Raw genomic sequence first — 113,219 nt, 5'->3', positions numbered from 1 at the left:
GTTGACCCGGCCGTCGAAGCCGTCCCAGCCGACCTGCTCGACCTCGACGCACTCGTCGCCGCGTACGCCGGCGCCGACGCGGTCGTCATCCAGCTGCCGCTGCACTTCGCCGCCGACGCGGTGCGCCAGGCCGACACCGTCCTCGGCGCGCTCGGAAAGACGGGCGTACCTCGTGCGGTCTTCAACACCGGCGGTGCTCTCCCGACCGACCCGGTCGGGATGCCCTTCGTCGATGCCAGGATCCGTCTGGCCGCCCGTCTGCCCGACACGGTGCCGGTGGCGTCTGTGGTCGGTCCGGCCAGCACCTACCTGGAAAACCTCGTGGCCGCCTGGTCACGGCCACTGGTGCACACCCAGGGCGAGCTGCGCTACCCAATGCCGGAGCAGCTCCCGAACCCGTGGTTGGCCGCCGACGACCTCGGCGCAGTCGTCGCCGACCTCGTCGTAGCAGCGGCGCCGCCGACCGCGCGATTCGTGGCCGGCCCGTCGGCCCTGACCGGCCCGCAGGTAGCCGCCGAAATCGAGGCCGCGACCGGCCGCCGGCTCCGCTGGCACACCATCGACCCGCAGGACTACGCCCGGATGCTCGCACCACACCTGGGGGAAGCGGTTGCATCGGGCATCGCGGCGGCGTACATCAACCCGGCCCCACTACCGGATCCGACGCTCGTCGTCCGTGGAACCACCACCGTCCGGGCCTGGGCAGCCCGGCAGGACTGGGCCGCCTGAACCCCTCCGCTGGCCACGGCGTCGCCCGTCAACGGCGCCGCGGCCAGCGCCGTGGCGACAAACCTTGATGGCGGTCATTGAACGTCCCGAACTCAAGCGCGCTGGCGTGCCGCCGACCGCGGATGGCATGACTACCCGGAGTGCGAGCGTGGACGCAACCGCTGCTGCGTCGCTGGCGGAGGTCAACGCCTACCGGGCGGTGAGCAGGCGCTCGCGGCGCTGGTGGTCGGCTACCCCGTGCTCGGCGGACGGTTCGAGGTCAACGGCCCTGATCGGCCGGATATCAGGCCGTGCTCGTAACGGACTGACCAGCGCGGCGCTTGCGGCACCCGTGCGAGTGCGTGACAAAGACGCAAGACCCATCAGCCACGGCGGGGCCGGAATCGGTCCCGCCGTGGCTGATGGCGTGCTCGTCACCGTCAGGCCAGGCGCCTGACGACGTAGTTACGGCTCCAGATCTTCTGCTTGCTGACGGTCTTGCCGGTCCGTGGCGACGACCACATCTTGCCGCCACCGGCGTAGATGCCGGCATGGGTGCCGTACGAACCGGAGCGGATGATGATCAGGTCACCCGGCTTGGCGTTCGCCTTGCTGACGGCCTTGCCGTACCGCTGTTGCAGGTTCGCCTTGTGCGGCAGCTTCTTGCCAATCGTCTTCTTGTAGACGTACAGCGTGAACCCGGAGCAGTCGAAACGCTTGGGCCCGGCCGCGCCGTAGAGGTACCGCTTGCCCTTGTGCTTGGCCGCTTCGGCGACCACTCGGGTTCCGACCGCCTGCTTGGCTGCGGCCTTGACGGTCGTTGCCGCTACCGGGCGGGCCGACTGCGGGCCGCCCCGGGGCAACGCCGCCGTGGCAGAGACGGCTGTGACCGCCGGAGCGGCGGAGGCGACCTGCGGCGCGCCGAGCCCGCCGGACAGCAGGCCGAGACCGACGGACAGGGCGATGCTGCCGGTGCCCAGCTTGCGCAGGCGCCGACTCGAGATGTTTTCGTGCACGGTGAAGGAATCCCTCCGGCACGCCTGCGAGGTTAGCTGTCGGGTTCGGGCGGGAAGGATTGCCCGGCCGCTGTCGCGGCTTCACCCCAAGGCCCTGCGGCCGGCCGAGTGCTGCGCGTGCCGGTCGAGGACCACGAATGTGGTTCCCCCGTCCCTGCCCCCGATTGCCTCATGGGTGGTCGTTCAGGTTCGTGGCGTCGGACCGGGGCAGGGCTCGGCGTGGTCCGGATCGGCACGAGCGGCGAGCAGGTGCACGCCGCTCGTCCTTTATAGCCGCCGTTGCGTGCCGACCGTCTCCCCGTCACCGCTACTTGTTGTAGTGACCTCCGCGAGACGTGTCCGGTTTGGAAGGCCGGTGCGGCGTTTGCCGTCACGTACTGCCCCCGAGGCGTTACGCAGGAGCAATATCTTGCTGTGAAGGGGGACACAGGAATGCTGAACAGAGTGTGATCTTCGCGCCGACAGCCTCGGCCGTACGCCGACTGGCGATTACCGGTAAGGGCAGGTCGCCCTTGCCGGACGGCATGCGGATCCGAACCGAAACGGCGAGCACGGCCGCCTTCGGTTCGCCCCCACGGTGCCTTCGGCTTCTGCACCGCCACGAGCTCTTGCTGGCCGTTACGGCTCCGGTCGGCAGCCGCCGAGCCGGGCCCGGTCCTGGCCCGGCTCGTGACCTTCGACGGGTCCGTCAAGCCGCTCCGGTGCGGCATGCGGCACCGGCCACCCGGTGCGGGCGGTCCCGTCGGTCGTGTCGCTGGACGAGATCCAACCCCCGGTGTCCACGAAGTGCGCACTTCACCTGCTGAGCGCCGAGCACCCGGGCCGCTCCTTCGGCCGGTGACGTTCGGGAGAATCCCCGCGTCCGCCCGGCGTGCCGCGGCCGTGATCATCTTCGTGGGATTCGCGGCGGCCGGCGGTTACTGAGTCCGCCACGCCCACCACCGTCCGAACACGGCCGGGCCGATTCCCGATCGAAAAACCCAGCCGTCGTCCGCCAGTCGTCGCCTTCCCGTCGTGTCGCGATGCCTGATCGGTTGGCTCGCCGCGTCATCCTTTCGGTGCGCCGAGAACCGGCCAACAATGACCGCTACACGACTGAGATATCGCTCACGACACCGATCAGTAGAGCTGACAGATGCGCCTTGACCAGGGGCTATGGCGACCGAAGGTCGATCGGCCCACAGATCGGGAAGTGGTGGAACCGCTGACGGGACATTCACTGTCAGCTAGCCGTCCCTTAATTCGTTTTACCCACGGGCATGCCGTGCCGCTCACTGTAGACATCCATTCAGTGAAACGGAGTCAGCCGTGGCCACCACCAATCAGACCGGGCAGGCGATCATCCTCGGCGGCAGCATCGGAGGCCTGCTCGCCGCGCGGGTGCTGAGCGAGTCGTACGCGAAGGTAACCGTCTTCGACCGGGACGAACTGCCGGCGGAGGCTGTCGACCGCAAGGCTGTGCCGCAGAGTGGACACTCGCACGGGCTGCTCGCCCGGGGCCGCCAGATCCTGGAGGAGTTCTTCCCCGGCCTGACCGCCGACCTGACCACCCAGGGGGCGGTCACCATCGACGTCCAGCGGGACGTCATCTGGGTCAACGACGGCCACCGGATTCCCCGGGTCGCCTCCGGGCTGGAAGGGCTCTGCGTCAGCCGGCGCGCCTTGGAGGCGTACGTCCGGGACCGGGTCCGGGCACTGCCCAACGTGGAAATCCGCGACAGGTGCGAGGCGTTGGGGCTGCTCGCCGACGGCGGCGCGGTCGTCGGCGCGCGGGTCCTGCCCCGGGGCGGCCGGGAGGAACGCCACGACGCCGACCTGGTGGTGGACGCGACCGGCCGGGGCAACCGCGGCCGCACCTGGCTCGCCGAACTCGGCTACCAGCCGCCCGTCGAGGACCGGGTGGATCCGCGCACGGTGTACGTCTCCCGCGACTACCGCCGCACCCCGGGCGAGGCCGACTTCGCCGCCTTCGTCAGCAGCCCCTCGCCGAACGCCCCGTACGGCGGGGTGGCCATCTCGGCGGAGGGCGACCGGTGGATGGTCACGCTGCTCGGCGTCGGCCCGAACCATGCCCCGCCCACCGACCCCGAGGGTTACCTCGCCTTCACCGCGCGGCTGCCCGCCCCGGAGCTGCACGCGCTGCTGAGCCGGGCGGAGCCGCTCGGCCCGCCCAAGCGGATGCGGCTGCCCACCAGCGTGCGCCGCCGCTACGAGCACCTCACCCGCCTGCCGGAGGGCTTCATCGCGGTCGCCGACGCGCTGTGCAGCTTCAACCCGGCGTACGGGCAGGGCATGACGGTGGCCGCGGCGGAGGCGGTGGTGCTGCGCGACTGCCTCCGGCAGGGCCGGCGAGAGCTGCCCCGCCGCTTCTTCGGCGGCGCGTCGAAGGTGGTCGACGTGCCGTGGGACATGGCCGTCGGCGCCGACCTGCGCCACCCGACGGTCGTCGGGCCGCGCAGCCGCCGGACCCGCTTCCTCAACGGGTACGTCACCCGGCTGCACGCCGCCGCCGCGCGACACCCGGTCGTGGGGCAGCGCTTCCTGAGCGTCGCCAACCTGATGACGCCACCGCCGGGGCTCTTCGCACCGGGGATCGTCGCCCGGGTGCTCTGGTCCGGCCGGCGTACCGCGCCGCACCCCGTCCACGCGGAACCGGTGGCGCGGGTCGAGGAGCTGGCCACCCGCTGAGCCGGGCACCGCGGGTGGGCGGCCGGGGGACAGCCGCCCACCCGCATGACCGCCCGCCGCCGACCAGGTTGCTCACCGCGTTCTGTCGTGGCCGGTGTCGAGTTCGTGGAGGACCGATCGCTGATCGGCCTCAGCAGTACGGCACCCGTGCCCGTTATCCTCGCGCCTACCCGCGTCAGTACAGGCATCCGGTGGTGTTCGTCGTTGACGCCGTCTCGCTGCCGGAGCATCCCCTGCTCGTCGTCAGTCTGAACGAAGGGTGACGAGACCACTCCGTTGTGGTCGGCAGGCCCGGACGGCGTTTTTCGAGGATCTTGACTGCCATGTTGCCCGTCCAACGCCGCGCCTGGACGCACCGATCTGCTGCCGAGGGTGTCGGCGCCAGCTGGTGCCGTCACGCTTCGGGGCCGGACTCCGGTCCAGCCGACGTCCCGAACCGCCGATGAGCGCGCACGGCGATCGGTCTCACGCCTGCTGGCGAAGTATCCGCCACCCGCGCCATAGCCAGGGTTCCATCCCCCGCCTGAGGACATCCGCACAACGCTCAGCCGTGGCGCGTGCGAGCTCGGCGTCACCCGAGCTCATCCACCCGTTGTGGCACGCCTCTTCGTACTCATCCCAGTCCTCGATCTCGACACGCCCATCGCGCTCGTGAAGCACCGGGTCCAGCTCGAGATCGACATACCACCAGCCTGCCTCGGTGACCTCCGGTGGAAGGCAAACGTCGATCTCGAGCCGTTGGTCAGCAGGATCACCGACCCACCACGCCACCCACGGACGGTTCGCCGCCAGCAACACCACAACCGGTACGGACAAAGCGCCGCAGTCATGCGGAGCACCCCATGGCGAACCGACCGCACCGCGCAGCCACGTCCCATCACGGTCCTGTCCGACCTGCTGCAGATCGAACCAGAAGACGCCACCAGGACGCTTGATCTTGTGTAGTCGCACGCCGTCGGTAGCCTCCCCCGTGCTCACGAAAGCACCCTAGGCGAGACGTAGCCTGCCGCGCTTCGACGGGGCATGGCCGTCCGCTCGTGCGGCGGATCCGATGGGTTCATCCCTGGCGCAGTCGGCGGTACTGCGGGCCGAGTTGGCCGAACGCGATCCCGTTCTCGTCCAAGGCGTTGTACAGGGTCAGCCAGCTGTCGGCGAATCGGAGGCCAAGGGCGACGCCACCGTCCGCCAGGTCGCCGCCAGCCCATTCGAGAAGCTCCACCGCCGCAACAAGCCCGTCCGACGTCAAGCTTCTAGTGCCGTATCAGTCAACGTTCGCCCTGTAGTGCCTCAGATCGCGGATGGCACCTGTCTCGGCGAATGCGACGTCTGAAATCCGCCAGCATGGTCGCCGCGGTCGGGTGAGAATCCGCCCATGGTCGCTGAAGCGCAGGGAATCCGCATCCGGCACCGCGGGTATGAACCGCAGGTCCATCCCACCGCCTACGTTGCCCCGACGGCCACGCTCGTCGGTGATGTCCGCGTGGGGCCGAGGGCGCGGGTGATGTACGGTGCGGTGCTCGATGCCGAGGGGTCTCGGATCGAGGTCGGGGAGGCGGCGGTGATCTGCGAGAACGCAGTGTTGCGTGGGTCTGCGGTCGCCGGCGATCAGCCGGTGCTTGTCGAGGATCACGTCTTCGTGGGGCCGCATGCCACGCTGCTGGGCTGCGAGGTCGGCAGGTGCGTCTATGTGGCGACCGCGGCGACGGTCCTGCAGTGCGCACGGTTGGGGGCCGGCTCGGTTGTCGCTGTCGGTGCGCTTGTCCATGCGCGCACCGTTTTGCCGGACGAGTACTTCGTGCCGCCGCACACCGTGGCGCTTGACGCGCCGGTGCGGCTGCTGGCGCCTGGCGATCCGGGCCTGGCCGAGGCCGTCAGGCGGGTGGGCTTCGCGCAGGTGGCGTTCGGCGTCGACGCGGAGTGGACCGACCGGATCAGCCGGTACGAGCACATCGCGGAGGTGCGCGTCGCCGAGTTCGGCACGCACGCGGACGATGAGGTTCTCAATCTCGGCTAGCGCGGCATCAGCGGCCCTTGTGCTCTGGTGAGGTGACGCGCCGTCCGGATTCCAGGGCGGCGCGGGTCGCGGTGTCGGTGAGCAGCTTCGGCGACGCCCATCCGGCGAGCTGTGCCGATGTGGCAGAGTGCGTGCGGGTCCGTGAGATCGATGACGACGAGGGCAGGCGGCTGCTGCGGATCATCCGTAGGGACAGCGCGTCGGTGGTGACCTGGCACCGGGCGCAGATGGTGCTGTTATCCGCGCAGAGCATGCCCGTGGCGAAGACGGCAGTGGGCCGAACTCGGCGGCAGGCACAAAGACCCCGACCGTGAACCACGCCGCAGGCGGCGGGCAACCTAAGCGTCCTCCTCGTCAAACGGCTCGTCACTCCACCGCCACCACGCCTCGTTGCGATCGATGTGGAGAAGGAACTCAGGAACCTCCTGGCCCTCCGGGCACCGAAGCGTCACGGCGTTCCGGACTGCGTCGTACGCGCGCTCCCAGGACTCGGCGTTTCATCGATATCATCGAGCAGCCGCAGTTCCTCAGCGAAGAGTTGCCGGACCTCCGCGAACCCATCCTTCGGATCGACACGCCCGTTCAGCCACGGGAAATCGCCACCGGTCACTACAAGATCAGCAAGTACCCCGCCATCGGAGCGTCGGTGCAGTGTCCAAGCGTCGCCGTGATGATCTCTCACGCTGACGACACTAGCGGTTGCAGAGATTTCTCCTGAACGGATGCGGCACCGGCTTCGCCGTGGGTCGCACTTCCGCCATGGCCATTTGCACGCTGGGGCCGCCGACCGTGCGCGCGTCAGTGACGAACACCCGTCACATCGTGTAGCAGGTTACTCAGCCGCCCGGTGGACTTTGGGAGACGCCCCAGCACTGCGACTGTGGATTCCCCGAGCGACCAACACGGTGGCGACTGCGACTGCGATCCAGATGCTCCACCGCACCGGCTCCGCCATCAGGCTCTCCGGCGGTGGAGGCAGAACGGCCATCTGCAGGGCCGCGCCCGCGGGGACGACAAGCGCAGCCACCACCCCGGTCGGACCGGGAAGCCGGATCAGTGCGCCTGCGACACCGAGCGGCGAACCGAGCAACACGCTGCCGATCAGCCAGTACCGAGTCGCCATGCCCCACCACGCGCCGCCGTCGAACAACACGTCCGCGCCGTAGTAGGCGGCGGTGGCGAAAGCCAGCGCGAGGCCACCGGCCAAAGCGCCGCGCAGCATCCCTGACGCCGGCCGCGCGTGCCGGCTCACCAACCAGCCCACCAGCACGGCCGTCGCTGCCCAAGCCCATCCGGCATCCAGGACCAGACTCGCGAACTCCGCAACCTGCGACCAGACGCCACGCTCAGCACGCGCAGTGCCGACCTCGCCCAGCATCACCGGCACATGATTGACAACCGAGTCGACGACACCCCACACCATCCCAACGATGGGACCCACCATCCACCACAACCGACCGCTCGAGGACATCACAGCAATCATGGTGCCGAACTGACCCGGCGGGCGTCCTCCCGCACGCGGCGACGAGCCTCACCGAGTGCGTTCCACGCCCGAAATGGGGCCCGGGCCGGCGTCACCAGAAACTTCACCGACGGCTTGCTCGACCACCACCGAGTCGTCGAAGTCTGGGACGATCAGGGCTGGCACCTTACCGACGCGCAGATCAGCGCCCCGGGGCACGTCAGGTCTCACCTACCCGATGCATGGAAGGGACGGTGACCCAGCCGCATCGGCGCGCGGTTCCAGCGCAGATCTGTACCAGTTGAGAAGGCGCCTACTCATCGGAGCGGCTGCTCGCAAACCAGGCGGCAATCTGCTGGCTCGTTTCGTCTCCAAGCGCCGCGGCGGCTTGGGCCGTCAATGCGACAAGCTCAGCGTGTTCCGCCGCGGTGACATGCAGTTCCGGCCGGGGGGCGTAGCGCCAGGTGGCTCGCGTCGCGTCCCGGGCGATGCGGGTGGCATCGGCCTTCCCGCGCGTGGCCAGGCGTAGGTCGGCGTCGACGGCCAGAATCAGAGCCGCGCGCAACTCGACCTCGACGCCCTGGCCGCGTAGCAGCCGGTAGCCCGCCCGGCGTAACTCCACTCGGCCGTCCGCGAGCAACTCCCACGGCAAACCCGATGGCAGAGCGCCGACCAGCGGGCGCAGCGCGCGATATGGCGCTGCTCGCCTCCATATCGCATGGATGCCTTGATATCGCATGGATAAGGTCGGCGCGACAGCAGCACCGGGCCCTGTCCCGTCACGGGACATGCTTGACAGTCGCGTCCCACCAGATGCTTGACATGATCCGCGCCGGTAGCTGTACGGGGCGGCTCGCTGCCGGCCCTGGGCTCTCCGCAAAAGCGACTCGGCAACCGACGCCGAGACTCGTAACGTGAGGCGGTGTGAGCAACAGTGACGAGCGTGACTTGGTCCGACGAGGTTACGACGCCCTCTCCTACCACTACCGCGCGGACGACGCCGACGATGGCCAATACGCACCCTGGCTGGCCGACCTGCATCGGCGTCTACCGGCCGCAGCATCGGTCCTCGACCTCGGCTGCGGCTGCGGCGTGCCGGCCGCTCGCTTCCTGACGAACGCGGGGCACCACGTCACCGGAGTCGACATCAGCGACGTGCAGATCGAGCGAGCCCGCCGCTTGGTGCCGACCGCCACTTTCCTCCGCGCTGACGCCACTCAGCTCGACCTGCCCCCGATGTCGTTCGACGCCGTGGTCTGCCTCTACGCGCTCATCCACATGCCGTTAGCCGACCAACCACGTCTCATCGACCAAGTCGCCACCTGGCTACGCCCTGGAGGCTGGCTGCTTGCTACCACCGGCCACAACGCTTGGACCGGCACCGAGGACAACTGGCTCGACGGCCCCGCCGCCATGTGGTGGAGCCACGCCGGCGCCCCCACCTACCGGACCTGGCTGCACCAGGCGGAACTCAAAATCACCTCCGAGGGCTTCGTCCCAGAGGGCAGCAGCGGACACGCCCTCTTCTGGGCGCAGCGACCACTCATCTAGACCAATCGTCAAGCATGTGGTGGGACGGATCTGTCAAGCATGTGGTGGGACTAGGCAAGCAGCACCGGGCCCGACCGGTCCGTTCCGATGCCCTGACCCCGGCCCAGGTCACCCAATTCCATAGCGGTAGCCGTCAACCGGGGCCGCGACTTGCCGCCGGGCACGGCATCCAGTGCCGTCAGACCACCCTCGGCGCACCGTCATGCGGGCGCCAACCGTTTCCGCAGATTCTCGCCGCGCATCGGCTGCGCGTAGCGCCGGTACCGGCCTTCTACCAGGCCTCCGACGTGTTTCATGTGCTGTGGCAACCCGACTAGCCGCCGATCTGCTGACGTGGGCTGGGCTCACCGCGGGGTGGGAACGGATCCGATGGTGACCACACGGGCCCACTCGGGCGGGGAGTCCGGCCGGTAGTCGGGATCGTCCTCGTTCCACCGGGCGGCGCGGTGAAATAGCCCTACGACGGTTCGGGAGGCCGGCCGTGAGACCGGCCAGGGTGTTTGCCCGTCGGTCAGCACAACGATGGCGTCCGGGCATGGACTCTGCCGAAGCGCGCGGGCGAAGCCCGTGCGCAGATCCGTACCCCCGCCGCCGATCAACGCGATGTCCTCGGCCCGGCACAGCGGACCGACGGCTTGGGCGGCCGCGTCGCAGGGCAGCACGGTGACCAGGTCGCGGCGGCCGCCCACGGCCCAGGCGATCGCGGTGACCTCCAGCAGGGCGCTGCCGAGTTCGGCGTCGCTGACCGAGCCGGAGGTGTCGATGATGACGCAGACCCGCGGGGGTCGGCGTCGCAGCGCCGGCAGGACGACGCCGGGTAGGCCGGCGGAGCGTCTCGACGGTCGGCCGTAGGTGTAGTCCTCGCCCACCCCGGGCGCGGAGACCGCGCAGCGGACCGCCGCTCCGAGTAGTTCCCGCCACGGCTGCGGTGGGTGAAACGCCTGCTCAGCCCACCGCCGCCAGCCCTGCGGGACGTTCCCCGGTCGGCCGGTGATGCCCTCGACCACCCGGAACCGCACCGCGTCGCGTTCCTGTGGGCTGAGGGCGTACGCGCCGTCGGGTCCGAGGTCCCATTCCCGCGGCAGCCCGTCGGCGCCGCTGCCGCAGTCCAGCCAGGCCAGATGCTGGGTACGCGGGCCGAGCCGGAACTGCCGCAGGTAGTCCTCCATCAGTTGTCCCTCCGGCAGCAGCAGCGAGCTCGGCTCGACCGCACCTTCCGGGCGGGCCAGCCCGTCACCGAAGACGTCGTCGTTGATCTCACAGTCCGCGGCGATGTTCATCCGCAGCCGCTCCCCCGGCCCGGTCAGACCGCGTTTCCGCGCGACCCGCTCACCGCGCCCGTGGTGGTCACGCAGCAGGTGCGACACCTCGTGCACCCAGACTCCAGCAAGCTCCTCCACGGGCGTTCGGTCCACGAACGCTGGTGAGACATAGCACCGCCAGTACGGGTCCACCGCCATCGTCGGCACCTGCCGGGACTCGACCACCTGCAGGGCGAACAACGCCGTCGCCAGGTAGGGCCGGACCCGGGCGGCGTGCAGCCGGGCGGTGAAGAGTTTGTCCCGGTCCAGCGTGCCAGCGTGGTCGGTGCTCATCGGCCGCTCCCCGCGCCCGCCGCGACCCGGACCGCCGCCTGATCGGCCCGGCGGGACAGGGACACCACCCCGGCGAGCCGCCCGATGGAAGCGGGCACATCCCAGTCTTCCTGGCGCAGCCGGGCGAGGGTGGATGCGGGCACGACCACCAGATCCGGGGCACCTGTCTCCAACGCCCGGCCCAGCAACGTCCAGGCCGCATCCCAGCGGGACCGCTCCGGACGTCGGCGTACCGCCTCCACCACGCCGTCGAGGACAGCTTGGCGTAGGTCGCCGCGCTCGGGCAGGACGGCGGTGGCCGGGTCGGCGAGCAGCACCTCGGGGTCGGGAAGGTCCATCCGGTCCAGGCTGGCCAGCAGCTCCAGTCCCGGTCCGTCGCCCACGGCGCCTCTGACCAGCATCGACAGGACCTCCCGGGCGGTGTCGGCCGCGGTGGCGAACGCGATCAGACGCAGGGCCATCTCCCAGCTGCGCGGCGACGGCCACGGCCCACCGCGGCCGGCCTCACTGCTGGGTAGCCGGTGCACGAGCCCAGGGCGGGCCGACAGCAGCCCGCACACCGCGCGACGGGCGAAAGCGACAGCGTCCGGTAGCCGTTGCGGGTCGAGCCGGGGCAGCGTCGCTCGGGGCCAGGTCCCGCCCAGACCGCGTACGACGACCTCGTGGTCGTGCGTCCACTGCAGGTGCACGAAGCGGTTGGCCAGCGGCGGGCTCAGTTCCCAGCCGTCCGCCGCCGAGGATCGTGGGTTGGCGGCGGCCACGATCCGGATCCCGGCTGGCAGACACAGGCTGCCGATGCGCCGCTCGAGCACGAGACGGAGCAGGGCGGCCTGCACGGCCGGCGGGGCGGTCGACAGTTCGTCAAGGAACAGCAGTCCACGACCGGCGCGTACCAGGCGTACGGCCCAGTCCGGTGGCGCCATCGGGACACCCTGGGTCGCCGGGTCGTCGCCGACGACCGGCAGACCAGAGAAGTCAGATGGTTCGTGGACGCTGGCGATCACCGTGGTCAGCGGTAGGTCCAGAGCGGTGGCGAGCTGGGTGAGCGCGGCGGTCTTGCCGATTCCCGGCTCGCCCCACAGCAGCACCGGCAAGTCGGCGGCAACGGCCAGGGTCAGCGCCTCCAACTGCGGGTCGGAGCGGGTCTCGGTGGCAGTGTCGCGAAGCAGCGCGAGCAGTTCGGTGGCGACGTCGAGCTGCGGCACCGGGGTGAGGTCGATCGAGGTACGGGTGGAAGTCATCTGTCATCACCTGTGAAGTCGTGGTGGACCGGCCCTGTAGCCGGGCAAGGGGACGAGATCCCGCTCGTCAGCGGGCGATCGCGTGACGTGGGTGGGATCGGCGGTCACGCTTGGGCTGCCAGTCACGGGGGCAGGGAGCAGGTCCCTGTCCGGTCAGCCCGGCTCGGAACAGCCCGTACGTGATCCGCCGCAGCGCGGCGTTCTCCAGCTCCTCCCGCAGCTCCCCGCTGGGTAGGAGCGCGTTGGGGCCGAGCAGCGCCTCGACGATGGCCAGCGCGCCGGCGGTGTCCCCGTGGTCCAGACGGGCGCGGATGTCGGGAAGGAACTCCGGACGGCGGTGTGCCTCGTCGATCGCCCGCAGGCAGGGCAGCGGGGTTCCGGTCAGCGCAGCCAACAGTTCCTCCCGGCGGATCTCCGCCGGGTCGTGGTCAAGCGGGGTGAGCACCCCGTTCACCAGGCCGATGCGGTGCCAGGCTCCCCGGCAGGCCACCAGACGTGACGATGCCGCCGGGTCCGGAGACGCCGGGGTGGCCGGATGACCGGCCGCGAGCGCAGCGGCCACCAGCGGGTGTAGCCGGTCGACCTCGATCCGCCCGCGGCGCAACAGCTCCAGGTCAGGCGCTATCCAGGCCGCCGCGTCGGGCAGCACCGGCAGCCCGGCGACGCCACCAGCCCGCGACGCCCTGATGATCCGCGCCGCAGAAGACCGCAGGTCTGTGCCTGCCGGAACGACGTCCAGGACCAGACGACGTCGAGGCCCGAGCCGCACCGCCACGGCACCGCTGGTCCGACCCGATGCTCGGAGCAGCAACGCCGCTTCAGCCGCCCACCGGTGCACCGCGTAACCCCAGTCCCGCAACGTGACCCAGGACGAATCAAGGCGCATCGCGGCGGCGTTGCCGGAAGCCAACTCCTGTGCGCCCGACCGGCCCCGCAACTCGTCGGCTCTCCGCGCATCCCACAGGTGACGGTGCAGGTCGAGACGGAACCGACGGTCGGGACGCGGATGCGGATGCGGGCAGCCGCCCTCGTCGCGGGACCCGACCCACAGCGCCAGGCTGATCCGTTGGCCCGCATCCGCCCAGGCCGGTGGCGTCCGGGCAACGAGATGCACCGGCTCGGCATCGTCGTGTTCCGCCCGGTCGTACCGTGCCAGGGAGACGGTCAGGCCGGGGCGCAGCAGCCCGTCGGGCGCGATCCTCGGCATGTGCCAGCGCAACAGGTCAGGCGCGAGGTGCCGGAGATCAGCCCGGAGCCGGGCGGCCAGTTCCCGGCCGTGGCAGCGAGCCACAGCGCGCAGGTCAAGGTCGACGTCAACGCGAGCGGCAGCGCATGCGCCGGCCCAGTCACCGACGTGACGACGAGCGGTCGCGGTTTCGATCATGGAGGGCGGCACGGCGTACTCGCGTACACGCCGCCAGAGAGAAATACGGGAATCCGCAGTCGCGGCCAGCGAGCGCATCAGCACTCACCTTGCGCGAACCGGACCCCCAATCTGAGAGAGAGATTCATCGCGGCGGAGCATAGCGCCCCGCGGTGAGCTATGCCAAGCCCAACCCCACCCTGAACCGATATCCGGATCTGTCGCGTCGGGTGGTACTCGGAGAGCAGTCCCGAACACCTGCGCTGCTGGCCTCAGCAGGATCCGGGGGGTCCGCCCCAGCAGGCGGGTTGCACGCAACGGGCCGGTCTAGCCGACCGACGGTGTTGTCCTTGTTCTCGACCGCCGACCAGCAAACGTCGAACGTGACCGGGTACTGACGGTTGCCTGGGAACACCTTGGTGACGGTTCCCCACGACGAGTGTGCCCTCGGGGTAGCGCCTGGTGATCGCGCACCATTCCACACCCGACTAGCGGGAGAAGCGGGTCCGTCGGCCGCGCATTCCGGCGTCCAACGGAAACAACCGCGCCTGGCCGGGCCGGTGTCGCAGCACGGCTCGCCATACGCCGCCCGGACCAACTCGCCGAACTCGGGCCAGTCCGCTCGCTCCCCAACATCGGCGAAAAAGCTTGCTACGGCGGATGCTCGTGCGGGAACTCCTGTCGTTCTCGCCGTAGCTGTTCCGCCGGTCGCGCTCGTAGCTGAGCTGCTTCTTCTCCTGCGGGGTCCGCCGGCCCCTGCGACGCCCAGCCCCGATCGTCACCACGCCACTTCCACAGCAGTTCCTGGAAAACGTTCCATGAACGTGCGATACACGGGTGTGCCCGGCAGGCCATCGCGGATGGCGAACACCACGTGGTCGAATCGGTCGACCACCCGCAGCGCGTCGGCGAACGCGTCGGCAACCGTGGCGGGATCGTTGCCGAACACCCCGCACCCCCACGCGCCCAACACCACCGTCCGATGCCCGTGCGCAGCCGCGATCTCCAGCACCCGCCGGGCACGCCGGACCAGCACCGCCGGCACATCCGCGGCGTGCTCGGGCTGGTTGCGGAGGATGGCGCCCAGGTTCGGCGCCGCAGCGGTCAGAAACGACGTCGTGTACGGCTGGTCGAGCAGGTTGCCCTTGTCATCCCGGAACACCGGCACACCCGGGGAGTAGATAACCCGGTCGCTGTAACGCAGATCCCGCTGCCCGCGGTGGAACGCATAGAACTCCGGCGCGGCAAGTAGGCACGGGTACAGCGCCGACGAGCGAGCGATGCTCTCCTCCTGCGCCTTCGCCCCACCCAGGAATCCGCCACCCGGATTCTTCGCCGACGCGAACACCAGACACGCCGCACCAGACCCGAGCCGGTAGGCCGCCTGCAACGTCGACTCGTACGTCACCTCCACCTCGCCGGCCCCGGGCCCCGCGTCCCCCACCACGAGCACCTCGTCCGGCAGGTAAAGACGACTGCCGGCAACCGCGACACGTACCGCCGCGCCGATGGCGACCTCATCACCGGCACCATTGCGATAGCGTCCCGAATCGGCGATCGACACCGTCTGCCGAGCAATCTCACGAAGACGACCGCTCACCGCCACACCCGGTGAGTCGGAAGGTGAAGGACCCGCACACCCAGCAGGTTAGGCAAGCAGAGCGCCTACCGACAAGCAGTTTCCCCGGCCCTGCACGAGGCTGTAAAAGAGCGGCTTGTTACCGACGAGATGCACGGCTTCCCGACGAGCAAGCGGCTCGACGAAAGCGAGCCCGCCAAGGCGTTGGGCCCGCCGAACGAAGCCGGTGACGGTGTCCCTCTGCTTCGCTGGGGTAGCCACGCGGGTTCCATACGCATACGCCGCCGGCAAGCATCCAGGTTCCGCGCCGAACCCCAGCGTCACGAGATCGTCGGCGAGCCGCCGTTGCCCGGTGACCAAAGCGCCCGCAGCTCCCGGCGTGCCCTTCCCACCACGGCCGCGAGCGGATGACGGACCGCCGGGTTGCCGGAGCTCGTCGCCCGCTGCTAGGGCAAACGTCGTAGCCCGCCTTTAGGTTGGCGCCGTGAGCATAAATGGCAACTGGCTGCGCGTTTCCCCGGACGAACTGGAGCAGGCCAAGACCGACCTCGCCTGGGCCCACCGACTTGCCAGGACGGAGCGGGACGACAACTCCGAACGCTGGAGCACCACGGACAAGGCATGGAACGGACTCGATTTCCTCCTCGACCGGCTTGACTTCGAGATTCCACTGGTCCTAGGAGCGGAGGCGTTTGTGGAGCTGCCGGACGTCGAACCCGACAGCGACGAGATGCTTGACTTCCTGGAAAACCTCGAAGACGACTGGGGCTACGGGCCGCCCTCCTATCTGACACCGGTCCAGGTAGCAGCTGCGGCCTCGCAACTGGCTGCGCTCACCGAAGACGAGCTCATCCGCGGCGTCGACCCTCAGGAGTTGGACCGGGCCGAAATCTACCCCGGAGTCTGGGAAAGACCCGGCGAGCTGGCATGGGTAGCCCACTATCTGCCAGGCGTCCGAAGCTTCTTCGCGGCAGCCGCCAAGGATGGCGACGCGGTGATCTGCTGGCTGGACTGAGCGGCAGCACAGCCAGCTGGAGCGCCCCGGGCGGGCCGCCCGCTGGGCTGACCCGCCACATGTTGATTCAGCGGTAGCGTGACTGGATGAGGGCACCCGGCAGACCATGCCCGACGCTTGCCGCCTCCGTCGGCACAGTGGTCCTGCCCGAGCAGGCGTGCCGATGGATGCTGGTCCTGACCGCCGTGCCCTCCACGCGACAGCGGCTGACCTGCGGTCACTCATCCTCTCGGGTCAGCCGGACACAACTCCGGTCGGTGCTCGATCGACGGCTATGAGCGGATACAAATCCAGCTGCGGTTGCTCCGAGTGCGGTTTACGAGGAGCGCCAGGCACCGGGTGGATGTTCGGGTGTCGCCAGATCGGCGACCATTCCGAGATGATCAGTGGCCCACACTTTGTCGACCGGTTCGTCAAAGGCCAGCCGGCAGTCGACGATGTCCAGGGTCGGGCCGTGGATGCCGCAGCGAACCATGACGTAGTCGATGCGGCGTCCCAGCTCCAGCGACATCTCGCCGGCCTGCACGAGTGGGTTCAGCGGTGTGAACGTGTGGCCGAGTTCGTCTGGGTGTATCGCAGACCAGGCATCCCGGTACGCGACGCTGCGTCGGCACAGCGACTGCTTGCCGGTCCAGAACCTTATGCTGGCAGAGTCCGGAGTGTCATCGAAATCCCCGGCCAACACCACGTGCATGTCCCGGCTGCCGAGTTGCTCCTCGATGAACTCGGCACAGGCGACCGCTTGCAGCTCGCGTTCGTAGGCGTAACCCACGTGGTAGGTCGGCTTGTGGTGAACGAACAACAAGGGCCCGATCGGCGGTGGCGCTTCGATCTCGGCCACGACGGCGGCGCACCATGGCAGGTCCACGCGGTCGGTGACGTGCAGGTCAACCTCACGTACGGTACCGACCGGCCATCGGCTGGCGAGAGCAGCGCCGACGCCGTCAGCAGAGCGCCCGGAGTGACGAACGATGTGATAGTCAGGGCCGAGCAGGTCCGGAGCTTGGTCATAGCCATCACCCCAGACCGTTTCCTGCAGGGCGACCAGGTCCGGGCGCAAGCTTGCCAGACCCGCCTGTAACACCGAACGACGACGTTCCCAGTGGGCATGATCCGGCGAAAGCAGGTTGAGGGTCATCACCCTCAGCTGACCTGGCCTCGCGCTGTCGTCAAACTCCGCCATACAGGTCAATTACCTGGAACCGAGCTGCCGAAACACCATCTGCACATCGGCCAAACCCAGCCGCCGAGAAATCGACTCGCTCATCACAGGGCCACCGGGCGAGTTTTGGCACGGTGCACCGGAGACCGCGTTGAACGAGGAGATGACCGAGCACCTCTGGGTCAGGCCAGGTCGACGCGGGCGACGGCGACGGTCTGCGCCAGGTCCCGGTCGGCGCAGGCGGCCGGCCTCGGCGCCAGCGCGCCGTGCACGGTAACCCGGTCACCCGGGTTCAGTGCCTCGGCCGCCGCACCGGTCAACGCCCAGCGCCGCGTCCCGACCACCAGCATGGTGCACCCGCCCGAGCGTTTCACGGTGCCGGTGAGTGTGCGCCCGCCCCACGGCAGTCCGCCCGGGATCTCCCCGCCGGATGGCGGGGGCGGCGCGCCACCGCCGCGGTCCGGCGAGGGCCGCCCGGCCGACCCACCCGGGTTGGTCGGCGGCGCGACGCCGGAGCCGCCAGCGGGCGGGGGCTCGATGGTCGACGCCTTTCTCGGCGGCGGTGGACCGGTGGGTGGGACGGCCGGCCGTAACCCGGGGTCGCCAGCCAGACCGCAGGCGGTCATCAACACCAGCACCCCGACCGCGGTCAGCACGATCGACGCTCGACGCATGGGCAGCGCACCTCCGTCATGTGGGACGCACCGTCATCCGCCGCGGTTCCCGCTAGCGCGGGTAGAAGCGTCGGTAGCGGCGGATCAGCCGCCACTGCACCAGCACCGCGGCCAGGGTGAGCACCATCATCACCAGCGTGGCCGCCGCCGCATAGCCGTAGCGCAGGTACTCGAAGCCGGTCTGGTACACGAACAGCGACAGGTAGGTGGTGGCGTACGGGGGCGGGCCACCGTCGGTCACCACGAACGCCGGCACGAACGTGAAGTGCAGGCTGGCGATGGCGTCGCGGACCGCCAACAGGGCGAGTACCGGCGCCATCAGTGGCAGGGTGATCCGGCGGAACACGTCCCAGCCGGTGGCGTCTTCGACCGCGGCCATCTCGTAGACGTCCCGGGGCAGCGCCCGCCGCGCGGCCAGCAGCACCACGAAGGTCTCCCCCATGGTGAACAGGCTCATCAGGATGATCGCGGCCCGGGCGTCGGTCGGGTCGGTGAGCCACTGCGGCGGTGTGCGCCCCAGCGCGGTCAACCCGTTCTCCCCACCGACGCGCAGCACCTGGTTGACCGGCCCGTACAGCGGATTGAGCAACCACAGCCAGAGCAGGCCGTACGCGATCTCGGGAACCGCGGTGGGCAGCAGCGCCGCCGCGCGGGCAGTGCCCGCCCCGGGTGCGCGGCGGTGCAACAACAACGCCAGGCCGAGCGCGAGCAGCATCCGCAGCGGCACAGCCACCACCGCGAAGACCAGGGTGTTGGTCAACGCGATGCGGAAGATCGGATCCTCGACCAGCGCGGTGACGTTGTCGAAGCCGGCCCAGGCCGGTGGACGCACCAGATCGTAGTGGGTGAACGCCAGGGCAAGGGTGACCAGGGCCGGCAGCAGCACCAACCCGACCAGTCCGACCAGGTACGGCGCGAGCATCAACGCCAGTTGCCGCCGCGAGCGAGCGTCGGGCCGGGCCGCGCGGCCGACTCCTGTTGCCGGGGCTCGCGGACCCGTCCCGCTCCCCGCGCTCACGTGTCAACTCCTGGTCGCGATCGCGTTGCTGCCCAACCCGACTGGTTCCCCGCGCTCACGGCGCCAACCGGCGGCCGGAGGCGGCGTCGAAGACGTGCGTGTCGGCCCAGCGCACGCCGACGCGTACCGCGGCACCCCGGTCGGGACGGCGGGCGGTCGGCACCCGGGCGACCACCGGTTTCCCCCCTTCGAGGGTGAGGTACACGTAGGCGTCCTCGCCGACCACCTCGACCCGGTCGACGGTGGCGGGAGCGCCATGGCCCGCGTCGAGGGTGGCCGCCTCGGGCCGGAAGCCGATCTGCGCCTCGACGGGCAGGGCCGGCGGATCGCCGATGGGCAGCAACGGGCCGCCGGCCGGCAGCAGGTTCATCGCCGGGGAGCCGACGAACCGGGCCACGAAGACCGTGGCGGGGGTCCGCCAGATCTCCTCCGGGGTGCCCACCTGCTCGATGCGGCCATCGCGCAGCACGGCGATCCGGTCGGCAAGCACCAGCGCCTCGGTCTGGTCATGGGTGACGTGGACCATCGTGGCCCCGAGGCGGTCGTGCAGAGCCCGCAGTTCGGCGCGCATCTCCACCCGCAGTGCCAGGTCCAGGTTGGACAACGGCTCGTCGAGCAGGAACACGTCCGGCTCCCGCACCAGCGCCCGGGCCAGGGCGACCCGCTGGCGCTCGCCGCCGGAGAGTTGCCCGGGCCGGCGGTCGAGCAACCCGGCGCAGCCGACCGTTTCGGCCGCCGCCCGGGCCCGTTCGCGGGCCACCCTGCGCGGAGTGTCGCGCACCTCGAGCCCGAAGGCGATGTTCTCGGCGACGGTCAGGTGCGGGAACAGCGCGTACGACTGGAAGACCATGGAGACGTTGCGCAGGCCGGGCCGCTGGTCGGTGACGTCGCGGCCGGCGATGCGCACCCGCCCGGCCGTTACCGGCTCCAGTCCCGCCACGACCCGCAGCACGGTCGACTTGCCGGCGCCGGACGGACCGAGCACCACCAGCAGCTCGCCGCGGGCGACGGCGAGGTCGATCTCGTGCAGGACGGTCTCGGTGCGGTATGCGGCACTGACACCGTCGAGGACCAGTCCGGCCCCGCTCACCCGTTCTCCCCTCGCGCGAACACCGGCCGGCTCTTGGTGTCCAGTTCACGGATGACGTCGTCGAGCCGGTCGCCGCGGTGCACGGCGTTCTCCAGGATGCCGTAGCTGAGGTCCTCGATCTCCGGCCAGGTGGAGACGGTGGGCAGCGCCCGGACGGTGGGGATGGCGTCGAGAAAAACCCGTGAGTTACGCGGCGGCAGGTTCGGGTCGAGGAAAGCCGGAGAGCGGGACGTCTCGACGTGCGACGGTACGGTACGGCCCGTCGCCGCGATGATCTTCTGCCCGTCCGCCGACATGGCGTACTCCATGAACCGCCAGGCGGCGTCCTTGTTCCTCGACCCCCCGGTCATGCAGTACGCGTCGGAGTGCAGCACCCCGACCGGCCGCCGGTAGACCGGAAGCGGGGCGACGTCCCAGTCGAAGCCGGTGATGGTGCGGAAGTTGGTGGTGGCTCGCCGGGAGGTCATCAGCATGGCGAGCCGGCCGTTGACAAAGCGGGACTCGTCGTCCTCCGCTTCCACCTCCGCGTCGCTGGGTACCACGCCGTACGCCAGCCGCAGGTCGACGAGGTTCTTCAGCGCCTCCCGAGCGGCAGGGCTGTCCAGGACGAGCCGGGTGGGTCGGTCCGGGTCGTCGACGATCTCGCCACCGTTGGACCACACCAGCGGCGCGAGCCGGATGATCGACGGTTCGACGCCGAGGCCGTGCACGGCGGGCAGCCGGGCGGCGCCCTCCGCCTCGGTGCCCTTGATGACCACGCCGCGGTTGTCGCGGGTCATCGCGATGGCGGTACCGACCAGGTCGTTCCAGGTCCAGCCGGGTCTGGGTTCCGGTACGCCGTACTTGGCAAACAGCGTGCGGTTGTAGTAGACGGCGAGGCTGGAGACGTTCTGCGGCAGGCAGAGTTGCTGATCGCGCCATTTGAAGGCGTCCATCGCCACCGGGTAGTAGTCGGCGGGGTCGACCGCCGCGGAGGCGGCGATGCGTTCGTCGAGCGGCTCGACCACCCCCTTGGCCGCGAACTGGCCGTAGAAGCGGTAGTTCATCAGGAACACGTCCGGCGGCGCCCCGCCGGCGACGGAGGTGGCCAAGCGCGCCAGCAGGTCCTTGCGGTCGCTGGCCTCGATCAGCTGGACCCGATAGCCGGGCCGGGCCGCCTCGTACGCGTCGATCAGCGTCCGGTACGCGGCCAGTTCCTCGGGGGCGCCGAAGACCAGCAGCTTGACCTGGTCGCGGGAGGACGACCCGGCACCGGAGCCGCAGCCGGTGACGGCGAGCGCGCCGCACAGCGCCACGGCGAGCAGGGACTTCAGTCTCACGGTGGTCATCCCCTCGATCAGTGGTCGTGCAGGAAGCGCCGCTGCGCCAAGACGAAGACGGCCAGTGCGGGAAGCGTGGCGATCACGGCCCCGGCCAGGAAGACCGGGAAGTTGGTGGGGTCCAGCAGCGACAGCGACCGCAGTGCCAGCGGCAGGGTGAACAGATCGCGATCGTAGACGTAGATCAGCGGATCGAGGAAGTTCGACCAGGTCAGGATGAAGGTCAGCGCGGTGAGCCCGGCGGTCACCGGGCGCGCGAGCGGCAACGCCACCTGCCACCAGGTGCGTACCGGTGACAGATCCTCGACCTGGCAGGCGTCGTACAGGTCGGTCGGCAGCGCCCGGAAGGCCAGGTAGTAGACCAGGACGTAGAGCGGTGACGTGCCCAGCAGGGCCGGAGCTATCAGCGGGACGAGGGTGTCGGTCAGCCCCAGGAATCGGAAGATCGCAAAGCGCGGCACGAGCAGCGCCGTCGCCGGCACCATGAGCGCGACCAGGGAGGCCGCGACCACCACGGCGGTGGTCCGCGGGGCGAGCCGGGCCAGGGCGAATCCGGCCAGCGAGGCGACCAGCACGCTCAGCGGCACCGCCACGACCGCGACGAGCACCGAGTTGAGCGAGGCGCGTAGCAGGCCGCCCAGGTCGAGGGCACGTTCGTAGCCGGTGGTGGAGACCGGGTCGGGCACCAGCTGCGGAGTGGGCGACGGCGGTAGACCCGGTTCGGTGAGCGAGCCGGAGACCAGCAACAGCAGCGGTGGCACGAACACCAGGATGACGAAGGCCGCGCCGAGGGAACGCCACAGCCGGGCGGCCCGCTCGGGCAGCGGTGAGGGGCCGCGGCTGCGGCCCCTCACCGGGATGTTGCCGATGATCCGTTCCTTACCTGAGCTTCAACTGCCAGGCGCCAAGGCCGTGCGAGGCGGCGTAGAGGATCCGCTTGCCCGGCACGATGGTCAGCCCGGCGACCTCGACGTTCGGCATGCCGTCGGCCGCTTTCACCCAGGAGGTACTGCCCGTGGCCAGCCGCAGCACGCCGAAGTCGGTGGACGCGTACAGGTCGCCCGTGACGTCGTCCCGGACCAGGTCGGCGATCGGCTGGTCGCCGAAGTTGTACGACCGGTCGGTCCAGGTCGCCCCGCTACCGGTGGTCTTCACCTCGAACGCGTGCCCGACGGTGGCCGGGGTGTTGGAGTTGAAGCCGCTGTAGGAGATCCACGCCCGGGCCGGGTCAGCCGGGTCGACGTGGATGCTGGTGACGAACCGGTTCGGCGTGGTGGCGCTGTCGATGCGGGTCCAGGTCACCGCGGAGGCCGGCTCGGCGTCGGCGTTGCGGGTCACGAAGACCCGGCCGGTGCTGGTGGCCGCCCATGCGGTGGAGGTGTCCGAGTCGACCCGCTGGATTACCGAGACAGCACCGCCGGCCCGGTCGCCCCACGCGGCGCCGGTCAGGTTGGTGGTGCCCAGCGGCTCCCAGTCGCCGCACTGCTCCTCATACGTGCCGGTCCACGAGTTGCAGATCCGGTTGGCCTCGGCCAGGCTGCGATCGCCCAGGCCGAAGGTCTTCGTGCGGTACACCGACAGTCCGGTGCCGGCGAACATGGTGCCGCTGACCTTCGGGTCGCTGATCACCGGGGCGTAGAACAGGTTGCCGGGCTGGCCGTAGATCGGGTCGGCGGTCCAGATCCAGCTACCGATGTCACCGTTGTCGAAGTTGACCTCGGGCGAGACGTCGAAGAAGGTGTGGAACCGGAACTCCGGTTTGCCGACATCCCAGCCGGAGGCGCCGCCGTCACCGATCATGGTGTTGACCCAGCGCCGGCGCTCGCCCTTGTTCTCCCAGGTGCCGTTGTCCTGGGTGCCGCCCTGCAGCAGGTTCGCGTCGTGCGGGCTGACCGACAGGCTGATGAACTGCAGCGTGTTCATGCCCTTGTTGACGCCCTCCAGCTTGGAGGGAATCCTCGCCAGCATCTGCTTGCAGCGGTCCTTCTGCGCCTGCGTGGTCAGGTTGCGCTTCGGGTTGTCGCACCAGGACGACCGGTCGACGAACTCACCGCTGGAGCGCATGACGCCGCCGTCGTTGGCCTCGAAGAACTGGTACGGGTTCCGTGGGTTGGTGACCAGCGCGTGCTGGTCGGGGTGCAGGCCGTTGGGGTGCAGCTCGTCGGTACCGTCGTAGGTCATGTCGGTGCCGCTGACCCCGGCGTCGGTGGAGAGGACGACAGCCCGCTTGTGGGCCACCGTCTCGCCGTAGACGTAGCTGCCGCCGGTGTAGACGATGTCCGGGTGCCCCTCGGGGGTGTGCACGAACACGTCGTACCAGCACTGGCCACCGCACTGGTCGTAGGTGGCGAAGCCCGGGTCGGCCGGGTTCGCGCTGGTCAGATCGGTGAACGTCGGGTTGCCGGTGGCCACGTCGTCGCTGCGGAACAGCCGCGAGTACGGGTTGCCGATGTTGCCCTCGTAGACGTACATCCGGGTCTTGCCACCCGGCAGGGTGGTGACGTCGATCGCGGCGCGAGTCTGGAACACCGCGGCGTTGAGCGACGGCTTGATCTGCGTCCACGTCGCCCCGGCGTCGGACGAGCGCCAGACGCCCCGGGCGTAGGAGGAGGCGTAGACGATGTTCGCGTTCTTCGGATCGAGCTTGACGTAGCGCACACCCCGCGGCGAGCAGGAGGTGGTGTTGTTGTACTCGGCCATGCTGCCGGTGCACTGGCTGGCGTCCGCCGAGCCATTGTGGATGAACGTCCAGCTCTTGCCGCCGTTGGTGGACTTGTACAGGCCCCACTTCTCGGCGTCCGGCACCGGCCTGGTGCCCCCGGTGCAGCAGGAGCTGGACACGCCGCGCAGGGCGGTGGTGGTGGCCACGTAGAGGGTCTTCGGGTCACCGGGCTTGATCGTGATCTCGCCGATGCCCTTGCCGGCCAGCACGTCCTTGCCCAACGGGCCGGACCAGGTCAGGCCACCGTCGGTCGACCTGTACAGGCCGACGCCGGCGACGCAGCCGGAGCCGCAGGTGTTCGCCTCGCCGGTGCCGACGTAGATGGTCAGCCCGGTGCGGTCGTTGCGGTCGATCTTCACCGAGCCGGCGGCGTTGATGCCCAGCGGGCCGCCGAGGTAGAACCACTTGGGCTCGGCGGCGAGGATGTTCAGGGTGCCCCAGACACCGCCGCCGGCCGGGGTGACGTACGCCCGGCAGAGCAGCTTGTTGCAGTCCGGGCTGATGTCGATCGAGGTGACCCTGCCGCCGGCGACGTACTCGTTGGGCACGTAGTTGAACGCGTCGCGCTGCTCGGCGAACGGGTAGACCGCCTCGCTCGGGCCGACGTTGGTCCACCGCTGGCCGCCGCGGAAGCGCTTCTCGGCGGCGGAGTAGGCAGCCTTGGACCGGTCGAGCTGGGCGATGGTGATCGCGTTGGCTGGATAGGCCCGCTCCAGGAACTCCTGCTGGGCGGCGCCACCGGGCCCGTCCGGCGACATGCCGTCGTTGCCGGGAGCGGCCCGGCGCAGGCGCTCCAGATGGGCGCCGAGCCCACCGGGCATCTCACCGTCGCCGACCGCGGCGGTGGCTGGCGCCTCGGCGCCAGAGAAGTGGATACCGACAAAACCGGTCGATGCCACCAGGGCACCGACCGCAAGGCATGCAAGGAGATGGCGACGTCTGCGCTTCACGAGGGTCCCTCCGCCAAAGGCGTCGCCGCAGCGCGGTACCTGGATTGGCGACCGTCGCGGCAGCGTCCACGCAGGAGGATGTCAGAGTTCAGGATCGGGGACAATCCCACAAGCGCATCGAAGTCCGCTCAGGGCTGCCCGCATCGGCCGGTCAACGAGATGAAGACGCCCATCCTGGACCCGTGAGCATGCCGCTCAACCTGCCCGGATCACGATCCGGCGGGACAGCGCTCTGCGCGGCATACTCAATGATCAGCCGAGCGATTCGTGGACGGGTTGACCTGAGCCCGGGCTTTACGTTGGATGCTCGGCGCGTGGACGTGACCCGCGGCGTAGTACCGCGACCTGGTGCCGCCACACGAGCACCCGACCACCTTGGCGCGCCCACCGCGGGCCAACAGGGAAATCAACCGCAGCGCCTGACAAAGAATTAGTAGGTGGCCGAGCGACAGGAGCATGACCGGCCGCACGACGCCGACCGCCGATCCACAGCGGACACAGCCGCACGTCAGCGCCTGCAACCGAGTTTCCGAGCGGCACCGGCTTCCCCGGTCGAATCGGGCCAGGCCACCAGCGCGGTGCTCGACCGGATCCGCGAGGCATGCGCAATGCGCAGGTGTGCTGTGAGCAATCATCATGGTTCGCATGCCACGGTCGCGGGCACCTGATCCGGGTGGCTGACACACGTTTCCCGGCGCCCTTGGGGGACTCGCCGTTACCGGCGGGCGCCGTCTCGGACCAGAGCATGCCTGTCGAGCAGGTCGTCGCGAAGCTGTTCGCCGGCTTGGCGCGAGACGAGCGCGAACCGCACGTCGACCTGACCCAGGCCGTCCACCAGGCACGGGGTCAGTCGCCGACGCCGCCGTGCGCGGTCAACGCCGCGACCGGCGGCTGGCGAACCAATACGGGCAGGAGGCTCACATGACTACATGGTTCATCACCGGAGCGTCCCGCGGGATCGGTCGGGAGCTGGCGGAGCAGGCCCTGGCGCAAGGCGACCGGGTCGCCGCCACACTGCGCCGACCGGAACAACTCGACGATCTGGCCGCCAAGCACGGCGACCGGCTGTGGCGACGGAGTCTGGACGTGCGTGACGTCGCCCAGATCGAGGACGTGGTCGCCGCCGCGTTCGCCGACCACGACCGGATCGACGTCGTCGTCTCCAACGCCGGCTACGGCGTGTTCGGCGCCGCCGAGGATCTCTCCGACGAGCACATTGACGGGGTGATCGCCACCAACCTCACCGGCTCGATCCAGCTCGCTCGTCGGGTGGTTCCGCCCCTTCGTGAGCAGGGCGGCGGCGTGTTCGTCCAGCTGTCGAGCATGGGCGGGCACATTACCTTCCCTGGCTTCGCGATCTACCACGCGACCAAGTGGGGAATCGAGGGCTACCTCGAAACCCTGGCGGCGGAGATCGCTCCATTCGGGATCAGGACCATCCTGGTCGAGCCGGGAATGGTCCGGACAGGCTTCCAGGACGCCGCGGAGCGGGTCCCGGTCAGCGATCCCTACCGCGGTGGGCCCGCCGACATGCCACCGATCTCAGTCGAGGAAATGGTCGGCAGCCAGTCCGGGGTCGCCCACGCGATCATCGAGGCGGCGACCTCGGCGGATCCGCCCCTGCGCCTGCTGCTCAACTCCGACGCGTACATCGCAGTCACCACCACGCTGCGGGAGCGGCTCGCGTCGCTGGAGGCCCAGCGCGACAGCGCCTACCGAGCGGACGCCGACTACCCGAGGCTCGACGCCTGATCGGACTCTGGTCTCGCCTATCGCCGTCGGATCATGCCGGAGTTGGCACTGGCCGGACTGCGCGTGACGGTCGAGATGGTGCGGCGTGGGTCCTTCACGGCGGCGGCAGCGGTGCTCGGCACGCAGTCCGCGATTTCCCGGAAGATCAGCGCAACGGAGGCCGCAGCCGGGCAGCCCACTGTCCGCGCTGCGGCGCTCGCCCATATCTGGGTGAGCCTGCCGGCCCGGCCTCCGCACCCGCCACGCCTGCCCCAGAACGTGACCACGGCGGGCAGGGCGACTAACTGTTGCGGGGCAGGACGTTGACGGCGCGCTGCGCGTCACCGGATTCCGTTGTCGGGGTGATCGCCGTCGTAGGCCTGACGGGCTTGGGCGATGGCTGCGCGGTGTGCCAGTGACCAGTCGGCGAGTGCTTTGACGAGGTGGGTGAGGCTTGCGCCGGTTTCGGTGAGGCGGTAGTCGACCTGGGCGGGCACGGTCGGGTACACGGTCCGAAGGACGAGGCCGTCTCGTTCCAGGCGACGCACCGTGAGGGTCAGCATACGCTGGGAGATCCCGTCGATGGCGCGCTGGAGTTGGCGGAAGCGTCGCGGCCCATTGGCGAGTTCGACGATCACGAGAACCGACCACTTGTCACCCACCCGGTCAAGAACATCTCGGATGCCGCAGTCTGGGTGATCCGGCTGTCCGCATGGTTCGAGCTCGGCGGCTCCTGCGGTTACCTCAGTGTGCCTTAGTGACACGAGACTGCCTCCTTGTGAGCCGCCGGACGCGGGTTCAGGATCTCACCGTAGTTACTGAAGAGAACCACGACAGGAGACCGAACCGCAATGATCATGGTGACCGGCGCCAACGGACAGCTCGCTTCCCTGACACTCGCAGAGCTCGACAAGCGGGAGGTACCTGCCCTGGGAGGGAGTCGCACTCCCACCAGCGCACAGCGCCACCTTGACTTCGACGACCCCGCAACCCTCGACCTCACAGGCGTTTCGACCCTGCTCCTCGTCTCGGCCGGGTATGCCGAGGACGACCAGGTCATCGCGCGTCACCGGACTCTTCTCGACGCTGCTGGCCGCGATGGCGTGGCCCACGTGATTTACACCAGCCTGACCAGCGCCGGGGACCACCTCGGGTTCGCACTCGCCCACCGGGCTACCGAGCAAATGATCAAGACCAGCGGGCTCGCGTGGACCATCCTGCGCAACGGGCTGTACGCCGAACTCTTCGGTGCCTTGCTCGCCTGGACTCCCGACGGCTTGGAATCAGCATTCGGGACCGGCGCACTCTCCGTGGTACCGCGGGCCGACCTGGCAGCTGCCGCAGCCGTCGTCGCAAGCGAGCCCACCGCGCATGTCGGCAAGGTCTACGACCTGGTCGGCGACCCGATAACGGCTGGCGACATCGCCGATCGTCTCGGCGTCGCCCACCGTAAAATCGGACTGGGCGAGTACCGCAGCCGGCTACTCGGCAACGCCGACCTGCTGCCATTCCAGCCGCCGATGCTCGTCTCAATCGCCACCAGTGTCCGCCACGGTTTCCTCAACAACACCAGGCCCGACCTCGTGCGCCTGCTAGATCGACCGCTCACAGATCCACTCACCGTCGCCGCGGATGCCGCGGCCGCCATGCGTCCCGGCACGCACTGACACAGATGCTTCATCGCAACGCGCGACCTCGAACCGTGGGGATGCGAGCTCGTCCACCTGCAGGAGCTGATCATCGGCGATGCCGGGCAGGGTGTGGCAGCGCGCGGCGGCGATCCGGGCCGCCGCACCGGTTTCCGGCGCCGGCCGCGAGCTGGTGCTGCGCCACCCCGACGCCCCCGAGGTGGTGATCGCCGAGGCGGCGCTCGGCGCGCTGGTCTGGACCGACCGGCCAGCCGAGGCGCTGCCGGTGCTGCTGCGCTACGCCGACGGCGATCGGGCGCGCGTCGCCCTGTACGCGGCTGGCCGGGCCGCCCGGCACGCAGCCCCATCCCGGCTGCCGGGGATGCTCGGCGAGGTAATGACCGGCCGCGCGAAGACACCAGCCGGAAGGAAGCCGCCCGGCTGCTGGCCCGCCACGGACCCCCGCAGGTGATGAACACGCTGCAGTGGCCATGACGGATGCAGCAGGTCCGTCAGCCGCTGCGGCGCCGCGGCCACCGGGCCGTCGGCACTCGCCGAGCGTCGGATCTGTTCCACCGACGTCCTGGGCCAACGCTCCCCCGACGAGCCGCCAGAAACCGCACGACTCTGGCGAACTTCGCCGGGTCGTCCAGGATGTGCTCCGCGCACCATACGACGCGGCCTTTCCGTCGGAAACGGGGGCGTTGGGTGCACGGCCAAGGCCGTGGGTGAGAGACGTCCGGGAGCGGCTACCGCCGGTTAGCCGCCGCGTACGACGGCAGCGATAACGATCCAGCCTGAATGATCGGTGATTGTGGTCAGTGGGATGGCGGCGGCGCGACCGGACGGACCGCGGTGATCCCGGCATACTCCTGCCGGGTCGCGGCGAGCAGCAGCAGACACCAGCGGGCCTGGCACACGTCGGGCGCGGGGCCGACCCCGAGGCGGCGTCAGCCGGGGTGGGCGGGCGGCGCCACGCACACGGGTGGGCCGAGTCGCCGCGGCGCGCCGTAGTGCCTGCTCCGGTCACCGTGTTGTGCTGGCTGAGCAGCGCGTACTCCATGTCCGGGGTCGAGGGCCGGCGCGAGGCCAGGCACGGTCGCCGGTCCGACTTTCGCCGTGACCAACCCCTCCGCCGTCGTGCTCCTCGACCACAACCGCATGATCCGATGATCTAGATTGGTCACGACGCGCGGGGGATACATGACGGTTTTCGGCTGCAGGAGCTGCGACGCCACTCTGACGGTTCCGGTGTCGAGGGTGGCGCTGCCCGTCCACGCGGACCAGAAGTACGGCAACGGGCCGGGATCGCTCGCGCCGGCACTGGAGCCCGGCACGTTCGCGGTGAATCCGCTGCCCTCTGGTTCGCCATGGCGCCGGTGGGCCGAACTCGAAGCCGGTGAGGCCGAGGCGCTCGGCTGGTACGCGCCGAGGTTCAGCATCTCCGCCGGGCCGGTCGGCCGGGTGTTGCTCGCCCCCGGGGACGTCCGCGGCGCCGTCATCGACCCGGCGCTGGTCGGCGACTCCGCGTGCTGTGGCCTCGACGGCAGCGAGCCCAACATGGTCTGCGTCACCTGCGGCACGCCGGTGGCCATCCGGATCGACGACTGTAGCCTACGACAGGCGGTCTGGCTGGACCCGCTGACCACCCACGTGATCGAGGACGGTCCCGGCCCGCACCCGGTGCTCGACTGGGCGGACCTGATCGACCAGCGGCCCGGTATCCCGCCGTCCGAACCGGGCAGCGGCTGGGACCCGATGTGGGCGGCCACCGCAGCCTCGGCGCTGGCACACTTGCTGGCTGCCTCGGGCGGCGAACCGATCCTGATCCCCGATCACCAGGTCGCCGAGGTCTTCCGGCCCACTCTCGAGCGTCTCGTCGGCCCGGTCGGCACGGGGCCGGAGCGCACCCTCGTCCTGGCCGGACCCGGTCTTCCGGACGCCGACGCCGACTTCGCCCTTATCCCAGAACATCCGCAGACCGGCGAACTCTGGCCGGTGGCCCCGCCGGTGAAGCCGATCCCGCTGGCCTGGGACGCCTGGCGGCACCTCGCGTTCCACCAAGCCCCGAAGCCGGTTGGGCGGTCGGTCCCGATCCCGCCGGAGGCCCTGCCGGCACTGCTCCCGGGCTACCGGTTCGAGCCCGACGGCCCAATCTTCCTCAGCGTTCTGGCCCGACTGCCTGAGGTCAGGCAGCCACGGTTGCGTGCCATCTACGAACGAGGCCGCCCCTACAACCACACGTTCTACATCTTCTGACCGCCTGGCTCGCCGTGATAACGCCCTTCTTCCGGCGGGTTCACTCTCATCGGCGCACCCGGGGCGCAGGGCTCTGCCCTGCTTAATCACGTGCTGTGATGCCTGGTCGGCGGCAGATCCGTGCGTTCCTCACCGCCACTTGGCTGAACCTTCGGGCCGGTGGCCTTCGAACGTTCCACGGGCTCGCGTAGCACCGGACAGCGCGACAACCCCGAGCCCCGACCTCTTACCGGCCGGTGGCACCGTCGATGAGCTCGCGCAGGATGTCGGCGTGACCGGCATGCCGGACGGTCTCACTCGTCATGTGGGCGAGCACCCAGCGAAGCGTACGAGGGGCGTCACCGACCGGCTGCGTGGTGAGAACGTCAAGGCAAGCGGCTGCGCTGATGTGGGCATCGCTGTCGGCGATCGCAGCCCGGTAGCCGGCGATGATCTGATCCGGGGACCGGTCCGGCGCGACCACCATGTCCGAGTCGACGTCGGCGTAGCGCGGGTCGCCAGCGAACGTGTAGCCGAACCAGTACCTTTCGGCGTCGGTCAGGTGCTGGACCAGGCCCAGCAATGTGGTGTCGGAGACGACCAAGCGGCGCCGCAGCTGCTGCTCGTTCAGCCCGGCAACCTTCTTCAGCACGCATGATCGAGCGAAGGACAAGAAGGCGAGGTCGGTGTCGAGTTCGCCACCGTCGTTGCGCGGCACGGCTTCGCGTTGGGATTCGATCATGGGCCGACCTTACGCTGTTGTCATGGCGGAAGGCAGGCCGTGGACGTCGTCCGAGCCGGCCCGGCCAGTTGCCCGCTCATTGGCATGAGGGGATGTCACGTCTGGTGTTGGCCGCGACGGGTGCGTTCAGCCGTACCGTACTTGGTCAGCCGTAGCCCTCACCTGGCGAACGTTGCCGCCGCCCGCCGCGCGGTGGCCAGCAGCAGCACGGCGATTCCCATCCACCCGCCGATGAACAGGAAGGTCTTGGCCAGGGTGGCGAGTGAGTTGGCGAGGCTGAGCACGGTCAGCGGCTGCGGCTGCCCGGCGATCAGGAGCAGTGCGGTGAGGTTCTCGACGGCGTCGGCGGTCGGGGCGAGCACGAACGCGGCCGTCGTGCGCCGACCGAGCCGGTCGAGCCAGTCGCCGGGCGGCTGAGTACGCCATGCGAGCACGCTGAGCGCAGTGAAGAAGAGCAGCGTGCCGATGATGATGGTGATGTCGACGACCTGGACCCAGCCGAACAGGTCGAGCGTGCCCTTCGCCGCCAGCTGGTCCAGCGCGTCACGCTTGCCCGCCAGGTCGAAGGTGACCGGGACACCACCCCAGCCGGCACCCGGGTAGCCGACCCGGCTGAACAGCGCCTCGGTGAACGACCCGCCGACCATCATGACCAGGAAGCCGGCGACGCACCAGGCGCCCACGACGACAGTACGGGGGACGATTCGCAGGGTGACAAGTGGCTTCATGAGCCGTGACGCTACGACTGCGGCCACCGCACTACCATCGCCTCACGTTGCCGATACCTGGCGTCCGGTGACACGGGAGGGTGGCAGGTGGAAAGGACGGCCGAGGCGGGTGCGTCGGTCTGCGTCGCGGTGGTGGCGAACACCGCCCGGTCGCTGGTCGCGGTCGGGGCTGATCCGGCTGCCGTCGAGCGGGTGCTCGGATTCGCGGTCGACCGGTACATCGATCCGGATGCGCACGTCCCGCTCGCCGCGCTGGCGCGGCTCGAACGCGCGGCGCCGGACCTGACCGGCGACCCCGCGGTGGCGCTGCGGCTGGCCGGCCGATGCGCCAGCGACGGCAACGTCGGCGTGATCGGGCAGCTGGCGGCGCACAGCCCATCGCTGCGAGAGGCGCTGTGCCTGGCGGTCCGTCACGCCAACGTGCTCGGCACGGGTTTGCGGCTGGCGCTGCGGATCACGACCGGCCGGGCCGAGCTGAGCTACCACCGCACCGAGGCGGCCTCGCGCACGACGCAGGGCGCCGAACTGGCGCTCGGCGAGATCGCCACGACGCTCCGGTTTCTGGCCGACGCCGCAGACATCGACCTGCGCGCCGACTTCCGGCACGAGCGGCCCGGTCATGCCGCCGCCTACGCGGCGGTCTTCGGCGATCGGGTGCGCTTCGGTCAGGCAGAAGACCGGATCACGTTCGTCGCCGAACTCCTCGGCCGGCCGCCGCCCCGGGCGCAGAGCTACCTGTTCGCTGTGCTGCACGAGCACGCCGTGACACTCGCCGAACGCGTCGCGGCCACCGGCGCCGACAGCCGACAGGTGCGCGAGCACATCGTCACCCGACTGCCGCTCGGTCCACCCACCGCCGAGGCCACCAGCCGGGCGCTGGGGATCAGCCGGCAGACCCTCTACCGCCGGCTGCGGACCGAAGGCACCACGTTCGAGCAACTGCTCGACACCACGCGGCACCGGCTGGCCCTGGAACACCTCGGCAACCCCCGGTACACCCTGCACGAGATCGCCACCCTGCTCGGGTTCGCCGAGTACAGCTCCTTCCACCGCGCCGTGCGACGCTGGACCGGGCACAGCCCGCAGACGTACCGGCGTGGCATCGGCGTGCGATCCTAGGTTAGCCGCTGCCGGACCTGACCGACGTCAAAATGAATGCGGCAGGCGTGGGCCTCAAGGCAGGGGTTGGAGCTGGACCAGGCTCATCCAGTTGTCGCCATCGGCGCGGTACGTAGCCCGGACCCGGTACGTGCTCGGATGCAGATCGACCACGAGGTGGGTGCCCGGCTCCAACTCCGTTCCAGGCCACGCCGAATCGAACATCACGACTGTCCCGTCCACCACCCAGCGGACATCTCCATCCGCGTCCCACTCCACACCATCACCTACTGCTCGGCGTGCAGCCCCCATCAGCTCGTCTTCCTCGTACGCCGCCGCTCACCGAAGAAACAGCCGGTCGGAGGGAAGGTACGTCGTCTGCGCCGGCTCGTCGCCCAGAACAAGCGCCTGCCAGTGACCGATGGCGACCACGCCGATGTAACCGTCTACCGCGCATGCCCGGCCGTAGTCACCCCGGCCTTCCACCGGTCCATCCGTGCTACTGGCGCCGGTCCACAGCGACAACGCCGATTGCGCAGCGACGAGCAGCGGTCCACCGGCCGACGCAACCTGTTGCCGACCCTGACGGCGCAGGAGAACATCCTGCTGCCGTTGTCGACCGCCGGCCGCAGGCCCGACCGGGACTGGTTCGCCCAGGTCATCGAGACCGTGGGCCTCGGCGACCGGCTGTCGCACCGGCCGAGCCAGCTCTCCGGCGGCCAGCAGCAGCGCGTCGCCTGCGCCCGCGCTCTTGTCGCCCGCCCTGATGTGATCTTCGCGGACGAGCCCACCGGCAACCTCGACTCGCGGTCGGGCGCCGAGGTGCTGGGCTTCCTGCGCCGCTCCGTGCGCGACCACGGCCAGACCATCGTGATGGTGACCCACGACCCCAACGCCGCCTCCTACGCCGACCGGGTCGTCTTCCTCGCCGACGGGCAGGTCCGGGCCGAGATGCTGCTGCGCTGCGGGCACCGACTCCCCCGCGGCCGCGGCCGCACCCGCAACACGATCATCGCGGCCGATCGCTCGACCGCTTCGATCACGACATGGGACAGATGCGGAAGCAGCTTCATCAAAGTGGACAGCACCGCGGCGATCCTGGCGTCAGCTGCACGCAGCCACAGGATCAGCGACAGAGCCGCTGCATCTGCACACCGCGCCGAGTCCGGTCTACGTCCGGCGACTCACCGCCTGACAGCGGCAACCCACGTTGGTGACGCTGAGTCGAGAGAATGCCGGGCATCGTCAGTCGGTGCAGAGTTGGGCGTGCAGGGTGTCGCCGACCCAGCGTTGCCAGCGTTCGGTCGGCCAGCCGCGTTCGTGTACGAACACCAGGTACAACTCGGGGCTGAGTAGGCCGTACAGCAGGTCTGCGGCCTCCTCCGCTGTCACGTCCGGTTTCGCGTCCGGCTTGCCGATCAGCGCCTTGGCCGCGTGTTGCTGGACGACGTACCGCGGGTTGGCCTCCTGTGGCCATAGCGTGACGACTTCCGGGTCGCTCGCGGCTGCGGCCTGCAGCATCTTGCCGATGGGTGCCACCCGCTCCAACACGGATGTGGTACCGGCGACGTAAGCGCGCAGCATCGCTTGAGCGGTGTCGGCGGCGAGCGCATCGGTGTACCAGGGTCGGTTCATGGTGGCTACCGGCGCTTCGTCACCGGCAATCGTGACGTCGACTAGTTCCTTGAGCAGGGTGCGCTTGTTGCCGAAGACGAAGTAGATCGTCTGGACTGCGACGCCGGCACGGTCGGCGACGTCCTGCAGGTTCGTCGCGCCGTATCCGTCGCGCGTGAACAACTCGAGTGCCGCCTGCCGGATCCGTCGGCGTGTCTCCTCGGACTTCTGTGCTCGCTTGTTCGGCCGCTTGACATCACTCACAACTGGAGACTATATCTAGATTTCGTCACTAGAAGTCAACTCTAGAGAGAGAGTCTAGCAATGCCAGTTGTCACCGTCACCCATTTCCACATTGACTCCGCCGACGCCGGAGAGCTCCGGGCCCGCCACGCTGCCCTGGTCGCCGCGACCAGGGCAGCGGTCCCCGGTCTCACCGAAGCGCGGCTGGGCCGGATCGACGATGAGACCTGGGTCGGGATCTGGCGGTGGGAGTCGGCCGAGAGCCTGCGGGCGTCCCGTCAGGCGGTGCCGGGAAGCGCCGAGGCCACCGCGGCGTTCGCGCTGACCCGCGAACCGACGGTGAGCGACATCGAGATCCTCGACGAGCACTGACCCGTTTGCCGGCCCGGAACCTTGAGCCGGCGTTGCCCCGAATCGAGGACCTGACATGATCGAAATTGACGCACTGACCAAGGTGTACGGCACTGGCTGCTGCGCAACCTGCCCGTGCCGATCCTCGGGCGGATGCGCTTGTATCGGGTGCTGCGCCGCCCAACCCCGCCACCGGTCCATCAGCCACAGGGCGGCCGGCCGGCCAAGCACGGCGGCGAGTTCGCCTTCTGCGACCCGGCACCTGGGGCGCCGAGCAGGCGGTCACGGTCACCGACACCCGCAGCTACGGCCAGGCCCGGGCCCAGACCGGATCGGCTGCATCCGCGGCGACCCGCCGGGCCGGCTGGGTGGGCCACGGCGGGACGTTGCCGATCATCGCCGGCACGGTCATCCGGCTCACCATCCATCGAGCACCTGCCCAGCCGGGACACGTCGAAGTCGATCTGGTTGTGGTGGTCCAAGACCGAGGCCACCGCCGCCGACGTTGACGGGCTCGCATTGGATCCTGAATCGCGAGGACCCCGACATGTTCCAGCGGTCATCGCTGACGTCGAGCCCGATCGGATCAAGGGTCGTTGGAGGCGTCTGAGGATCGCGGGTCGACCTGGCGCAAGGATTTCGGCCAGGCTTCGAGCGCGGCCAGATCTGGCGGGTGATCGACGAGCACCTACGGTGAGCGTGGGGGCGCGAGCTGCACGGTCCACGTTCGGGCTGTCCCGACGACCGCAATTGCCCGGCAGAGGAGGTCGCAGCCCAACTTCGGACTTCCTTCTGCGAAGCCGCGGTTGATGAAGCTGATCGCTCTCGGGTGGTCACCCGTTTCAAGAGCATTCTCGAGCCCGCTGGCCAGGACCGCGGCGAGCGCGGCGTGAAAACTGTCTGCCCCTCTTTCGCGAAGAGTCTTGGCGGGCTCGCGCAATGGTGACGGAGAGACCGCGGGCGGGGCTAACACGAAAGTCATGTACTTCTCCTGTGGTTCGGTCTCACTTGATCAGGCCAGTCAGGCTGGCCGCCCACCTGCAGCCGCAAGGGCCTCGTCCTACCGCACCGGAGGAGAATTGCTGATTGTTTCCGGCAATGTGGTGGCTGACGACCTAAGCATGTCGCTGACGGGACGCCGACGCGGGTAGCTGGTCGTCGCCTTGAACGGATGCGGCATCGTCTGTCAGCATACTGAACTGTCGGTGGCGGTCGGATAGTCTGCCAACGCCCGTCCCTCACACCTCGAAGCTGTCCTGTGGACACTGTCGAGACCGCGCTGGCAGCACGCCCGGTAGGCGCTGGCCCGCCAACGACGTTGACGAACCGGTTCACCACCCACTCTACGCACACTACCCGCAGCGCTGCCGCTGCCAGCTCAGCGAGCTGGTTCCGGCGGCGATCAATGTGGCTCCCTCGGTGAGGATCGGCACGACCTCGTCTCGTGTCCACTGCCACGTCAGCCCGAGTGTCGCCCATCGTCCGAGCCTCGCCTGTCTGGGACCCGCAGCAGTCGTTGCACCTTGGGTTGAGCTGCTGCCCGACTCGACTGAGGGAGCCCGCGACAGCGCCCCTGTCCCTGGCATCCCCACTCGACTAGCTTCTATGACATGGCAACGACGGTGCTACGCGTCCGGCTCATCGGCGGCGACCGCATGGACGTCACGTACGACAAACCGGACGTCTCCGATGAGGACGAGCTTGTGGAACACGTGATCTCGACGTTGGCGCAGGACTCCGCAGAGCTGCGCACTAAGCACGGCGACCGGCTCGTCGTGCTCTACGGCCGAGGCGTGGCAGCGATCGAAGTCGCGCCTCGTGGTGCAGTGCTATGACGGAGGCCGCACGTGTGAAGCTGCGGCGAGCGCCAGGGTCTGTGCTATGGTTGCCCAGTTGCAGTTTTGATTTCCGTAGACGTTTCGGCGCCTGATGGGTTAACCAAAACCCATCCAGGTGCTTTTTTTCGTTTTCGTGTCGGTTCCGGCGCGGGTGATCAACGCGGCGGCGCGCGAGTCCGCACAGTGCGGGCTCCAACAGCCTGCGAAGGAGCAGACATGGCTACAGGTACCGTGAAGTGGTTCAACGGCGACAAGGGCTTCGGCTTCATCAGCCAGGACGGCGGCGGCGCCGACGTTTTCGCCCATTTCTCCGCAATCTCGGCGAGTGGCTTCCGCAGTCTCGAGGAGAACCAGCGGGTGGAGTTCGACATCACTCAGGGCCCGAAGGGCCCGCAGGCGTCGGATATCCGCTCGCTCTAACCCACGCACTGCCGCAGGCGGCCTGACTGGTTCAGCAGGCCGCCGTTCGGCGCATCTATCATCATTTGTTCAGGCTCGTTTTGTGATGTCTCGTGGCCTGCGGCCCGTGCCTTCCCTGCTACGTGCCGTTCCAGGAAGGCATAACATGACCGCGATCACCACGTCACCGCGTACACCCGACACCCACCCGGCAACGGTCGTCGACAGGCTCAGCCCCAGCCGGCACCCGGTTGCCGGCGCTCCGCGTTTGCAGAGCCTGACCCCTGCCGCGGCCTACGGTCGCATGGCACAGTTTCTTGCTCCGTGCACCGCGGAAGACGAGAAGCCCGCGCCCCGTGCATCCGACTGCGGTGAGGTGGCGATGCATCGATTGCGCCACCCGTTCACCCTCGCAGCCGACACGACGCCAAGATCCGGGCAGCCGACAAGCAGCTACGCCAGCTCGTCACCGAGCACGGCAACACTCTGACGCTCTGGCGGCAGGATGACACCGCAACCGCCGTCTTCACCGATCGGGTTGATGCCCTGTCCAGGGTTCTGACGCTGGAGTCTGGTGTGGTGCACAAGCAGACCTATACACGGACAAGCCCAGCTCGTATGCCCGCTGGGAAGCCACCGTGCTGTCCCAGATCGCGGACCTGGCCGACTTCGCCGATCAGGAACCGCTGAACCGGTACGCCCGGTTCGGCATCGACGCGCCCCGTCCAGCCAGGTGTGTGCGTGCCACGGACCTGCGCTGAGTACGAGTAGCCACATCCGGCAGGAGGCGGCCGGGGCCCGGCCGACGTCCAGGAGGCGTTGGCGGCGCCTCGCACCCGCGGGTCGTGCAGCTCACGTCGCTCGACGGATCATAAATCTCTTTCAGCGGCCCATGCCGATCGCCCATGCCGATCATCCGGTGAGATCGCCCGCCCGCCACGCCGTCGAGGCGTTGCAGGCCATCTGGATGAATGCTCACGCTAGCTGCCGATCCTCGTGGTCGACGACGAGGGCGACGACTCACCGGGCGGCGACTCCGGGATCTGACGTTGTCGGTGACTGGACGCGCAGGCGTCAGCGGAACGAACTGGCCGACAAAGTCCCGACCTGGCGAGCGCGTTCGCGGCCGGGTTCGCTGTAAGGGACACGTCGGGCTCTGGCACCGCCCGTCAGTGCACCCGGGCCGCACCGTCGGGATGTCAGCGGCCCGCGTACTCGCCGGACGCCGGCTCCACGATCGTAATCTCTCACCGGCAGGAACGGCGGCGACGCGCCACACAGTCTGTGGTCGACGCTCGCGCCACCTGGCACCCTGAATGCCGATGAGAGTGCGTCAATCACGCGCCGCCAGCCGGCTACCGGCGGACGTACGTGCGGAACTGCTGCGCCAGCTTGCTGAGGGTATCCACATCAGCGCGGCCGCCGAACTGTTGATCATGAGGACCGGTCCGTGTCTGCGCTGGTCGGCGTCGCAAGCGACGTTCACAGATGGCTCCAGAGGGCGCCGCTCGCTGCCGGAGCCGCATAGTAGCTGGCCAGAGCCATCTCGGTGATTTCCCTCAAGAAAAGGACACACCCGAGGCCGGGCACTTGCTGGGGGTCGTTTCGTGGCAGGTCCGGCACGCCGGCCAGGACGGCTACCGACAGGTCGGCCCGCTCACCAGGGTCGATATCCTGTCTCGGTGGTGCTACTGGGCAAGGCATTCCTCTTGCTCGCCGGTCTGGTCGCGGTACTCGACGTGCTCGGGGCGACGCGCCTCAAGGCGGCGGCTGAGCGGGCCGGGGCGCGGCGTGACCGGATGCTCGGCCGGAAAGACGAACTCACGGCATCGCGGTCGGTAGCCGGGCTCGCCTACCAGATGGGGGTCCACGCTGCCGCCGGGCTCGGACCGCCGCCCGGCAGCGAGCGGTTCTTCACACCGGACCAGTACCACCATTGGGCGACCCGTACCCGCGCGGACCTGTTCGGAAAGGGCCTCATCGGCGAGCGAACCGATCATGCCGTGGCCGCCGGGCATTTCGAGCGACGGGCGCATCCGCTGTTGGCCGATTGCGTCGGCGCCGACGAACAAGCCACGAGTGCACTCGCCGCCTACAAGGCTGCCCGCGACGGCATACAGCGGCGGGCCCAGCGGATTTTCGTGACCGGCGCAAGCGTCGGGGTGCTCGGCCTGCCGTTCGTCATCGGCGCCGCCCTGCTCACGGGGCAGGGTGCGCCGGGCGTGGTAACCGCGCTGGCCGTCGCCATGGCGATCATCTTCGGCGCCATGGCAGTCGCGGCAACGAACGCCGTCTGGGTCCTGGCCGCATTCCAGGCGCGGGTCAGCCACGGTGTGTTCGTCGTGCTCCTGCGCGCGCTCGGCCGCAATCAGGACGGCTTCCCCGTACGGATCACCGCCCTGACCCTGTTCGTGGCCGGTTCGTTCCTGGACATGTCCGCCGAGTTCTAACGAGCTGCGGGGTCAGGGTGGGGAGCCTCGGCCCCGAGACCGCGCCGGCCCTCGCCGTGCTCGTCAACTGCGGAGCGCAGACGTGGGACGCTGGCTGCTCGGCCAGCGACTCGCTCCCTGACCGAAGGACAACCCGCCCTCTTTCGCTTACCCACCTTGGGGGAAGAGCCTTCTTTCCGCCTGACGAGGTCGGGATAGGTAACGAAGACGAAGACGACAACAGGTTCCGTCAGCCTGCCAGCACTTGACATCGAAGAACCATGGGATGTCTGCCGCGGTCCGAGCGCTTCGCTGCGTCAGATGTTGTTGATCGGCGGCGCTCTCGGACGTTCCGGTGACAGTGCATGTCGGTGCGTGGAGGCCGACGACGCCGTGGCGGCTATCGCGGAGGTGCGCCGACGCATCGGTGACGTCCCGGTGGGCCTGTGGGGCTGGAGCCAGGGCACCTGGCCCGCCTCCGCACTCGCGGCCCGTCGGCCCGAGTTGGTCTCTTTCCTCGTGTTGGTGGCCAGCAGCGGTGTGAGCCCGGCGGTCCAGATGCGGTACGGGACGGCGCAGCAGCTGCTCCTACACGGCTACGGCAGCGCGGAGCTGGCCGACCCGACCCGCCTGCGAGAAGCACTCGAGAGCGTCGTACGCGGGCACATCGACCGGGAAACCGCTCAGGCGGTCATCGACCGGTACGCCGACCGGCCGTGGTTTCCACTCGTGTACGTCCCGCGCGACCTGCACAGCCATCCCGGCACATGGGACGATATGGACTACGATCCGGAGCCGGTCATCGCGCAGGTGCGCTGTCCGACGTTGCTGTTCTACGGCGAGGCCGACGAGTGGACTCCCGCCGAGGACAGCATCGCCGTATGGCGGCGCGCCGCCGCTACCAGCGACCTGACCATCCACCGGCTTGCCGGCTGCACTCACCTGCCGACCGTCGGTGGGGCCGACGCCCTCGAGGCCATCAGCTCCGACTACAGCAGCACGATGCTCGCCTGGGTCCAGGAACGAACCAATCGCTGAGCGGCATACGCAACCACCCGAGCGCGCATCGCGGGTCCGTACTGACATGCCGCTCCGGGTGGGCTGGTGTTCATCGGCGGTAATGGCGCACGGTGATGTATGACTACCTCTCCTGCTTTCGCTTTCCCTGTCGTTACTGGCCGCTCAACTCGTTGTGCGCGCCGCAGTGTCGGCCTTCCTGGGCCGCTACCGTGGTCAGACTCGGGTGCACACCGAGTCCGACCTGCGTGTCTTCCTGCGCTGGTGCGCCGATCACGACCTGGACCCGCTGGCTGCGGCGCGGGTGGATATCGAGCGGTACGTGCGCTGGCTGCAAGACGTCCGCCGGTACCAGCCCTCGACCGTCTCCCGCCGGCTGTCCGTCGTGGTGGGCCTCTACCGGGTCTGCGTCATCGACGCCGTCGGCGGAGCACTCGCCAGCCGACGATGTCCGCCGGCCCACCGTGCCGACCGAGTCGCCGACCCTCGGGTTGGGGCACCAGCAGTTCGAAGCCCTGATCACCACCGCCCGACAGTCCTCGAACCCGAACGACTTCGCCCTGGTCGCCCTCCTGGGCCTGCTCGGGCTGGGGATCGTCGAAGCCTGCGGGTCGACCATCGCCAACCTCGGCGAGGAACACGGCCGCCGGGTCCTACGGGTACGCGGCAAAGGCGGCAAGACCGTCCTCGTCCCGCTACCACCCGCAGTCGCCGGGGTCATCGACAGGGCCGTCGACGAGAGCACCGCCGGGCCGATCCTGCCCAACACTGACGGTCGGCGGATGGACCGGCACGCCGGCACCCGCCGACTCAGGGACCTCGCCCACACGGCGGGCATCCGGATGCCGAGAATGCATCCCCACATGCCGCGCCACACCTTCGTCACGACCATGCTCGACGCCGGCGTCAGCCTGCGCGACCTCCGTCGCATCGAGACCCCTCCGGAGCCCTTGCCCGACGTGCAGATCACCGCCCGCCACGCCGACCCGAGGACCACCATGCGCTACGACCGGGCCCGCAAGAACCTCGACCGGCACCCCAACTACATCCTCGCCGCGTACATGGCCTCCGGGACGTAGCAAACGCTCGCGGCTCTGCCGATGACAGTGCGCGGGGCAAGAACGCGTCGGAACCCTCCGTGATGCCCAACACTACCGTGGTCTTGTTGCACATCACTTGCAATAATGTTGATGATGATCGACGAAACCGACACCTCCGTGCTCCTGAATGCCGGAAGAACGTCTCCGACACTTACCCACAGTGCTCAGATCACCGTGCCCGAACTGGTCATGGCGTGGGGTCGTGGCTGGGCCGTCTCCCGTGGTGTGCCCGGTCCCGTTGAAGTCCAGGGTGGCTTCCGAGCCGATGTGGGCAGACCCGGGCACCGAGTCCGGTACGTGCTGCACACCTGGGACACCGACTTGCTTGAGGCCCTCGACCGGCAGGTCACCGCACCTGGAACCTGGATCAAGGTCAGTGGATGCGCTACCGATCTGCGTAGTGCTCTGTCCACACGCTGGACCATGGAAAGCAGCGGCTACCTGATGACCACTCAGTTCACGGTAGGCGCCGTCGAGCCCCCGAATCCGTACGAGACCAGAGTTACGACGGACGGCGAGGTCGTCGTTGCGACAGTCGTCGACGCTACCGGCATCGCGGCTGCCTCCGGGCGCCTGGCACCTGCCGGCAAGTGCGGCGTCATCGACCAGGTAGAAACCTCGCCGGCGCACCGGCGCCGAGGGCTCGGCACCACTGTCATGCGGGCGCTGAGCGACCATGCCGCGCGCAAGGAACTGGCTACCGGCATCCTCGTCGCTACCGAAGACGGACGCCGCCTGTACCGCGCCCTTGGCTGGACCGTGCAATCTGAGATCGCAGTGGCATACGTCCGGGAAGACTGACATGCCAGGCACCGAGCCGGTGCACCGGCCGGCAGCGCGGCCGTGGGCGCAGGTTCCGAAACCCTCGGCGGACGCGAGCAGGAGTAAGCCGCTCGGGTGGCGCTGCCCGCCCCCAAAGGCGGCGCAGGTCCGCGGCGAGGGGGCGGGCGAGTCGCAGCTGAGCATAGGGGCAATGATCATCCAGGTCCACCGGTCGGCCGCCTGCGTATCGACACGCCCGCGAGGTGCGCATCTTCGATCGCTGAGCACGTGCTGTCGGTGTTTCCTGTGTTAAACGCCCTTGATCTCAACTTTGGTTCAGGTTGCACGATGAGCCAGCAAGCCCGAGTTGACGAGGAGCATCTACGTGAGCACGGACGGCTTCTACTCGATTATCGACTACACCGTCGACAGCGTTGACACCCAGCAGGAGCTAAAAGATGCCTTCGCGGAGATTCAGGAACGGTGGGTACGTTTCTATCCCGGCTACCGGTCGGCCCGCTTCCACGTCAGTACCGACGGCACCCGCGTGTACAACATCGTGCACTGGGGCCGGGAGGCCGACTACCGCAACTTTGTGGAGACCTCGGACACCGAAGGCCGCATGGCCGCCATCCGCAAAGTTCTAGAGGGCCTGTCCGGCGAGGCGGAAGCCCGTATGAGCGGCGCCCCTACCTACACCGTCGTCCGCGAAGTCGGCCCCGGGCCACAGCGCCTCGGCTCGTGACCGAACCGGAACCGGCTCAGCCCGCGCCCGACGTCGGTCACGTCCGAGAGCAGCTCGCCGTCATCGCCGGCATGCTCGGACGGCAACCACCCGACACACTGAACACCGAGCAGAGCCGCACGTAAACGATCTACACCAGCCGACGGGACGTGACCCGAGGCTGATCAGGCCGATACTTGATCAGTCGACGCACATCGCCTGGTGGGTGGACCGGAAGACCCACGTGCCGCCACCGGGGGACATATAGATCAGCATTGTATAGTACTGCCCGGGGGTGCAGTCGTGGCCGACTGCCAAGACGGCTGCCCGGGCCCGCTGTTCGGCCGCTGCCTTCCCGGCCGCATAGGTGTTGCCCGCCCCGTCGACAGTGGCGCTGCGGGGGGTGTCATAGTCGTCGGCGTGCGCGGCCACGGGTGTGGTTGCCAGGCCGAGAGCCACTGCTGCTGAGACGAGGCCGAGCCGGCGGAGCCAAGTGACTTCTCGCATGCTGCTCCTTCGATGGTGACTAGATCGGTCAATATAAATTTTCGAACAGGCCGATGTGGGGCGGTATTGGCCACTCGGTCACTAGAACGCGGCCATAATGTCGTTGTCCGCACGGTGGCAAAGTCCTGATCGGCGCTGGCTCCTCGAGGATCGGGTCCAGGTAGTCGGCTAGCTTGATCTCCAACCTGTGTGTCGTGGCCTCGGGTAGTTCGCGGTTTTCGTTTTCTTGGTGCTGCTGTTCGGCTTGTTGCTGGTGGCGGCGGTGACGGTACCGATCCCGGCCGGTGCGCGTGCTGACACTGTGGACGTCGTGGCGGGCGGCTCGGTGGCGGTTGGGGTGTCCGGGCGCGTCAGCGGCATGCATGTGGTTGCTGGCGACTGGGACCGGATCAGCGCTCAGGGACGGTCGTTGACGACGAACTTCAATATTCTGATCTTCTCACGGTGCGAGCGCGGAACGGTTCCTCCCTACCTGGCATTGAGCCATTTCGCGCAAGGCTCTGGCTACTGAGGTCGTCATGTGGTGCGTGTACGGTGCCAACACGTGTCGCACGCGCTGCGAGCTGGTCCCCCGCTTGGCTGGCGCAACGTGATAGCCATGACGTTCCACTGAGCCTCTTCCAAGCTGATCTTGCGCAGCTCGGGGTGGGTCGTGCGCACGCCGTTCAAGCGGCACCGCTTCCGGCCGAAGCTCTCACGCAGGCAGAAGGCCGTGAACCGCGCCCCACGCGAAGATCCGCGCCCGCGGAGGGACCCCTTGACGCGACGCTACCTATCTAGTAGATATATCTGGCAGATAGCTACGGCAGAGGTGAGAAGGCGGGCGATGGCACGTTCCAGCCAGACCGACATGGCCGTTCTTGGCGCGCTGAGCATCGAGCCGATGACCGGCTACGCGCTGAGAGAGGCAATCCGCGATGTACTCGGCCACTTCTGGAACGAAAGCTTCGGGCAGATCTACCCGGCGCTCGCCGACCTGGAGCGCCACGGGTTCGTCCGCCGCAGCGGATCAGTCAAGCGCGGCTCGTCGACGTACGCCCTCACCGCCTCGGGGGCCCGCCGACTTCGTGAGCTGCTCGCCCAGCCGATCCAGGCAGTGCCCGCACGCAACGGTCTGCTCCTGCGCCTGTTCTTCGGTCGCACCCTGGGAGTCGAGGCGTGCCGGGCACTCACCGCCAACGCCAAGGCCGACGCACAACAACGGCTGCGCCAATTCGACGACCTCGACGCCCAAATCGCAAGCGAGCCGCAGCACGCCGACGATGCGCCCTTCTGGCAACTCACCATCTCAGCGGGACGCCACCATGCCCATGCGGTGATCGCCTGGGCAGACGAATGCCTCGCTGCACTCGATCACATGGAACTCTCACGGCAGGAGCACCCACAATGATCACCACAACAGCGAACGTGACCCTGGTGCGGGCCACGGCGACGGCGGCAGTCGTCGGGCTGGTCGGCATCGCGCTGTTCCAACTGGCCCTCGCGCTGGGGGCGCCACTGGCGCAAGCCGCGTGGGGTGGCACCCACACCGGCTCGTTGCCCCACCGGTTGAGGATCGCGAGCGCCCTGGCCGTCCTCGTCTGGGCCGGCGCCGCGATGCTCGTAATCCGTCGGGCCGGCTTCGGAATGCTCGCCATGCCCGAGGCCGTGGCCCGCTGGGGCACATGGCTCCTCTTCGGGCTCCTGCTTCTCGGCGCGTTGATGAACGTCGCCTCCTCAAGCACCTGGGAACGATACTTCTGGGGCCCGTACGCACTGGTCGTGGCCGGCCTGTGCTTTGCCGTAGCCCGTAGCAACGCGACCTGAACACCGTCTCAACGCTACGGCCACCATCCGCCTCTGCCGCGATCCGAGCGCTACGTAGCGTAACCCAGACATTCCCGGTCGATGTAGGGGTGTTTCTGTCGGTTCAACGGAAGGCGATCACCGTTCCGATCGCGGCGGTGGCTGGCACGAAGATCTCTCCGGATGCTGCTCGACACAGCGGGACCTTGTTGGTTTGCAGGAGGTTCTTCGTCGCGACCAGGTCGCGGACTTCGACCGTGTAGGCAACGAGGGCGGGCAGTGCCGGTGGTTGCTGTCCGGGCAGAGCCTCGGCGAGGCGGGATGCCGGTACCAGGGTCAGTGTTGCCGCACCGAGTTCGAACACATACCCACGTCCGTTGGCCTTGGGTGTGCGGTCAAGGTAAGCCTCGTAGCGTGTGCGGATCGCGTCCAACTCAGGGTCGGCGATGCAAAGCGTGGCGTCGACGAGACCGACGGCACCGTTGGGATGGTCGGCCGCGCGGGAGCTCTGGATTCCGGGATCCAGATCCGCGGCGACACCGATCCTGCCTTCGGCCTCCACGCCAGATTGAACGCCGTCGATCTCTAGGTATCGGACTGTTTCGACTTGGGGGCCTACTGGGCGTCGCACGGTGTTGACCCCGCCGTGTTTTACCCCGGAGTTCGTGAGACGAGCCGCGGTCGCCTCGATATCGGACGAGGACAGCATCAGGATGTGCAGGCCCTCGTACCGGTCCAGACAGTCGGACAGGTTGGCGCTGGTGGCGTTGATCCGCTCCATCAGCGATGGCAGCACGGTGGGCGGGGCGTTCAGCGGGACCAGTCGCGCGTCGGCCGGCACTCGACTACCCACGCCGTCGGCGTCGACGACGGTCACCAGTTCGACGAAGTCCTGAGGAAAGTCGGCGTGGGTGTTGGCTGCGCCGAACGGCTCGAGTGTGCCTCCGTCCTGCGGCACCATCGCGGGATAACTCGGCGCGGGCAGCGCGAACCCTAGCCGTCGATACAGCTTGAGCGCGGCGGACATATCGCGGACCACGTGACCGACGTGGTGCAGGCGGGTGATCTCAGGGGTCATGTCGACCACGCTAGAAGTAGTCTGACCATATGGTCAAGCTACTTTGGGGGTGGGTACCCTGAGACGAATGAGCGCGCAGCACGTAGACGGTCGGCGTCTGCGTTACCAGCACCGACGGCCCGAACTACTCGATGCCGTGGTCAACTACGTTCTCGGGCACGGGTTAGCGGATCTGGCGATGCGGCCGTTGGCCGAGGCAGTAGGGGTCAGCCACGGGACTCTGCTGCACCACTTCGGCACAAAGGAGGCCCTCCTCATCGAGGTGACCGATGTGCTTCGCCAGCGGTTGGCCGACGCGGCCGGCCTAGCCGACTCATCCGGCAGCCTGGCCGACCTCGGCTCGTGGTGGCGGCGGACGACGACCGCGGACCGCCTGCCGGTCTATCGCTTGTTGTTCGAGGTCTTCGCTCAGGCCACACGAGAGCCGGAGCGCTACGAGCGTTTCCTTCAGCAAGCAATGCACGACGCGCTTGGGCTCATGCAGCGGCTGGTCTTGGCGGAAGGATGCCCCGGCGAGCAAGCGCCCTTGATCGCATCGATGATCGTGGCCCAGGCACGCGGCCTGCAACTCGATCTCCTCACCACCAACGACCGCGAACGCGTCGACCACGCCTTCTCTGTCTTCCTCGACCTGATCGACCGCCTGAGGCAAAGCTGGACCAGCGAGCAACCACCAACGCAACCGCACTGACTCCCACCCCCTCGTCCGAGGTCGCGTCGGAGTGCACCCTCATGCCGCTCCGGGTGCGCTGGCGTTGATTGCGGCTGATGACGCGGTGATGTATGACTACCTCTCCCGCTTCAGCTCCCAGTGTCATGGGGGCCAATCAGCTCGTTCTGCGGGCCGCGTGTCCACCTTCTTGGGCCGCGTCAGTGGCCGCGCCCCCACCCACGACCTGCGCGAGATCTTCGACGCCATCCTGTACGTCAACCGGCACCGGCATCGCCTGGCGCTACCTGCCCCACGACTTCCCGCCGTACCGCACCGTCTACGGCTCCTTCGCCGCCTAAAGCACCGAAGGCATCTTCACCGACCTGAACTACCAGTTCACCGGCCTCGCCCGCGACCACCACGGCTGCAGGATCGCACCCACCGCGTCGGAGGAATTGTCAAGAGTTGTGGACGGTTCCGGCGTGGGGTTAAGCGCGCATCCGGATCTGGGACCGCTCCACCGCACGGGCTTCATGGGGTGTCTCGGCGGCACCCCGTGCTCGGTTCACCCCGCTCAAGCTTGGTCCATCCGGTCCAACCTCGTTTCCTCAGCAACTCGATCAGCCGACGGGCCCCCGGCACAGTGTCGAACGCCAGTTCGTCCATCAGCTTGACCAGCGGTGGCTCGATGTCGGTGTCGTCAACGTAGTCCTCGCCCTCTTCTTCCGCCAGCCGCGTGAGGTAGGCGGCTAGTTTTTCGGCTAGCTCGACCAACGGTGGGTCGTCGGCGGTCCGGTCGAGAGCCTGACTCAGGCTGAGAAAGAAGTCCGTGAGCTGCGGGTCGCCGATCTGCTCCCGCTTTCGTGCTATCCACTCGGGGACCCGCTCGGGTGAGTGCGCGGCCAGCAGGATCCAGCCGTCGCGTTCGGCTTGGACGATCCGCTCGTCGACCCCGAACGCCCGCAATCGGTCGAGATACTCGACCACCGCCGGGGGCAGCGCCAGGTTGTCCCCAGCGGCGAGCCGGGCAATCTGCGCCCGGTGCCGCTGCCGCTGCCGGATCTCGGCCCGCAGCCGGCTGTCGATATCGCCAACCGCTGCGGCGAACTCCACCTCGTCCGCCTGTAGCAGCTCCCGCACCCGCGCCAGCGGGACCCCGGCCTCAGCGAGGATCCGGATTTTGATCAGCTCGACCACGGCGCCGGCGTCGTACCTGCGGTAGCCGGAGTGGTCCCGTTCGGGCTCTGGCAGCAATCCCTTGGCGTGATAGTGCCGCACAGCGCGGTCGAGGTCACCCAGTTCCGCCATCACGGCGACGAGATCGCTGAGGAACGCTTTGAAGGAGTACCGGTCGGCGTCCGAGGCGAGGCCGTGGCCCCGCAGGTCGAAGGTCACCACGTCGTAGTCGCGCTGCAGCAGCTCAATCAGCTCATGCAGATCCGCGTGTGTCGAGTTTAGCCCGGGGCACAGGACCAGCGGTCGTCCCTGTCCGCCGCGATAGATCGGGATCGTGACATCGTCGTGGTGAACCGTGAACTGCCGCATCGTCCCACGGCTTCCGTCGGCCCTCTTACGATCGGCGCTGTAGGACTTGCCGGGTCCGGTTACCTCGATCGCACTGGTTCTCGTAGTCATGTCAACCATGCTGAAAGGTTGACGCTGCGTCAGGGTCAACCGTCGAGGGCGACATAACCTCCGCAACACTTGCGGGGCCGCCGCCATCATCGCGACCCCTTGTGCCCGACGGCGTCGCCCCGAAACCGTCGCGGTCTCGGAACCCTCCGCCACCCAAGGCTGGCAGCGAACATGGTCGGCCCGAGGTGGTCAGCGAGGATGCCGGCCAGCTCTGGGCAGGCGTCAACGCGGTGCCGTAGACGTCGTAGACGGTCCTCGGTCAGGCCGCCGCATCGACACGTTCGACCAGTCGCCACCAGGCACCACCACCCACCCCACGGAGACCACAACCTGGGTCGACGGGGCTCCAAAAACGACGTCGTCGAACACGGCGCCCAACTCAGCGTCGACGAAGTACGTGAATCACATGTCTTCTAACGTGGAACCTGTCTCGTCCCGGCGGTGTCGATCATTCATACACCTACCGAAAAGAGGTGGCGTATGCCCGCCACACCGCGCCATGAGCTGATCGTCTGGAGCGAGGCCAACCCGCCCCATGACGGGCTATCGTCTGACCGGCGGCCGCAGACCGCAGATAGGTGGCGCCGCCGAACTGGTAGCGCCTTCATCGCGGCGGCGTTGTTGGCGGCGATTGGCGTGTCGGTTGGACACGCGGCACCCGGCGAGACGGTCAGCCGGGGCAGCGCCGCGGTGGCGGCGGACACGACCTATTCCGACAACGCTGTTACCGGAGTGGACGCCGGCGAGGTCAACGGGACGCGGTTCGATGCCCTATTCGTCCAGTTCGTCGACCGGGACCACGGGTTCGCGCTGACCGCGACGTGCCCCGACGGTAAGCAGTTCTGCTCGTACGGACTGGCCGTGAGCACCGACGGTGGCCAGACCTACCAGCATCGAAAGCTTCCGTTGGCGAAGGTTGCGCCGCCCGAGGGCTATAGCGCCGACCTGCACGCCGTCACCACACATACCGTCGTGATCGAAGACCGCGGAGAGTGGTGGGTGAGCATCGACGCCGGCCGTACGTGGCGTTCGGCACCGGACTCCGTTGCGCGAAGCGTCGCCGAGATCCCCGCCGCCGGGCGTCTACACACCCGTTGTCGCGATACGAACTGCGACATCCGCGAACTGACGGTGATCGACCCGGACACCGGCATGCGCTTGAAGGTGCCCAACGTGCCGCTGGAGCAGGTCCACGGCTCGTCAGAGTCCACGATCGCCCCTGACGGCACCCGATGGATCTCCGGCGCCGCCCGGGGCGATGTCCCCGCTCTGGCCACTACCCGCGACGGTGGCCGTACCTGGTCAGTGTCACGATTCCCCAAGCCGGACAAACTGCTGTCCGCGCCCAGGCTGCTGGTGGGACCCGGCAGCCTCCGGTACGCGGTGTTCTCCGTCCAGCGCAAGGACGCCAAGAACGGCTTCGGGCCCATGTACGCCAGCACGGACGCGGGCCGAACGTGGACCCAAGTCCGAGACGGCGAAGGGCAACCCGCCTCGATCCTGGGCGCGATCGTCGGGCCGGATGGACGGCTGCTGATCGGCACGGAGCTCAACGGTCCGATGATCAGCGCCGATCGGGGTCGCACCTTTACGAGACTGGAGGCCGGGCCCAATGTCTCCAACTTCATCGAACGCAGCGGGATAATCACGGCCCAGAGGGGCGACGGGTTCTACTCGACGTCGCTGAACGGCGGGGCTACGTGGTCACCGATCTCGGTGCCAGCGCCGTAGCTGGCTCCTCAGACCGAATGGATCCGTATTTCCCGTCCGGTTCTCAGCGAGGACGCGGTTCGGTGATCTGTAGGGTGTGTCTCAAACTGCGGTTCAGGTTGGACTGACCGAGCCGGACAGCAGGTGCTGCATAATGGATGCAGCTGGCCTACTACGCGCTTGCGTCTGAGATTCACATCCCCGGGACCGAGCGCCAGCGGCCCGTAGGGTAGAAGGGTGAACAGTGAGCACATCCTCGCCGAACTCGACCGAGCCGCCGCAACGCATCGATTCGGGCAACTGGAGCATCCGTACCGCTACCTGGTGACCGCCCGGCTGCACGCCTACAGTGACGCCGTCCGATGGGCACTCCTCATGGAGACGGTCGGCTACGATCCGCGGGCCGGCAACGTCGTCGATGTACTGCATCCGGTCGGGAACTGCGTCGTCGGCGAGTCGCCAGCCGTCCGTGACCGTCACCTCAGCCGGGTCGACAATATGGCCGAGTTGTTCGACGAGGATGCGGAATGGCCTTGGCCGTTCCGGCAGGTACCGATCGTGATGCGCGGCCGACAGGTCCACCTCGACGCGCCACCGCACATCGAACCGGAGAAGCTCTTCCGGATGCTGGTGCCCCAGCACCGGGAGCTACTGCTGGCCGATGAGTCGGAGCTGCGGCAGCTCATCCCCGCCGATCTGCCCGAGGTGCTGCGGTTGGAAGACTGGCACCATGAGGTCCTCATCCCGCTCTCTCCCCACCATCACACCTCCCAGGAGGCGGGCCGATTGATGATGGTGGGGCCGAGCGACATCGAGGCGTACCAACAGATTGCACAAGTGCTCGCTACCGCCGACGCAGCTCTCTATCGGCCAACGCTGCCACCGAATACAGATTGGAGAAACTGGCCCATGTCCGGCCGACTGTGAGCGCCCCGCGATCGAGCCGTTGCCCAGAGATGCCGCACCAGAACTGCAGACAGCAACCATCGGGAAGTCAGCCGGGTACCCGGGTCTGGATGACTCGCGGGTCCGCCGCGTTCCACTTCGACCAGGACGTGGATCGCCGTCAGCGACCTGGATCGGACCGCCTTCGTCCGCTGGACGCTGCACCGACAGACGATCGTCCACAAAATCCGCCCCCGGTACCGGATGGTCTGGTTCGGCGCCAACGAGCGCCTGGCGCGGATCGCAGAGCAGCTGACTCGCGTACTCGGCCTCAGTCGCGTCACGGTGAACAGGGTCCTGGCCCGGCTCGCTCAGGCCGGCGCGGTCACGCTGACGGATCGTGGAATCGTCGTGGCCGACGGGCACGCCTCGACGCCGTCGCCGAGGATTGACCGACCCCCACTCGGCCAGCTCGCGGATCGGTGCCGGCGACGGCGGCTGCTCGTCGGCCTGATCTCCACCCACCGTCAGCCCGCGACCACCTTGTCCAGAAAGCCAACCAGGTTGGCTCGGGTCCGGTCGATCTTCTCGGCCAGAGTGATCGACTCGTGGAGTCGACCGCCGAGCCCGGTCTGTTTGCGGCCTCGCAGGTAGAGCGAGCAGGCGAGGTCGGTGCAGATGTAGACGCCCACCGAGTTGCCCTGCTGTCCGGCCCGCCCAGCCTTGCGGGCGGTCATCAGCGACACCCCGTCACCGGAATGGTTGGTCAGGCACAACGAGCACATGCTGCGCCGGGCCCGTCCGGCGGACGGTGCCGCCAGTCGCAGCGCCACCCCCACCGGCCCCTGGTCGGACTCGACTACCAGGTAGGCCCGCTGGGGTGCGGCGGGGTCCCGCCAGCCGAGAAAGTCCAGGTCGGCCCAGGGTCGTTCGGTCAGGTCCCGGGGCAGGGCAAGGCGCTTCGTCTCACCCTTGGTGCAGTTGACGAATGACGCGCGGACGTCGTGCTCGGTCAGGGGAACCATGCCTCGAAGCTATCTCACCCAGGCTAGGAGTGCCAACCACTATGCGCTAACCTAGAGATCCTAGGCAGGAGGGTAACGTGGCACGCACAAAAGTGACCGTCGAACGCCTGGTCAACGCTGCGGCGGACCTGACGGACGAGGTGGGATTCGACCAGTTGACCGTTTCGGCGCTCGCCCGCCGCCTGGACGTACGGGACGCGAGCCTCTACTCGCACGTCCGCAACGTGCAGGACCTGCGGATGAGGCTGGCGGCGCTGGCCCTGACCGAGCTGGCCGACCGGGTGGCGGAGGCCCTGGCCGGTCGCGCCGGCAAGGACGCGCTGGTAGCCTTCGCAAACGCCTACCGCGACTACGCCAAGGCCCACCCGGGCCGGTACGCCGCCGCCCAGATCGAGATCGACGCGGAATCACCCGCCGGCAGCGCGGCACGCCGACACGCCGAGCTGACCCGGGCAATCCTCCGGGGCTACGCGCTGGCCGAACCCGCCCAGACGGACGCGGTGCGCTTCCTGCACAGCACCCTGCACGGTTTCGTCAGCCTGGAGAGGGCCGGCGGGTTCCGCCATCACCCGCGCACAGCGGACGACTCCTGGCGGAGGTCCCTGGACGCCCTCGACGCCGTCCTGACCACCTGGCCGCCGGACTAACCCGCCCGCGGGACACCATCCGGTCCCCGGGCAGGCGCCGGTTGCTGCTCAGGCCACGTCGACCGCCTGACCGGGAACGGGCCGGTATTGTCGGCGCGGTTGGCGTCCACCCTGTTGCCCCAGTCGCAGCGTGTCGACGTATCGCACCCACCACCAATGGGCCATGATGATCGTCATGACCCGCCGCCTCGCCCGCCACCAACCCACCTGAACCCCTTATTTACCAGGCCCCTGGTACTGCAACGGCAGTTGGTCAGGGGTAGCCGCGTCGTCGGTAGTGGCAGGTTCCGGCTTGGTGTTGGCGTCTCCTGCACCAGTGGGACCAAGCCCCGACGCGCTCTGGCGGGTGGGTTGATCGCACTACGAGTGCGGTGAGCAGTCTTCCGGTCTCCGGTACCGTGTAGCCGATCATCATGTCGTCGCCGAGGCTGGATCCCCTTTCGTGGTAGAGGATTAGGCCACGGACAGCCAGGCGTGGGCGGCCATGGACAGGGTGATGTGGGCGTGCCAGGGCTCGCCAGTCGCGGACCTGGCATTCGTCGAGGCCGTGGCGCGCAGCCGGCCGCGGAACCCCCGTGCCTGGAGCCGTTATTCGGCCCTGAGCCACCCGCGCGAGCGGGTAGGAAGGCCCGGAAGGAACCGAGCGTGATCCACCGGAGGTGCGGATCCCGCCACCCGAGGACTCCTCCCGGGCCTTCGCCGATCAGTCACCAGCGAGCGACCAGTCAGCGTCCCCATCAGTGACGGTTGCGTCGTTGAACGTGGAGGTGTTGGACGAGGGCCATTTTCCGCCCGGGAAGGAGGTAGCGTCGACCGCCTCGCCGTGCAGGACAATCATCGTTCCGGTCTGCGCTGCGAGGAAGGCACCGAGAGCGGTGAGGGCGGTGCCGATGATGGCGGTGTTGACGCCCGCCTCCTCCAGGATAAGAGCCGCACCGGCCGGGGAGAAAACACCGGAGCCGAACGCGGCCACAGCGGTGATTGTCGCGGTGATCAGCTTGGCCAGGACGACAGCGAGCGTGATGTAGAAGCCGGACCCTGCCACCGCGCAGCCGATCAGACAGTTGGACGTGCTGGAAGCGACTGAGCCGATGCGAGCCGCAGCATCAGAGTGGCTGGAGACGCTTCCGACGTAGGCATCGCGTGCCTTGCCGGACCAGTCAGAGTTGTCCACCACAAGGTGCTGTTCGGTCAGGGCGCTGGCGATGCCGGTTGCCGAACCGCGCACATCCATCCACCGCCATGCGTCACTGAACATGAAGATCGGCGCGGCCGCGCCCTTCAGTACGTCTATGAAGAGTTGAAGCAGACTCTTGCCTACCTCGATCACCTTGTTGGCCATCGAGACGATGATTTCCCCCACCTCCGGCGGGACATACCAGCGGTTGGCTGCCGCCGTAGCAGCTGGAACGATGTCGTTCAGATGGTTGGAGAAGTCGCCGAGCCCTGATGTAATGTCATCTATCAGCGCTTGGAACTGAGCCTTGCTGAAATCCACCCTGTTCCTCGCTCAGTAGAGGTCTCGCAACGTGTGCGCGTTGTTGAGGTCTTCTTCCTCGTAGGTGCCAGCCACCACCCGCAGCGTCTGCGCAACCTCAGCCATCGCCGCCTGGCCCTCACGGCAGCGGTCCGTCACCGCGTTCACAACCTCGTTGTAGGGCGACACAATGATCTGGAACAGTCCGGCCTCGGCCCTGCCCAATTCCATTCCACTGGTCTTCGCCATGATTTCACCGATGGCAGCGCCTTGCAGATCCCACTCGCCGGCTTCCCGACGCAGTACGTCGGTCGCTACGGTGACCTGTCCGTGGCTGGGGGATGACATCTCAGTATCCCTTCCGGCGTTCAGTCGTCTCGGTGATGGATACGAGGGTTGCCAGCGCCTCACCGGCCAGAGTGTCCAGTACCTGCGTCTCGGTCCCCCCACGAGAGTTGGCATCGTCCAGTGACGATCGGGCAGACCTGAGCGCCTGATCCAGGGCATCGTTGATGGATGCTGCACTCTGCTGTTCCGCCCAGGCCGGCTCGATGGAGCAGCCCTGCAAGCCGGATGCAGAAAGCGTGATGGACACCCGCTGTCCATCAGCCTGTCCAACATGTGCTGTCGCAGATGTGACCGCTCTTGCTCGCGCTACCTGAAGCGCCTTCATGGCTTCCTCGGCAAGAGCCAGCGGGTCGCGCGGCCGGCCGTAGACCGGCACCTGCGGCAACGGTGGGCCGGCAGCGCTGGGGCGCTGGCTCCTCGCTGCCACGTCCTCCGTTCCCGAACGCCAGTCGTCAACGTTGAGACCCTCTGCCAGCGACTGCATGACCTTGCTGGCCGCCTCCTGATAAGCCGAGAGAACGCATGCGCCCAGGTGCTGAGGATCGACACGGCGCTCCCAGCCGACCTCGACGTGGATGAGCTCCGGTATTCCGTTCGCGTCCACGCTAATGTGCACCACTCCAGATGGATCGGTGGCGGCGGTTGTCGCTTGCGGCAACCGCGGCTGCAACTGTTCGACCAGCGATCGCAGATCTGCCGTGTACTGGTGCAACTGCCGTAGCTTCTGGATAATCTCGTCGCTCATCGGCTCGCCACCGCCGACGGATGCTCATTGACCGGAGCTCGCGTCACCTGTTGGGCGATCACGAACATAGAAACAGCGGAGTGCGCCAGCAAGACGCCGTACACCAGCCACCTGCCACTCATGAAGAACCAAGTCGTCACCAGGGCCACGACGCCGGCCAGGATCCACAGCACGGCGGCAACCCCCCAACGCCTACCGGAGGACGGGCCGGACGACCGCCGTGCCATCAGGACTCCGACCAGCGTCGCGCACAGCGCCCCGATCAGGACGACTTCAGTCCACGGCGAGCCAAAGACTGATGCCTCGGCCACCTCGGGGAAAACCGCGGTAGCCGCAGCGACGGCCGATAGTTCGAGAACCGGGCCAACGGCCCACAGCAGCAGGCTGGTTCGGCTCAACCGAGAAGCACCAGTCATTGCCGCTGAGGTCTTCCTGCTCCAGCCGTCGCTGACCTGAGCACCATACTCGTCTCCCCCGTCCTCCATATAGGAGGCCAATAGCCTATGGCAACAGCGGCGTCTCACTACGTGACGTTTCAGCTTGTCGCATCCGGTCCAACCGGCGCAACCCTGCCCCCTCACGGCCCCAAGCTGCCCGCCGAGGGCCTGGCCACGCATGCAGCGGACTACAAACCGCCGACGCGGTCATCCTGCATGGACCTTCAGCGTCGAAACTCATGAAGGCACACGCCGCTCGGTAACCATGCCCCTCTGGATCGTGCCGCCACCACCGTTACAGACGTCAGCGACCTCCGCCTGTGCCTTGAGTTGTACTCGCCGCCGTTGCGGCCGTCCTCGTAGGACAACGTCTATACAGTGCGTCGTGCCTTGCTGCCGCAGTTGCAGCCCACCAGACTTCTTCCCTACTTGTTGTGCACCTCGGCGGCGAGCGCCGCCACCAACGTCCTGCGGGCGCGGCCGATCGTCGCGGCGATTCGATCGGCCGTTCTGCGATGGCGGTCCGCCGTTGCTCGGCGGCGAAGCCTGCCGCGACCGCCCGCCGCACGGCTGCCGCGAGAACGCCCGGAGAGAGTCGGCCAGCTTCCCGCCTACCGGGGCCGGGCTCGACGGCTCCGGCCGACCCAGCCGGAGGCGTCGTCGACCAGCTCCAGCCGCGCCTTCATGAACCCTGCCTGCCGACGAGGGGCCACCGCCACGGCCCTCCGTCACCGTGATGTAAGGCTCCTCGCCGGACTCGATGAACGCTTCCCACTCCTCGTCGGACATCTGCTCGATCGACCTGCCGTCGCCGTTCGTGTAGACGAACTCGAAGTCGTCCAGGTCCACGCTCGGGAAGATCACCCCGCTGCGCAGCAGCTCCAGCGCCTCCCCCAGCTCCCGCACCGCGTCGATTTCAACGATCGTGTCCGAGGGGTGATCGATACCGCTACCCCACGGTCGCTATGTGTCGACGATACGATGATCAACGATGTGCGGTAGCCGACAGGTGCCCCACGTTCAGCGCTTCCTGATCAATGACCCGTCCCGATTGCCGGAGAGATCACCACTGAAACCGAGGTGCCTCGGTGATCGTCTCGCTCCCCAGGGCAGCGGGCGGGGAGTGTGCCCATCGATGAGCACCCGGAACCCTCTCGGGTGTCATGACGGAACCGGATGAGGTCGTCGACCCAGCAAGCAGGGCCATATGCCGGCAGTACCGAGCGGCTGCCCGCAGCCGCACGGCTCGGGTCTCGGAGACGGCGTTAGCTCCTGCGCGGATCACGTCTGCTTCATGCTGATCTGCTTGAGCACGGGCTGCGGACCTGCCGCAGCGATTAGTGACCTCGGTCCCGGCCGAGGAAGCACGACAACAATTGCCTGAACTCGTGCGGGTGCTCGATCGCCGGCACGTGCCCGCATCGACCGAGCACGTGCAGACGGACATCGGCCAGGTGTTCGAGCAAGGGCTGGGCTGCCGTCCCGAGCGGGGTGACTCGGTCCTCGGCGCCGTGAACGAGTAGCACGGGCGCGCGGACCGCTGCCAGCGTGTGCGCCGAGAGGGTGAGTTCGTCGACCCATCGTGCCCTAGGTGGAGGGAACAACGACGCGAACGCGGCCGCCCCCGCTCGCATCGCAGCTGCACGGGTATCGACGGCCGAATCGGTCACGAGCGCTTGGTCGTGGACGAGGCGACTCAGCATGTCTCGTGCCCCGAGCGGGCTGGCGGGGGCGGCCCAGACCGCGTCGAGCTCGGCGGACAGCGGCGCCCCGGGGGCGCCCATCGTCGAGACCGCCACGACACGGGTGACCTGCTGGGGGCGCGTGGCCGCCATCGCCAGCGCCACGGCACCGCCCATGGAGTGACCCACCACAGCGTAGTACTCGATACCGAGAGCATCCATCAGGCCCGCGGCCTGCTCCGTCCACAGCCGGAGCCCACCCCTGGAGCCCGCCGGGATGGGTGTACGGCCGAACCCCGCTTGGTCAGGAGCCACCAGGTGCCAGGACGTGCCCAGCGCCTGCACCGTCGTCGCCCAGGCTCCGGACCCGGTCGTGCCGGGTCCGGAGCCGTGCAGCATCAGCACCGCGGGCCCGGTGCCGCTCTCCAGGACGTGGACGGGGGAGCCGTCGACTGTGACGGTCCGAAGTGCCGTCACCGGGGCAGGCCAGGTGTGCTCATGCCGATGCGGGGTTGACGGACTTCGAGAAGAGCTCCATCATCGCCCTGCCGAATTGCGGCATGTCGGGCCACCCCCGGCAGGAAACGAGGTTGCCGTCCACCACGTCGGGAGCGTCGACGACCGTCGCGCCTGCGTTCTCCATGTCACCGGTGATGGGGGGGAAGCAGGCCGTCTTTCGACCCTTCAGTAGCCCGTACACCGCTGGTACCTGCGCACCGTGGCACACCAGCGCGACGGGGAGGTTGCGCGCGAAGAAGTGCTCGGTGATGCGCCTGACGTCGGTGTTGACCCGGATCCACTCGGGGGCGCGTCCCCCGGGAATGATGAGGGCGTCATAGCGCTCGACGTCGACCTCGGCCCAGGGCACGTCGACCGGCAGCTTCCGGCCGTTCTTCTCCACGTAGGCGTCGGAGTTGGGATCGAACTCGTGGATGACCAGTTGCACGTCACGCATCGTCCGTGACGAGACGTCAACGTCCCAGCCGCCCTCCTGCACGCGATAGTAGGGATACATGGTGTCGAGCTCCTCGGCGGCGTCGCCGATCAGGAGCAGCGCTCTGGGCACCTGCTTCTCCTCGCATCTCGGGGCGGGTGACGTAGATCCAATCCGATCCGATCCGGTTGAATTAGCATTCCCCGGCCCAGTTCGCCCGTCAAGCCTCTACCGCCGTTCCGTCCGCGTCCTTGGCCTCGTCGAACAATCGTCGGAAACGCTCGCCGGACCGCAAGATGTGCCGACGCATCGCGTAGGCAGCGGCGTCGGGGTCACGCGCGGCGATCGCGGCCACAATTTCCTCGTGCTCTGCCATGGCCAGGTGAGTGACCTGGGCGTCGTGGTGAAGCCTGAAGAGATGCACGTGGCTGTGCAGGCGAGCGAGCGCTTCACGGATGACCTGGTTCTCCGCGCTCAGGGCGACGAGGTCGTGAAAAGCGGCGTCGCGTAGCCCGAAGGCGCCATAGGCCATGGGCCCGCTGCCCCCCTCCAGCTCCGCCATCTCCCCCAGCATTCGTCGCAGACCGGCCACCTGCTCCAAGGACGCGCGTTCGGCGGATCTGCGCGCGGCGGCCGGCTCAAGGAGCAGGCGGACCTCAAGCATGTCCTCGAATCGGTGACGGGTGATTTGGGGGGGAATGCGGTAGCCAGCATGGGGCACACGCACGACCAGGCCCTCGGCCTCCATTCGGTTCAGAGCGTCTCGGATCGGCGTCTGCGAGACCCCCAGCTCTCGCGCCAGGACGTCGATCGTGACGCGGGAGCCAGGCTCGATCCGTAGCGACATCAGCTGTCCGAGCAGTGTGTCGTACACCTCGTCGGCAAGCCGGCCGCGAGATCTTCCCGGCGGCATTCCACCCGCCATGGCCCCACGGCCCCGCGCGGTCATCGCATCGTCGTCCATCGTGACGTGAGGTCCTTTCTTGCACCTTCGTGAATCTGTTGACATCAGTCACAACGCTGCGGCATGCTGACGCCCCAAGTTGATCGTATAGGAAAAGCGTCGGATCCCCGCTGTCCTGCACCGTCGCGGAACCGCCGGCCATCGCTCTACGTCGATCACCGTGAGCTCTGGTGGGCATGATCGACGTCCTGCTCGGTTCGTCACCGGGCCGCAGCTGAACCGAAGGACCGCTCGACCGTATGAAGACCCAGTACATCGTGGCGCACTCGTGACGCCGGTCCGCGGGTCGGCCCCCGCGACAGCCCGGCAACCCGCCTGAACAACCCAGCAACTGCTCGGCGAAGCACATAGCGAGGCTCTAGAAGTCCGAATCCAGAGAGCAGGCAAGAAGATGCAGCGAAGAGGACGAATGCCCGTTCCCAGTCGGAAGGTGCAGCTGGCGACAGCGGCCATGCTGCTGGTGGCCACGACCGTGGCGGCTTGCGGCGATGGCCAGGACAACGGCGCGAAGGCGAGCGCCCCCAAGGCGCCGGCGACCATCCCGGAGCTCACCAAGGACCCGCTGACCCTCAGCTTCATCTGGTTCGACTGGCCTCCCGCCCACGCACTGGAAGCCTTCGCGAACGCGGAGTACAAAAAGGAGCGGCCGAACACGACCATCAAGGTCAACACCGTGCCGAACGCGAACTGGCACGACGCGATGTTCACCCAGTTCGCCGCGCGCAAGACCGACTTCGACATCGCGATCCTGGACTCGCAACACATCGGCGAGGCCGTGACGAACGGCAACATCCTCGACATCACCGACTTCGTCAAGAACAACATCGACGTCAAGGCCTACAACCCGTACCTCCTGGCGGCCTACGGCCAGTTTCCCCAGGCGGAGACCGGCAAGCGCGACGAAAACGCCAGCCTGTACGGACTGCCGCTGCTCGGCGACACCTGGACGATGATCTACCGCAAGGACCTGATCGGCGACAAGCCACCGCAGACCTGGGACGAGATGATCTCAGTCGCCGAGCGGTGCCAGGCGGACAACCCCGGCGTCAGCGGGCTGGCTTTCCACCAGGCCAACGGCTCCGACGCCGCTGCCGTGACCTACAACACGGTCAACGGCGTCTACGGCGGCAACCTCTGGGACTCCAAGACGCGCAAGATCGAGGGCGTCCTCAACGACGCTGCGGGCCAGGAGGCGATGGACGTCCTGGTCAACAAGATGAAGCCGCTGACCGCCAAGGGCTCCGGCAACTGGTTCATCGACGAGGTGAACGCGGCGGTCGCCCAGGGCAAGGCATGCATCGCGTTCAACTGGATCGCCGCGAGCGGCGGCCTGCTTGATCCGAAGCAGTCGACGCTCGGCACCACGCGGGAGCAGATTCTCGACAAACCGGGTTTTGCCACCCTGCCGAGCCAGAAGACGAACCTGGTCCCTCTCGGCGGTATGGGGATGCACGTGTCGGCCTACTCCTCCAAGGCAAACCAGGCGGAGGCCCTGAACTTCATGAAGTGGTTCGAGCGGGCTGATATCCAGAAGAAGTGGGCCGCGGCTGGCGGTGTGCCATCGCGTACGGACGCCCTGGAGTCGCCCGAGTTCCTCAATGCCGGGCCTTTCAACCAGGTGTACACCGACTCGGTTCCGCGGATGCGGGACATGTGGAACGTGCCCGAGTACGCGCGCCTCGTCGACATTGAGAACACCAATGTGAACGCGGCTCTCAACGGCGCGAAGAAGCCGAAGGATGCGCTCGACGACATCGCCAAGGAGCAGCAGGGCGTGCTCGACTCCAGCAGCCGCAAGGGCGGCGGCGGACTGTGAGCGACCCCGTCCCGCTGACGACCGGCCACCCCGGGCAGGTGGCGTCTGCGACGCCACCTGCACCGGGTCGGTCCCGCCGGCTGAGCGACCGCGGGCTCGCCGTGGCCTTCATCTCCCCCGCGCTGCTGCTGCTGCTCGCAATGTCGGTGTTCCCGTTGCTGTGGGCGTTGTACCTGTCTTTCACCGACTACTCGGCCACCCGCGGGGGGCCCGCCCATTTCGTTGGGTTCGGGAACTACACCGCCATCCTGACTTCGGCGCAGGTCCACCAGAGGGCCTTGACGACGTTGATCTACGTGGTCGGCGCGGTCGGCCTGCAGACCGTGCTCGGTTTCGCCATCGCCTACCTGATCTCACGGCGCACGCACGGGCGAGGACTGCTGACCACTCTGTTCCTGGTGCCGATGATGCTGTCACCGGTCGTGGTCGGGCTGTTCTGGCGATTCATGCTCGACGCGCAATTCGGCGTGATCAACAGCATGCTCGGCTCGCTCGGCGTGGGGCAGGTGGAGTGGCTCACCCGGCAGCGAACGGCGTTGATTTCCCTGATCGTGGTCGACACCTGGCAATGGACGCCGTTCATCATGCTCATCGCGCTTGCGGGCCTTACCGCGGTTCCCAGGTACTTGTACGAAGCCGCCTCGATCGACCGGGCGTCCGAGTGGTTCCGGTTCCGCACCATCACTCTTCCGCTGGTGTGGCCGCTGCTGCTCATTGCCGTGTTGTTCAGGGCCATCGAGGCATTCCGGCTGTTCGACCTCGTCTACATCCTCACCAGCGGAGGTCCGGGCGTCTCCACCGAGACGTTGTCGTTCCACGTCTACAAGGTCGCGTTCCTGGGCTTCCACACCGGAACCGCCTCGGCGTACGGGATCCTCATGGTCCTCGTCGTCATCGTTCTCACCCAGCTCTACCTGCGCTACTTGAACAAGCTCAAGGAGGACTGATGGCCGTCTCCGTCAACGAGGCCGTGTCCACAGGTCCTGTCCGGGATCACCCGCCCGGCGCGCGCCGCCTTGGCGGCCGGAGCCGCTCCATCCTGGAGGTCGCGCTGCTGGCCGTACTGGCCGTCGTGATGCTCTTTCCGGTGTTGTGGATGATCGAGACGTCCATCAAGGAGAACCGAGACGTCTACGCCATTCCGGCCAAGTTTGTCGACTTTCAGGTCACTTCGGAGCATTTCAAGGACGTGTTTGTCGCCTCCGGCGGCGGTCGCTCGGCCTTGTCCGTCTCGTTCCTCAACTCCGTCCTGGTCGCCGGGGTCTCCACGGTGCTGGCTACCGTGCTGGGGGTCCCGGCAGCCTGGGCCTACTCACGCTTCGCCGTGAAGGCCAAGAAGGACCAACTGTTCTTCATCCTGTCCACCCGCTTCATGCCGCCCGTGGTGGTCGTGGTCCCGATCTTCCTCATGTACCGCCAAGTCGGACTCATCGACACCAAGCTCGGCCTGATCCTCATCTACGCCGCGTTCAACCTCCCGTTCACGATCTGGATGATGAAGGGGTTCGTCGACGAGGTGCCCGCGGAGTACGAGGATGCCGCCATGCTCGACGGCTACACCCGCTTGCAGGCGTTCTGGCGTTTTACCCTTCCCCTGCTCGTGCCCGGCATTGCCGCCACGGCGGTCTTCGCACTCATCTTCTCGTGGAACGAGTTCGTGTTCGCCATCTTCCTCACCTCCAGCGACAACGTGCGGACGGCTCCACCCGCCATCGCCGGCCTCATCGGTGGCACCACCGTGGACTGGGGTCTCGTGGCCGCCGCCTCCGTGGTGTGCGCCCTACCGGTGTTCGTCTTCGCCTACCTGGTGCGCAAGCACCTCGTCGCCGGCGTGACGCTCGGGGCGGTGCGACGCTGATGGCGGGCATCGAGGTGACCGCCCTGCACAAGCGGTACCCGGACGGGACGGTCGCAGTTGATCACGTGGACCTGTCCATCGGCGACGGCGAGCTGTTCGTGATGCTCGGCCCGTCGGGTTGCGGCAAGACGACCACGCTGCGGGCCATAGCCGGCCTGGAGAGGCAGACGACGGGCGACATCCGCATCGGCAACACGCTGGTCAACGACCTGCCGCCCGCCGAGCGCGACATCGCCATGGTGTTCCAGTTCTACGCTCTCTACCCGCATCTGAGAACCCGCGACAACCTGGCGTTCCCACTGCGGGCCGAGGGACTACCCAAGGCGGAGGTGCGCGAGCGGGTCGACGCGGCCGCCCGGCTGATGCGGCTTGGTTCGCTCCTGGACCGGCGACCGCGCCGGCTGTCCGGCGGGGAGCAGCAGCGCGTCGCGCTTGCTCGCGCCCTGGTGCGACGACCGCGCGCATTCCTCATGGACGAGCCTCTCACCAATTTGGACGCGGAGCTGAGGGCGGACATGCGCACGGAGATTAAGCACCTGCAGGGGGAGCTGGGGACGACGATGGTCTACGTCACCCACGACCAGGTCGAGGCGATGTCGCTCGGTCACAGAATCGCCATCCTCAACAAGGGCCGCGTCGAGCAGATCGGCACGCCGCTGGAAGTCTACGAACGTCCGGCGAGTCTTTTCTGCGCCGCATTCATCGGCTCCCCGCCGATGAACCTGATCGAGGTGGAGGTGGCCGACGGGAAGCTGCGCAGTCAGGGCGGACTGGTCCTCACGCCACCGCCAGGCCTGCCGCGCGACCGTTGCCTGCTCGCAGGCGTCCGGCCGGAGGCGCTGGAAGTGACAGAACCAGGGGCGGAAGGTTCGGTCCCGGCCCGCGTGGTCTCGGCGGAGTGGCTGGGCGACGAAATCATCTACGTGGTTGACCACGGCGACCAGCGCGACGTACGGGTACGGATGCCACCGACTGGCCGTTTCGCCGTTGACGCACGGGTCGGGCTGCGGCACACCGGCGGGACCCCGGCGGTCTATGACGTGAGCACGGAAGAGCTGGTGGCCTGATGGGAACCGTGGCAGTGCACGGGCTGTGCAAGTCCTTCGGCAAAGTCCAGGCCCTGGACGGGGTGACGCTGGACGTGCCGGACGGCTCGTTCTTCGTCGTGCTCGGGCCGTCCGGGGCAGGCAAGACGACGACCCTGCGAGCGATCGCCGGCCTTGAGAAGCTTGACGCCGGGTCGGTGCATCTGGACGGGAGGGACGCGACCGGTGACGCCCCGGCCGCACGCGACCTGGCCATGGTCTTCCAGAGCTATGCTCTCTACCCGCGACACACCGCGTACGAGAACATCGCTTCGCCGCTACGGGCACGCGGCTGTTCCTCGAGCGAGATCGCCGCTGCCGTCGAGCAGATGTCGAGCCTGCTGCACATCGAACGTCTGTTGCAGCGTCGTCCCGCGCAGTTGTCGGGCGGTGAGATGCAGCGTGTCGCCCTGGCCCGGGCACTGGTCCGGCGGCCGCGCGCATTCCTCATGGACGAGCCGCTGACGAATCTCGACCTCAAGCTCCGCGTCGAGATGCGCACCGAGCTCACCCGCATCCACCGGAGCTTCGGAGCGACCTTCGTCTACGTGACCAACGACCAGGTCGAGGCCCTGTCCATGGCCGACCAGGTCGCGGTCCTCAGGGAGGGGAAGGTGCAACAGGTCGGCACGCCGACCGAGGTGTACGAGCGTCCGGCCAACCAGTGGGTCGCAGGATTCGTCGGGAGTCCGCCGATCAGCCTGCTCGCCTGCCACGCCGAGGGAGACCGTCTCGTCGGTACGGAAGGCTGGACGCTGCCGCGGCCCCGCTGGACCACGGCTGAGGACGGTCGTCCGCTGCTGCTGGGCCTGCGCGCGGAGGACCTGTCCGTCGAGCAGCGTGGGAACGCGTCGTTGTCGGGGGAGCTCTACGGGCTTGAGCCGCTCGGTGACCGAACGGTGGTCGACGTCCGAGTGGGGACGGAGATCCTCAAGGTCAAGGCACGACCCACCGTCACCGGCACGCCGGGCGAGCGGCTGCTTGTCACGGTCGACCTGGACCGCGCGCACCTGTTCGATGCGGGCACCGGGGTGTCGCTGTCCGAGGCCGGACGGTAACCGCGCCGGGCGGCGACGGCAACATGCGCCCGCACATGGCAATCGAGCCTCGACGGACCGTCACCAGTGAGCAGGGCCCGACGACGCTGAAACGGCCGTGGCCCGAGAAGGCGATCGGTAGCGCGGGGCCTCGCCCCTGCAGCCAAGGCCAAGGCCACATTCGACCGCTCGCCAACCTCGCCCCCTACGAGGGCGTGTGACCCGTTCGTCTACGCGCACAGCGCGATCGCTGAGGCACGCCGGACATCACCAAGAACATGACAGGAGCCGACGCAATGAGTGACCCGATGAACGTCCTGGCCCCCGAGCACCGGCGGCTCCGGATCGGCGACGCCTGGCGCGACGCCGCGAGCGGCGCCACCTTCGCCGTCGAGGACCCAGCCACCGGCAAGACCATCGCCGAGGTGGCGGACGCCGACGTCGTTGACGGGCTCGCCGCTCTGGACGTGGCGAGCAAGGCAATGGCGGAGTGGGCGGCGACCCCGCCGCGGAAACGGTCGGAGTTGTTGACCGCGACGTACCGGGCACTGACCGAGCGATCCGAGGAGCTCGCCCGGCTGATCACGCTCGAGATGGGCAAGCCGCTCGCCGAGGCTCGGGCAGAGGTGGCCTACGGCGCCGAGTTCTTCCGTTGGTTCGCCGAGGAGGCGGTGCGCGTCGAGGGGCGCTACAGCACCGCTCCCGCAGGTGGATATCGCATCCTCACCGTGCCGAAGCCGGTCGGACCATGCGTCTTCGTCACGCCCTGGAACTTTCCGTTGGCCATGGGCGCCCGCAAGATCGCTCCTGCGCTGGCAGCGGGCTGCACGACGATCACCAAGCCAGCGGCCCAGACGCCGCTCACCATGCTGTTCCTGGCCCGCATCATGGAGGAGGTCGGCGTTCCCCCGGGCGTCGTCAACGTGGTGACCACCAAGCGTGCCGGCGAGGTGGTCTCCGCACTGCTAGCCGACGGTCGGACCCGCAAGCTCTCGTTCACCGGGTCGACCGAGGTCGGGCGCGTGCTGCTACGACACGCTGCGGACAACGTGCTGCGCACCTCCATGGAACTGGGCGGCAACGCGGCCTTGATCGTGTGTGCCGACGCTGACCTGGACGTCGCGCTCGACGGTGCCATGGTGGCCAAGATGCGCAACATCGGGGAGTCCTGCATCGCGGCCAACCGGATCTACGTCGAGGAGCCGGTGCGCGAGGAATTCACGGCGCGCTTCGCCGAGCGGATGGGCGCGCTTTCGGTGGGCCATGGTCTCGACGACGGCGTGGACGTCGGGGCGTTGATCGACGAGGCCTCGGTCACCAAGATCGACGACCTCGTCGCCGACGCTGTCGATCGCGGCGCCCGGGTCTTGGTGGGCGGCGAGCGTCCGGATGGGCCGGGCCACTTCTACCCGCCCACAGTCCTCGTCGACGTGCCCGAAGATGCGCGGATGCTGGAGGCGGAAATCTTCGGCCCGGTGGCGCCGATCCTCTCGTTCACGTCCGACGACGAGGTGATGGCGAAGGCCAACGACACCGAACACGGCCTGGTCGGATACGTCTTCACCCGTGACCTCCAGCGGGCGCTCCGGTTCATCGAGGGGCTAGACACGGGGATGCTCGGCATCAACCGTGGTCTGATATCGGACCCGTCAGCTCCGTTCGGAGGCGTGAAGCAGTCCGGGATCGGTAAGGAGGGGTCGCACGAGGGCATCCTCGAGTACCTCGACCTCACCTACGCGGCGATCGACCTACCATGACCGGCCTGCTGCTCCGGGCGTCCACCGAGGATCACCGCGCCCTGTGCGCACATGACCTGACCGGCCTCCACCGCGGGAACGGGACCCGGGCCATGGCCGGCACGAACCCGTTGGCACCCGGGACGCTGGCGGCTCCGCCGGTGTGCGCACCACCGCCGCGGCCGCGGCGGTGGTGGGGGGCGATCAGCCCCTTCGGCGATCCCAACGGCTGCACCCTCGGGCTCATGATCGAGGCGCTGGTCGCGACCCGGACTCGTACCGCCCTCGGCGACGATGTCCGCGGGACCCTCGACCCGACCCACCCGTCCACCGAGGGCGACGTCTGCATCGCGATGGAGCCGAGGGCACCCGGGCACGATCGAGTCCGGGCGCCCGGCGCGCACGCCTACGCCACCCGGGCGGCCAACCTTGCCGACGCCGTCCCGGTCTCGCAGGTGACCTGGACGTCCGCCCAGCAAATCGCCGCCGACGTTCCAGAGAGGCACTGACATGCTTGAGACCGTCCGCGGACCACGCCAGCTGATAGTGGGCGAAGGGGTCGCGCAGAATATCCCACGAGTGGTGGCCGAGATTGGCTCGCGAGTCCTCATCGTGACCGACCAGGTTCTCTTCAGGCAGCCGGGCGTGGCCGAGATCGTGGCCGCCGTGCGGGAGAAGGTCGAGGTCGTCGAGGTGTTTTCCGACGCGACTCCAGACGTGCCACTCGCCGATGTCGCCCTGGCCGTCTCGGTCGCCGCCGAGGTGGACGCGGACGTGATCCTCGCCGTCGGGGGTGGCACGGTGATCGACCTCGCCAAAATCGTCGGCGTCATACGGCGCCACGGTGGGACGCCGCGCGACTTCTACGGCGAGTCGAAGGTGCCGGGGCCGACGATTCCTCTCGTCGCGGTCCCGACGACGTCAGGCACCGGCTCCGAGCTCACACCCGTCTCGGTGTTGACCGACCCGGACCGCGAGCTGAAGGTGGGGGTTTCCAGCGTCCACCTCGTGCCCGACTTCGCCATCGTCGACCCCGAACTCACCTACACCTGCCCTGCGACCGTCACCGCCCACTCCGGTATCGACGCGTTTTGTCACGCGGTGGAGAGCTACACCGCGCGACCCCGCGCCCACGGACCGCGCGACCCGGTGGAGCAGGTCTTCCTCGGCCGCAACCCAGTCACCGACCACTACGCGCTCCGGGCCGCGGAGCGGATCGCCCGTAGCTTGCGTCGCGCGGTCAGGGACGGAGGCGACACGGACGCGCGCGCGGACATGTCCTACGGGTCCATGCTCGCCGGGCTCGCGTTTTCCCACGCGGGAAACGCGGCCCCACACGCCCTCCAGTACCCCATCGGCGCAGCCACGCACACGCCGCACGGGCTGGGCGTCGGGCTGCTACTGCCCTACGCGCTGAACGCGGCCAGGGATGCCATCGGCGACCGGTTGGCCATCCTCGCCGGGGTGTGCGGGCTCGACGTGACCGACGCCTCGGATGCCGAGGCCGCCGATACGTTCCTCACCTGGCTCGACGGGCTCCTTGCCGACATCGGCATCCCTCGCACCTTGGCGGACATCGGCGTGGCACGCGCCGACCTCCCGCGCTTCGCGGAGATGGCCAGTGGCGTCACCCGCTTGATCCAGAACCATCCAGGCCCGACCGACACCGCCAGCCTGACCGCGATCCTCGAAGCGGCCTGGACCGGGGACCGAATCCGACACGTCCTGACTCCGAGCAGAGATCGTGACCGGCCTTCCACATGACGACGGGTTCCCTGCCCCGCCTGGGGGTCGGAATGCTCGGCTACGCCGTCGCGCCCGACGTCGCAGCCCTCCTCGGGTCACTCACCCCGACGAGGCAGTAATGCTGATCCGCTCCGGATGATCGTTCGTCGGATCATGCCGTGCTCTGTCGGCTCAGGTCGGAACCTTGCCGCCGGCTCCGAGCTGGGTTGTTATGCGGCTCTTCCGTACTCGTAGATGAGCCCGCCGAGAATGGCTCGGCGTTTGATCCGATGGTGATCAAGGGTGGTGACAAGGCGGTCGGAGCGTGGAGGCTGCAACCGCAGCGCCCGATGTGCGTACCGACCGGGTCTTGACGCCGGACCGATGCACCGGGCCGTCTACGACGAGACCTTCGCCGTCTACCAGGAGCTGCACACGCGGCTCGCCCCGGTCTACCGACGCCTCAACCACCCAAGGCCCTCCCCCACAAAGTTTCACCCACGTCGTCATTGACGCTCGACGACTCGCACGATTTGTCGCCTTCAAGCACTCAATCCACTTTCGCCAATTTCAAAAAGTGAGAGCGTCGACCCTGGAAGTTCCGGTTCCCATCGATGATGGCCTTTGCCCTGTCATCGATGCGACGCTAGATGACCGACGCCGACCATCGACAGGAGGATATGTGCGGGCGATACGTCAACGGCTTCGCGGCACCCCGTCCAGCGACCGGCATCACCCCCATCCTGACCAGGAAGAACCGGAACTCCGGTCGCGACACGAACGAGGGTGGCTGGCGGCGGCCGGTCACATGGCGGCGCGACTGCTGCGCCATGAATGGTCGGTGGCGACATTGGCCGGTGTGGCGTTGGCCGTGCTTCTCACCTGGCCGACGCTCAAACATCCCCGGACGACCATCCCGGGCGACATCGGGGATCCCACATTGCAGGCATGGCAGGTCGCCTGGGCCGGGCACTCCCTGATCACCGACCCACTTCGCCTGTGGCACTCCAATACGTTTTTCCCGGAGCCGTACACCTTCGCCTACACCGACAACCTACTCGGCTACGCGCCCGCCGCCCTTTTCGGCCACGGTGTGGAGGCAGCCGTCTTCCGCTACAACCTGCTCTTCGTGCTGGCCCACGCACTCGCCTTCGTCGGGGCGTACGCCCTGGTCCGCCAGCTGGGCGGTATCCGGACCGCGGCGGCCTTCGCGGGGGTCGCCTGGGCCTTCGCACCGTGGCGGCTCGCCCACAGCGGCCACCTGAACATCCTCTCCACCGGCGGCATCGCCCTGTGCCTGGCGATGCTGGCGCGCGGCCATGGCTGGTCCCTGCGACACGGTCACCGACCGAGGCTGCATCGGCCCGGGTGGATCGTGGCCGGCTGGCTGGTCGCCGCCTGGCAGGTGAGCCTCGGCTTCGCGATCGGCCTGCCGCTGGTGTACTTCCTGGCCGGCACCGGGCTGGTGGTGGCCGCCGCGGTCGGCTGGGCCCGGTGGCGGACCGGTAGATGGGTGTTTAGCCGCCGGGTGGTGCTGGCCAACCTGTTGGGTGGTGCCGTCTTCGGTGGCGTCTGCGTCTGGCTGGGGACCTTCTTCCTGCACGTGGTGGAGCTGAATCCGCAGGCGCGCCGGGATCTGTCCTGGACGCGGATGTTCTCCCCACCCCTACGGGGATATGCCATCGCGCCCGCGGACTCGTGGCTGTGGGGTGACCATTTCGAGCCTGCCCGTGCCCAGTTGTCCTGGCCGCCGGAGATGGCGCTGCTGCCCGGCGTCACGTTGGTCGTCCTGGCCGCGGCCGGGCTGACGTTCTCGGTGTTCCGGGTCCGTCACCGCGTTCTGCTCGGGCTCGGTGTGCTGGTCAGCGGTGCACTCGGGCTGGGCAGCAATCTCGTCGGTCAGGGCGACCCGGGGTACCTGACGTTGTCGCGACTGCTCCCCGGCTGGGAGGCGCTACGCACCCCGGGGCGGCTCATGGTGTGGACGAGCCTGCTGCTCGCCGTTCTCGCGGCGGGAGCGATCAGCGAGTTCGGACGGCACCGGCCGGCGCGGGGATGGCAGCAATTGGCCGGCGGCATCGCGCTCCTGCTGCCCCTGCTGCTGGTCCTGGTCGAAGGCGTCAACCGGACACCACACCCCACCGTGCCGCCCGCGCCGGCAGCGCTGCGGGCGGCGGCCGATCCGATACTGGTCCTGCCCAGCGACGGTGTCTCCGAATCGCACGTCATGCTCTGGTCCACCGACGGGTTTCCCCGCATCGCCAACGGCTCGATGACCTTCGTGCCGGACAGTCAGCAGCAGATCCGCACGACGAGCATGGCCTTCCCCGACCCGAGCAGCATCGCCTTCCTCCGGCAGGTCGGCATCCGCTCGGTGGTCGTCCTGCCGGATCGGCTCGCCGGCACGCCCTGGGACGGCGTCGCCACCCGACCGTTGGACGGCCTCGGCATCACCCGGGAGGAGATAGCCGGCGCGTTCGTGTACCACCTCGACCGAGGGTTTTCGCCAGGAGTGGCTACCCGAAACGAACGGCCCGGTTGACCGTCCCAATCCGACCCATCAGGCGCTCATCATGCTGCTCGGCGCCCAATCACAGCGCGAGGTGCAACGGTCCCGGTAAACCGCCCCGGGTTCTGTGGAGACCTCAGCTGTTGACGGTCACGGATGAGCAGTTGATCGCGATGCTGGTCGATCGAACTCGTGGTGACGGGCTGAAGCGACCGGCGAGGGTGGGCTGCTGCAGCTGACGAAACGGGTCCTGGGGTCGGCGTTGGATGGCGAGATCAGATCACGTCGGCGACGACAAGCACGTCTCTGTGTCGGGGTAGCGGGAACACCCGAACGGCAGCCGGACCAAGATCGTGCTCACCGAAGTCGGGCCGGTCGAGGTCCGGGTGCCGCGGGACGCGGCGGGCACGTTCGAGCCGCAGATCGTGCGCAACCGGCAGCGGCGCCTGACCGGGCCTGCCGGAGGCGGTGGAGACGGTGTGCCCGGCACCGTAAGTATCCGGCGATCGTGAAGCTGTGATCCGCCGCGTGGGCCGAGTTCGTGCCGTTCCTCGCCTTCGACGTCGAGATCCGCGAGGTCATCTGCTCGACGAACGCGATCGAGTCGGTCAACGCCCGTATCCGCAAGGCCGTGCGAGCACGTGGGCACTCGGCCTGCCGGGACAGCTCCGGCCGATCCAGCCGCAACCGGGCGAGGGCCTCGGGGTTGTACATTCCGAGCCGGTAGGTCCGCACGCCACGTGGTGCAGCCGGCGTGCCCGCCCGGGCAGGTCGTCCGCCACCGGCAGGTCGAACCGCAGCGGTGCCCACTGGTTCGTCGAGGTGACGTTGTCGATCCCATCGCCCTCGACCGCAAGCCCGTTGATCAACGGCTATGCGGCTGGGGTTCGGTGGCGGGCCATGACGGTGGCCATCGCCCACTGGCCATGGCAGCGTGGTAGCACTACGGACCGCCGCCTTTCCGTCGGTGGATGCCTCTATGCTCGGCCAGCCATCAGGTCTGGCAGCGGAGGGGACGGCATCGTGAACGGAAACGGTTGGGCCGGGATGGGCTGGCAGTCGTGGTCGGACACCGGCGAGGTCCAGGCCCGGCTCGCCGCTGGTGCCGACCCGAACGGCCACGTACCCCACTGGGGGCCGGTGTTGCACGTGGCCGCCGAACATGGCTCGGCCCACGTGGTGGCGGCGCTAGCTGCCCTGGTCGACGACATCGACGCCGAGCACAACGGCCGTACCGCGCTGTGGGTGGCCGTGCACACCGACAAGCCCGACAACGCCCGCGCGCTCGCCGCCGCCGGCGCTGATCCCTGGCGACCGATGATGGCCGGCTGGTCACCGGGGCGGCTCAGCCTGGCCAGCCTGACTCCCGATCTCTTCACCGTCCCACCCGGAGTCCCCAGTCTCTCGCCGGCCGAGTCCGCCGCCGTCGCCGAGGCACGCCGTCTCACCGCCGTCTTCAAGAAGGTCGACTACGACGGTTTGAGTTTGTCCTGTGTGGCCGGTATCGACGCGGCTGAGGCCGTGCGGCGTCTGGACGCCAGGGCCGCCGAGTGGGACGACGCCGAGTCAATGGTCGAACAGCTGTGGGGCGACTCGTTGAGCGACGAGGCCGTGTTGACCCTGGGCGTGACCGACGTGCCGGGCGGCTGCGTCGTCAGCCAGCCGTGGGCGTACGGGGCAGAAATGCCCGGGGTGTCGAGGCGCCTGTCGATCGGCACGGTCTGCTATTCGATGTACGCCAATCCGAAGAGCGGAAATCAGGGCAGCATCCTGCGCGACCGCGCCGTCGAAGGATGGGATCTGCATCCTGGTGGGGGGTGGGCCGCCTCCGACGACTCGGCCGAGGAAATCCTGCGTACCTACCTGTACCAGGGCAACGCCCTCGCCTACTGCTGTGCCTACGTAGGTCTGGCGTTGACAGACGCCCGACCGTTCACCGGATCGCCGGACCTGTGGGTGCAACTGCCGCCGGGCGACTACTGGTCGTACGACGGCCGATGAGCTGGTCGCCGCCGGGCGCGGAATAGGGCCAGCCGCCGACTTTCGATGAGGTGACCATCGTTGGCCGCCGTCCCCGACAGCGACAAGATCGTGTCCGAGTTCGAGCGCACTCTGCATCCGGCGAAGGTTCGCTAACCGAGCGCGGCACGGCGGTGCTGTAGGTAGGCACGTTCGGCCGGGTCGTGGGTGAGGGCGACGGCGCTGTCGTACGCGGCGGCGGCCTCGGTCGTCCTGCCGAGGCGCTCCAGCAGGTGGGCCCGGACCGCGCGGGCTGGCTGGAAACGCTCGCCGGCTGTCCCCGTCCCGGTCAGCAGCTCGTCGAGCCGGGCAAGTCCGGCCGCTGGCCCGTTCACCTCGGCGGTGACCGCGGCGAACGCGACACCGCCGCCCAGGGACGGTGCGAGGGTCTGGAGGATCCGGTGCAGGTCTAGCAGGACTGGCCAGTTGGTCGTACCGGTCCGCGCCCGGGCGCAGTGCACCGCCTGGATGCCCGCCTCGATCTGGTACCGCCCGAGCCGGCCGAGGGCGTGTGCGGCCTGCAGGTGCTCGTGTGCCCGGCCGATCAGCTCATGGTCCCAGCGTGCCGGGTCCTGCTCGGCCAGCGGGACGAACCGCCCGCCGGGGTCGGTGCGGGCCGCGGCCCGGGCGGCGGAGAGCTGGACCAGCGCGGCCAGGCCGTGCGCCTCGGGGTCATCGGGGACCAGGCCGGTGAGGATCTCGGCCAGATGCTGCGCCTCGCCGGGCACGGTACGTGGCTGCGGTCCGGTGGTGGCCCAGTCGATGACGTAGACGCCGTAGACGGCTTCGAGCACGGCGGCCATCCGGGCGGGTAGGTCATCGCGGTCCGGCAGGCGGAACGGGATGCCGGCCGCCTTGATGCGCTTCTTCGCACGGACCAGCCGGGTGGCCATCGTGGCGGTGGGCATGGCGAAGGCCCCGGCGATCTGCCCGGCGGTGAAGCCCAGCACCGTGTCGAGCATCAGCGGGGTGTGTACCGTACGGTCGATCGCCGGGTGAGCGCAGACCAGCATCAACTCCAGTCGCCGGTCCGGGATCGCCTCGACGTCTAAGTCTTGGACGTACGCCGGGGCGTCTCGCTCCGGGTCGAGACCGACGGTGCGCCGGGCCGCGGCCGACTTCCACCAGTCGCGCAGCCGGTTACGAGCTACGGCCAGCAGCCACCCGTCCGGGTTGTCCGGCACACCCCGTTGCGGCCAGGTCCGCAGGGCACGCTCGAACGCGTCGGCCAACGCGTCCTCGGCTGCGGTGAGGTCGTTCACCGCAGCGGACAGTAGCGCGAGCAGCCGACCCCGGCTCTCCCGGGCGGCCAGGCCGGCGGCGAGCAACGCCGGTCCGGCCGGGTCCGGGCGATCGCCGGTCAGGCTGACCACCGGCCGTCCAGGAACGCCGTCGCCACCGGCCGGATCTCCAGTACGCCCCACTGAGCACCGGGGCACTTCTCCGCCCAACCGATCGCCGCGTTTAGGTCCGGCACGTCGATCAGGAACACCCCGGCGAGGGCCTCCTTGGTCTCCGCGAACGGCCCGTCTTGCACGCGTAGGCCACCCTCACGGCGGGTGACCGTGGTCGTAGCGCCGGTCGGCTGCAGCACGTCCGCCGAGCGCAGCACCCCGGCCTGTTCGAGAGCCTTGGCATACACATCGAAGGCCCGCCGCGCCTCGGCGATCACCTCCTCGTCCAGATCGCCCGCACCCGGCTCGGCGTAGTGCATCAACAGCGCGTAACGCATCGCGTTCTCCTCTCGTGATGGGCTGACACCGGGATGACGAGCCAGTCGCACCGGAATCGTCACCTGACACGGCCGTATTCGACCGCTTGCTGCCGGTCACGCGCTTCTCGGCGCCGAGCGTGGGCCGCCCGCCTCGGGGCTGGCGGGGTCTGGATCGGGTGGGCCAGGGCACCGGGTTGGTCGCGGCGTCGAGGTAGTCCGACTGTGCGGGGATCGGCCGCAGGTACTCGGCGGCGACCAGCTCGAGGGCGCCCTGTCCCGCCCGGAATTGTGCCCCGGCAACCGCATCCCGACCGGACCGGGCCCCACCAGTCACAAGATCTGCCCGACGCGCCCGCCACCCTCAAGGCGGGTGCGACACAGTTGGCCCGAAAATGCCGTGATCCTTGACCGCTCCCGGTGGTGAGATGGCCGGATGGGTGGAGACGCGACGCCGGTGCTGTGGCTCTATGGGCCGCCGGGGGTGGGCAAGTCCACGGTCGGCTGGGAGCTGTTCACCCGGCTCACCGCAGATGGCACGCCGGCTGGCTATGTCGACATCGACCAGCTGGGGATGTGTTACGGCCCGCCGCAGCCCGACGACTGGATACCCGAACCCGCCGACGACAACGGTCGGCACCGGATGAAGGCCCGCAACCTCGACGCGGTGGCGGCCAACCAGCGCGCCGCCGGTGCGTGGATCGTTGTCGTGTCCGGAGTCGTCGATCCTCAACGCGGGGTCGACCGCGGTCTCCTGCCGCACGCCGCCGTGCGGACACTGCGGCTTCGCGCGGACCTGTCCGAACTGCGCCGACGCCTGACCGGACGGGGACGCTCCGGCGAAGACATCGACAAGCAACTCGCCCACGCCGACGAACTCGACCGTGTCCACGCCGTCGACGAGTATGTCGACACCACCCGGCTGCCGGCCAGCGCCGTCGTCGACCTGGTGTCGGCATGGTTGAACGGGTGGACCACTGCGCCCGCCGCCCTCCACCGCGGCTCCGTCCAGCCGGCGGCGGACCACGCACCGGGCGAGGTCGTGTGGGTGTGCGGCGTGACCGCAATCGGCAAGTCGACCGTGGGTGGGCAGCTGTACCAGCGAATCCGCGCATCCGGATTCCACACCGCGCTCGTTGACCTCGAACAGATCGGATTCCACCAGCCCACCCCGCCCGACGATCCCGGCAACCACCGGCTCAAGGCGGCCAACCTGGCCGCGCTGTGGCGGACCTACCACGCCGCCGGCGCGCAACGGCTGGTTCTGATTGGCGACGTCGACAGCGACGCCACGGTGCGCGCCTACGCCGCCGCGCTACCTGCCACCACCCTGACCGTGTGCCGACTCCACGCCGGGCGGGAAACCATTCACCAGCGGATCCTGCAACGCGGCAAAGGCATCCGCCCAGTCGACCTCGCCGGCGACCAGCTCATCGGCCAGCCGGTAGCGACACTGCAGGCGGCAGCCGACCAGGCGGCAGCCCAAGCGGAAGCACTCGACCGCGCCGGGGTCGGCGACCTACGCATCGACACCGACGGCCGCGATGTCGATGACCTCGTCGACGAAATCCTGCGCGTCACCCACCTGGACGAGCGTTCTTAGTGACAGACCAGCCTCGCAAGCACCGATCAGTGCCTACACCCGAAAAGCGACCACGGACACCCGCAAGATCATCCGAAGAGTCGGTCCAGACTCCGAAGCGTTCCAGCGGACAGGACAGCGCGGCCTACGCGGCACCAGATACAACCGGCAGCGCGGGCAGCAAGATATGGCGGTTGGCCGCCAAACGCACCTGACGCCAGCCGACGGAGCGCGGTCGACAACGAGCACCAGGACGTCAACGACCGCTCGGCAAAGCCGGCGTTACCAGCACCCGGCCGTGCCGGAGCGAGTTGGAGCAAAGATTCTCTGACAGCTGCCCGCGGAGAGGCCGCGCTGATCCGTCCGGATCTGGTTGGCCATTTCCTCGTACGCCGAGGCAAGCGAAGTCGCGGTCATCCGTGGTGTGCAGTGTCGATGATGAGGTCGGCGCGGTTGCGGGTGCCGTCGGAGGCGAAGAACTCTTCCTCCTCGGCCATCCGCTTCTGCCAGAACTGCTCGGCACCGGCAAAGGAACCGTCGCGGGCGAGGCCGCGCGCCAGCCGCAACGGTGCGGGTGCGTCGACCCAGATGGCGTAGGCGAGCCGACCGATCGTCTCACGACGGGTGCAGGCGATGCCTTCGAAAATCATGGTAGGTGTCCAGGGCTGGGTCTTCCACTCGCCGAGGGTGTTGCCGTACCAGTCCGTCCAGTCTCTTGCCTGGTAGTGGGCTTCCTGGCCGCGAAGCAGCGGCGTGAGTACCTGGGCTTCGAAACGTGGCCACCATCCGGCGAAGTCGTCCCACGACACGAAGTCGTCAATCTCGATGATCGGAGCGTTGAGCACCTCGGAGAGGTTGTGGGCAAGGTGGCTCTTTCCGGAGCCGCTCGGGCCATCGATGCCGACGATGCGTATGCCGTTGACCGGCTCGCGGGAGGCAACGGCGGCGGCGACCTGATCCACGATGTCGATGGCCATGGGCGCAGCCTAGACAATAACCAGCCCTGACTCGCGGCGCTGCCACCGCTGCTTGACCACGGGGCTGCTGTCCGCCACCGCCGACGGGCGAGGGCTCTGCTCCGCCCTGGGCTGGGCGATCCCGATCTACACCGCCGTCAACGCGCAGGCTGCCCGGGCCGCGTTCGATGACCTGGCCGACAAGTGGGGCGGGCGGTATCCGGCGGTGTTCCGGCTGTGGGACAACGCCTGGGCGGAGTTCATTCCGATCCTGAACTACGACGTGGAAATCCGGCGGGTGATCTGCTGGACCAACGGGTCGAGTCGTTCAATGCCCGCTACCGGCGGGCGGTGAAGGCCTGGTGGCCACTCCCCGAACGAGTAGGCCGCGTTGGAGTGTCTGCACCTGGTGACCGTTCCCTGGACCCCACCGGAGCAGGCCGAACCCGATGGGCGATGCGCTGGAAACCCGCCCTGAACGCCTTCGCCATCACCTTCAGCGACCGCTTCCCAGCCGCTGAAACCTACTAACCAAGACCGCCGGAAACACCCTTAGCGAGACAGGCCCGAGGGCCCCTTCCCGGATGGGAGGGGCCCTCGTCGTGTCTTGTGTGGGGGTGCTTGTTCCAGCACTCAGCCCGTTCAGGCCACCCGGTGTGCGGCGGCCGCGTTCGAGCAGTCGGCGATGGTGACGGTCTGTGAGAAGCGGAGCGCGTCTCGTCGGGACCACCCGTTGATCCCGGTAGTGGTGTTACGGACGTAGAACCAGAGGTCGCCGGTCAGCGTGGCGCAGTGGACGTCGATTCCCTGACCCGGGTATCCCTGTCCCTGAGATTGGCAGTCCCTGTGCGGATAGGCGCGGATGTAGGTTCCCTCTCCCCACGAGATGCCGCCTCCGCTGTACAGGTCCGGATGGTGGCCGTGGCCGGCGCAGTGCGCGCTGGCCGGGCTGGCGGGCATCAACGCCAGCACCGATCCACTCATTACGAGCGCCAGTGCGGAAGCGATGGAAAGCAGCCGAGGTCGCATGTCGACATCCCCTAACGATAGACAGAGCTCACTGTCTATCAAGGATGCCACGATTGCGTCCGGGCCGCGCGGCGTACTGCCGCCTTGGACGCACCATGCGAGCAGGGTACCCCCGTACTGCAGGCCAACGCCGCCCGCCTTTCGGCGTACCAGCACAACACATCAAGGTGCATGGTCACTATTCGTCCGCCCTGCCCGACCCTGGGCGGCGCATCGTGAGCCTGCGTAGTCATCTCGTCGAGCTTTGCCGGCGGGTGAACCACCAGACGCCTGCTGGTTGGTTCAGCCACGATGAACACCCGATCGCCGGCAGCCGGACGTGGCCTTCTTTCGTCAGAAGACACCCTGCCTATCGACTGATACGACGATCAGCCCACGGCGCTCCCTGATGTGCAGTCGCAATCCGGGCTGCCGCGCGTCGTTGCAGAACTCGCCCGGCGCCGATCACTGAGGGTAGTGCCAGGCACGGTGTCGAGAGGCTTCTGCGGTGGCCAAGCACGTTCAACCACCGCTACGTCCACGTCGCACATATGACACGTACTCGTGTCCGAGGGGTGATCGATACCGAAACCCCACACGAAACGGTACCGATATCGGAAACCGCCATTGGCCTTTGATCGGCGGCACAGAAATTGCGGTAGGAGCGGGCGCTGAGCCAATCCTCCTTCGGAAGTCGTCGGTCTGGAGCCGCTCCACGCGCCGGCTGTCCACGGATAACCAGCGGGCGGTAATCCGGCCCGTTTGCGCACAGACCAGCACCGCACGGTGCTCCGGAGTGAGCCTCAGCAGGGCATCGCGCAACAGATGCCGGTCGACCACCCCGTCGATGACGTCGTTCGACGGCACCCACGTGACGTCGTCGCCGCTCACCTCGTCCGGTCGCGCCTGGCGGGCCCGCGCCGCGTCGATCGTCAGGTTGCGAGCCACCCTGAAGAGCCAGCGGCGCAGCGACTCCTCCCCTGCCGGCAGCTCGTCTATCTTGCGCCAGGTCCGCAACATCGTCTCCTGGAGAAGGTCGTCGGCGGCTTCTCTCTGACCGCCGGTGAGGCGCATCAGGTAGCCGCGAAGAGGACCGACGTTCGCGTCGAACAGCACTCGCATGCGCTGCTCACGCTCGCCGGCCCCGATGCTGCGCATGTCGCGGGCCAGCACACTCATGCCCAGCCCTTAGGTGTCTCACAGTTTCCCGCCGCCCGTAGCGGCCGTGCCGACGCTGTCGTACAGAGCCCCCTCGGCATCCCGACGTGAGCCACCCACCGGGCGTAAAGCGCGCTTGCGGGCCGATCCGGCCCGGACCGCGGGTCTACCAACCTCGGGCGACCGGTGCACGGTCCTGAGCGCGGATTCAGGGCGTGTGGGGCGGCCGGGCGACCGCCCCACATGGCCCTACTGGTAACGGTAGGCGCGGATAACAGTCTGAGTCGTCTCGGCTCCGGTCGCGCCGGTTGCGCTCACGCGAAGGGAGACGTGTCCGCTTCCCCGGGGGTAGCGCAGCGTAACAGCACCCTTCGCCACCACGGCCGACTGCCAGGTTGTGCCGTCGTCGAACGAGAACTCCAGGGCGAGCTGCCGGACCTCGATCGGCCTGCCCGCCGTGTCGAGAGCCTTCACCGGCATCCGCTGCCGGGTGCCCGCAACCACCGCGTAGCGGGAGTCGAGCCGGGGCTCGTACCGGATCGTGAAGATCTCTGCGGGATCCTGGAACGCGAAGATCGACTGGGTCCGGGTGCCGAGGCCACCGATGCTGCCGGTGGTGTCCTGCGTGATCCGGTAGCTGGCGGGCCCGGCGGGCAGGCCGCTGGCACCGACATACACCCAGTCCTGCTCGTCGAGCAATTCGTCGCCACGGTACAGCCTGGTGGTCACGGACTGTGTCGTGTCGTAGCCGGAGTGGGCGCCCGCGTCCGACACCGACGGGATGACAGCCTGGAGCGTGTCACCGGATCGGGTGACCCACTGCTGGGAATCGTTGAAGGCCGTTGTGTACGGCGCGGCGCCCCATTCCTGCACGGAGCTGCTGCCCGCGGGCGGCGCGAACGGCGAGCCGGTCAAACGGAGACCGGCGATGCGGTCGCCACCGGCCGGCATACCGATCGCGGTCTGCGGCAGCCAGGACGAGCCGGCCTGGGTGCTGTAGTAGTTGATTCGGGTTCCCGGAGCGCGCATCCCGAGGCGGCCCACGCCGAGCACCTCGCCATCGTCGCGACTGAACTGCATCCACTGGCGAGCGATCTGCCCGGGGGCGTAGCTGTGAATCCTCTGTGTCACGGCGGCGAGTTCGCCGGTCCGGAACGCACGGTGATAGCCGGCCAGCAGGACGTCGCCGGGTACCTGCTCGCCGACGTAGTACGCGTACGGGCTGTCCCGGCCGATATCTCCGCTGTCGCGCCGGGCCCAGGTGCTCATCACGTAGCCGGTCGCCTGGACATGGGTGCCGATCTCGGCGATGCGGGCGTTGTCGAAACCCTGCTGAAGGGTGCCGAAGCGCACGGATGCGCCGTCCACCTGCATCGAGACACCGAAGAACACGTCATGGGCCTCGGCGGTACGGTCGGGTACCGACTGCCTCACCGGCTTGCCCTGGCGGGCGTCGAACGTGACAGACGTGTCTCCGCTGACGTCGAGGATCGGCTGGTACAGCAGCGCGGACCCAGAGTGGCTCTGAGTCGCCGAGGTGTGCAGATAGGTGGCCGTGGTGTACCGCCCCTTCGGGAGCCGGAGCGTCACGCTGCCGCTCGGGTCGTACGGAAACCAGGAGTCCCGGCCGTTGGGCTGGAAGATCTGGGTGAGGTAGTCCGTCGCGGGTTTGCCGTCAAGCCCGATATGACGCAGCGTAACCGCGTAGCGTTCATCCTCCTTGCGGACCGCGAGCGGCGTCACGACGCGCGTCTCGCCTGCGGTGGCGACGACCTGCCCGGTCCACGGCCCCACGTCGAGGTGGCGGGTGTCAGCCGTGACGGTCACGTCGGCGGTACCACCGGGTGGTACGTCGACGCGCGAGGTGCTCAGCGTGAACGCCTTGGTGTGGGTCAAGTTCAGCGCCAACGCCACCGCGACAGAGCTGGTGTTGCGATACGTGATCGTTCTGGTGAGCGTGGTGTCGTCGTCATGCGGCCATGGCTGCAGCCCGAACGACACCGACGGCGGGTCGGCGGTGACGGTCTGCGTGATTGCCCGCCTCACGTCGACGCGGCCCGCACCCTGGTCGAACACGGCGTTGTCCGCGGTCCGCTCAGCCGCGCCCATGAGGGTGGCCTTCAGCTGATCGCCCCTCCATCCCGGATGCTCTTGCGCGAGCAGTGCGGCAGCACCCGCGACGTGCGGGGTGGCCATCGACGTGCCGTCGGCGGCAACGTAGGAAGCCGGGAAGTCCGCGGCAGGCTCGCCCATCTCGGTGCCCGCCGCACGCGCTGCGACGATGCCCACCCCAGGCGCGGAGATGTCGGGCTTGATCGCCTCGTCGCCGGTGCGCGGGCCGCGGCTGGAGAACCCGGCCACCGCGTCGGACCTGTCAACGGCACCGACGGTCAGCGCCGCGTCCGCACTGCCGGGTGAGGCGATCGTGCCCGTATCGGCGGCGCCGGCGTTGCCCGCGGCGATGACGAACAGCGCTCCCGTCTGCGCGGTCAACGCGTTCACAGCCTCCTCGAGGGGATCGACAGATGGGAAGTCTTCCCCGCCCAGGCTCATGTTGATCACTCGGGCGCCCTGGTCGACGGCAGCCCACTGCATGCCGGCCAGGATCGCCGACTCACTGCAGCCGCTCATCTCGCACACTTTGCCCGACAATATGGTCGCCTCCGGTGCCACGCCACGATACCTGCCGCCGGAGGCCACCCCCGTACCAGCGATGATCGATGCGACATGTGTGCCGTGCCCGACCCGCTCCCCCGTTTCGGCGGTGAAGTTACGCTCTACGACGCGGCCTGCCAGGTCCGGGTGGCTCGCGTCCACGCCGGTGTCCAGAACGGCCACCGAAATACCCCTGCCGGTGTATCCGGCCTGCCAGGCGGCCGGTGCGCCGATCTGCGGCACGCTGCCGTCGAGCAAAGGCTGCCGCTTGCCGTCCAACCAGATCCTGTGCACCGCTCTGTCATTACGTGCGGCTTCCCACAGCGAGGCCGTCTTGTCCTTCGGCGCGCTGACCGCCACGGCCTTCACGGCCGTCAACTCCCGGGTCGTGCGTGCGCCGTGCTCGCTGACGGTCTTCTTGAGCGCCGGCAGAGTGGCAGCTTCCATGATCAACGGAACGGTCGACCGCCTGCGGTCGTCGTACCCGAGTTTGATGAGTTCCGAGATGTCAAACAGCCGCCGGTCGACGCGTTGCGTCTGGACCAGGCGGTGGGCGTCGGAGGGAATGACCAGGAGGTGTCCCCCCACGACGGACATGGCGAACGACATGTCCTCGCGTCCGGCCGCAGGCTCGACGGAGGCCGTGGCGGCGGTCATCGACGCGACGGTCACCCGGTCTCCCGTCACCAACGTCACGGTGTAGGGGCTATGCGCCGCCGGCGCCGCGGCCGCCGCTCGAGTCTGTGCGCCGATCGCTGCTGGCATGGCGACCGACATGGTGGCAACGAGCAGGACAGCTGTTCGCCGTCGCACGGTATGGAAGGTTGTCATGCCACGAGTACGCTGGAATGCCGCGACAGGTTGCACGGCGGCCACACAAACCCGATGCGGGCCACGCTGCCCACGAGGCCACAGAACCCTTCCGGCTCGATGACGCCGGCGTCCGAGCAGGCGATCGAGTGCTGGTCTTCATTCTGGCCGCCGGCCTCGATCCGAGCGTCAATGACGCATCCGGAGGAGCGCAGCACTCATCGCTCCGGTGAGCAGGTCGCGTTCGGCCGTGGGATCCACCATCGCGGGATGCCCGCCTGCCCGCCTGCCCGCCTCGAACTTCGACTGTCCCTGTCCGCTTTGCTCGCGCGACTTTCTGACCTCGAACTCGCGGACGAGGCGGGTTTGAGGCGTAGGTCGGCGGCCGCTTTCCAACGTCTATCCGCCTTGTCGGGGCGGGCTCGAAGGAACGCGGCTCGGCGGTAGCCCGCGTGACAACCCGACCGGCAATCGGGACGTCGCGCACCTGACCGCGCGGGTCGCGTACGGTCACCCGGGTCGTGCCGTCCGAAGCGGCGAACACGGTCGCGACCGGCACGCTCAGCACCCTGTGACCGGTCCCGCCCACCGTGATACTCACCTTCACCGCCTCCCCGACCAGTGGTACCAATGTGGATTGGTCTTCGGCCTCAACCGGACCGGCACACCCGCGACGGCCGCTCGCTGCGCCTTGACGCGACCACCCACACCGCTCACCGTCGCTGCGAACGTGCGGCCACCCGGATACGAGAGGGTGGCACGCATACCTATCTTGATCAGGCCGGCGTCGTCCGCGCTGGCCGTACCGTTGATGACCAGCGCCAGATCGGCGACCGCGCCCACCGCGCATGCGGTGGTGATCCCAGGTCGCGTGGTCGGGGTCGTGGGAGCAGGCGCTGCCGCGAATGCGCCGCGGTGGACATCATGCGGAGGCTTATTGGCTCACCACGTCGTGCGCAGCGTTCGTACAGCGGCTAAGGAGACGTCGCGCAGCGTGCCCGCATCCGGGACGTCGTGCCAGTGGTCGGCGGCAGCTTCGAGGGCGGCGAAGGTCGCGAGGGCCTGTACTCGTGCGTCCAATCTGTCCGCTAGCCCGCCGGGCAGCGCCTCGACGAGCTGCCGGGCGCGGGCGCGGGCGCGGATGTGTGCTGCGCCGGCGATCGCCGGGATCTCGTTGGCGAGGCGGATGCGAACTCGGGCGTCCTGCTCGGTGTCTTCCGCGCGCTCCGCGGGCAGCTGTTCAAGGACGTGCTGGACGGCCGCGGGGATGTCGTGGCCGGTGCGGATCGCTTCGAGGATAGCGTCTGTCAGCTCGCCCTCGAAGGGGTCCTGGAGGACGAGGTTCTCCTTGGTGACGAAGTACCGATAGACCGTTACGACTGAAACGTCGGCCTCGGCCGCGACCTGCTCGACGGTGACGGCGTCGAAGCCGTACCGCTCGAACAGGCCGAGCGCGGCGGCCTGGATGCGGCGTTCGGTCTGCCTTCGTTTGCGCGCACGCAGTCCGCTCCCCTGCGCTGTCGGGTCGCGGAGGTCCCTCGCTTCCATGTCATCATGCTACCTGATATCTTTTGATAGTGACTATCAAAAGCGTGGTTCGAGGGCATTGCGAGGATGGCTTCGGGTCAGTGTGGGACGTCTTCGCCGACTTCCTGCAGTCGGGGCGGGAGATCGGCGCCTCACTGGGCGTTTACCGGGGCGGCCGGCCGATTGTGGAGATATGGGGCGGCCACGTCGACCGTGGACGGACTCAGATCTGGGAACGGGACACGGTGACCCCGATCGCCTCCATCAGCAAGTCGCTGGCGACGGCTGCCGTGCTGCTGCTGGTCGAGCGTGGCGTCATCGACCTGGAACGGCCCATCGCTGAGTACTGGCCTGACTTCGGGCAGGCGGACAAGGCCGAGATTCCGGTGCACCTGGTGCTCTCGCATCGTTCCGGCCTTGCCGCCCTGGACCGGCCGGTGAGCAACGACGATGCGGTCGCGCTGGACCCGGTGTTGCGCCGGATCGAGCGGCAGCGGCTTTGGTGGAACCCGGGCGAGCGGCACGGATATCACGGCATCACCTACGGATACATCCTCAGCGGGCTCGTGAAAGCCGTCACCGGACGCACCGTCGGGCGATTCTTCGCTGAGGAGATCGCCGCCCCTCACCAACTCGATCTCCACCTCGGCCTGCCAGTCGACCAGCACCACCGAGTCGCCCCCATGATCGGACCCTCCCAGAGCCAGGCGTTCCGGTCACTGCTCAACCCGATGTGGCTGCCCTACGCGCTCGGTGTGCTCGACCGCCGATCGGTCACCTACCACGCCACCTTCGGAGGCAGCGACGCCGGCTTCAACGACCACTCCGAACTCGTCCGCTACGAGGTGGAGGACGCCTCCGCCGGCGGCATCGGCAGGGGTATCGCCCTCGCCCGCCTCTACGCGGCCCTCATCGGACCGGTCGACGGGCACCGGCTCATCTCCGCCGATCTCATGAACACCGCCCGGCAACCGCAAGCCAGCGGTCGTGACGAGGTGCTCCGGATGCGCACCGACTGGGGTCTCGGATTCCAGCTCCCCGGCGGACCCATGTGGCCCAGCGTCGGCATCGCCGGCCTGTTCGGCCACACCGGAGCTAGCGGCTCCCTCGCCTTCGCCGACGCCGAACACGAACTCGCGTTCGGCTACACACCGAACTACTGGGGCGAACTCAGCCACATCGGCTGGCAACCGCGATTCCGGTTCACGGCGCTCACCGAAGCTGTCTACGCAGCCGCCGGCATCCGACGATGGCCAGCACGCTGACTAGCCGTAAGTAACTATCCTCGATGGATGCGCTCAACTGCCCATGATCGAGTGTACTCGGTTCGGCAGATCGCAAGCCGAGGAAACGACTGGCTCAGGAATGGCCGTTCGCGCAGCGTCACCTCATCGGATCGCGCTGTCGGGCGGCGAGTCGCTGGACGTAGACCGAACTCGGCGGGGTGTGCAGCTGCCGCCATCTAGTACTTCAACAGCGTCTGGTGGAGTCGGTGTCTTCGCTGGTAGTGGGCTGTTTTGGCGCGGTGTTGGTGTCGGCGTCGCCACTCGTGACCATCGATGGGTGTGGTTGGGCGTGGGCGGCGGTGACGGCGAGGTAGGCGTGGGCGCACAGAACGAGCGTTATGTGCCGGCACCAGGCGTCGTACCGGCGCACCTGGTAGTGGTCCAGGCCGACGTCGGCCGCGCCGCCTCCGCCGGACGAGCCGCCCCTGATCGGAATCCCGCCGGGATGCTTCGTAGGCTGCACCGGTGCACAACCGGGCCAAGCTGATCGTCGTGGTGGTGTTCGCGGGTTTCGCGAGCATCTACGTCGCGGCGGGGTCGCCCCTGGCGGTGGCCGTGTTCGGGGTGCAGGTCGCCTTCGCCTGGCGACGATCGTGGTGGCTGGTCGCGATTCAGGCCGCCATGGCGTACGGGTCCGTGCTGCTGTTCGGTTCCTCCGTCGGCATCCTCGGCTTCGTCGGCGGGTCGTTGCTGCTGACCTCGATGTGGCCGCTCGCCCCGGCGGTGGCGGTGAGCGCCGCCCTGCTCGGCCCGACCGACCCGCTGATCAGCATGGTGCTGATTGCCCTGGTCACCTACGGCCTGACCACGATGATCGACCGGATCGACGAGGTGAACGCCGCCAGATTGTCGCTCGCGATGACGGCGGCGGCCGAGGAACGGCTGCGCATCTCCGCCGAACTCAACGCCGGCATCGGCAGAGCACTCGACGCGATCGCCGCGGGCGCGCGGGCCGGAACACCGGACGTGGACACCGCGCGCCGCTCCCTCGCCGACGCCCGCGCCGCCGCGTCGAGCTACCGCGCCATGTCCCTGACACCGGAAATATCCACCGCCAAGGCGATGCTGACCGCCGCCGGCGTCGCGACGGACGTACGCGTGAACCATGCCGAACCGCTCGGGCCGGCCGGCGCGCTCGTGGCGGCGGTACTCCGCGAGGCCGTGACGGAGATCGTACGGCACCGCACCGCCAGCACCTGCCGGATCGAGACCTCCGTCGAGGGCTCCACCATCCGGCTCCGTGTCTCCCACGACGGCGCGACGACGGCCGACGATGACAGTTTCGGCGACCTGCCCGCCCAGATCGATGCGGCGGGCGGAACGCTCACCGTCGAACTCGCCGATGACGCGTCGCTGACCGTGGTGGCCACGCTGCCCGCGACCCGCCCGCAGGCCAGACCCGCCCGCGACAACATGCTGCCGATCGCGTTGCTGGCCACCGTCCTGGTCGGCTTCTCGGCCAAGGCGCTGCTGCTGGCCGGCTCGCTGTGGCTGCTCGCGCCGCTGGCCGTCATCGTCTTCATGCAGCTACGCTTCGTCGAGGGCCGTCATCCCGTGGCGCTGTCCATCATGGCGGTACTGACGTTCGCGCCGCTGCCCTGGTTCGGGCACAGCTGGCTGGGGGTGGCCGGGTTCCTGGCGGGGCCGGTCCTACTAGCCTTCTCCTGGACGGTGGCGGTGCCGCTGGTGGCGGCGATCGTGGCCGCCGTCGCGACCACCGGGGTACTGCTCGGGCTGCCGGCACCGCGAACCGTGAACTACGCGCTCAGCACGGTGGTGACCGGCCTGGTCATGTACGGCCTGCTCAAACTCGCCCAGCTGACCAGGGAGCTGCACGAGTCGAGAGACGGTCTGGCCCGCGCGGCCGTCGTCGAGGAACGGCTGCGCGCCGCCCGCGACCTGCACGACCTCCTCGGCCACACGCTGGCGGCGATTCTGCTCAAGTGCGAACTCGCCCGCCGCCTCGACGCCGACCGGGCGCGGAAGGAACTCGTCGACGTCATGATGATGACCGAGCGGGCGATGGAGGATCTGCGTTCGGTCTCGGGCGAGCGCAGGCAGCTGTCAGTGACCGCGGAGGCGGAGTCAGCACGCTCGCTCCTGACAGCCGCCGGGATCACGGTCGAGCTCGATCTGGGCCACGACGCTCTCGGCAAGGACGTGGACACCACGCTCGGCGTCGTGCTCAGGGAGGCCGTCACCAACGTCCTGCGGCACAGCACCGCACGCCGGTGCGCGATCACGACTTCCGCACGAGACGGCACCGTACGGCTGAGCGTGCGCAACGACGGCGCACGCTCCTCGCCGGGCCGCCGCGGCTCGGCCGGCATCGGCAACCTCACCACCCGCCTGGCGGCGCTGGACGGATGGCTGGCCGTCACGCAGGAGGACGGCTGGTTCGAGCTGACCGCCACCGCACCCACGCTCGCCTGGGTCCCGACCTAGATCCAGCCCGCCTCGGAGGCGACGCGCACCGCGTCGGTGCGGTTACGGGCGTTGAGCTTGGCGACGGTCGCGGTGATGTAGTTGCGGACCGTGCCCGCGCCCAGGAACAGCTGACCGGCGATCTCCGGCGGCTCGGATCCGTCCGCCACCAACCGCAGAACCTCGACCTCACGAGGAGTGAGCGGGTTGTCGGCGAGGTTCCACGCGGTACTGGCGAGCAACGGGTCGAGAACCCGCTCGCCGCGCGCGACCTTCCTGATCGCGGCCGTCAGCTCCTCCGGTGAGGCGGTCTTCAGCACGAAGCCGTCCACCTGGGAGGCGAGCGCGCGGCGCAGGTGACCCGGCTTGCCGTGCCCGGTGAGGATGAGCGTGCGGCACTGCGGCAGCTTGGCACGCAGCTCGCCGGCGGCGTCGAGCCCGTCGATCTTGCCCGGCATGTCAACATCCAGCACTGCCACGTCGGGCCGGTGGACCAGCGCGGCGGCGACCGCGGCGTGCCCGGACTCGACCGACGCGACGACCTCGATATCAGGTGCGAGGCCGAGCAGGGCCACCAGGGCCTCCCTGATGACGTGCTGGTCCTCGGCCAGAAGCATGCGGACCATCCGCCAATTATGTCCGGATCATGATGAGGTCATGGCCGGCTCATGATCAGCTCTCTGGTGATCCGAAACGCGGATCAGCAGGCTTGTGTTCATGACAGAAGCAGTGCGTTTGGACGCGGTGAGCAAGGTGTTCGGCAGGGGCCAGGGCTCTGTGGCCGCCCTGCGCGAGGTGACAGTCGGCATTCCCAGGGGAACGTTCACCGCCGTCATGGGCCCGTCCGGCTCGGGCAAGAGCACGTTTCTGCACTGCGCGGCCGGGCTTGACGTGCCCAGCTCGGGATCGGTGCGGCTGGGCGACACCGCGCTGGCGGGCATGGACGAGAACGCCCTGACCAAGCTGCGGCGCGAGCGCGTCGGCTTTGTGTTCCAGGCGTTCAACCTGGTCTCCGCGCTGACCGTGACCGAGAACATCACGCTGCCGCTCATGCTGGCCGGCGCCCGGGTCGATCGGGCCTGGCTGGACGAGATCCTGCACCGGGTGGGCCTCGCCGGACGCGCCGGCCACCGCCCGGCTCAGCTTTCCGGCGGGCAGCAGCAGCGGGTCGCGCTCGCCCGGGCACTGGTCACCAGGCCGGAGGTGGTGTTCGGCGACGAACCGACCGGCGCGCTGGACACCATGACCGCCCGCGACGTGCTGACGCTGCTGCGGGAGGTCGTCTCGGCGCTCGGCCAGACCGTGGTGATGGTGACCCACGACCCGGTGGCGGCCTCGTACGCCGACACCGTTCTCTTCCTGGCCGACGGCCGAATCGTAGACGCGATGACGGGCCCGAGCGCCGACATGGTGGCCGAGCGCATGACCCGACTGGGGGCGTGGAACTGATGATGTCCTTCGCATGGAAGACGCTCCGGCATCGCAAGGCCGGATTCGCGGGCGCGTTCGTGGCCCTGCTGTGCGCCGCCGCGCTGGTGACCGCATGCGGGATGCTGCTGGAGACCGGCCTGCGCGGCAGCGTGGCACCCGAGCGGTACGCCGGCACGCCGGTGATCGTGGCAGGCGACCAGTACGCCCGGATGACCAAGAAGAGCGGCAAGGAGAAAGCCAAAATCCTCTCCGAGCGCCGGTGGATCTCCGCCTCTCTCGCGGAGGAGATCGGGCGCATCCCCGGCGTCACGAAGGTCGTCACCGAGGTGACCTTCCCGTACGCCGGCTTCACCGCCCACGGATGGGAGTCGGCCGCGCTCACCCCCTTCACTCTCGCCCAGGGCCGCGCACCCAGCGCCGCGGACGAAGTGGTCGTGGATGCCCGCCACTCCGGCCGGGCGATTCCCGGGTACCGCGTCGTCGGAGTGACCGCCCAGGCCCTGCCCAACCAGGACACGATCTTCTTCTCCACCGACACCGCCCGCCGGCTGGCCGGGCACGCCGGGCAGGTGACCGCCATCGGCGTGTTTCCCAGGGTCGACGTCGCCGTGCCGGGCGCGGTCACGTACACCGGCGACGAGCGCGGCGCGGTCGAGTTCCCCGACGCGGAGAACGCCCGGATCAGACTCATCAGCCTGGGCGGCGCACTCGGTGGCACCTCCCTGCTCGTGGCGATCCTGGTCGTCGTGGGCACGTTCGCCCTGTCGATGCAGCAGCGCAGGAGTGAGATCGCTCTGATCCGCGCCGTCGGTGCCACGCCACGCCAGGCCAGGCACCTCATCGGCCGGGAGGCCCTGCTCATCAGCATGATCGCCGGACTGATCGGCTCCGGTTCCGGAATTCTGCTGGGGTTTTGGCTCCGGGCCGTGTTCGTCGACCTGGGTGCCGTGCCGGACAACCTGCGACTGGTCCTCAGCCCGTTCCCGTCGATCGTCGCGGCGTTGACCACACTGGTGGCCGCGTGGGTCGCGGCGCGCATCTCCGTTCGGCGTGCCACCACGATCAGGCCGGTGGAGGCGCTGGGCGAGACGGCGATGCCGACGGCCCGACTCCCGTGGGTCCGGCTGGTCGCCGGCCTGCTCGTCACGGCCGGCGCCGTCACGCTGACGATCGTGCTGTCGTCCCTGTCCACCGAGGCGGCCTCCAGCCCGGTCACCATGCTCACCGCGTTGCTGTGGACCACGGCGGTGGCGCTGCTCGGGCCACTGATCGCGCGGGTGGTGACGGCGCTGCCACTGCGGGGGCCCGGCGTCGCCGGCTACCTTGCGCGCAAGAACCTTCGCGCGGAGACCGGGCGGTTCGCCTCGCTCATCACGCCGCTGACCCTGGTGACGGCGATGACATGCACGATCCTGTTCATGCAGACCACCGTGGAGCACGCCGCCCAGGGCGAGAGGAACGCCGGTGTCAGGGCCGACTACGTGCTTGGCCCGGGTACTTCCGCGGGCGCCGTACGCGAGATTCCCGGCGTGCGCGCCGCCACCGAGGTGCTGCACACGTCGGTCAGGATCAACCTCGGGAGGTACTCGGCCCAGGCCGTCACTCCCGAAGGTCTGGCCCAAACGATGGATCTCAAGGTGATGGTGGGCTCGCTCGACGGGTTCGGTAACACGTCGGCCGCGATCAGCCGGACCGGCGGCCGATCGCCTCAACGTCGACATCGGCGACGAACTGCGGCTGGTGCTCGGCGACGGCACCCCCGCCACGGCACAGGTCGCCGCGATCTACGCCCGTGGCCTCGGCTTCGGCGATCTGACCCTGCCCCACCGCCTCGTCGTGGGCCACGTTGACGACCCACGCGGCACCGTGCTGGTCGCCGGCGGCAACCGCGAGGCACTGGAACGCGCACTCCCCGGCGTGACCGTGCTTGACCAGGCAACGGCCGCGCAGGAGTCCGACACGCCCAATGCGGCGGTGACGTACGTCGCCATGGGCCTGATCATCGCCTTCTGCGCGATCAGCGTGGTCAACACGCTGACCATGTCCACCATGGATCGGACGCGGGAGCTCGCCCTGCTCCTCAAGGTGGGCACCACGCGCCGGCAGGCAGCACGGATGTTGCGTGCGGAGACGGTGACGGCGACGACCATCTCGGTGCTCATCGGTACGGCGATCTCGCTGGTAACGCTCGTGGCGTTCAGCACCGGCACGACGGGGTCATCGATGCCGCATGTGCCGCCGCACACCTACCTCACGGTGGTCGCCGCCGTGGCGACCCTGGCGCTGGCGGCAACGGCGATCTCCGCCAGATTCACGCTGAGAGGCGCCGGAAAGTGACGGCCGGAGGGCTGGCGGAGAAAGACGATGCCGGCTGCGGTACTGGATGACGGCCCAGGTGACAATCCTGCGTCGATGATGAGTCCGAAGCTGATGATGCGGTACAGCACAACGGCGGCGACGGCGGTGCTGGTCTCGATGCCACCGGTGACCAGACCGAGGACGAGCGCGGGTCCACACCTCCGGGGAGCCCAAGGCGGGCGGCGGGCGTAGGTGTTCTCCACGGCATCGGGGAGGACACCTACGCCTGAGCCGACCGGAACCTGTCAGCCTTCGGGCATAGCCGACGAGTGGTGGTTGACGATCTTCCACTCGCCATTGCGCAGCTCGTAGACGTATGTGTAGCGGGCCTCGACCTGCTGACCAGTGGCAGCCAACGTGAACACGTAAACACCTGTGTCGATAGCGCTGTTCTCATCGAGAATGTTGATGTAGGACTGCTTGATTTCGCCGTGCGGCTTCTTCTCGAGGAAGTGCACGAAATAGTCGACGATCTGCGCACGGTTGGTACGCACCTGGTTCGAGACCGTCGGGAGCAGTACGGCGTCGTTCGCGTACCGGTCCGCGACCACGTTCGGGTCGCCGGTGGCCAGCGCCGCGTTCCACTCGGTGAACAGGTTGGCAATCGTCGCCTTGGTCGGCTTCTGCGCCTTGGTCGCGGTGACCTTCGGGCGCTTGGCCTCACTCGCGTCGGCCCAGGCGAACGTGGGTGCACCCACCAGGGCAGCACCGGCGGCACCGGCGACAAGGATTCGAACTGTCCTGCGCATTGCCCAACCCCTTTTCTGTCGAGTTGCTTATGAACAACTATGAGTCAGGGCCGTACAGCAACCAGACAAGGCAGGGAAAGGAAACTGGAAAGGTTGGGCCAGGGAATGTTGGCCGAGGTTTCTGTCACCTAACCGTCACGAGGAGAGATCGTCAGGCGGCGCGCAGGGTGATACGCACCGCGACGCCACCCGACGGAGCCGCGGCGAGATCCACCGTCCCGCCGTTGTCCACCACGAGTTGCTTCACGATCGCCAACCCGAGGCCGAAGCCGGACCGCCCCTGGCCTGCCGGCCCACGCCAGAACCGGTCGAACGCCCGTTCCCGCTGGGCCGGCGACAACCCGGGGCCGTCGTCCAGCACGGTGATCACCACCTGGCTGTCCTGTCGGTGGACCGACACCGTCACGACGCCTTCGCCGGGCGAGAAGTCCAGCGCGTTGGAGAGCACGTTGTCCAGCATCTGCTCCAGGTGGCCGGGCGTGGCGAGGGCGAAGACGTCCGAAGCCGGGGCGTCCAGGCGCAGCTCGACAGTCCGGTCGTCGGCGACGGCACGCCAGATCTCGAACCGCTCGGCCACCACCCGGTTGACCGGCACCCGTGCCACCGGGGCCACCTGGGCCTGCGCCTTCGCCAGCGCCAGCAGGCCGTTGACGAGGCGAGTCATGCGGACGACCTCGGCCGTGGCCCGTTCGACGTCCTCGCGGGTCGTGGGGTCGTCAGTGCCGTCGGCGATGTTGTCCAGCGCCAACCGCAGCGCCGTCAACGGCGTACGAAGCTGATGCGACGCGTCAGCGACGAACGCCCGTTGCGATCGGATCAGGGCGTCGATCGTCTCCGTGGCGGTGTTGAGCGTACGTGCCAACGTGCGTACCTCGGCGGGCCCGGACTCCTTGGCCCGCGCGGTCAGATCACCGTCGCGGAGCACGCTCGCCATCTCGTTGAGTTCCCGCAGTGGCCTGGTCAGGCGCCGCGCGAGCAAACTGCCCAGCAACGCCGCCACGATCAGCACCGCCACAGCCAGCGCGACGCGGAACAGCCAGATCTCCCGGATCCGCGTGTCGACGGGTGCGGCGGGATAGCTGATTCGTACCGCTCCCACCACCTCACCGTTCTCCGCCTGCGCCGGCACGGCGAGCACCAGGCCTTCGGCGTCCAGTGCCACGGCATGACCCCAGCGCTGCCATTCCCGGCCCGCCAACGCGGCGGAGAACGCCGCGTCGTCGCTGGCTACCGGCATCGGCCGCGGGCCGGCCGGACGCCCTCCGGCCAGCAGCACATCCATGCGCCCCGGCGTCTCCCGCTCGAAGGCGTCGACCAGGCTGTCCAACGCCTGCCGCGACGGATCGTCATCCACGGCGAGCAGCCTGGCGCCCGTCTCCGCCTCTCGACGTACCGCACTCTCGGTGTCGCTGCGAAGCTGCCCCGTCAACGTGACCGCCACCGGGATCGTGAAGCCGCCGATGGCGAGCGCGACCAGGAGGACATAGGTCGCCACGAGCTGGCGGACGATCATCGTGTGGCCAACCGGTAGCCGACGCCGCGTACCGTCTCGATGGCGACGACGTCACCCAGCTTGCGGCGCAGTGCGGCGACGTGCACATCCAGCGTCTTGGTGGAGCCGAACCAGTTCGCGTCCCACACCGCTTCCATGATCTGTTCGCGGGTGAACACGGCGCCCTGCTCCTCGGACAAGAGCGCGAGCAGGTCGTACTCCTTGGGCGTGAGCGGGACCTCGGCACCGTCGAGGGTCACCCGGCGAGCGCGTCGGTCGATCACCAGGCGCTGGGAGAGCACGACCTGATCGGTCGCGCTGTCGGAGGTGCCGGTGTTCACTCCCACGCGCCGCAGCACCGCCCGCATCCGGGCGACCACCTCACGAATGCCGAACGGCTTCGACACGTAGTCGTCGGCGCCGATCTCAAGCCCGACAACCCGGTCGACTTCCTCCGAGCGGGCGCTGATGACGATGATCGGCACCCCACTGCGAGAACGGAGGTGGCGACAGACGTCGAGACCATCCGTGTCCGGAAGGCCGAGGTCGAGCAGGACCAGATCCTGCCCGGACGCCGCCAACGCCTCGCCGCCGGTGCGGACCCAGTCCACCTCGAATCCGTACCGCGCCAGCCCGCGCTTGAGCGATTCCGCAACCGAGTCGTCGTCCTCCACCAGCAGCACACGCACCGCACCATCCTTCCACGCGCACTGCCAGCGCTCATGATCATGTGCACCGCACGCGGCCAATCAACCGCAACGGGCGTTCTTGCATCCGCGCCGGGCGGGAACTGGCGCTGAGCCGGTGAGGCTTCGCCTCCCACCGCAGGTCGGGCAGAGGTCCTTGACCCGGGCGCCGACCGTCACCACGGGCGACGGGTGATGCCCGACTCGCGGTAGGCGCAGTGGACGCCGTCGGCGTTGCGGAGTGTCACCTCCTGCGTCGCGGAGGTGACGGGGATGCCGGCCTCGCCCGGGCGGTCGAGGATGGTGCGGGTCACCGCGTCCTTGATGGCACGCACTTCCCGGACCGGTAAGACGAAGCGCGCCGACAGCTCGATCCAGTAGTCCGTGGCCCGTACGAAGACCCGGGGTTCCACCTCGGTACGGCCCACCGGGTAGTGCGCCCGAAGGGACTCGAACCCCTAACCTTCTGATCCGTAGGTGGCGACGCTGCCGGCAAGGAGCCCGGCGAAGGTCTCCACCGCTTCGGGTAGCTGGCCGTGCCGGGTGGCGCAGTACCAGGTGCGGTGCTGCTCAGCGCCCTCGATGGGCACGGTGACTACGCCGTGACTGGTGAGGTAGGGCGCGACGGTCCAGGTGGGCAGCACCGACACCGAGTCGCCAGAGGCGATCGTCTCGATCAGCAGCTCGGTGGTGATGGGTGCCGTGGTCAACCGGGCCGGGCGGGCCCGCGCGGGGATCGGCAGCGCGACCGCCGGCGACCGGCTCTGGTCGTAGGCGTCGAACAGGAGCAGATGGACGTCGACGAAGTCTTCGGCCCGCACCACGGCGCGCCCTGCCCAGGGGTGGTTGGTGGACACGACGGCGACCAGTTCGTCGTCGAAGAGTCGCTGGAGTCGCAGCCGATCCATCGCCACGTCGAGCTTGCAGGCGAGGGCGAGGTCGAGGTCTCCGGCGAGGAGCGCGGGGACCACCTCGCCGTCGGGCAGGTGTTCGACCAGCACCTCCACGCCGGGCATCCGCTGGCGGAAGGCGCGCACCACGGGCGGCAGCCACTGGTAGGTGCCGGCGCACTGCGAGGCCAGCCGCACCGGTCGTGTCCGGCCGGCTGAGCTCCGGCATATCTCGTGCGTCGCGGCCCGCACCTCAGCCAGGGCGCTGTGCGCGGCGCGCAGCATCCGCTGGCCGGCCCGGTTGGCGATCAGGCGTCGGCCGCGTCGCTCGAACAGCGGGGTGCCCAGCCGCTCCTCGAGCCGGATCAGTCGCTGGCTCAGCGCCGGCTGGCTGAGATACAGGTGTTGAGCGGCGGCGGTGAGGGTGGTGTGCCGGTCCAGTGCCTCCAGCAGCTCCAGGTCCCGCAGGTCGACATCCATAACCGCAGTTTATCGATGACATCCAGAGTCGGTATTGGATGAATAGCTCGGCTGTTCATAGCGTGGAGTCGCATGCCGGCCAAGGCGCCGGAGCGAGCCATCGACGAGGCAAGGAGTAGCGATGACGCGAGTCGCGATCATCTACCACAGCGGGTACGGACACACCCGGGTGCAGGCCGAGGCGGTGCGCGAGGGCGCCCGTGCCGTACCCGGGGTACGGGTCGACCTGATCGCCGTCGACGATCACGACCGGTACGGGGACGTGCTGGACGCGGCCGACGCCATCGTGTTCGGCGCCCCCACGTACATGGCCGGACCGTCCGCGCCGTTCAAGGCGTTTCTCGATGCCACCGCCGGCCGCTGGGCCGAGCAGCGGTGGAGGGACAAGCTAGCCGCCGGCTTCACCAACTCCGCCGGCCTGAACGGCGACAAGCTTGCCACCCTTCAACAGCTGGCCCTGTTCGCGATGCAGCACGGCATGGTGTGGGTGGGGCTCGGCCTGCTGCCGGGCAACCACACCAGCACCGGCTCGCCGGAGGATCTCAACCGGCTGGCGGGCTTCCTCGGCGCGATGGGCCAGTCCCCGGCCGACCTCGGCCCCGAAGCCGGCCCGTCCGCCTCAGACCGGCGCACCGCCGAGTACCTGGGCCGACGAGTGGCGCGGATGGCGCTGAACTGGCGCCCTGCCGCCGACAGCGCCGAGCTCACGAAGGCGGTCCCGGCGTGAGCGGCGCCCTCAGCGAGCCGGACCCGGCCACCCGCGCGGACATCGACGAGGTCCTCCAGGAGTACTTCGACGGGCTCTACCACAGCGACACGGCCCGCTTGTCCCGCGTGTTCCACCCGGGGGCGGTGTACGCCACGGCCAGCGACGGGTCCCTGACCCGGCTCACCATGGACCAGTACCTCCCCGTCGTGGCGGCGCGTCCGGCGCCGGCCTCCCGTGGCGAGCCGCGACGCGACGGCGTCGTCGCCGTGCAACTGGCCGGTCCGGCCACCGCCAGCGCCGTGGTCACCTGCGCCATCGGATCCAAGCGCTTCACCGACCTGCTGGCACTGGTCTACCTCGACGGCCGCTGGCAGATCATCAGCAAGGTTTTCCACTACGAACTCGTCCCGGAGGAGTCGACGACATGCCCTACGTGAACATTCGGGTCACCGACGAGCGGGTCAGCACCGCCCAGAAGGCCGCCCTGATCGCCGGCGCCACCGAGCTGCTGTGCCGGGTACTCGACAAGGAACCGGCCACCACCCACGTGGTGATCGACGAGATCCCGCTCGCGAACTGGGGCGTGGCCGGCCTGCCGGTGCAGGAGTACCGCCGCCGGACGCTCCCGCCGGTGGGCTGAACACGGCCCCGGCTCGCGACGGCGTACACCCAGCTGCCGGGCGGCTGGTGCGCCAGCAACGCCGGTGTGGTGGGGTTCTTCGTCAGAATTGCACTTGCCGCGGTCCGCCTCGCAGGACAAGAAGGTCAAGGCGTCACGGCTGAAGCGTTTGTCGGTGAAGGTGCGGCTGTGGCCGAGGCGCTCGTAGACGATGAGCCTTGCGCGGCGGATCCCCAGTGCCGTGCGCCGGGCGAGTTCGAGTGGATAGACGCACGAGGTCGTTACAGTAGCCGCAAGACTGCGTCACCCTGAGTATCGTCCCCATGCAGAGCTCCTGGAAGACGAACCCTTGTCGACGACTCACGCGACACGGAAGCTGACGACGTCAGAATCGCGTGCGAGGTTGCATGTTATGCCGATGTTCACAAACGCTCGACACCGACCATTGTGGACTGTGACGATCGCCCACATCCTTGATCAACAAATCGGATGAGGTAACCGTGAACACTCCCAAACGGCGGCTGCTCCCATGGGGCCTGGCTGCCCTGGCTGCCCTGGCCATGGCTCTCGGCGCCGCCACGCCGGCAAGCGCCGACGACGGCGCCGGAGGGGCGCACGCGGACGTCCTGTCGATCACAGAGAACGCCGACGGCACCGTCGTCGAGAGGCTCTTCCGGCCGGCGCCTGGCGTCACGCCGGCCGAACTGGCCCAACTGCTGACCGAAAGCGGCGTACCCAACGTCGTGATCCGCAAGGACGACGACATCACCGCACAGGCCGCCGCGTGCAAACAGGGCACCGCGCGCACCTGGGCCAGCTCGGCTACCTGCTTCGTGAAGTGGGCCAAGGAGGGTAACCCCCGGCCGGTCATCCACTTCCTCGACCGCTCCAGCGCCAAGTGGCCGGTCGGCCGCGCGGTCACCGAGTGGAACAAGGCCTCCGGCATCGACTCCATCTACCGCGCGCCGAGCGCCGGCTGCGCCAGCAGCGCTCACTGCGTGGAGGTGGTCAGCGCCAACTATGGCGCGAGCGGCTGGATGGGCGAGACCGTGCGCCACCTCAACGCCGCCCGGACCTACCACACCCACGTCTCGGTCTACCTCAACGATCACTACCACAACAACGAGACCGTCCGGTGGGAGACGTCCTGCCACGAGCTCGGCCATGTGCTGGGACTGGGCCACAACACGTCGAAGTCGAGCTGCCTGTACGCGTACGGCGCATCCGACGTCAGCAAGTACCCGAACAGCGACGACCGGGCGCTGCTCGCGCGCTTCTACTGATCCCGCCCAGGCGTAGTGCACGGCGGCACGCCAGCGCGAACTGAGCGGACACCTCGTCCAAGCCGTCTCGGCGACCCACACACGACAATCACGGCCTCGGCCACCGCGACCTGCTCGCGGTGGCCGGCGCTGTCATGGTTGCGATCCTCGCCCGGGGGGCCGGGGCAGGGCTACCGCGCCGGGGCCTTCGCCCGGGCACTACTGGTCACGGCACCACCAGAACGCGCCGAGCAACCTGCTGCTGCGGTTGATGAGCCGCCGCCAAGGGCCGTTGTGCAGCCACGGCGCACCGCCTCGCCGACCTGATGTTCGGTTCCAAGCCCGTGACCGGCCAGGATATCGAGCTTCCTCGCCAGGTCCATCAGGTGTTCCTTGCTGACGTAGGCGTCGGTCGGCTCCGCCAGGCGTTCGACGGAGGCGACCAGGGACGGCGCCTTCAGTGCGCGAGTGAGGAACGCTATGTCCGGGGCGACGTCGCGGCTGGTCTTGGCGGCCATCACGCTGCCTCCTCGACGTCGAGGCCGAACATGCGGTCGTAGTCGGCCAACGGCCGGCGTGCGAATCGGGCGTCGACGGCAGTCGCCGGGGTGCGTTGGGCGGTGATGCGCAGGTCGGCGGTGGCTTGGCGGTGGGCGGGGCCGGTGCTCTGATGCTTGGCCCAGCAGCGGTCGTGTCGGGCCACCGGCCGGCCGTCGCAGAGCACCGTCACGTGGTCGCAGTCGGCGGTGGCCTCAACTCGCCGATTACTGACGGATGCACCGGGTAGTCGTTGCCGTCCAAGCGCACGTAATGATCGCGGGACAGCCGGGTGGTCTGCCGCCAGCCGACCACTGGCGCGACCGGTGGCAGCGGCCGGCCGGCATCCCAGCATCCGATGCTGCCGCTGCTTCGCCCGCACCAGCCACTCGGACAGTTGGGCGTTGAGGTCGCCTGGTGAGGCGAAGCAGCGCCCGGGCAGGAACGACGTCTCCAGATAGCCGTTAGCCCGCTCGAGTTAGGCCATTGGCCTCCGGGTCCGCCGGCCGACACTGGATTATTCGGATGCCGAGGGTGCCGCGCGGTGTACTTCGATGTAGCCACTGGTGCAGTAGGAGCCGTGCTCGCCCTCTGGCTTACCCGGGTGACGGTCAGCCGCCCAGCGATGCGCGTCGTCGAGCAGGCGCATGGCCGTGCGGTGCTCGCCTGCGGCGGCTAGGGAATGCGCGTACTGGACGCGCAGCGCCGCCCGCATGGGTCTGGGAGCTTCTGGTCGTAGACGTTGAGCGACTGGTTGAGCCAGGCGGCGAACCCAGCGTACTGGGCGGCGAAGCGGACGACGGCGGGCCGTAGCGCCTGCGGCACCTCATGCAGCAGATCCTCGATCGCCGCCAGTTGCCTGGTGACGCCTACCAGTGCGTACTCAGGGCCGAACATCTTGTCGTTCGTTCTGGACCAGGAGATGCCACTGTTCGCGCAAGAGGTGGACGTTTCGTCTGCGCTGCCTGGTCGAGGCTCGGCTGCCTCGCCAGCGCCCCCGAGGAGTCGTCCGGCCGGTCCTGTTCGGTGGCCGGCAGCGCGGCGGCGGGCACGCCCCTGCGCCGTCTCTGGCCAGGCCGTTGTACCAGGTCGTGCCGCCGTCCGCGGTGTGGTGGTCGGGTTGGCCGACGGCGTATCCGCTGATCTCCTCCGATTGAAGTGCGGTCTTAGGGTGATTGCGGGCGTTGGCTGAACAGGTGCCGGAGCACCAGTCCTGGATTGAGGGCTCTGGTCCGGCGGCCGGGTCGCGACGATCCCGGCCACCGGATCAGCTCAGCGGTCAGCTGACGGGTTCCCTGGATTTTGTGGCTGGGGTTGGAATGGTGGTCCTGGATCGGCGGGTCAGCTCCACGTGTGCCCTGCTGTCCCGGGCCCGGATCACGGTGACGGTCACCAGGAGGCCGATGCCCGCAACGACCGCCGCGCCGTTGAAGGCGGCGGTGTATCCGTCGGTGAGTGTCTCCGCGGTCGCGACGTTGCCCTGATCGAGTCGGGCGAAGGTCACGCTGGACAGCACGGCCAGACCGAGGGCGCCGCCGATCTGCTGGCTGGTGTTGATCAGTCCACTGGCCAAACCGGCCCGGTGCCAGTCGACCCCGGTCGCCGCGGCGACGAACAACGGCGTGAACACCAGTCCGAGGCCCGCCCCGGCCACCAATCCCGGAGCGAGGACGTCGACGGCGAAGCTGCCGTCCGGTGCGGCCCGGCCGAACCAGGCCAGACCCACGCCGAGCAGCGCCATACCGGTGGCCAGCACAGGCTGGTAGCCCCACTTCGTCACCAACGCCGAGCCGAGCGTGAGCGAGATGCCAAAGGTCACCACACACATCGGCACCAGGCAAAGGCCCGTGGTGATCGCGTCGTAGCGCAGCACGTTCTGCAGGTAGAGCGAGAGGAAGAAGAACATCGGCACAACCAGGCCCCCGGCGACGGTGCCGGCCAGGTTGGCTCCGGTCAGCGAACGTATCCGGAAGATCGTGAGGTCGACCAGCGGCTCTCGCGAGCGCCGCTCGACGATCACGAACGCGGCGAACAGCACCACAACGCCGGCCCCCGAGCCGATCGTCCGGATCGATCCCCAGCCCCAGGCGGGAGCCTCGATCAGCGTGTAGACCAGCAACGTGAGCGCGGCGGTGACGGTGGTCGCCCCGGCGAAGTCGAAGACCCGGTCCGAGATGGCCGTACGCCTCTCGGCAAGTAGCGGCACCACGAGCAGCAGACAGCCGGCGACGATCGGCACATTGATCCAGAGCACCCACTGCCACCCGGCGTACTGGGTCAGAACCCCGCCCAGGACGACACCGGCCGCGCCGCCGGCACCGCCAACCGCACCCCAGGCCGCATACGCCTTGTTGCGCTCGATGCCATCGTGGAAAGTGACCGAGATGATCGACATCGCCGCCGGGGACAGGATCGCCGCCCCGAAACCTTGCACGACCCGGGTCGCGATCAGGACCTCGATCGAGCCGGCGAAGCCGCCCACCAGCGAGGCGACGCCGAACAGAACCAGCCCGACGACGAACATGCGGCGCCGGCCGAGCAAATCGGCCAGCCGGCCGCCCAGCAGCAAGAAGCCGCCGAAGGCCAGCACGTACGCACTGACCACCCAGGTCAGAGCCTGCTGGTCAGCGCCGAACGCCTGGCCGATCGTCGGCATCGCCACGTTGATCACCGAGCCGTCCAGCACGACGATGAACTGCGCCGCGCACAGCAGTATCAACCCATACCAACGGCGGCGCTCATGGACATCTTCGAAAGTCATGTATCCAGCATTCCGTTGAATCGACTACGGAAACTTTTCATCCACCCGGGGCAGGGATGCAGGACCGATAGGCAGGCAACCCTCAAACCGCAGGGGAACCCGCCGTGTGGCGTACCGGTGAGACGCCGGCCGGATACGCGCCCGCGTCGCCCCGTCGGGGTGCCGGTAACGAACGTGTCACCAGCCGCCATTTGTTGACGCTTGTCTGTCCGGTCCGTCGCGTGACCCGTTGGTCGACGTGGCTAGCATCGCCTCGTGATCGAGGAGTTGATCAGCAGGGTGTCCGTCGGGGACGACGACGCGATCGAGGAGCTGTCCATCATCGCGGACACCGATCCGGGGAGGCTGACGCCGTACCTCGGCTCTCTGCTCGACCGGGACGTGTTGTGGCCGGGGAAGTTGTACCGGGCGGCGGATAACGACGTGGTCCGTCGGGTCGTCGAGCGCATCGACGGCGGCCGGACGCCGGACCGGCTCAACCAGCTGCTGGTCATCCTGGCGCACTCTGGTCACCCGATGGCCGAGAGCGCCATGCGTCGCTGGTCGACGCAACCGCCGGCCGGCGCGGACAAGCTGTACGTCGGCGCGCTGAGCTACGCGCGGGAGGGCGGCTGGACGGTCGGCCCGGACGGCCGCCGGCGGGACCTGTGCGGCAGCACCGCGTACCGATGGGTCATGCGCGAGACACCGCGACGAGCGGACGGTCCTACCTGTCCGTGGTGTGGGTCGCCACTGTGGACGGCGGCGGACCTCGACACCACGGATCCCGCCGTCGACGCCGCGCTGGAGCACACGGGCTGGTCCGGCCGACTGGTGATCGGAACATGTCACTTCTGTGCCTGTCATACGACGCTGTACAGCCAGGTCACGCCGGCCGGTGACACGGTCTGGTGGACCGGCAACACCCGCCCGAGCTACCTCGGCTCCACCGAGGCGGAGGATCCGCCGGCGCTGGCGCAGGTCACCGATGAGGCCCGGCAGAGCCCTTATCAGGCCAGCGCATGGGATCGGGGCGGCTCGACGCTGGGCGGCCGGCCCGACTGGATCCAGGAGGCCGGACACGCCGACTGCCCCGGTTGAGGACAGCCGATGGACTACGTGGGTCTGATCGGCGGCGCGGACCTGGACGACTACGGCGAGGGCGCCTACTACCTGCACCTGCACCAGCCGTGCGGGTTCGCCGCGGTGAACTATCAGCAGAGTTGACCACCGTGAGCTCGACCGAGGGCCGCTGTACACCGCTCGCGCGTACACCCATGGCACTGTTGCCTTCGAGTCAGAGCCACGTCCATGGGCGGATGGCCGTCCAGACCCGCCGACACCAGCGCGCGCTGTGGATGAAGGAAGCGCTGAATGTCGTCCAACACATTGTCGGCGATGCCGCTGTGTGGGGCAGACAGTGGCGAGCGCTCATCCGGAACTTCCTGCCAGAGCTCCGAGGGGTCGGGGGTGGTTGAGGAGTTTGGTGACCTTCCTCGGGCGGAACCTGCTCCCCAACACCGGTAGATGGGTACTACGATCCAGGAGGCCGCTCGCAACCCCGAGTGACGCGCGGATCGCGGCATGAGCGGATGGGTCCCTGCCGGCTGAGGTGTTTGCGCACGGTTTCCACAGGCGCGTATGCGGAGGGACATCGAGAAATGGTGGTGCCTCGTACGATCAGATTCTCGAAAGGAAATAGACGGGGGTCATCGATGTGTGTGGGGAAGATCAGTCGGGCGACGGCTGCTGCCTCGCTTACCCTGCTTGCGCTCGGCTGCGCGGCCCCGGGCACCCGGGTCGGCGACGTGGAGGCGATACCCACGAGTGCGCCGGCGTCGCCCGCAGTGGTGGCGGAGCCGACCGGCCCGCAGCCAGACGTACCCCCGAACCATGGCGACAACAACGGCTGGAAGCAGCGGCACGGGCTCTCCGAAGCGGACCAGCGCACCGGGAAGAAACTCGCCGCGCGGATCCGGCCCAAGCTTGAGGCACTTCGCGCGGCGGAGGACTTCGCGCCGGCGTCCACCCAGCGAGCGCTGCTCGACCTGGGCATCAAGGCAGACGCGATCGAGGTCACCGGCATGCGGCCGTCGATCGGGCAGGAGACACCCCCACCGGGTGCGGTGTACGCGGTTCACTTCGCGAAGGTGGGCTGTGTGATCGGGGACGTGCGGCCCGAACGAGTCATGGTCGAGGTTACCGCCTCGGCTGCCGAATTTGGGTGCCTTGAGCCGTTCTCGCATTGACGCCGTCCGCGTCACCAGGCTCGGGGGCGGGCGGCGCCACGGACAAGCCGGGCCAGCCGCATTCATGACATCCAGGGCCGCGACAGAGGCGCGGCGGGAACACTTCAGGCAACGCGATGCACCCCTGTCCTGCATGAGCGCGCTCGGCGGCATGAGAGTGAAACCGCACCACGATCAGATACGGCGTAGCACCAGCGTCACGAAGCCCAGAACGTTGCGGTACCCGCGCAACCACTGATGGCGGTGCCGTCGGGCGACGGTGAGTGCCTCGGCAGCGTCCGGATGGCCGGGATTGTTCAGCGCCCACTCAGTGAGCGAGCCGATCCACGACCATTCGTAGTCATCCCACTCAGCGGCGTCGCTGACATGGGCGTACACCGGCGTCCAGCCGGCCTGCTCAGCAGCGTCGATCAGGCCGGCGAGGTCGGTGAATTCCTCCGGCTTCACATCGAGCGCGGCGAGTGCCTGCGGAGTCGGCGGGGCCTGCCAGAACCCCTCACCGACCATCAGGATGCCGTCGGCATTCACATGCCGACCGGCCAACTCCAGCGTCTCGCCGAATCCGCCGAACACGTGTGTCGACCCGACGCACAGCACCAAGTCGTAATCGCCGTCAGGCACGTACGTCCGGGCGTCGCGCTCGTGCAGCGTGAGCCGGTCGGCGAGGCCTCGTTCGACGGCAGCGCTCGCGGCGCGTTCGAGGGCGTACCGGCTGACGTCTACGCCGTCCGCGTGCCCATCGGGGTAGTGAGCCAGGGCCTGCAGCGCCCAGACCCCCTCTCCGCAGCCGAGGTCGAGGACACGGGCCGCCGGTTGCCGGTCCGCTCGGCGCAGGAGACGGTTGAGGTTGACGCCGAAGATCGGAGCCGCGATCGGGTGGTGCGAGTGCGCGATGCTGCTGAGCCGCTGACGATCCACCGGCAAAGTCAACACGAGTCCAACCGACACCCGCACTCGGATTTGCCGCGGCACGCACGCTCGGCGGCATGAGAGTGGACGGGCCCGGCATACTAGCCTCCATGCGCCAAGCGTTCGCGCACGAGGCGGTCCTCGTGCTGGAGCCGGATGGCGACATCCGGGCGCCGGGTGCGGCCATAACCGTCGCCCTCTGCGGTCACTGGGACCATCAACCGCCATGCCCGCTGGCGGCACACCACACCCAGACCGAGCGGGTCGGCGACCTGGTCCAACTCCGGACACTGTTCGCCGCCGAGCCGGACGCCGAGGACCTGGTGCGCCAGCGCATCAACGACACCCTGTCCGGCGGGGAGTTGCTAGGCCCGGACGGGGTGGTCACCCATTGGCGGCTTCGGTCCAGCGGACCCAGCGAGGTGACCGCCGAAGAGGCCGACCACGCTGAGCGCCTGACACGCACCTGACCGATATCCGTCTGCCTGAGATGCCTCCCAAGCCAGCCCAATCCGACCGGGCAACGGCAGAAGAGGATGTTGTTTCGGCGGTGCGGTCGGGGCGGTTGCCGCCGGGCAGGTGGGGCCGTTGGTGTCGATGACGCGAACGCGGCGTCCGGTTACCGCCAGACGGCTGTCCCTTTGTCGGCCAGGCTTTCCGTCATGAACAACGCACTTGACGGCAAGGTAGCTCTGGTTACTGGTGGTGGCCGTGGCATCGGCGCTGCAGTGGCATTGCGCCTGGCTAAGGAGGGCGCCGATGTGGCGCTGACGTTCCAGCAGAACCAGCAACGCGCCGACGACGTGGTGGACCAGATCAAGGCGGCAGGACGGCGAGCAATCGCGGTGCAGGCGGACAGTTCCGACCCGGCGGCGGTGATCAACGCCGTTGACCGGGTCGCCGGTGAACTGGGCCGGTTGGACATCCTGGTCAACAACGCCGGCGCATTCCTGCTCGGACCGCTGGAGCAATTGACTCTGGAGGAGTTCGAGCAGACTGTCGCGGTCAACGTCCGGGCACCGTTCGTCGCCTCACAGGCCGCGGTGCCCCACATGTCGGCTGGCGGACGGATCATCAACATCGGCAGCAACGTGGCCGAGCGGGCAGTCTTCCCAGGCTTCTCGCTGTACGCGATGAGCAAGACCGCGCTGATCGGCCTGACCAAGGCGCTCGGACGCGAACTCGGCGGCAGGGCGATCACCGTGAACCTGGTGAATCCAGGAGCCACGGACACCGAACTGAACCCGGCCGACGGCCCCAATGCCGACACGATCAACGGGTTCACCGCCCTCGGCCACTACGCGGCGCCAGCCGACGTGGCCGCCGCGGTGGCGTTCCTCGCCAGCCCGGACGGGCGTTACATCACCGGGGCGACGGTCAACGTCGACGGTGGCTTCACTATCTGATCATCGGTTCGCCGCCATACTTTCCACCCTTGCGCGGCCCGTCCTAAACCGGAGTCCGGCCCCAGAGCGTGACGGCACCAGCCGGCGCCTAGCGCCCCTCGGTGGCAGTTGCGAATGCGATTCCGCCGCGCGGCGAGACTGGACCGGGTCGCAGTTGCTGGGCTGGTGCCCTCTGTTGTCGGGGCGGAACCGTCAGCTGGGGCGAGGGCCGGTGGTGGCGCTCGCGTTGTTTGCGCATCTGATTGCCGCATGATCTGGCGGCGCGGGCGGGGCCCCGACCAGGAAGGCGGAACAGCGACAGCGATGACTGGTTCCGGCCCGACACTCTCCTCGGGCCGGGTATCCGACCGAAGCCTGCACAAGACGACTTCCGGCCCGGAAGGCGTTGCGGCCGATCGGTAGGACAGGGCCGGCTGACGCCGGCGTCGACCGCAGTGCAAAGCGCTCCGAGTCGACCAGCCACCTGCCCACGCGCCGCTGCCTGTGGGTGAGGAAGGTTGCGGCGTGGGTCAGTCGTCCGCGCACTGATCTGTCGATGTGAGTGCGTTGTTCCCTTGCTCAACTTGCCGAATTCGCAGTGATCCCGACCGTATCCTCATTGCCGGGATATTCGGCGTGAAGGTCGCCGTCGAACAAGCGCCAGCAAAAATCGTTCATCCGGGCAGCGGCGGGGGCATGTCTGGCGATGATGTCCGCCACGGGTGGCGGCACGGCCCGTGGGATGTCGCCTGTCGCGCATCGGCGCACAAGCTCGTTGCGGGCGACGGGACCGCTGCCGGCCGGCACAGGCGCCCCGCATACCGAGGTAACCAGCCAGTTCACCAGCCGCATTGAAGCGTAGTCGGCATCGTGGCCGGCGTTGCGGGCGGCGAATTCGCGCTCGGCGTCCGACAGGTGGAAGCGCGGTGAGGTAGCGAGCCCGAAGTCGACTAGGTAAAGCTGCTCGTCGTCGGCCCGGATGTTGCCGAAGTGTCCGTCCATGTGCAGCACCTCGCGGTGACGCAGGAAAGCCACCATTTCGAACAGCTGCCGCTCAACCACCACAGCTCTGCCGACCGGATCGCTCAGCCAGCGAGGCAGCCGGTCGGGGAGATATTCGAGAAAAAGCACGAGGCTCGCGGTGGCGCCCGCACGGGCTTCAAACCGCGCACGTACGCCCTGGTTACCACCGAACTGGGCGACGACGGCGTCGATGTCGAGGTGCTCGACCGCGACCGGCGGCCGGCCTGGCAGTACCCGCCAGTGATGCAGCAACGGAAACGATTCCGCTTCGCCAGCAAGGACGCCCTCAGTGACGCTCTGGTTCGCGGCCAGCTCGCGCCACGCACCGAAGCCCGGGCCAGCCAGGCGATACATGCCGTATTGCCAACGGGCAGGTAGGTCGAACAGGTTCGCCGTGCTGTGCGGATGAGCCAACTCCCGGTCGGTGATCGGGACCCGCTTGACGAATACGGGCACGCCATCGACGTCGGCGATCGAAGAGCCACCGCCCACTCCCACGCCCTCGAGTGACGAGGTCTGCAACAACGACGCCAGTGCGCTGTCGGCACGGCCGGCCAACAAAGCCGAAACCCCCGTTCATGACGGGCACGCCGCGTGATGTGCACCGCTGCATCATGCCATCGAGCTGCAGCCCTTCACAGATTGCCGAGCGGCCTCTTTCGGCAGTACTCGATCTTCCGTCTCTTCGCGGATCGTGGTCCTGGAGTGGGTCTGTGGATCTAACGGTGTTTCCGGCCTGACCTGCCGGGCGTTGTGCCTGGTGAGGAGGGTGCCGTGATGACCGCGACACTGAAGACCAGACCGGACGCAGGAAGCGGCCCGAGCCGTCGGCCGAGGCCAAAGCCGCGGCCGAGCTGGTGCGGGCGGCGAAGGAGCTGGTCGCACCGCCCGTTGGACGAGATCTACGCGGCGGTGTTCATCGACGCCATCATCGTGAAGGTGCGCGACGGGCAGGTCGCGAACCGGCCCTTCTACGCCGCGATCGGGGGTCACCCTCGACGGGGAGAAGGACATCCTCGGGCTGTGGGTCGGCACGGGTGGTGAGGGCGCGAAGTTCTGGATGAGTGTACTGACCGACCTGCGCAACCGCGGCGTCAAGGACGTGTTCTTCCTCGTCTGCGACGGCCTGAAAGGCCTGTCCGAGGTGGTCACGAACGTGTGGCCGCGGACGGTGGTGCAGACCTGCATCATCCACCTGATCCGCAACACCTTCCGGTTCACCTCCCGCAGGTGCTGGGACGAGATCAAGCGGGACATCAAGCCGATCTACACCGCCGTCAACGCGCAGGCTGCCAGGGCGGCGTTCGATGACCTGGCCGACAAGTGGGGCGGGCGGTATCCGGCGGTGATCCGGCTGTGGGACAACGCCTGGGCGGAGTTCATTCCGATCCTGGACTACGACGTGGAAATCCGGCGGGTGATCTGCTGGACCAACGGGTCGAGTCGTTCAATGCCCGCTACCGGCGGGCGGTGAAGGCCTGGTGGCCACTTCCCGAACGAGTAGGCCGCGTTGGAGTGTCTGCACCTGGTGACCGGTCCCTGGACCCCACCGGAGCAGGCCGAACCCGATGGACGATGCGCTGGAAACCCGCCCTGAACGCCTTCGCCATCACCTTCAGCGACCGCTTCCCAGCCGCTGGAACCTACTAACCAAGATCGCCGGAAACACCCTGAGCGAGACAGGCCCGGTTCGGGTGCCCGTCCGCGGGCGTGGCCTTTTGGGTGCCGTGGCTACCGTGTCGGTGTGGATGCCGATGTAGTGGTGGTCGGGGCTGGTGCGGCCGGGCTCGCCGCGGCCAGGCGGCTGGGTGAGGCCGGCAAGCGGGCGGTGGTGTTGGAAGCACGCTCTCGGATCGGGGGCCGGGTTCACACTGATCGGGATTTCGCCGGGTTTCCGGTCGAGCGAGGCGCGGAGTTGCTGCACGGCTCACGCAGCCCGTCGCGACTGTTGGCGGACGCCGCTGGCCTGACCGTGCTGCCGGCGATGTCAATGTGGCGCGCTCGTGTCGTCGACGAGGGCCGGGTGCGGCGGTTGTTGCCGTGGCTGTTGCCGACGATGGGACGGTACGCAAGTCTGGCGCGGACCGTCCGCTCGGGGAACATCGACCCCGACGTGTCGCTCGGTGAGCTGCTGCGGAACCGCGGCGCTGACGGACGACTCGGCCGTCTGGCGGTCGGCGTGGCCAATGACGCGTGCACCGACCTGGACGGCTTGAGCGTGCGCTACCTGGCGCGGGTGATGGCCAATGGCGAGGAGACCGGTCGGCATTCGCGTGTCGCGGAGGGCTACGACCGGCTTCTTGACTACGTCGCCGCCGGCTGCGTGATTGTCCGAGACGCCCCGGTCACTGCGGTGCGCTGGATGCGCGATGGCGTCCGGGTCGAGGCCGACCGCTGCTACCACGCGCGCCGAGCGATCATTACCGTGCCGCTCGGCGTGCTCAAGGTCGGCATGGTGCGGTTCGATCCACCGCTGCCGCCCGCGAAAGGCAAGGCAATCGCCAGGTTGGCTATGCATCCAGGCATCAAGGTGCTGTTGCGCTTCACCAGCCGGCTGTGGCCGGCCGGCGCCAGCTACGTCCTGCTCGACGAGGACATTCCCGTGGTCTGGCCGGCCTACGCCGACACGCCGGTGCTGACGGCGTTCGTCATGGGACCAAAAGCAGCGGCCCTGCGCCCACCGCCGGGTCCAGTCGAGCGGGTGGTGTCCGCGCTGGTTCGGGTCTGGGGCGAACGAGTACGCCGCGCCCTGGCCGACGCCCAGGTAGTCGACTGGGGCACGGACCCATGGACCCTGGGTGGTTACTCATCCGAGCCGCCTGGCACTGGTCATCAACGCGCCGCGCTCGCCGCGCCGTGCGGGCCGCTGCACTTCGCCGGTGAAGCCACCGACGACGTCGCGCCAGGCACCGTCGGCGGCGCCCTCCGCTCCGGCGGACGTGCTGCCGACGAGATTGTCCAGCTCGACAGCGCAGCCGCACCCCGATAGCTCCCGATGCGCGCTCATCGGTAGCTCAGAATGCCCGGGCGTCGCGGAGCGCCGACTACCCACAGTGAGGGGTGACGCGCGGCTGGCGCGCCCCCGGGTGCGATCCGGATCACTGATCGGCGGTGTCCTGGGTGGAGTTGCGGCAACTGGTGGCAGCGAACCAGTACGGGTGGCAGTGTCGACCTCCGCGGCCACCTGACGTAATGCCGCTATCACCGCACCCCGGGCTGGTGACCCCGAAGGTTTGAGCTACAGCGCGGCGCGGGCCTCGTAGACAGCGATCACGATCTGAACGCGGTCGCGGGCGTGCAGCTTGGCGAGGATGTGCCGCATGTGCGTCTTCACCGTCCACTCGCTACCACCCGCCGGGCGCCGATCTCCTCGCTGGTGAGCCCGCGGCGACCGGGTCGGCGATCTCGCGTTCGCAGGGGGGTCAGCGTGTCGAGGCCGCAGACGCCCGCCGCCGGGTGAGCGTGTCGCTTGATGACGCGCCGGGTGACGGCTGGGCCGAGCCGGGCGTGCCCGGCCGCCACCACGCGGACGGCACGCCGCAGGTCGCCCGGTGGCGCGTTCTTGAGCAGGAAGCCGCTGGCACCGGCCCGTAGTGCGGCAAATACGTACTCGTCGAGGTCGAACGTCGTCTGCACCACCACCCTCGAGCCACTCTGGCCGGCGCGACGTACACCGTGTCCTTGCGGCCGGACGACTCCGGCGACGGCGGCCGCCCGTCGACGGCAGTCACCGCAAACGCGCGTTGTGGATGTGGAAGTTGTGCGGCACGCCCTGATTGTTGATGATCACCCACCGCTCGGTCACCCACCGTGGGCACCACATCGCCGATGCGGGCCATGTCCGCCGTCCTACCGTTGATCGTGAAGTCGCCGAGGCGGAAGCGGCGTTCCGCACCGGCACCGCCCGCCCGTACCGGGACACCCGAACGGCAGTTCGGTCACCGGCACCACGCCCTGACCGAAGCCGTCCAACCGGTCACCTCGCCGGATGGCCCCGCACGGAGGCTGGGGTGCCGACCATCGTCGGCACCCCAGCCGTACCTGCCTTCGGGGTCAGACTTGTCAGTGCCTGGCCCCGTGGCGCCGGGTCAGTTCCGGAAATTCCACTGCTGGTTAGCCCCACCCCAGCAGCCGTACAGCTGGATCCGTGTCCCGTTACCGGTGCCGCCGGCATCGAGGCACAACCCTGACTGCGCGCTGGTGATGGTGCCGTTGTTGACGTTCCACTGCTGGTTCGCGCCGCCCTGGCAGTCCCAGAGGACCACCGGGGTGCCGTTGCTGGTGCCCCCACCTGAGGGGGCCAGACACTTGCCGTTCACCGTCAGTTGCCTGCTCGATGTGTGGGTGAACCGCTGGTTAGAGCCACCCCAGCAGTCGTACAACTGGAGCTGGGTGCCGTTGGTGGTGCTCGCGTTCGGGACGTCGAGACACCGGCCGGACTGCTGACCCACGATCATCTGGCCGGTACCGGGCGGTGG

Annotated in this window: 108 protein-coding genes, 9 pseudogenes and 1 riboswitch (1 of these 118 running past the window's edge); of the genes and pseudogenes, 59 read left to right on the top strand and 58 right to left on the bottom strand. The window is 68.5% G+C overall.

The genetic code is table 11. The features are described 5' to 3' along the window. Window positions 1–729, top strand: the 3' portion of a protein-coding gene (locus tag E1166_RS02455) for an NAD(P)H-binding protein (protein WP_132335379.1). It extends 120 nt beyond the left edge of the window; the window shows 729 of its 849 coding nt (coding positions 121–849); its start codon lies beyond the left edge, outside the window; it ends in the stop codon at window positions 727–729. 419 nt (window positions 730–1,148) lie between these two features. Here E1166_RS02455 and E1166_RS02450 read toward each other — a convergent pair whose 3' ends face one another. After that, window positions 1,149–1,724 (bottom strand): C40 family peptidase, encoded by a 576-nt coding sequence (locus E1166_RS02450; protein ID WP_132335377.1) that lies wholly within the window; start codon window positions 1,722–1,724, stop codon window positions 1,149–1,151. Window positions 1,725–1,730: 6 nt separating this feature from the next. Further along, a riboswitch (cyclic di-AMP (ydaO/yuaA leader) is annotated at window positions 1,731–1,916 on the bottom strand. 1,116 nt (window positions 1,917–3,032) lie between these two features. Between E1166_RS02450 and E1166_RS02445 the strand changes: the two genes are divergently transcribed. After that, the gene (locus E1166_RS02445) at window positions 3,033–4,412 is read left to right on the top strand and encodes an FAD-binding protein (RefSeq protein WP_132335375.1); all 1,380 of its coding nucleotides are present in this window, start codon (window positions 3,033–3,035) and stop codon (window positions 4,410–4,412) included. 465 nt (window positions 4,413–4,877) lie between these two features. Here E1166_RS02445 and E1166_RS02440 read toward each other — a convergent pair whose 3' ends face one another. Beyond that, window positions 4,878–5,390, bottom strand: a complete 513-nt coding sequence (locus E1166_RS02440) for a DUF402 domain-containing protein (RefSeq protein WP_132335373.1) — start codon at window positions 5,388–5,390, stop codon at window positions 4,878–4,880. A gap of 79 nt (window positions 5,391–5,469) precedes the next feature. Further along, complete coding sequence (locus E1166_RS30710) at window positions 5,470–5,631, bottom strand: hypothetical protein (protein WP_165944211.1); 162 nt, start codon at window positions 5,629–5,631, stop codon at window positions 5,470–5,472. 153 nt (window positions 5,632–5,784) lie between these two features. Between E1166_RS30710 and E1166_RS02435 the strand changes: the two genes are divergently transcribed. Together E1166_RS02435 and E1166_RS31380 are read left to right on the top strand one after the other, a co-directional pair. Then, window positions 5,785–6,426, top strand: coding sequence for an acyltransferase (locus E1166_RS02435; RefSeq protein WP_132335371.1), 642 nt, complete (start codon window positions 5,785–5,787; stop codon window positions 6,424–6,426). Between the two features lie 32 nt (window positions 6,427–6,458). Then, window positions 6,459–6,740, top strand: coding sequence for a hypothetical protein (locus E1166_RS31380; RefSeq protein ID WP_243710102.1), 282 nt, complete (start codon window positions 6,459–6,461; stop codon window positions 6,738–6,740). Between the two features lie 518 nt (window positions 6,741–7,258). Here E1166_RS31380 and E1166_RS02420 read toward each other — a convergent pair. Together E1166_RS02420 and E1166_RS02415 are read right to left on the bottom strand one after the other, a co-directional pair. Continuing rightward, a complete protein-coding gene (locus tag E1166_RS02420) occupies window positions 7,259–7,897 on the bottom strand; it encodes a DUF6518 family protein (RefSeq protein ID WP_132335369.1) in 639 nt (212 codons plus the stop codon). Between the two features lie 304 nt (window positions 7,898–8,201). Next, a complete protein-coding gene (locus E1166_RS02415; protein WP_132335367.1) occupies window positions 8,202–8,510 on the bottom strand; it encodes a hypothetical protein in 309 nt (102 codons plus the stop codon). 302 nt (window positions 8,511–8,812) lie between these two features. Here E1166_RS02415 and E1166_RS02410 point away from each other — a divergent pair, with 302 nt between their 5' ends. Further along, window positions 8,813–9,439, top strand: a complete 627-nt coding sequence (locus E1166_RS02410; protein WP_132335365.1) for a class I SAM-dependent methyltransferase — start codon at window positions 8,813–8,815, stop codon at window positions 9,437–9,439. A gap of 344 nt (window positions 9,440–9,783) precedes the next feature. Here E1166_RS02410 and E1166_RS02405 read toward each other — a convergent pair whose 3' ends face one another. The 4 genes from E1166_RS02405 to E1166_RS02390 form a co-directional block, all read right to left on the bottom strand. After that, a complete protein-coding gene (locus tag E1166_RS02405; protein WP_132335363.1) occupies window positions 9,784–11,034 on the bottom strand; it encodes a VWA-like domain-containing protein in 1,251 nt (416 codons plus the stop codon). Continuing rightward, complete coding sequence (locus E1166_RS02400; protein WP_132335361.1) at window positions 11,031–12,275, bottom strand: MoxR family ATPase; 1,245 nt, start codon at window positions 12,273–12,275, stop codon at window positions 11,031–11,033. Before E1166_RS02400 ends, E1166_RS02405 begins: the two co-directional genes overlap by 4 nt. 67 nt (window positions 12,276–12,342) lie before the next feature. Then, window positions 12,343–13,737 (bottom strand): hypothetical protein, encoded by a 1,395-nt coding sequence (locus tag E1166_RS02395; protein ID WP_132335359.1) that lies wholly within the window; start codon window positions 13,735–13,737, stop codon window positions 12,343–12,345. A gap of 679 nt (window positions 13,738–14,416) precedes the next feature. Further along, window positions 14,417–15,238, bottom strand: coding sequence for a TIGR02452 family protein (locus E1166_RS02390; protein WP_132335357.1), 822 nt, complete (start codon window positions 15,236–15,238; stop codon window positions 14,417–14,419). Between the two features lie 463 nt (window positions 15,239–15,701). Here E1166_RS02390 and E1166_RS02385 point away from each other — a divergent pair, with 463 nt between their 5' ends. Further along, window positions 15,702–16,232 carry a DUF1877 family protein gene (locus E1166_RS02385; protein WP_132335355.1) on the top strand — a complete coding sequence of 177 codons (531 nt, stop codon included), beginning with the start codon at window positions 15,702–15,704 and terminating at the stop codon, window positions 16,230–16,232. Window positions 16,233–16,548: 316 nt separating this feature from the next. Here E1166_RS02385 and E1166_RS02380 read toward each other — a convergent pair whose 3' ends face one another. From E1166_RS02380 to E1166_RS02350, 7 genes are all read right to left on the bottom strand, one after another. Next, a complete protein-coding gene (locus E1166_RS02380; protein ID WP_165944217.1) occupies window positions 16,549–17,370 on the bottom strand; it encodes an endonuclease/exonuclease/phosphatase family protein in 822 nt (273 codons plus the stop codon). Between the two features lie 206 nt (window positions 17,371–17,576). After that, window positions 17,577–18,068: a hypothetical protein gene (locus E1166_RS02375; RefSeq protein ID WP_132335351.1), complete on the bottom strand. Its 492-nt coding sequence runs from the start codon at window positions 18,066–18,068 to the stop codon at window positions 17,577–17,579. 52 nt (window positions 18,069–18,120) lie between these two features. Beyond that, entirely contained in the window at window positions 18,121–18,990 is an 870-nt protein-coding gene (locus E1166_RS02370) for a sugar ABC transporter permease (RefSeq protein WP_132335349.1), read from the bottom strand. Window positions 18,991–19,141: 151 nt separating this feature from the next. Further along, entirely contained in the window at window positions 19,142–20,176 is a 1,035-nt protein-coding gene (locus E1166_RS02365) for an ABC transporter ATP-binding protein (RefSeq protein WP_132335347.1), read from the bottom strand. Continuing rightward, the gene (locus tag E1166_RS02360) at window positions 20,173–21,504 is read right to left on the bottom strand and encodes a sugar ABC transporter substrate-binding protein (protein ID WP_132335345.1); all 1,332 of its coding nucleotides are present in this window, start codon (window positions 21,502–21,504) and stop codon (window positions 20,173–20,175) included. Before E1166_RS02360 ends, E1166_RS02365 begins: the two co-directional genes overlap by 4 nt. A gap of 8 nt (window positions 21,505–21,512) precedes the next feature. Next, window positions 21,513–22,349, bottom strand: coding sequence for a carbohydrate ABC transporter permease (locus E1166_RS02355; protein ID WP_132335343.1), 837 nt, complete (start codon window positions 22,347–22,349; stop codon window positions 21,513–21,515). A gap of 25 nt (window positions 22,350–22,374) precedes the next feature. Then, window positions 22,375–25,167, bottom strand: a complete 2,793-nt coding sequence (locus E1166_RS02350; protein WP_132335341.1) for a sialidase family protein — start codon at window positions 25,165–25,167, stop codon at window positions 22,375–22,377. A gap of 745 nt (window positions 25,168–25,912) precedes the next feature. Between E1166_RS02350 and E1166_RS02345 the strand changes: the two genes are divergently transcribed. Continuing rightward, complete coding sequence (locus tag E1166_RS02345; RefSeq protein ID WP_132335339.1) at window positions 25,913–26,092, top strand: hypothetical protein; 180 nt, start codon at window positions 25,913–25,915, stop codon at window positions 26,090–26,092. Beyond that, window positions 26,089–26,919: an SDR family oxidoreductase gene (locus E1166_RS02340; protein ID WP_132261055.1), complete on the top strand. Its 831-nt coding sequence runs from the start codon at window positions 26,089–26,091 to the stop codon at window positions 26,917–26,919. Before E1166_RS02345 ends, E1166_RS02340 begins: the two co-directional genes overlap by 4 nt. Window positions 26,920–27,239: 320 nt before the next feature. On the opposite strand, the gene E1166_RS02330 is transcribed toward E1166_RS02340, so the two are convergent. Next, window positions 27,240–27,560: a helix-turn-helix domain-containing protein gene (locus E1166_RS02330; RefSeq protein WP_243710100.1), complete on the bottom strand. Its 321-nt coding sequence runs from the start codon at window positions 27,558–27,560 to the stop codon at window positions 27,240–27,242. 189 nt (window positions 27,561–27,749) lie between these two features. Between E1166_RS02330 and E1166_RS02325 the strand changes: the two genes are divergently transcribed. The 3 genes from E1166_RS02325 (at window position 27,750) to E1166_RS02315 (ending at window position 30,785) form a co-directional block, all read left to right on the top strand. After that, window positions 27,750–28,565 (top strand): NAD(P)H-binding protein, encoded by an 816-nt coding sequence (locus tag E1166_RS02325; protein ID WP_132335333.1) that lies wholly within the window; start codon window positions 27,750–27,752, stop codon window positions 28,563–28,565. Between the two features lie 79 nt (window positions 28,566–28,644). Continuing rightward, complete coding sequence (locus E1166_RS02320) at window positions 28,645–28,998, top strand: hypothetical protein (protein WP_243710098.1); 354 nt, start codon at window positions 28,645–28,647, stop codon at window positions 28,996–28,998. Window positions 28,999–29,729: 731 nt separating this feature from the next. After that, window positions 29,730–30,785: a hypothetical protein gene (locus E1166_RS02315; protein ID WP_132335331.1), complete on the top strand. Its 1,056-nt coding sequence runs from the start codon at window positions 29,730–29,732 to the stop codon at window positions 30,783–30,785. A gap of 226 nt (window positions 30,786–31,011) precedes the next feature. Here the strand turns inward: E1166_RS02315 and E1166_RS02310 are convergent, their stop codons facing one another. Together E1166_RS02310 and E1166_RS02305 are read right to left on the bottom strand one after the other, a co-directional pair. Then, window positions 31,012–31,506 carry a DinB family protein gene (locus tag E1166_RS02310; RefSeq protein WP_132335329.1) on the bottom strand — a complete coding sequence of 165 codons (495 nt, stop codon included), beginning with the start codon at window positions 31,504–31,506 and terminating at the stop codon, window positions 31,012–31,014. 158 nt (window positions 31,507–31,664) lie between these two features. Beyond that, complete coding sequence (locus E1166_RS02305) at window positions 31,665–32,234, bottom strand: hypothetical protein (protein ID WP_132335327.1); 570 nt, start codon at window positions 32,232–32,234, stop codon at window positions 31,665–31,667. An 87-nt stretch (window positions 32,235–32,321) separates the two neighbouring features. On the opposite strand from E1166_RS02305, the gene E1166_RS02300 reads away from it, so the two are divergent. Further along, complete coding sequence (locus E1166_RS02300) at window positions 32,322–33,353, top strand: AraC family transcriptional regulator (RefSeq protein WP_132335325.1); 1,032 nt, start codon at window positions 32,322–32,324, stop codon at window positions 33,351–33,353. A gap of 54 nt (window positions 33,354–33,407) precedes the next feature. Here the strand turns inward: E1166_RS02300 and E1166_RS31725 are convergent. Then, window positions 33,408–33,857 (bottom strand): annotated as a pseudogene (locus E1166_RS31725) (Imm21 family immunity protein). A gap of 36 nt (window positions 33,858–33,893) precedes the next feature. Here E1166_RS31725 and E1166_RS02290 point away from each other — a divergent pair. Beyond that, window positions 33,894–34,289 (top strand): annotated as a pseudogene (locus E1166_RS02290) (ATP-binding cassette domain-containing protein); the annotation flags it as partial. A gap of 288 nt (window positions 34,290–34,577) precedes the next feature. Here E1166_RS02290 and E1166_RS02285 read toward each other — a convergent pair. Continuing rightward, window positions 34,578–35,210 carry a TetR/AcrR family transcriptional regulator gene (locus E1166_RS02285; protein ID WP_132335323.1) on the bottom strand — a complete coding sequence of 211 codons (633 nt, stop codon included), beginning with the start codon at window positions 35,208–35,210 and terminating at the stop codon, window positions 34,578–34,580. A 60-nt stretch (window positions 35,211–35,270) separates the two neighbouring features. Between E1166_RS02285 and E1166_RS02280 the strand changes: the two genes are divergently transcribed. From E1166_RS02280 to E1166_RS02245, 8 genes are all read left to right on the top strand, one after another. Continuing rightward, complete coding sequence (locus tag E1166_RS02280; protein ID WP_132335321.1) at window positions 35,271–35,561, top strand: antibiotic biosynthesis monooxygenase; 291 nt, start codon at window positions 35,271–35,273, stop codon at window positions 35,559–35,561. A 1,589-nt stretch (window positions 35,562–37,150) separates the two neighbouring features. Then, window positions 37,151–37,375, top strand: coding sequence for a hypothetical protein (locus E1166_RS02270; protein ID WP_132261043.1), 225 nt, complete (start codon window positions 37,151–37,153; stop codon window positions 37,373–37,375). 219 nt (window positions 37,376–37,594) lie between these two features. Then, window positions 37,595–37,798 carry a cold-shock protein gene (locus E1166_RS02265; RefSeq protein ID WP_121398059.1) on the top strand — a complete coding sequence of 68 codons (204 nt, stop codon included), beginning with the start codon at window positions 37,595–37,597 and terminating at the stop codon, window positions 37,796–37,798. 617 nt (window positions 37,799–38,415) lie between these two features. Next, window positions 38,416–38,538 (top strand): hypothetical protein, encoded by a 123-nt coding sequence (locus E1166_RS32435; RefSeq protein WP_279433202.1) that lies wholly within the window; start codon window positions 38,416–38,418, stop codon window positions 38,536–38,538. Between the two features lie 921 nt (window positions 38,539–39,459). Next, complete coding sequence (locus tag E1166_RS02260; protein ID WP_132335319.1) at window positions 39,460–40,227, top strand: hypothetical protein; 768 nt, start codon at window positions 39,460–39,462, stop codon at window positions 40,225–40,227. Between the two features lie 354 nt (window positions 40,228–40,581). Beyond that, entirely contained in the window at window positions 40,582–41,244 is a 663-nt protein-coding gene (locus tag E1166_RS02255) for an alpha/beta hydrolase (protein ID WP_207913949.1), read from the top strand. A 443-nt stretch (window positions 41,245–41,687) separates the two neighbouring features. Beyond that, the gene (locus E1166_RS02250) at window positions 41,688–42,302 is read left to right on the top strand and encodes a tyrosine-type recombinase/integrase (RefSeq protein WP_207913947.1); all 615 of its coding nucleotides are present in this window, start codon (window positions 41,688–41,690) and stop codon (window positions 42,300–42,302) included. Window positions 42,303–42,413: 111 nt separating this feature from the next. Continuing rightward, the gene (locus E1166_RS02245) at window positions 42,414–43,124 is read left to right on the top strand and encodes a GNAT family N-acetyltransferase (protein ID WP_207913945.1); all 711 of its coding nucleotides are present in this window, start codon (window positions 42,414–42,416) and stop codon (window positions 43,122–43,124) included. 46 nt (window positions 43,125–43,170) lie between these two features. Here the strand turns inward: E1166_RS02245 and E1166_RS32625 are convergent. Next, a pseudogene (locus E1166_RS32625) lies at window positions 43,171–43,328 on the bottom strand (transposase); the annotation flags it as partial. Between the two features lie 142 nt (window positions 43,329–43,470). On the opposite strand from E1166_RS32625, the gene E1166_RS02235 reads away from it, so the two are divergent. Continuing rightward, entirely contained in the window at window positions 43,471–43,830 is a 360-nt protein-coding gene (locus E1166_RS02235) for an antibiotic biosynthesis monooxygenase (protein WP_132335315.1), read from the top strand. A 180-nt stretch (window positions 43,831–44,010) separates the two neighbouring features. On the opposite strand, the gene E1166_RS02230 is transcribed toward E1166_RS02235, so the two are convergent. Further along, entirely contained in the window at window positions 44,011–44,316 is a 306-nt protein-coding gene (locus tag E1166_RS02230; protein ID WP_132335313.1) for a hypothetical protein, read from the bottom strand. A 229-nt stretch (window positions 44,317–44,545) separates the two neighbouring features. On the opposite strand from E1166_RS02230, the gene E1166_RS02225 reads away from it, so the two are divergent. The 3 genes from E1166_RS02225 (at window position 44,546) to E1166_RS02215 (ending at window position 46,122) form a co-directional block, all read left to right on the top strand. Beyond that, a complete protein-coding gene (locus tag E1166_RS02225) occupies window positions 44,546–44,827 on the top strand; it encodes a hypothetical protein (protein WP_132335311.1) in 282 nt (93 codons plus the stop codon). Between the two features lie 315 nt (window positions 44,828–45,142). After that, window positions 45,143–45,706, top strand: a complete 564-nt coding sequence (locus E1166_RS02220; RefSeq protein WP_132335399.1) for a PadR family transcriptional regulator — start codon at window positions 45,143–45,145, stop codon at window positions 45,704–45,706. Beyond that, window positions 45,703–46,122, top strand: a complete 420-nt coding sequence (locus E1166_RS02215; RefSeq protein WP_132335309.1) for a hypothetical protein — start codon at window positions 45,703–45,705, stop codon at window positions 46,120–46,122. The genes E1166_RS02220 and E1166_RS02215 overlap by 4 nt, the downstream gene beginning before the upstream one ends. A 103-nt stretch (window positions 46,123–46,225) precedes the next feature. Here E1166_RS02215 and E1166_RS02210 read toward each other — a convergent pair whose 3' ends face one another. Beyond that, entirely contained in the window at window positions 46,226–47,179 is a 954-nt protein-coding gene (locus E1166_RS02210) for a VOC family protein (RefSeq protein ID WP_132335307.1), read from the bottom strand. A 67-nt stretch (window positions 47,180–47,246) separates the two neighbouring features. On the opposite strand from E1166_RS02210, the gene E1166_RS02205 reads away from it, so the two are divergent. Together E1166_RS02205 and E1166_RS31720 are read left to right on the top strand one after the other, a co-directional pair. Next, window positions 47,247–47,870 carry a TetR/AcrR family transcriptional regulator gene (locus E1166_RS02205; RefSeq protein WP_132335305.1) on the top strand — a complete coding sequence of 208 codons (624 nt, stop codon included), beginning with the start codon at window positions 47,247–47,249 and terminating at the stop codon, window positions 47,868–47,870. A gap of 208 nt (window positions 47,871–48,078) precedes the next feature. After that, window positions 48,079–48,184 (top strand): annotated as a pseudogene (locus tag E1166_RS31720) (transposase); the annotation flags it as partial. A 178-nt stretch (window positions 48,185–48,362) separates the two neighbouring features. Here E1166_RS31720 and E1166_RS02195 read toward each other — a convergent pair. Continuing rightward, window positions 48,363–49,505, bottom strand: a complete 1,143-nt coding sequence (locus tag E1166_RS02195; RefSeq protein ID WP_207913940.1) for an alpha/beta fold hydrolase — start codon at window positions 49,503–49,505, stop codon at window positions 48,363–48,365. Between the two features lie 441 nt (window positions 49,506–49,946). Between E1166_RS02195 and E1166_RS02190 the strand changes: the two genes are divergently transcribed. Both E1166_RS02190 and E1166_RS02185 read left to right on the top strand, forming a co-directional pair. Then, complete coding sequence (locus E1166_RS02190; RefSeq protein WP_132335301.1) at window positions 49,947–51,197, top strand: hypothetical protein; 1,251 nt, start codon at window positions 49,947–49,949, stop codon at window positions 51,195–51,197. Between the two features lie 303 nt (window positions 51,198–51,500). Continuing rightward, window positions 51,501–52,103, top strand: a complete 603-nt coding sequence (locus tag E1166_RS02185; protein ID WP_243710095.1) for a hypothetical protein — start codon at window positions 51,501–51,503, stop codon at window positions 52,101–52,103. Between the two features lie 485 nt (window positions 52,104–52,588). On the opposite strand, the gene E1166_RS02175 is transcribed toward E1166_RS02185, so the two are convergent. Continuing rightward, a complete protein-coding gene (locus E1166_RS02175; protein WP_132335295.1) occupies window positions 52,589–53,086 on the bottom strand; it encodes an FBP domain-containing protein in 498 nt (165 codons plus the stop codon). 77 nt (window positions 53,087–53,163) lie between these two features. Between E1166_RS02175 and E1166_RS02170 the strand changes: the two genes are divergently transcribed. Beyond that, entirely contained in the window at window positions 53,164–53,733 is a 570-nt protein-coding gene (locus tag E1166_RS02170) for a TetR/AcrR family transcriptional regulator (protein ID WP_132335293.1), read from the top strand. Window positions 53,734–54,436: 703 nt separating this feature from the next. Here E1166_RS02170 and E1166_RS02165 read toward each other — a convergent pair. The 8 genes from E1166_RS02165 to E1166_RS02130 form a co-directional block, all read right to left on the bottom strand. After that, window positions 54,437–55,231: a hypothetical protein gene (locus tag E1166_RS02165; RefSeq protein ID WP_132335291.1), complete on the bottom strand. Its 795-nt coding sequence runs from the start codon at window positions 55,229–55,231 to the stop codon at window positions 54,437–54,439. 12 nt (window positions 55,232–55,243) lie between these two features. After that, window positions 55,244–55,558 carry a hypothetical protein gene (locus E1166_RS02160; RefSeq protein WP_132335289.1) on the bottom strand — a complete coding sequence of 105 codons (315 nt, stop codon included), beginning with the start codon at window positions 55,556–55,558 and terminating at the stop codon, window positions 55,244–55,246. A gap of 1 nt (window position 55,559) precedes the next feature. Further along, on the bottom strand, window positions 55,560–56,303 hold the full coding sequence (locus E1166_RS02155) for a hypothetical protein (RefSeq protein WP_132335287.1): 744 nt from the start codon (window positions 56,301–56,303) through the stop codon (window positions 55,560–55,562). Then, on the bottom strand, window positions 56,300–56,788 hold the full coding sequence (locus E1166_RS02150; RefSeq protein WP_132335285.1) for a hypothetical protein: 489 nt from the start codon (window positions 56,786–56,788) through the stop codon (window positions 56,300–56,302). The genes E1166_RS02155 and E1166_RS02150 overlap by 4 nt, the downstream gene beginning before the upstream one ends. A gap of 189 nt (window positions 56,789–56,977) precedes the next feature. Further along, window positions 56,978–57,646: a hypothetical protein gene (locus E1166_RS02145; protein ID WP_132335283.1), complete on the bottom strand. Its 669-nt coding sequence runs from the start codon at window positions 57,644–57,646 to the stop codon at window positions 56,978–56,980. Window positions 57,647–58,077: 431 nt separating this feature from the next. Beyond that, entirely contained in the window at window positions 58,078–58,821 is a 744-nt protein-coding gene (locus tag E1166_RS02140; RefSeq protein ID WP_243710108.1) for an alpha/beta fold hydrolase, read from the bottom strand. A 97-nt stretch (window positions 58,822–58,918) separates the two neighbouring features. Then, window positions 58,919–59,488, bottom strand: a complete 570-nt coding sequence (locus E1166_RS02135) for a DJ-1/PfpI family protein (RefSeq protein WP_132265858.1) — start codon at window positions 59,486–59,488, stop codon at window positions 58,919–58,921. A gap of 88 nt (window positions 59,489–59,576) precedes the next feature. Then, entirely contained in the window at window positions 59,577–60,320 is a 744-nt protein-coding gene (locus E1166_RS02130; RefSeq protein ID WP_132335279.1) for a GntR family transcriptional regulator, read from the bottom strand. Between the two features lie 430 nt (window positions 60,321–60,750). Between E1166_RS02130 and E1166_RS02125 the strand changes: the two genes are divergently transcribed. From E1166_RS02125 to E1166_RS02075, 12 genes and pseudogenes are all read left to right on the top strand, one after another. Next, on the top strand, window positions 60,751–62,136 hold the full coding sequence (locus E1166_RS02125) for an extracellular solute-binding protein (protein WP_243710094.1): 1,386 nt from the start codon (window positions 60,751–60,753) through the stop codon (window positions 62,134–62,136). A gap of 101 nt (window positions 62,137–62,237) precedes the next feature. After that, the gene (locus E1166_RS02120; RefSeq protein WP_243710092.1) at window positions 62,238–63,083 is read left to right on the top strand and encodes a sugar ABC transporter permease; all 846 of its coding nucleotides are present in this window, start codon (window positions 62,238–62,240) and stop codon (window positions 63,081–63,083) included. Continuing rightward, window positions 63,083–63,994 carry a carbohydrate ABC transporter permease gene (locus E1166_RS02115; protein WP_132335273.1) on the top strand — a complete coding sequence of 304 codons (912 nt, stop codon included), beginning with the start codon at window positions 63,083–63,085 and terminating at the stop codon, window positions 63,992–63,994. The genes E1166_RS02120 and E1166_RS02115 overlap by 1 nt, the downstream gene beginning before the upstream one ends. Then, complete coding sequence (locus E1166_RS02110; protein WP_132335270.1) at window positions 63,994–65,061, top strand: ATP-binding cassette domain-containing protein; 1,068 nt, start codon at window positions 63,994–63,996, stop codon at window positions 65,059–65,061. The genes E1166_RS02115 and E1166_RS02110 overlap by 1 nt, the downstream gene beginning before the upstream one ends. Then, entirely contained in the window at window positions 65,061–66,137 is a 1,077-nt protein-coding gene (locus E1166_RS02105) for an ABC transporter ATP-binding protein (RefSeq protein ID WP_132335268.1), read from the top strand. Before E1166_RS02110 ends, E1166_RS02105 begins: the two co-directional genes overlap by 1 nt. Before the next feature lie 275 nt (window positions 66,138–66,412). After that, a complete protein-coding gene (locus E1166_RS02100) occupies window positions 66,413–67,873 on the top strand; it encodes an NAD-dependent succinate-semialdehyde dehydrogenase (protein ID WP_132335265.1) in 1,461 nt (486 codons plus the stop codon). 224 nt (window positions 67,874–68,097) lie between these two features. After that, entirely contained in the window at window positions 68,098–68,361 is a 264-nt protein-coding gene (locus E1166_RS02095) for a hypothetical protein (RefSeq protein WP_132335262.1), read from the top strand. Window position 68,362: 1 nt separating this feature from the next. After that, window positions 68,363–69,616, top strand: coding sequence for an iron-containing alcohol dehydrogenase (locus tag E1166_RS02090; RefSeq protein WP_132335260.1), 1,254 nt, complete (start codon window positions 68,363–68,365; stop codon window positions 69,614–69,616). A gap of 769 nt (window positions 69,617–70,385) precedes the next feature. Beyond that, window positions 70,386–72,119, top strand: coding sequence for a hypothetical protein (locus E1166_RS02085; RefSeq protein ID WP_243710090.1), 1,734 nt, complete (start codon window positions 70,386–70,388; stop codon window positions 72,117–72,119). A gap of 320 nt (window positions 72,120–72,439) precedes the next feature. Then, complete coding sequence (locus E1166_RS31715) at window positions 72,440–72,598, top strand: transposase (protein ID WP_347813008.1); 159 nt, start codon at window positions 72,440–72,442, stop codon at window positions 72,596–72,598. Continuing rightward, window positions 72,580–72,735: pseudogene (locus E1166_RS31710) on the top strand (transposase); the annotation flags it as partial. The gene E1166_RS31715 and the pseudogene E1166_RS31710, both read left to right, overlap by 19 nt. A 374-nt stretch (window positions 72,736–73,109) precedes the next feature. Further along, the gene (locus E1166_RS02075; RefSeq protein ID WP_207913936.1) at window positions 73,110–74,087 is read left to right on the top strand and encodes an ankyrin repeat domain-containing protein; all 978 of its coding nucleotides are present in this window, start codon (window positions 73,110–73,112) and stop codon (window positions 74,085–74,087) included. A 131-nt stretch (window positions 74,088–74,218) separates the two neighbouring features. Here the strand turns inward: E1166_RS02075 and E1166_RS02070 are convergent, their stop codons facing one another. Further along, on the bottom strand, window positions 74,219–75,478 hold the full coding sequence (locus tag E1166_RS02070) for a DUF6596 domain-containing protein (protein ID WP_243710088.1): 1,260 nt from the start codon (window positions 75,476–75,478) through the stop codon (window positions 74,219–74,221). Beyond that, a complete protein-coding gene (locus tag E1166_RS02065; protein ID WP_132335255.1) occupies window positions 75,466–75,837 on the bottom strand; it encodes a YciI family protein in 372 nt (123 codons plus the stop codon). Before E1166_RS02065 ends, E1166_RS02070 begins: the two co-directional genes overlap by 13 nt. A gap of 415 nt (window positions 75,838–76,252) precedes the next feature. Between E1166_RS02065 and E1166_RS02060 the strand changes: the two genes are divergently transcribed. Further along, the gene (locus E1166_RS02060) at window positions 76,253–77,419 is read left to right on the top strand and encodes an AAA family ATPase (RefSeq protein ID WP_132335253.1); all 1,167 of its coding nucleotides are present in this window, start codon (window positions 76,253–76,255) and stop codon (window positions 77,417–77,419) included. Between the two features lie 392 nt (window positions 77,420–77,811). On the opposite strand, the gene E1166_RS02055 is transcribed toward E1166_RS02060, so the two are convergent. Further along, window positions 77,812–78,375 carry a hypothetical protein gene (locus E1166_RS02055; protein ID WP_132335251.1) on the bottom strand — a complete coding sequence of 188 codons (564 nt, stop codon included), beginning with the start codon at window positions 78,373–78,375 and terminating at the stop codon, window positions 77,812–77,814. Window positions 78,376–78,496: 121 nt separating this feature from the next. Between E1166_RS02055 and E1166_RS02050 the strand changes: the two are divergent. Further along, window positions 78,497–78,885, top strand: a pseudogene (locus E1166_RS02050) (transposase); the annotation flags it as partial. 111 nt (window positions 78,886–78,996) lie between these two features. On the opposite strand, the gene E1166_RS02045 reads toward E1166_RS02050, so the two are convergent. The 6 genes from E1166_RS02045 to E1166_RS31375 form a co-directional block, all read right to left on the bottom strand. Continuing rightward, entirely contained in the window at window positions 78,997–79,383 is a 387-nt protein-coding gene (locus E1166_RS02045) for a hypothetical protein (RefSeq protein WP_132335249.1), read from the bottom strand. 501 nt (window positions 79,384–79,884) lie between these two features. Beyond that, complete coding sequence (locus tag E1166_RS02040; protein WP_132335247.1) at window positions 79,885–80,541, bottom strand: sigma-70 family RNA polymerase sigma factor; 657 nt, start codon at window positions 80,539–80,541, stop codon at window positions 79,885–79,887. A 228-nt stretch (window positions 80,542–80,769) separates the two neighbouring features. After that, entirely contained in the window at window positions 80,770–84,006 is a 3,237-nt protein-coding gene (locus tag E1166_RS02035) for a S8 family serine peptidase (RefSeq protein ID WP_132335245.1), read from the bottom strand. Next, complete coding sequence (locus E1166_RS02030) at window positions 84,003–84,203, bottom strand: hypothetical protein (RefSeq protein WP_132335242.1); 201 nt, start codon at window positions 84,201–84,203, stop codon at window positions 84,003–84,005. The genes E1166_RS02035 and E1166_RS02030 overlap by 4 nt, the downstream gene beginning before the upstream one ends. Before the next feature lie 385 nt (window positions 84,204–84,588). Further along, the gene (locus tag E1166_RS02025; protein ID WP_132335240.1) at window positions 84,589–84,828 is read right to left on the bottom strand and encodes a hypothetical protein; all 240 of its coding nucleotides are present in this window, start codon (window positions 84,826–84,828) and stop codon (window positions 84,589–84,591) included. Between the two features lie 99 nt (window positions 84,829–84,927). Beyond that, window positions 84,928–85,533, bottom strand: coding sequence for a TetR family transcriptional regulator (locus E1166_RS31375; RefSeq protein ID WP_132335238.1), 606 nt, complete (start codon window positions 85,531–85,533; stop codon window positions 84,928–84,930). Between the two features lie 80 nt (window positions 85,534–85,613). On the opposite strand from E1166_RS31375, the gene E1166_RS02015 reads away from it, so the two are divergent. Next, window positions 85,614–86,777 (top strand): serine hydrolase domain-containing protein, encoded by a 1,164-nt coding sequence (locus tag E1166_RS02015; RefSeq protein WP_165944215.1) that lies wholly within the window; start codon window positions 85,614–85,616, stop codon window positions 86,775–86,777. A gap of 205 nt (window positions 86,778–86,982) precedes the next feature. Here the strand turns inward: E1166_RS02015 and E1166_RS02010 are convergent. Then, window positions 86,983–87,192: pseudogene (locus E1166_RS02010) on the bottom strand (hypothetical protein); the annotation flags it as partial. A 71-nt stretch (window positions 87,193–87,263) separates the two neighbouring features. On the opposite strand from E1166_RS02010, the gene E1166_RS02005 reads away from it, so the two are divergent. Then, entirely contained in the window at window positions 87,264–89,243 is a 1,980-nt protein-coding gene (locus tag E1166_RS02005; RefSeq protein WP_132335232.1) for a histidine kinase, read from the top strand. Here the strand turns inward: E1166_RS02005 and E1166_RS02000 are convergent. Next, a complete protein-coding gene (locus E1166_RS02000) occupies window positions 89,240–89,848 on the bottom strand; it encodes a response regulator transcription factor (protein ID WP_132335230.1) in 609 nt (202 codons plus the stop codon). The two genes, E1166_RS02005 and E1166_RS02000, sit on opposite strands and share 4 nt — an antisense overlap. A gap of 91 nt (window positions 89,849–89,939) precedes the next feature. On the opposite strand from E1166_RS02000, the gene E1166_RS01995 reads away from it, so the two are divergent. From E1166_RS01995 to E1166_RS31370, 3 genes are read left to right on the top strand one after another with little or no spacing between them, the layout of a single operon-like run. Beyond that, the gene (locus E1166_RS01995; RefSeq protein WP_132335228.1) at window positions 89,940–90,671 is read left to right on the top strand and encodes an ABC transporter ATP-binding protein; all 732 of its coding nucleotides are present in this window, start codon (window positions 89,940–89,942) and stop codon (window positions 90,669–90,671) included. Continuing rightward, entirely contained in the window at window positions 90,671–92,503 is a 1,833-nt protein-coding gene (locus E1166_RS01990; RefSeq protein WP_207913934.1) for an ABC transporter permease, read from the top strand. Before E1166_RS01995 ends, E1166_RS01990 begins: the two co-directional genes overlap by 1 nt. After that, window positions 92,490–92,990, top strand: coding sequence for an FtsX-like permease family protein (locus tag E1166_RS31370; protein ID WP_207913932.1), 501 nt, complete (start codon window positions 92,490–92,492; stop codon window positions 92,988–92,990). Before E1166_RS01990 ends, E1166_RS31370 begins: the two co-directional genes overlap by 14 nt. Window positions 92,991–93,256: 266 nt before the next feature. Here E1166_RS31370 and E1166_RS01980 read toward each other — a convergent pair whose 3' ends face one another. From E1166_RS01980 to E1166_RS01960, 5 genes are all read right to left on the bottom strand, one after another. Continuing rightward, window positions 93,257–93,709, bottom strand: coding sequence for an SgcJ/EcaC family oxidoreductase (locus tag E1166_RS01980; protein ID WP_207913930.1), 453 nt, complete (start codon window positions 93,707–93,709; stop codon window positions 93,257–93,259). Window positions 93,710–93,911: 202 nt separating this feature from the next. Next, window positions 93,912–95,273 carry a HAMP domain-containing sensor histidine kinase gene (locus E1166_RS01975; RefSeq protein WP_207913929.1) on the bottom strand — a complete coding sequence of 454 codons (1,362 nt, stop codon included), beginning with the start codon at window positions 95,271–95,273 and terminating at the stop codon, window positions 93,912–93,914. Then, window positions 95,270–95,941, bottom strand: coding sequence for a response regulator transcription factor (locus E1166_RS01970; protein ID WP_132335223.1), 672 nt, complete (start codon window positions 95,939–95,941; stop codon window positions 95,270–95,272). The genes E1166_RS01975 and E1166_RS01970 overlap by 4 nt, the downstream gene beginning before the upstream one ends. Before the next feature lie 173 nt (window positions 95,942–96,114). Continuing rightward, window positions 96,115–96,366, bottom strand: coding sequence for a hypothetical protein (locus E1166_RS01965; RefSeq protein ID WP_132335221.1), 252 nt, complete (start codon window positions 96,364–96,366; stop codon window positions 96,115–96,117). A gap of 30 nt (window positions 96,367–96,396) precedes the next feature. Continuing rightward, window positions 96,397–97,308 carry a LysR family transcriptional regulator gene (locus tag E1166_RS01960; protein WP_132335219.1) on the bottom strand — a complete coding sequence of 304 codons (912 nt, stop codon included), beginning with the start codon at window positions 97,306–97,308 and terminating at the stop codon, window positions 96,397–96,399. Window positions 97,309–97,429: 121 nt separating this feature from the next. Between E1166_RS01960 and E1166_RS01955 the strand changes: the two genes are divergently transcribed. The 4 genes from E1166_RS01955 to E1166_RS01940 all read left to right on the top strand — a co-directional run bounded on the left by E1166_RS01955 (window position 97,430) and on the right by E1166_RS01940 (window position 99,919). Beyond that, complete coding sequence (locus E1166_RS01955) at window positions 97,430–98,035, top strand: flavodoxin family protein (protein WP_132335217.1); 606 nt, start codon at window positions 97,430–97,432, stop codon at window positions 98,033–98,035. Further along, on the top strand, window positions 98,032–98,454 hold the full coding sequence (locus E1166_RS01950) for a nuclear transport factor 2 family protein (RefSeq protein WP_132335215.1): 423 nt from the start codon (window positions 98,032–98,034) through the stop codon (window positions 98,452–98,454). The genes E1166_RS01955 and E1166_RS01950 overlap by 4 nt, the downstream gene beginning before the upstream one ends. Next, entirely contained in the window at window positions 98,442–98,657 is a 216-nt protein-coding gene (locus tag E1166_RS01945; protein ID WP_132335213.1) for a 4-oxalocrotonate tautomerase family protein, read from the top strand. Before E1166_RS01950 ends, E1166_RS01945 begins: the two co-directional genes overlap by 13 nt. Before the next feature lie 479 nt (window positions 98,658–99,136). Further along, window positions 99,137–99,919: a matrixin family metalloprotease gene (locus E1166_RS01940; RefSeq protein WP_132335211.1), complete on the top strand. Its 783-nt coding sequence runs from the start codon at window positions 99,137–99,139 to the stop codon at window positions 99,917–99,919. A gap of 395 nt (window positions 99,920–100,314) precedes the next feature. Here E1166_RS01940 and E1166_RS32620 read toward each other — a convergent pair. From E1166_RS32620 to E1166_RS01920, 4 genes and pseudogenes are all read right to left on the bottom strand, one after another. Next, window positions 100,315–100,416, bottom strand: a pseudogene (locus E1166_RS32620) (IS21-like element ISAau2 family helper ATPase IstB); the annotation flags it as partial. Beyond that, complete coding sequence (locus tag E1166_RS31700) at window positions 100,416–100,628, bottom strand: hypothetical protein (protein WP_243710084.1); 213 nt, start codon at window positions 100,626–100,628, stop codon at window positions 100,416–100,418. The gene E1166_RS31700 and the pseudogene E1166_RS32620, both read right to left, overlap by 1 nt. A 482-nt stretch (window positions 100,629–101,110) precedes the next feature. Further along, on the bottom strand, window positions 101,111–101,332 hold the full coding sequence (locus tag E1166_RS01925; protein WP_132335209.1) for a hypothetical protein: 222 nt from the start codon (window positions 101,330–101,332) through the stop codon (window positions 101,111–101,113). A 382-nt stretch (window positions 101,333–101,714) separates the two neighbouring features. Then, window positions 101,715–103,196, bottom strand: coding sequence for an MFS transporter (locus E1166_RS01920; protein ID WP_132335207.1), 1,482 nt, complete (start codon window positions 103,194–103,196; stop codon window positions 101,715–101,717). Between the two features lie 255 nt (window positions 103,197–103,451). Between E1166_RS01920 and E1166_RS01915 the strand changes: the two genes are divergently transcribed. Beyond that, complete coding sequence (locus tag E1166_RS01915; RefSeq protein ID WP_243710082.1) at window positions 103,452–104,276, top strand: hypothetical protein; 825 nt, start codon at window positions 103,452–103,454, stop codon at window positions 104,274–104,276. A gap of 749 nt (window positions 104,277–105,025) precedes the next feature. After that, window positions 105,026–105,424: a hypothetical protein gene (locus E1166_RS01910; protein WP_243710081.1), complete on the top strand. Its 399-nt coding sequence runs from the start codon at window positions 105,026–105,028 to the stop codon at window positions 105,422–105,424. Window positions 105,425–105,598: 174 nt separating this feature from the next. On the opposite strand, the gene E1166_RS01905 is transcribed toward E1166_RS01910, so the two are convergent. After that, the gene (locus E1166_RS01905; protein ID WP_132335205.1) at window positions 105,599–106,342 is read right to left on the bottom strand and encodes a class I SAM-dependent methyltransferase; all 744 of its coding nucleotides are present in this window, start codon (window positions 106,340–106,342) and stop codon (window positions 105,599–105,601) included. Window positions 106,343–106,443: 101 nt separating this feature from the next. Between E1166_RS01905 and E1166_RS01900 the strand changes: the two genes are divergently transcribed. Together E1166_RS01900 and E1166_RS01895 are read left to right on the top strand one after the other, a co-directional pair. Continuing rightward, on the top strand, window positions 106,444–106,803 hold the full coding sequence (locus E1166_RS01900; RefSeq protein ID WP_132335203.1) for a hypothetical protein: 360 nt from the start codon (window positions 106,444–106,446) through the stop codon (window positions 106,801–106,803). Between the two features lie 192 nt (window positions 106,804–106,995). After that, window positions 106,996–107,739, top strand: coding sequence for an SDR family oxidoreductase (locus E1166_RS01895; protein ID WP_132335389.1), 744 nt, complete (start codon window positions 106,996–106,998; stop codon window positions 107,737–107,739). 558 nt (window positions 107,740–108,297) lie between these two features. On the opposite strand, the gene E1166_RS01890 is transcribed toward E1166_RS01895, so the two are convergent. Continuing rightward, window positions 108,298–109,299, bottom strand: a complete 1,002-nt coding sequence (locus tag E1166_RS01890) for a serine/threonine protein phosphatase (RefSeq protein ID WP_132335387.1) — start codon at window positions 109,297–109,299, stop codon at window positions 108,298–108,300. A 315-nt stretch (window positions 109,300–109,614) separates the two neighbouring features. Here E1166_RS01890 and E1166_RS01885 point away from each other — a divergent pair. Then, window positions 109,615–110,391 (top strand): annotated as a pseudogene (locus E1166_RS01885) (IS256 family transposase); the annotation flags it as partial. Window positions 110,392–110,485: 94 nt separating this feature from the next. Next, on the top strand, window positions 110,486–111,730 hold the full coding sequence (locus E1166_RS01880) for an NAD(P)/FAD-dependent oxidoreductase (protein ID WP_165944214.1): 1,245 nt from the start codon (window positions 110,486–110,488) through the stop codon (window positions 111,728–111,730). Between the two features lie 341 nt (window positions 111,731–112,071). Here E1166_RS01880 and E1166_RS01870 read toward each other — a convergent pair whose 3' ends face one another. After that, the gene (locus E1166_RS01870) at window positions 112,072–112,383 is read right to left on the bottom strand and encodes a response regulator transcription factor (protein ID WP_132335199.1); all 312 of its coding nucleotides are present in this window, start codon (window positions 112,381–112,383) and stop codon (window positions 112,072–112,074) included. Window positions 112,384–112,829: 446 nt separating this feature from the next. Further along, a partial coding sequence (locus E1166_RS01865; RefSeq protein WP_165944212.1) for a ricin-type beta-trefoil lectin domain protein occupies window positions 112,830–113,219 on the bottom strand: 390 nt, incomplete at its 5' end.

Origin of the sequence: Micromonospora sp. KC213 (assembly GCF_004348325.1) — a bacterium.
Taxonomy (GTDB): domain Bacteria; phylum Actinomycetota; class Actinomycetes; order Mycobacteriales; family Micromonosporaceae; genus Micromonospora.
This window is presented reverse-complemented; position numbering and strand designations above follow the sequence as displayed.

What these genes read in the sequence shown, in the direction of transcription:
- E1166_RS02435 (WP_132335371.1), top strand. Translation starts at nt 5,785, where the DNA reads ATGGTCGCTGAAGCGCAGGGAATCCGCATCCGGCACCGCGGGTATGAA.
- E1166_RS02420 (WP_132335369.1), bottom strand. Translation starts at nt 7,897, where the DNA reads ATGTCCTCGAGCGGTCGGTTGTGGTGGATGGTGGGTCCCATCGTTGGG.
- E1166_RS02405 (WP_132335363.1), bottom strand. Translation starts at nt 11,034, where the DNA reads ATGAGCACCGACCACGCTGGCACGCTGGACCGGGACAAACTCTTCACC.
- E1166_RS02400 (WP_132335361.1), bottom strand. Translation starts at nt 12,275, where the DNA reads ATGACTTCCACCCGTACCTCGATCGACCTCACCCCGGTGCCGCAGCTC.
- E1166_RS02395 (WP_132335359.1), bottom strand. Translation starts at nt 13,737, where the DNA reads ATGCGCTCGCTGGCCGCGACTGCGGATTCCCGTATTTCTCTCTGGCGG.
- E1166_RS02380 (WP_165944217.1), bottom strand. Translation starts at nt 17,370, where the DNA reads ATGACCCTCAACCTGCTTTCGCCGGATCATGCCCACTGGGAACGTCGT.
- E1166_RS02375 (WP_132335351.1), bottom strand. Translation starts at nt 18,068, where the DNA reads ATGCGTCGAGCGTCGATCGTGCTGACCGCGGTCGGGGTGCTGGTGTTG.
- E1166_RS02370 (WP_132335349.1), bottom strand. Translation starts at nt 18,990, where the DNA reads ATGCTCGCGCCGTACCTGGTCGGACTGGTCGGGTTGGTGCTGCTGCCG.
- E1166_RS02360 (WP_132335345.1), bottom strand. Translation starts at nt 21,504, where the DNA reads ATGACCACCGTGAGACTGAAGTCCCTGCTCGCCGTGGCGCTGTGCGGC.
- E1166_RS02345 (WP_132335339.1), top strand. Translation starts at nt 25,913, where the DNA reads ATGCCTGTCGAGCAGGTCGTCGCGAAGCTGTTCGCCGGCTTGGCGCGA.
- E1166_RS02340 (WP_132261055.1), top strand. Translation starts at nt 26,089, where the DNA reads ATGACTACATGGTTCATCACCGGAGCGTCCCGCGGGATCGGTCGGGAG.
- E1166_RS02325 (WP_132335333.1), top strand. Translation starts at nt 27,750, where the DNA reads ATGATCATGGTGACCGGCGCCAACGGACAGCTCGCTTCCCTGACACTC.
- E1166_RS02320 (WP_243710098.1), top strand. Translation starts at nt 28,645, where the DNA reads ATGCCGGGCAGGGTGTGGCAGCGCGCGGCGGCGATCCGGGCCGCCGCA.
- E1166_RS02315 (WP_132335331.1), top strand. Translation starts at nt 29,730, where the DNA reads ATGACGGTTTTCGGCTGCAGGAGCTGCGACGCCACTCTGACGGTTCCG.
- E1166_RS02310 (WP_132335329.1), bottom strand. Translation starts at nt 31,506, where the DNA reads ATGATCGAATCCCAACGCGAAGCCGTGCCGCGCAACGACGGTGGCGAA.
- E1166_RS02305 (WP_132335327.1), bottom strand. Translation starts at nt 32,234, where the DNA reads ATGAAGCCACTTGTCACCCTGCGAATCGTCCCCCGTACTGTCGTCGTG.
- E1166_RS02280 (WP_132335321.1), top strand. Translation starts at nt 35,271, where the DNA reads ATGCCAGTTGTCACCGTCACCCATTTCCACATTGACTCCGCCGACGCC.
- E1166_RS02270 (WP_132261043.1), top strand. Translation starts at nt 37,151, where the DNA reads ATGGCAACGACGGTGCTACGCGTCCGGCTCATCGGCGGCGACCGCATG.
- E1166_RS02265 (WP_121398059.1), top strand. Translation starts at nt 37,595, where the DNA reads ATGGCTACAGGTACCGTGAAGTGGTTCAACGGCGACAAGGGCTTCGGC.
- E1166_RS02245 (WP_207913945.1), top strand. Translation starts at nt 42,414, where the DNA reads ATGATGATCGACGAAACCGACACCTCCGTGCTCCTGAATGCCGGAAGA.
- E1166_RS02230 (WP_132335313.1), bottom strand. Translation starts at nt 44,316, where the DNA reads ATGCGAGAAGTCACTTGGCTCCGCCGGCTCGGCCTCGTCTCAGCAGCA.
- E1166_RS02220 (WP_132335399.1), top strand. Translation starts at nt 45,143, where the DNA reads ATGGCACGTTCCAGCCAGACCGACATGGCCGTTCTTGGCGCGCTGAGC.
- E1166_RS02215 (WP_132335309.1), top strand. Translation starts at nt 45,703, where the DNA reads ATGATCACCACAACAGCGAACGTGACCCTGGTGCGGGCCACGGCGACG.
- E1166_RS02210 (WP_132335307.1), bottom strand. Translation starts at nt 47,179, where the DNA reads ATGACCCCTGAGATCACCCGCCTGCACCACGTCGGTCACGTGGTCCGC.
- E1166_RS02205 (WP_132335305.1), top strand. Translation starts at nt 47,247, where the DNA reads ATGAGCGCGCAGCACGTAGACGGTCGGCGTCTGCGTTACCAGCACCGA.
- E1166_RS02190 (WP_132335301.1), top strand. Translation starts at nt 49,947, where the DNA reads ATGCCCGCCACACCGCGCCATGAGCTGATCGTCTGGAGCGAGGCCAAC.
- E1166_RS02175 (WP_132335295.1), bottom strand. Translation starts at nt 53,086, where the DNA reads ATGGTTCCCCTGACCGAGCACGACGTCCGCGCGTCATTCGTCAACTGC.
- E1166_RS02160 (WP_132335289.1), bottom strand. Translation starts at nt 55,558, where the DNA reads ATGTCATCCCCCAGCCACGGACAGGTCACCGTAGCGACCGACGTACTG.
- E1166_RS02155 (WP_132335287.1), bottom strand. Translation starts at nt 56,303, where the DNA reads ATGAGCGACGAGATTATCCAGAAGCTACGGCAGTTGCACCAGTACACG.
- E1166_RS02150 (WP_132335285.1), bottom strand. Translation starts at nt 56,788, where the DNA reads ATGGAGGACGGGGGAGACGAGTATGGTGCTCAGGTCAGCGACGGCTGG.
- E1166_RS02140 (WP_243710108.1), bottom strand. Translation starts at nt 58,821, where the DNA reads ATGCTGCACGGCTCCGGACCCGGCACGACCGGGTCCGGAGCCTGGGCG.
- E1166_RS02130 (WP_132335279.1), bottom strand. Translation starts at nt 60,320, where the DNA reads ATGGACGACGATGCGATGACCGCGCGGGGCCGTGGGGCCATGGCGGGT.
- E1166_RS02115 (WP_132335273.1), top strand. Translation starts at nt 63,083, where the DNA reads ATGGCCGTCTCCGTCAACGAGGCCGTGTCCACAGGTCCTGTCCGGGAT.
- E1166_RS02110 (WP_132335270.1), top strand. Translation starts at nt 63,994, where the DNA reads ATGGCGGGCATCGAGGTGACCGCCCTGCACAAGCGGTACCCGGACGGG.
- E1166_RS02105 (WP_132335268.1), top strand. Translation starts at nt 65,061, where the DNA reads ATGGGAACCGTGGCAGTGCACGGGCTGTGCAAGTCCTTCGGCAAAGTC.
- E1166_RS02100 (WP_132335265.1), top strand. Translation starts at nt 66,413, where the DNA reads ATGAGTGACCCGATGAACGTCCTGGCCCCCGAGCACCGGCGGCTCCGG.
- E1166_RS02095 (WP_132335262.1), top strand. Translation starts at nt 68,098, where the DNA reads ATGATCGAGGCGCTGGTCGCGACCCGGACTCGTACCGCCCTCGGCGAC.
- E1166_RS02090 (WP_132335260.1), top strand. Translation starts at nt 68,363, where the DNA reads ATGCTTGAGACCGTCCGCGGACCACGCCAGCTGATAGTGGGCGAAGGG.
- E1166_RS02085 (WP_243710090.1), top strand. Translation starts at nt 70,386, where the DNA reads ATGGCGGCGCGACTGCTGCGCCATGAATGGTCGGTGGCGACATTGGCC.
- E1166_RS02065 (WP_132335255.1), bottom strand. Translation starts at nt 75,837, where the DNA reads ATGCGTTACGCGCTGTTGATGCACTACGCCGAGCCGGGTGCGGGCGAT.
- E1166_RS02060 (WP_132335253.1), top strand. Translation starts at nt 76,253, where the DNA reads ATGGGTGGAGACGCGACGCCGGTGCTGTGGCTCTATGGGCCGCCGGGG.
- E1166_RS02055 (WP_132335251.1), bottom strand. Translation starts at nt 78,375, where the DNA reads ATGGCCATCGACATCGTGGATCAGGTCGCCGCCGCCGTTGCCTCCCGC.
- E1166_RS02045 (WP_132335249.1), bottom strand. Translation starts at nt 79,383, where the DNA reads ATGCGACCTCGGCTGCTTTCCATCGCTTCCGCACTGGCGCTCGTAATG.
- E1166_RS02040 (WP_132335247.1), bottom strand. Translation starts at nt 80,541, where the DNA reads ATGAGTGTGCTGGCCCGCGACATGCGCAGCATCGGGGCCGGCGAGCGT.
- E1166_RS02035 (WP_132335245.1), bottom strand. Translation starts at nt 84,006, where the DNA reads ATGACAACCTTCCATACCGTGCGACGGCGAACAGCTGTCCTGCTCGTT.
- E1166_RS31375 (WP_132335238.1), bottom strand. Translation starts at nt 85,533, where the DNA reads ATGGAAGCGAGGGACCTCCGCGACCCGACAGCGCAGGGGAGCGGACTG.
- E1166_RS02000 (WP_132335230.1), bottom strand. Translation starts at nt 89,848, where the DNA reads ATGGTCCGCATGCTTCTGGCCGAGGACCAGCACGTCATCAGGGAGGCC.
- E1166_RS01995 (WP_132335228.1), top strand. Translation starts at nt 89,940, where the DNA reads ATGACAGAAGCAGTGCGTTTGGACGCGGTGAGCAAGGTGTTCGGCAGG.
- E1166_RS01990 (WP_207913934.1), top strand. Translation starts at nt 90,671, where the DNA reads ATGATGTCCTTCGCATGGAAGACGCTCCGGCATCGCAAGGCCGGATTC.
- E1166_RS01975 (WP_207913929.1), bottom strand. Translation starts at nt 95,273, where the DNA reads ATGATCGTCCGCCAGCTCGTGGCGACCTATGTCCTCCTGGTCGCGCTC.
- E1166_RS01960 (WP_132335219.1), bottom strand. Translation starts at nt 97,308, where the DNA reads ATGGATGTCGACCTGCGGGACCTGGAGCTGCTGGAGGCACTGGACCGG.
- E1166_RS01955 (WP_132335217.1), top strand. Translation starts at nt 97,430, where the DNA reads ATGACGCGAGTCGCGATCATCTACCACAGCGGGTACGGACACACCCGG.
- E1166_RS01945 (WP_132335213.1), top strand. Translation starts at nt 98,442, where the DNA reads ATGCCCTACGTGAACATTCGGGTCACCGACGAGCGGGTCAGCACCGCC.
- E1166_RS01925 (WP_132335209.1), bottom strand. Translation starts at nt 101,332, where the DNA reads ATGTTCGGCCCTGAGTACGCACTGGTAGGCGTCACCAGGCAACTGGCG.
- E1166_RS01920 (WP_132335207.1), bottom strand. Translation starts at nt 103,196, where the DNA reads ATGACTTTCGAAGATGTCCATGAGCGCCGCCGTTGGTATGGGTTGATA.
- E1166_RS01900 (WP_132335203.1), top strand. Translation starts at nt 106,444, where the DNA reads ATGCGCCAAGCGTTCGCGCACGAGGCGGTCCTCGTGCTGGAGCCGGAT.
- E1166_RS01895 (WP_132335389.1), top strand. Translation starts at nt 106,996, where the DNA reads ATGAACAACGCACTTGACGGCAAGGTAGCTCTGGTTACTGGTGGTGGC.